At 67.2% G+C, this 102,942-nt stretch carries 92 protein-coding genes and 3 pseudogenes (1 of these 95 only partly in view); 41 read left to right on the forward strand and 54 right to left on the reverse strand.

Going from position 1 to position 102,942, the window contains the following annotated elements; genetic code table 11:
* The 19 genes and pseudogenes from EJO66_RS23910 to EJO66_RS24000 all read right to left on the reverse strand — a co-directional run.
* Window positions 1-95 carry the 5' portion of a glutathione S-transferase family protein gene (locus EJO66_RS23910; protein WP_125966339.1) on the reverse strand. It extends 844 nt beyond the left edge of the window, so only the first 95 of its 939 coding nucleotides appear in the window; its start codon is at window positions 93-95; its stop codon lies off the left edge, out of view.
* Between the two features lie 33 nt (window positions 96-128).
* On the reverse strand, window positions 129-1,769 hold the full coding sequence (locus tag EJO66_RS23915; RefSeq protein ID WP_124957882.1) for an isovaleryl-CoA dehydrogenase: 1,641 nt from the start codon (window positions 1,767-1,769) through the stop codon (window positions 129-131).
* A 31-nt stretch (window positions 1,770-1,800) separates the two neighbouring features.
* On the reverse strand, window positions 1,801-2,817 hold the full coding sequence (locus EJO66_RS23920) for an NADP-dependent oxidoreductase (protein WP_124957881.1): 1,017 nt from the start codon (window positions 2,815-2,817) through the stop codon (window positions 1,801-1,803).
* A gap of 22 nt (window positions 2,818-2,839) precedes the next feature.
* Entirely contained in the window at window positions 2,840-3,301 is a 462-nt protein-coding gene (locus EJO66_RS23925; protein WP_124957880.1) for a PaaI family thioesterase, read from the reverse strand.
* A 1-nt stretch (window position 3,302) separates the two neighbouring features.
* Window positions 3,303-4,097, reverse strand: a complete 795-nt coding sequence (locus tag EJO66_RS23930) for an SDR family oxidoreductase (protein ID WP_125966340.1) — start codon at window positions 4,095-4,097, stop codon at window positions 3,303-3,305.
* A gap of 49 nt (window positions 4,098-4,146) precedes the next feature.
* Window positions 4,147-5,544, reverse strand: a complete 1,398-nt coding sequence (locus EJO66_RS23935) for a DUF2252 domain-containing protein (protein WP_125966341.1) — start codon at window positions 5,542-5,544, stop codon at window positions 4,147-4,149.
* Window positions 5,545-5,602: 58 nt separating this feature from the next.
* Entirely contained in the window at window positions 5,603-5,839 is a 237-nt protein-coding gene (locus tag EJO66_RS23940) for a hypothetical protein (protein ID WP_124957877.1), read from the reverse strand.
* 2 nt (window positions 5,840-5,841) lie between these two features.
* The gene (locus tag EJO66_RS23945; RefSeq protein WP_124957876.1) at window positions 5,842-7,695 is read right to left on the reverse strand and encodes an acyl-CoA dehydrogenase; all 1,854 of its coding nucleotides are present in this window, start codon (window positions 7,693-7,695) and stop codon (window positions 5,842-5,844) included.
* A gap of 136 nt (window positions 7,696-7,831) precedes the next feature.
* The gene (locus EJO66_RS23950) at window positions 7,832-9,007 is read right to left on the reverse strand and encodes an acetyl-CoA C-acyltransferase (protein ID WP_124957875.1); all 1,176 of its coding nucleotides are present in this window, start codon (window positions 9,005-9,007) and stop codon (window positions 7,832-7,834) included.
* Between the two features lie 43 nt (window positions 9,008-9,050).
* The gene (locus EJO66_RS23955) at window positions 9,051-10,526 is read right to left on the reverse strand and encodes a M20 family peptidase (RefSeq protein ID WP_124957874.1); all 1,476 of its coding nucleotides are present in this window, start codon (window positions 10,524-10,526) and stop codon (window positions 9,051-9,053) included.
* A gap of 23 nt (window positions 10,527-10,549) precedes the next feature.
* Window positions 10,550-12,655: a 3-hydroxyacyl-CoA dehydrogenase NAD-binding domain-containing protein gene (locus EJO66_RS23960; protein WP_125966342.1), complete on the reverse strand. Its 2,106-nt coding sequence runs from the start codon at window positions 12,653-12,655 to the stop codon at window positions 10,550-10,552.
* A 239-nt stretch (window positions 12,656-12,894) separates the two neighbouring features.
* Window positions 12,895-13,590, reverse strand: coding sequence for an ABC transporter ATP-binding protein (locus EJO66_RS23965; protein WP_124957872.1), 696 nt, complete (start codon window positions 13,588-13,590; stop codon window positions 12,895-12,897).
* Between the two features lie 85 nt (window positions 13,591-13,675).
* On the reverse strand, window positions 13,676-14,452 hold the full coding sequence (locus tag EJO66_RS23970; RefSeq protein ID WP_124957871.1) for an ABC transporter ATP-binding protein: 777 nt from the start codon (window positions 14,450-14,452) through the stop codon (window positions 13,676-13,678).
* Window positions 14,452-15,768, reverse strand: a complete 1,317-nt coding sequence (locus tag EJO66_RS23975; protein ID WP_124957870.1) for a branched-chain amino acid ABC transporter permease — start codon at window positions 15,766-15,768, stop codon at window positions 14,452-14,454. The genes EJO66_RS23970 and EJO66_RS23975 overlap by 1 nt, the downstream gene beginning before the upstream one ends.
* Window positions 15,769-15,772: 4 nt before the next feature.
* The gene (locus tag EJO66_RS23980; protein WP_124957869.1) at window positions 15,773-16,726 is read right to left on the reverse strand and encodes a branched-chain amino acid ABC transporter permease; all 954 of its coding nucleotides are present in this window, start codon (window positions 16,724-16,726) and stop codon (window positions 15,773-15,775) included.
* Window positions 16,727-16,807: 81 nt separating this feature from the next.
* Complete coding sequence (locus EJO66_RS23985) at window positions 16,808-18,046, reverse strand: branched-chain amino acid ABC transporter substrate-binding protein (RefSeq protein WP_125966343.1); 1,239 nt, start codon at window positions 18,044-18,046, stop codon at window positions 16,808-16,810.
* A gap of 199 nt (window positions 18,047-18,245) precedes the next feature.
* A pseudogene (locus tag EJO66_RS23990) lies at window positions 18,246-19,476 on the reverse strand (branched-chain amino acid ABC transporter substrate-binding protein).
* 140 nt (window positions 19,477-19,616) lie between these two features.
* Entirely contained in the window at window positions 19,617-21,266 is a 1,650-nt protein-coding gene (locus EJO66_RS23995) for a 3-(methylthio)propionyl-CoA ligase (RefSeq protein ID WP_125966344.1), read from the reverse strand.
* Window positions 21,267-21,396: 130 nt separating this feature from the next.
* Entirely contained in the window at window positions 21,397-23,190 is a 1,794-nt protein-coding gene (locus EJO66_RS24000) for a carboxylesterase/lipase family protein (protein ID WP_125966345.1), read from the reverse strand.
* Window positions 23,191-23,389: 199 nt separating this feature from the next.
* Between EJO66_RS24000 and EJO66_RS24005 the strand changes: the two genes are divergently transcribed.
* From EJO66_RS24005 to EJO66_RS24030, 6 genes are all read left to right on the forward strand, one after another.
* Complete coding sequence (locus EJO66_RS24005) at window positions 23,390-24,466, forward strand: AraC family transcriptional regulator (RefSeq protein ID WP_125966346.1); 1,077 nt, start codon at window positions 23,390-23,392, stop codon at window positions 24,464-24,466.
* Between the two features lie 64 nt (window positions 24,467-24,530).
* Window positions 24,531-26,015: a protein adenylyltransferase SelO gene (locus EJO66_RS24010; protein WP_124957864.1), complete on the forward strand. Its 1,485-nt coding sequence runs from the start codon at window positions 24,531-24,533 to the stop codon at window positions 26,013-26,015.
* A complete protein-coding gene (gene msrB, locus EJO66_RS24015) occupies window positions 26,012-26,422 on the forward strand; it encodes a peptide-methionine (R)-S-oxide reductase MsrB (RefSeq protein WP_124957863.1) in 411 nt (136 codons plus the stop codon). Before EJO66_RS24010 ends, msrB begins: the two co-directional genes overlap by 4 nt.
* The gene (locus EJO66_RS24020) at window positions 26,419-26,961 is read left to right on the forward strand and encodes a septation protein A (protein WP_021007207.1); all 543 of its coding nucleotides are present in this window, start codon (window positions 26,419-26,421) and stop codon (window positions 26,959-26,961) included. The genes msrB and EJO66_RS24020 overlap by 4 nt, the downstream gene beginning before the upstream one ends.
* Window positions 26,958-27,239, forward strand: coding sequence for a BolA family protein (locus EJO66_RS24025; protein WP_124957862.1), 282 nt, complete (start codon window positions 26,958-26,960; stop codon window positions 27,237-27,239). The genes EJO66_RS24020 and EJO66_RS24025 overlap by 4 nt, the downstream gene beginning before the upstream one ends.
* 129 nt (window positions 27,240-27,368) lie before the next feature.
* On the forward strand, window positions 27,369-28,154 hold the full coding sequence (locus EJO66_RS24030) for a peptidylprolyl isomerase (RefSeq protein ID WP_124957861.1): 786 nt from the start codon (window positions 27,369-27,371) through the stop codon (window positions 28,152-28,154).
* 69 nt (window positions 28,155-28,223) lie between these two features.
* Here EJO66_RS24030 and purL read toward each other — a convergent pair whose 3' ends face one another.
* On the reverse strand, window positions 28,224-32,261 hold the full coding sequence (purL, locus tag EJO66_RS24035) for a phosphoribosylformylglycinamidine synthase (protein ID WP_125966347.1): 4,038 nt from the start codon (window positions 32,259-32,261) through the stop codon (window positions 28,224-28,226).
* A gap of 114 nt (window positions 32,262-32,375) precedes the next feature.
* On the opposite strand from purL, the gene map reads away from it, so the two are divergent.
* From map to pgm, 3 genes are all read left to right on the forward strand, one after another.
* Window positions 32,376-33,200: a type I methionyl aminopeptidase gene (map, locus tag EJO66_RS24040; RefSeq protein WP_124957859.1), complete on the forward strand. Its 825-nt coding sequence runs from the start codon at window positions 32,376-32,378 to the stop codon at window positions 33,198-33,200.
* A gap of 34 nt (window positions 33,201-33,234) precedes the next feature.
* Window positions 33,235-35,841 (forward strand): [protein-PII] uridylyltransferase, encoded by a 2,607-nt coding sequence (locus EJO66_RS24045; protein ID WP_124957858.1) that lies wholly within the window; start codon window positions 33,235-33,237, stop codon window positions 35,839-35,841.
* Between the two features lie 86 nt (window positions 35,842-35,927).
* The gene (gene pgm, locus EJO66_RS24050; RefSeq protein ID WP_124957857.1) at window positions 35,928-37,580 is read left to right on the forward strand and encodes a phosphoglucomutase (alpha-D-glucose-1,6-bisphosphate-dependent); all 1,653 of its coding nucleotides are present in this window, start codon (window positions 35,928-35,930) and stop codon (window positions 37,578-37,580) included.
* A 13-nt stretch (window positions 37,581-37,593) separates the two neighbouring features.
* Here the strand turns inward: pgm and EJO66_RS24055 are convergent, their stop codons facing one another.
* From EJO66_RS24055 to EJO66_RS24065, 3 genes are read right to left on the reverse strand one after another with little or no spacing between them, the layout of a single operon-like run.
* Window positions 37,594-38,652 (reverse strand): amino acid ABC transporter permease, encoded by a 1,059-nt coding sequence (locus EJO66_RS24055; protein WP_124957856.1) that lies wholly within the window; start codon window positions 38,650-38,652, stop codon window positions 37,594-37,596.
* Window positions 38,649-39,647 carry an ABC transporter permease subunit gene (locus EJO66_RS24060; protein ID WP_124957855.1) on the reverse strand — a complete coding sequence of 333 codons (999 nt, stop codon included), beginning with the start codon at window positions 39,645-39,647 and terminating at the stop codon, window positions 38,649-38,651. Before EJO66_RS24060 ends, EJO66_RS24055 begins: the two co-directional genes overlap by 4 nt.
* Window positions 39,644-40,678, reverse strand: a complete 1,035-nt coding sequence (locus tag EJO66_RS24065) for an amino acid ABC transporter substrate-binding protein (RefSeq protein WP_124957854.1) — start codon at window positions 40,676-40,678, stop codon at window positions 39,644-39,646. The genes EJO66_RS24060 and EJO66_RS24065 overlap by 4 nt, the downstream gene beginning before the upstream one ends.
* A 173-nt stretch (window positions 40,679-40,851) precedes the next feature.
* Between EJO66_RS24065 and EJO66_RS24070 the strand changes: the two genes are divergently transcribed.
* Window positions 40,852-41,247, forward strand: a complete 396-nt coding sequence (locus EJO66_RS24070; RefSeq protein ID WP_124957853.1) for a DoxX family protein — start codon at window positions 40,852-40,854, stop codon at window positions 41,245-41,247.
* Window positions 41,248-41,282: 35 nt separating this feature from the next.
* Here the strand turns inward: EJO66_RS24070 and def are convergent, their stop codons facing one another.
* From def to smc, 5 genes are all read right to left on the reverse strand, one after another.
* Window positions 41,283-41,822 (reverse strand): peptide deformylase, encoded by a 540-nt coding sequence (gene def / locus EJO66_RS24075; protein ID WP_125966348.1) that lies wholly within the window; start codon window positions 41,820-41,822, stop codon window positions 41,283-41,285.
* A 34-nt stretch (window positions 41,823-41,856) separates the two neighbouring features.
* Window positions 41,857-42,306 (reverse strand): hypothetical protein, encoded by a 450-nt coding sequence (locus EJO66_RS24080; protein WP_125966349.1) that lies wholly within the window; start codon window positions 42,304-42,306, stop codon window positions 41,857-41,859.
* Window positions 42,307-42,416: 110 nt separating this feature from the next.
* A complete protein-coding gene (ligA, locus tag EJO66_RS24085; protein WP_125966350.1) occupies window positions 42,417-44,501 on the reverse strand; it encodes an NAD-dependent DNA ligase LigA in 2,085 nt (694 codons plus the stop codon).
* Between the two features lie 22 nt (window positions 44,502-44,523).
* Window positions 44,524-45,624: a cell division protein ZipA C-terminal FtsZ-binding domain-containing protein gene (locus EJO66_RS24090; protein WP_124957849.1), complete on the reverse strand. Its 1,101-nt coding sequence runs from the start codon at window positions 45,622-45,624 to the stop codon at window positions 44,524-44,526.
* 12 nt (window positions 45,625-45,636) lie between these two features.
* Complete coding sequence (smc, locus tag EJO66_RS24095; protein WP_125966351.1) at window positions 45,637-49,152, reverse strand: chromosome segregation protein SMC; 3,516 nt, start codon at window positions 49,150-49,152, stop codon at window positions 45,637-45,639.
* Between the two features lie 113 nt (window positions 49,153-49,265).
* Here smc and EJO66_RS24100 point away from each other — a divergent pair, with 113 nt between their 5' ends.
* From EJO66_RS24100 to EJO66_RS24115, 4 genes are all read left to right on the forward strand, one after another.
* Window positions 49,266-50,027: a hypothetical protein gene (locus EJO66_RS24100; RefSeq protein WP_124957847.1), complete on the forward strand. Its 762-nt coding sequence runs from the start codon at window positions 49,266-49,268 to the stop codon at window positions 50,025-50,027.
* 69 nt (window positions 50,028-50,096) lie between these two features.
* Entirely contained in the window at window positions 50,097-50,426 is a 330-nt protein-coding gene (locus tag EJO66_RS24105; protein ID WP_125966352.1) for a helix-turn-helix domain-containing protein, read from the forward strand.
* Complete coding sequence (locus EJO66_RS24110; RefSeq protein WP_125966353.1) at window positions 50,423-51,721, forward strand: type II toxin-antitoxin system HipA family toxin; 1,299 nt, start codon at window positions 50,423-50,425, stop codon at window positions 51,719-51,721. The genes EJO66_RS24105 and EJO66_RS24110 overlap by 4 nt, the downstream gene beginning before the upstream one ends.
* A 74-nt stretch (window positions 51,722-51,795) precedes the next feature.
* Complete coding sequence (locus tag EJO66_RS24115) at window positions 51,796-52,488, forward strand: P-loop NTPase family protein (RefSeq protein WP_124957844.1); 693 nt, start codon at window positions 51,796-51,798, stop codon at window positions 52,486-52,488.
* Here EJO66_RS24115 and EJO66_RS24120 read toward each other — a convergent pair whose 3' ends face one another.
* The 8 genes from EJO66_RS24120 to EJO66_RS24155 form a co-directional block, all read right to left on the reverse strand.
* Complete coding sequence (locus tag EJO66_RS24120; protein WP_124957843.1) at window positions 52,489-52,992, reverse strand: disulfide bond formation protein B; 504 nt, start codon at window positions 52,990-52,992, stop codon at window positions 52,489-52,491.
* Window positions 52,989-54,086 carry a sulfate/molybdate ABC transporter ATP-binding protein gene (locus tag EJO66_RS24125; RefSeq protein WP_124957842.1) on the reverse strand — a complete coding sequence of 366 codons (1,098 nt, stop codon included), beginning with the start codon at window positions 54,084-54,086 and terminating at the stop codon, window positions 52,989-52,991. The genes EJO66_RS24120 and EJO66_RS24125 overlap by 4 nt, the downstream gene beginning before the upstream one ends.
* Window positions 54,087-54,106: 20 nt before the next feature.
* Entirely contained in the window at window positions 54,107-55,009 is a 903-nt protein-coding gene (gene cysW / locus EJO66_RS24130; protein WP_124957841.1) for a sulfate ABC transporter permease subunit CysW, read from the reverse strand.
* 1 nt (window position 55,010) lies between these two features.
* Entirely contained in the window at window positions 55,011-55,898 is an 888-nt protein-coding gene (cysT, locus tag EJO66_RS24135; RefSeq protein WP_062470075.1) for a sulfate ABC transporter permease subunit CysT, read from the reverse strand.
* Complete coding sequence (locus tag EJO66_RS24140; protein ID WP_124957840.1) at window positions 55,899-56,915, reverse strand: sulfate ABC transporter substrate-binding protein; 1,017 nt, start codon at window positions 56,913-56,915, stop codon at window positions 55,899-55,901. It lies immediately after the preceding gene.
* A complete protein-coding gene (locus EJO66_RS24145; protein WP_124957839.1) occupies window positions 56,912-57,487 on the reverse strand; it encodes an RBBP9/YdeN family alpha/beta hydrolase in 576 nt (191 codons plus the stop codon). Before EJO66_RS24145 ends, EJO66_RS24140 begins: the two co-directional genes overlap by 4 nt.
* Window positions 57,488-57,507: 20 nt before the next feature.
* Window positions 57,508-58,149, reverse strand: coding sequence for a peroxiredoxin (locus EJO66_RS24150; protein ID WP_124957838.1), 642 nt, complete (start codon window positions 58,147-58,149; stop codon window positions 57,508-57,510).
* Between the two features lie 118 nt (window positions 58,150-58,267).
* Complete coding sequence (locus EJO66_RS24155; RefSeq protein WP_124957837.1) at window positions 58,268-59,182, reverse strand: LysR family transcriptional regulator; 915 nt, start codon at window positions 59,180-59,182, stop codon at window positions 58,268-58,270.
* A 130-nt stretch (window positions 59,183-59,312) separates the two neighbouring features.
* Here EJO66_RS24155 and EJO66_RS24160 point away from each other — a divergent pair, with 130 nt between their 5' ends.
* Window positions 59,313-59,960: an FMN-dependent NADH-azoreductase gene (locus EJO66_RS24160; RefSeq protein ID WP_124957836.1), complete on the forward strand. Its 648-nt coding sequence runs from the start codon at window positions 59,313-59,315 to the stop codon at window positions 59,958-59,960.
* Between the two features lie 69 nt (window positions 59,961-60,029).
* Here EJO66_RS24160 and EJO66_RS24165 read toward each other — a convergent pair whose 3' ends face one another.
* On the reverse strand, window positions 60,030-60,587 hold the full coding sequence (locus tag EJO66_RS24165; protein ID WP_124957835.1) for an NADPH-dependent FMN reductase: 558 nt from the start codon (window positions 60,585-60,587) through the stop codon (window positions 60,030-60,032).
* Between the two features lie 184 nt (window positions 60,588-60,771).
* On the opposite strand from EJO66_RS24165, the gene panE reads away from it, so the two are divergent.
* Together panE and EJO66_RS24175 are read left to right on the forward strand one after the other, a co-directional pair.
* Window positions 60,772-61,707, forward strand: coding sequence for a 2-dehydropantoate 2-reductase (gene panE / locus EJO66_RS24170; protein WP_124957834.1), 936 nt, complete (start codon window positions 60,772-60,774; stop codon window positions 61,705-61,707).
* Between the two features lie 13 nt (window positions 61,708-61,720).
* Window positions 61,721-62,416, forward strand: coding sequence for an Asp/Glu/hydantoin racemase (locus EJO66_RS24175; protein WP_124957833.1), 696 nt, complete (start codon window positions 61,721-61,723; stop codon window positions 62,414-62,416).
* Here the strand turns inward: EJO66_RS24175 and EJO66_RS24180 are convergent.
* Window positions 62,403-63,758, reverse strand: coding sequence for an NAD(P)/FAD-dependent oxidoreductase (locus EJO66_RS24180; RefSeq protein ID WP_125966354.1), 1,356 nt, complete (start codon window positions 63,756-63,758; stop codon window positions 62,403-62,405). The two genes, EJO66_RS24175 and EJO66_RS24180, sit on opposite strands and share 14 nt — an antisense overlap.
* Here EJO66_RS24180 and EJO66_RS24185 point away from each other — a divergent pair.
* Window positions 63,743-64,585 (forward strand): alpha/beta hydrolase family protein, encoded by an 843-nt coding sequence (locus EJO66_RS24185; protein ID WP_240648722.1) that lies wholly within the window; start codon window positions 63,743-63,745, stop codon window positions 64,583-64,585. The genes EJO66_RS24180 and EJO66_RS24185 overlap by 16 nt on opposite strands.
* Window position 64,586: 1 nt before the next feature.
* Here EJO66_RS24185 and epsC read toward each other — a convergent pair whose 3' ends face one another.
* The 11 genes and pseudogenes from epsC to EJO66_RS24230 all read right to left on the reverse strand — a co-directional run bounded on the left by epsC (window position 64,587) and on the right by EJO66_RS24230 (window position 73,196).
* On the reverse strand, window positions 64,587-65,501 hold the full coding sequence (epsC, locus tag EJO66_RS24190; RefSeq protein WP_124957831.1) for a serine O-acetyltransferase EpsC: 915 nt from the start codon (window positions 65,499-65,501) through the stop codon (window positions 64,587-64,589).
* Between the two features lie 114 nt (window positions 65,502-65,615).
* Window positions 65,616-65,831, reverse strand: coding sequence for a TOBE domain-containing protein (locus EJO66_RS24195; RefSeq protein WP_007829250.1), 216 nt, complete (start codon window positions 65,829-65,831; stop codon window positions 65,616-65,618).
* 62 nt (window positions 65,832-65,893) lie between these two features.
* Window positions 65,894-67,181, reverse strand: a pseudogene (locus EJO66_RS24200) (O-acetylhomoserine aminocarboxypropyltransferase/cysteine synthase family protein).
* Window positions 67,182-67,217: 36 nt separating this feature from the next.
* The gene (locus EJO66_RS24205) at window positions 67,218-68,048 is read right to left on the reverse strand and encodes an ATP-binding cassette domain-containing protein (protein ID WP_124957829.1); all 831 of its coding nucleotides are present in this window, start codon (window positions 68,046-68,048) and stop codon (window positions 67,218-67,220) included.
* Between the two features lie 16 nt (window positions 68,049-68,064).
* Window positions 68,065-68,922 carry an aliphatic sulfonate ABC transporter permease SsuC gene (gene ssuC, locus EJO66_RS24210; protein ID WP_206168888.1) on the reverse strand — a complete coding sequence of 286 codons (858 nt, stop codon included), beginning with the start codon at window positions 68,920-68,922 and terminating at the stop codon, window positions 68,065-68,067.
* Between the two features lie 9 nt (window positions 68,923-68,931).
* Window positions 68,932-70,101, reverse strand: coding sequence for an FMNH2-dependent alkanesulfonate monooxygenase (gene ssuD, locus EJO66_RS24215; protein WP_124957827.1), 1,170 nt, complete (start codon window positions 70,099-70,101; stop codon window positions 68,932-68,934).
* Between the two features lie 22 nt (window positions 70,102-70,123).
* Window positions 70,124-70,273: a hypothetical protein gene (locus tag EJO66_RS32640; RefSeq protein WP_164547890.1), complete on the reverse strand. Its 150-nt coding sequence runs from the start codon at window positions 70,271-70,273 to the stop codon at window positions 70,124-70,126.
* On the reverse strand, window positions 70,273-71,232 hold the full coding sequence (locus EJO66_RS24220; RefSeq protein WP_124957826.1) for a sulfonate ABC transporter substrate-binding protein: 960 nt from the start codon (window positions 71,230-71,232) through the stop codon (window positions 70,273-70,275). The genes EJO66_RS32640 and EJO66_RS24220 overlap by 1 nt, the downstream gene beginning before the upstream one ends.
* A 35-nt stretch (window positions 71,233-71,267) precedes the next feature.
* Window positions 71,268-71,402 carry a hypothetical protein gene (locus EJO66_RS33235; protein ID WP_012748080.1) on the reverse strand — a complete coding sequence of 45 codons (135 nt, stop codon included), beginning with the start codon at window positions 71,400-71,402 and terminating at the stop codon, window positions 71,268-71,270.
* Window positions 71,403-71,520: 118 nt separating this feature from the next.
* A complete protein-coding gene (gene ssuE / locus EJO66_RS24225; RefSeq protein ID WP_124957825.1) occupies window positions 71,521-72,105 on the reverse strand; it encodes an NADPH-dependent FMN reductase in 585 nt (194 codons plus the stop codon).
* 50 nt (window positions 72,106-72,155) lie between these two features.
* Window positions 72,156-73,196, reverse strand: coding sequence for a sulfate ABC transporter substrate-binding protein (locus EJO66_RS24230; RefSeq protein ID WP_124957824.1), 1,041 nt, complete (start codon window positions 73,194-73,196; stop codon window positions 72,156-72,158).
* A gap of 137 nt (window positions 73,197-73,333) precedes the next feature.
* On the opposite strand from EJO66_RS24230, the gene EJO66_RS24235 reads away from it, so the two are divergent.
* The 5 genes from EJO66_RS24235 (at window position 73,334) to msrA (ending at window position 78,973) form a co-directional block, all read left to right on the forward strand.
* Complete coding sequence (locus tag EJO66_RS24235) at window positions 73,334-73,606, forward strand: oxidative damage protection protein (protein WP_012748083.1); 273 nt, start codon at window positions 73,334-73,336, stop codon at window positions 73,604-73,606.
* Window positions 73,607-73,613: 7 nt separating this feature from the next.
* Window positions 73,614-75,476 (forward strand): bifunctional tRNA (5-methylaminomethyl-2-thiouridine)(34)-methyltransferase MnmC2/FAD-dependent 5-carboxymethylaminomethyl-2-thiouridine(34) oxidoreductase MnmC1, encoded by a 1,863-nt coding sequence (gene mnmC / locus EJO66_RS24240; protein ID WP_125966356.1) that lies wholly within the window; start codon window positions 73,614-73,616, stop codon window positions 75,474-75,476.
* 33 nt (window positions 75,477-75,509) lie between these two features.
* Window positions 75,510-76,409, forward strand: coding sequence for a transglutaminase family protein (locus tag EJO66_RS24245; protein ID WP_230537788.1), 900 nt, complete (start codon window positions 75,510-75,512; stop codon window positions 76,407-76,409).
* 184 nt (window positions 76,410-76,593) lie between these two features.
* Window positions 76,594-78,108 carry an alpha/beta hydrolase family protein gene (locus EJO66_RS24250; protein WP_125966357.1) on the forward strand — a complete coding sequence of 505 codons (1,515 nt, stop codon included), beginning with the start codon at window positions 76,594-76,596 and terminating at the stop codon, window positions 78,106-78,108.
* Window positions 78,109-78,271: 163 nt separating this feature from the next.
* Window positions 78,272-78,973, forward strand: coding sequence for a peptide-methionine (S)-S-oxide reductase MsrA (msrA, locus tag EJO66_RS24255; protein WP_125966358.1), 702 nt, complete (start codon window positions 78,272-78,274; stop codon window positions 78,971-78,973).
* A gap of 3 nt (window positions 78,974-78,976) precedes the next feature.
* Here msrA and EJO66_RS24260 read toward each other — a convergent pair whose 3' ends face one another.
* Both EJO66_RS24260 and EJO66_RS24265 read right to left on the reverse strand, forming a co-directional pair.
* A complete protein-coding gene (locus EJO66_RS24260; RefSeq protein ID WP_125966359.1) occupies window positions 78,977-80,008 on the reverse strand; it encodes a class I fructose-bisphosphate aldolase in 1,032 nt (343 codons plus the stop codon).
* 55 nt (window positions 80,009-80,063) lie between these two features.
* A complete protein-coding gene (locus EJO66_RS24265) occupies window positions 80,064-81,236 on the reverse strand; it encodes an NAD(P)/FAD-dependent oxidoreductase (protein ID WP_124957818.1) in 1,173 nt (390 codons plus the stop codon).
* Between the two features lie 86 nt (window positions 81,237-81,322).
* Between EJO66_RS24265 and EJO66_RS24270 the strand changes: the two genes are divergently transcribed.
* Window positions 81,323-82,216, forward strand: coding sequence for a LysR substrate-binding domain-containing protein (locus EJO66_RS24270; RefSeq protein WP_124957817.1), 894 nt, complete (start codon window positions 81,323-81,325; stop codon window positions 82,214-82,216).
* Here EJO66_RS24270 and EJO66_RS24275 read toward each other — a convergent pair.
* Window positions 82,213-83,241 carry an aldo/keto reductase gene (locus tag EJO66_RS24275; protein ID WP_125966360.1) on the reverse strand — a complete coding sequence of 343 codons (1,029 nt, stop codon included), beginning with the start codon at window positions 83,239-83,241 and terminating at the stop codon, window positions 82,213-82,215. The two genes, EJO66_RS24270 and EJO66_RS24275, sit on opposite strands and share 4 nt — an antisense overlap.
* Before the next feature lie 266 nt (window positions 83,242-83,507).
* Here EJO66_RS24275 and EJO66_RS33315 point away from each other — a divergent pair.
* Together EJO66_RS33315 and EJO66_RS24285 are read left to right on the forward strand one after the other, a co-directional pair.
* Window positions 83,508-84,004, forward strand: a pseudogene (locus tag EJO66_RS33315) (peptidoglycan recognition protein family protein); the annotation flags it as partial.
* 124 nt (window positions 84,005-84,128) lie between these two features.
* Window positions 84,129-84,584, forward strand: coding sequence for a GNAT family N-acetyltransferase (locus tag EJO66_RS24285; protein ID WP_124957815.1), 456 nt, complete (start codon window positions 84,129-84,131; stop codon window positions 84,582-84,584).
* On the opposite strand, the gene EJO66_RS24290 is transcribed toward EJO66_RS24285, so the two are convergent.
* Together EJO66_RS24290 and EJO66_RS24295 are read right to left on the reverse strand one after the other, a co-directional pair.
* Complete coding sequence (locus EJO66_RS24290; RefSeq protein ID WP_125966361.1) at window positions 84,559-85,059, reverse strand: MerR family DNA-binding protein; 501 nt, start codon at window positions 85,057-85,059, stop codon at window positions 84,559-84,561. The two genes, EJO66_RS24285 and EJO66_RS24290, sit on opposite strands and share 26 nt — an antisense overlap.
* Window positions 85,060-85,128: 69 nt before the next feature.
* The gene (locus EJO66_RS24295) at window positions 85,129-86,007 is read right to left on the reverse strand and encodes an alpha/beta hydrolase (RefSeq protein ID WP_124957813.1); all 879 of its coding nucleotides are present in this window, start codon (window positions 86,005-86,007) and stop codon (window positions 85,129-85,131) included.
* Between the two features lie 299 nt (window positions 86,008-86,306).
* Here EJO66_RS24295 and EJO66_RS24300 point away from each other — a divergent pair, with 299 nt between their 5' ends.
* The 15 genes from EJO66_RS24300 to EJO66_RS24375 all read left to right on the forward strand — a co-directional run.
* On the forward strand, window positions 86,307-87,272 hold the full coding sequence (locus EJO66_RS24300; protein ID WP_124957812.1) for a MurR/RpiR family transcriptional regulator: 966 nt from the start codon (window positions 86,307-86,309) through the stop codon (window positions 87,270-87,272).
* Window positions 87,269-88,228, forward strand: coding sequence for an isoaspartyl peptidase/L-asparaginase family protein (locus tag EJO66_RS24305; RefSeq protein WP_124957811.1), 960 nt, complete (start codon window positions 87,269-87,271; stop codon window positions 88,226-88,228). The genes EJO66_RS24300 and EJO66_RS24305 overlap by 4 nt, the downstream gene beginning before the upstream one ends.
* A gap of 30 nt (window positions 88,229-88,258) precedes the next feature.
* The gene (locus EJO66_RS24310) at window positions 88,259-90,136 is read left to right on the forward strand and encodes a dipeptide ABC transporter ATP-binding protein (RefSeq protein ID WP_125966362.1); all 1,878 of its coding nucleotides are present in this window, start codon (window positions 88,259-88,261) and stop codon (window positions 90,134-90,136) included.
* A 73-nt stretch (window positions 90,137-90,209) separates the two neighbouring features.
* Window positions 90,210-91,760, forward strand: a complete 1,551-nt coding sequence (gsiB, locus tag EJO66_RS24315; RefSeq protein WP_124957809.1) for a glutathione ABC transporter substrate-binding protein GsiB — start codon at window positions 90,210-90,212, stop codon at window positions 91,758-91,760.
* Between the two features lie 125 nt (window positions 91,761-91,885).
* Entirely contained in the window at window positions 91,886-92,806 is a 921-nt protein-coding gene (gene gsiC / locus EJO66_RS24320; RefSeq protein WP_125966363.1) for a glutathione ABC transporter permease GsiC, read from the forward strand.
* A gap of 10 nt (window positions 92,807-92,816) precedes the next feature.
* Entirely contained in the window at window positions 92,817-93,737 is a 921-nt protein-coding gene (gene gsiD, locus EJO66_RS24325; protein WP_124957807.1) for a glutathione ABC transporter permease GsiD, read from the forward strand.
* 18 nt (window positions 93,738-93,755) lie between these two features.
* The gene (locus EJO66_RS24330) at window positions 93,756-94,832 is read left to right on the forward strand and encodes a P1 family peptidase (RefSeq protein WP_124957806.1); all 1,077 of its coding nucleotides are present in this window, start codon (window positions 93,756-93,758) and stop codon (window positions 94,830-94,832) included.
* The gene (locus EJO66_RS24335) at window positions 94,829-95,650 is read left to right on the forward strand and encodes a M55 family metallopeptidase (RefSeq protein WP_124957805.1); all 822 of its coding nucleotides are present in this window, start codon (window positions 94,829-94,831) and stop codon (window positions 95,648-95,650) included. Before EJO66_RS24330 ends, EJO66_RS24335 begins: the two co-directional genes overlap by 4 nt.
* Before the next feature lie 745 nt (window positions 95,651-96,395).
* On the forward strand, window positions 96,396-98,174 hold the full coding sequence (locus EJO66_RS24345; protein WP_124957804.1) for a nitrite/sulfite reductase: 1,779 nt from the start codon (window positions 96,396-96,398) through the stop codon (window positions 98,172-98,174).
* The gene (locus tag EJO66_RS24350; RefSeq protein ID WP_124957803.1) at window positions 98,171-98,566 is read left to right on the forward strand and encodes a DUF934 domain-containing protein; all 396 of its coding nucleotides are present in this window, start codon (window positions 98,171-98,173) and stop codon (window positions 98,564-98,566) included. Before EJO66_RS24345 ends, EJO66_RS24350 begins: the two co-directional genes overlap by 4 nt.
* Before the next feature lie 21 nt (window positions 98,567-98,587).
* Window positions 98,588-99,220, forward strand: coding sequence for a phosphoadenosine phosphosulfate reductase domain-containing protein (locus EJO66_RS24355; protein WP_124957802.1), 633 nt, complete (start codon window positions 98,588-98,590; stop codon window positions 99,218-99,220).
* Between the two features lie 43 nt (window positions 99,221-99,263).
* Complete coding sequence (cysD, locus tag EJO66_RS24360; protein WP_125966364.1) at window positions 99,264-100,217, forward strand: sulfate adenylyltransferase subunit CysD; 954 nt, start codon at window positions 99,264-99,266, stop codon at window positions 100,215-100,217.
* On the forward strand, window positions 100,217-101,554 hold the full coding sequence (locus EJO66_RS24365) for a sulfate adenylyltransferase subunit 1 (protein WP_125966365.1): 1,338 nt from the start codon (window positions 100,217-100,219) through the stop codon (window positions 101,552-101,554). The genes cysD and EJO66_RS24365 overlap by 1 nt, the downstream gene beginning before the upstream one ends.
* A 43-nt stretch (window positions 101,555-101,597) precedes the next feature.
* Window positions 101,598-101,927: a ferredoxin FdxA gene (gene fdxA, locus EJO66_RS24370; protein WP_012747513.1), complete on the forward strand. Its 330-nt coding sequence runs from the start codon at window positions 101,598-101,600 to the stop codon at window positions 101,925-101,927.
* On the forward strand, window positions 101,924-102,942 hold a 1,019-nt coding region (locus EJO66_RS24375; RefSeq protein ID WP_240648724.1), incomplete at its 3' end, for an NAD(P)/FAD-dependent oxidoreductase. The genes fdxA and EJO66_RS24375, both read left to right, overlap by 4 nt.

The raw sequence follows: 102,942 nt of genomic DNA on the forward strand, positions 1-102,942 counted from the left end.
ACGGATTTCCACGCCAGCTTCTTGGCGCCGAGGATGAGCCGCACTTTCTCGGAGAACGGGGAGGTGTTGTAGTGGTGCAGGATGAGTTCGGCCATGTGCTGGTTCCCGTGGATGAAGTGTTGCGCAGCTCAGCGCGGCTGCGCACGCTCGATGATCGAATCGAAATCGCTGCCCGCGCCCAGCGTGCCGAAGGCATTGCCCCAGTCGCCGCCCAGCCGCGATGCGCAGAAGGCGCCCACGACGGCCGGCGGCGCGGTCTGCGCGAGCAACGCAGCCTGCACCGCCAGGGCCACGTCCTGCGCGAGGCGTCGCGCCTCGGCCTCGGAAGCCATGGCCTCGATGCGTGCCGGCAGCGCGTCGGCCAGGCGGTCGAGCGCCGCATGCTGGCCGCGCGCGGGCGCCAGCTCCCTGGTCAACGCGGCCACCGCATCGCCCTTACGCAGGCCGCGCAGCAGGTCGAGCGCCATGATGTTGCCGGCGCCTTCCCAGATCGAGTTGAGCGGCATCTCGCGGTAGATGCGCGCCATGATGCCTTCGCCGCCCTCTTCCACGTAGCCGTTGCCGCCGAGGCATTCCATGGCTTCCTGGGCGAAGTGGCTGCCGCGCTTGCAGATCCAGAACTTGGCGACCGGCGTGAGCAGCCGCGCCATCAGGCGCTCATGCTCGTCGGCCTGCTGGTCGAAGGCGCGCGCGAGGCGAATGGCCAGCGCCGTGGAGGCCTCGCTTTCGAGGGCCAGGTCGGCCAGCACGTTCTTCATGAGCGGCTGCTCGATCAGCGGCTTGCCGAAGGCCATGCGCTGGCTCGCGTGGTTGAGCGCAATGCCAAGCGCCTGCCGCATCAGGCCGCTGGTGCCCAGCGCGCAGTCGAGCCGGGTCATGGTGCCCATCTCGAGGATCTGCGGAATGCCGCGCCCCTCTTCGCCCACGAGCCATGCGCTGGCGCCGTGGAACTCGACCTCGGAGCTCGCGTTGGCCTTGTTGCCGAGCTTGTCCTTCAGGCGCTGGATGTGGATGGCATTGCGGCTCCCGTCGGGAAGCACGCGCGGCAGGAAGAAGCAGCTCAGGCCGGCGGGCGCCTGCGCGAGCACCAGGAAGGCATCGCACATCGGCGCCGAGAAGAACCACTTGTGGCCGGTGATCGCGTAGCGCTCGCCCCAGGTGTCGCCGGCCTCTCGCACGGCGCGCGTGGTATTGGCGCGCACGTCGGAGCCGCCCTGCTTCTCGGTCATGCCCATGCCCATGGTCACGCCGGGCTTGTCCTTGAACGAAGCAAGCGCCGGGTCGTACCAGAGGCTGCCGAGCTTCGGGCCCCAGTCGGCATAGACGGCGGCATTGCTGCGCAGCGCGGGCGTGGCCGCGTAGGTCATCGAGACCGGGCAAAGGATCGACGGCTCCAGTTCGGTGAAGAGCATGAAGCCGGCCGCCCGCAGCACGTGCGGCGAGGCCGAAGTGCCCGTCCAGGGTGTGCCGTGCAGGCCTGCGCCCACGGCGGCGGCCATGAGCACGTGATAGCTCGGATGAAACTCCACCTCGTCGATGCGCCGGCCGAAGCGGTCGTGCGTGTGCAGTTCGGGCGGATGGGTGTTGGCGAGCCGCGCATGCGCCTGCATCTCGGCCGAGCCGATGGTGGCCCCCAGCTCCCGCAACTGCGCCACCTGCAGCTGCGGTGCGTTGAACTTCAATGCATCGCGCAGGGGCCGGTTGGTTTCGAAGAGGTTGTAGCCCACCAGCGGCTCGGGCTGGTTGAACACCTCGTGCGTCGTTTCCATAACCGGCCTCCTTGCCGTGCGTTCAGCTCATTCAGATCAGTTTGACAAGCTGCTTGCCGAAATTCTTTCCCTTGAGCAAACCCAGGAAGGCCTCAGGGGCAGCCTCGATGCCTTGCGCCACCGACTCGCGCGGCCTGAGCTTGCCGGTGGCCACCAGCGCACCGAGCTCGGCCAGCGCCTCGGGCCACACCTCCATGTGCTCGCTCACGATGAAGCCTTCGATCTTCATGCGGTTGATGAGGATCAGCGCCGGGTTCGCGAGCGGCAGCGGCTGGCCGTCGTAGCCCGCGATCATTCCGCACAGCGCCACGCGCGAGAAGGCGTTGGCGCGCAGCAGCACGGCGTCGAAGATGTAGCCGCCCACGTTCTCGAAGTAGCCGTCGATGCCGTTCGGGCAGGCTTCCTTGAGCGCGGCGCTCATGCTCTTGGCGTCGGGGTGCTGGCGGTAATCGATGCAGGCATCGAAGCCAAGCTCGTCGGTCACATATTTGCACTTGTCCGGCCCGCCCGCAATGCCCACCACGCGGCAGCCGCGCGCCTTGGCCAATGCACCGAAGGCGCTGCCGACCGCGCCGCTGGCGGCCGTGACGACCATCGTCTCGCCGGCCTTCGGCGCGATGATCTTCACGAGCCCGTACCAAGCCGTGACGCCCGGCATGCCGACCGCGCCGAGGTAGTGCGACAGCGGCACCTGCGTGGTGTCGACCTTCTTGAGCGCGCCGGGCTGCGAGGCATCGACCACGCTGTATTCCTGCCAGCCGCCGAAGCCCACCACCTTGTCGCCGACGGCGTACTTGGGGTGCTTGCTCTCTACCACCTCGCCGGCCGTGCCGCCCTGCATGACCTGGCCCAGGGGCTGCGGCTGGGCATAGCTCTTGGAATCGTTCATGCGCCCGCGCATGTAGGGGTCGAGGCTCATGTAGTGGTGGCGCACCAGCACCTGGTTGTCCTTGAGTGCGGGCGTCTCGGCGGTCACCAGCTTGAAGTTGCCGGCAACGGCTTCGCCGTCGGGGCGGTTGTCGAGGTGGATCTGTTTGTTCGTAGGCATGAGTATCTCCGGAAGAATGCAATTAATCGGTGGAAGGCGGGCGCATCGCGTTGGCGCTCGCGGGGCCTGTGGGCAGCCGGCGCTTCACGTACTTGAAGGTGCCCGTGGCGTGCGCGCACACGCGCTCCAGCTCGTCGTAGATCTTGGCCTCGGTGAAGGCCAGCGTTGCGGTGCGGTGGATCAGCGTGCCGCGCGCATGCAGCGGCCCGACCGAGGGCTGCATGAAGCTGGTCTTCATCTCGATGGTGACCACGCCCGTCTCGGGCGCCACGCTGCGCGCCGCTGCCGCCATGGTGATGTCCAGCAGCGTCATGCAGGCACCGCCGTGCGTCACGTCGAAGGTGTTGAGATGTTCGGGCTTGGCGGTGTAGATGATCTCGGACTCGCCGCCCTCGAACTTGGTGAGCTCGAAGCCCAGGTGCCGCGCGAACGGGATCTGGCTCGTGTAGGAGAGGATGTTGATGTCGGTGGAATCTTCAGCCATTTCACGCACCAAGCACCACGCTCACACCACCATCCACCGCCAGCCACTGGCCGGTGATGTGCTTGCCGGCATCACTCGCGTACAGCAGCGTCAAGCCCTTCAGGTCTTCGTCGTCGCCCAGGCGGCCAAGCGGCGCATGCGAGGCCATCTTTTCCTCGCCCAGCGACTTGATCAGCCCCGCCGCCATCTTGGTCATGAAGAAGCCCGGGCAGATCGCATTCACGTTGATGTTGTACTTGCCCCATTCCGCCGCGAGCGTGCGCGTGAAGCCGATCACGGCGGTCTTCGAAGTGTTGTAGGCCAGCGTCTGCATCTCGGGCGGGTTGCCGTTGAGGCCCGCGATCGAGGCGATGTTGATGATGCGTCCCGTCTTCTTCGGGATCATGTAGCCGTTGGCCACATGCTGCGACAGGATGAAATAGCCGCGCACGTTGAGGTTCATCACCTTGTCCCAGGCCTCGACCGGATGGCTCTCGGCCGGCGCGCCCCAGCTGGCGCCCGCGTTGTTCACGAGGATGTCGATCGCGCCCATGCGCTGCAGCGTCTCGTCGGCCAGGCGGCGCGTGTCTTCTTCCTTCGAGCAGTCGGCGGCGATCCAGCGCGCGTCGATGCCGGCCGATTGCAGTTCGGCCGCGGCCTGCTCCAGGTCGTCGGCCTTGCGCGAGCTCAGCATGATCTTCGCGCCGGCCTCGCCGAGCGCATGCGCCATCTGCAGGCCCAGGCCGCGCGAGCCGCCGGTGATGAGGGCGGTCTTGCCGCTGAGGTCGAAGAGTTGTCTGGTGGTGCGGGGTGTCATGTCTGTGTCTCCGGAGTCGATGTGAAAGAAGGTTCGCGGTCCGAGGCCGCTACGAATCGGTGCTGGCGGCCTCGACCGCCGCGACCTTGCCCGACGCCACTGCTTTTTTCAGCTGGCGCCAGTCAGCCTGGTTGATATCGGCATAGGCCTCGGCGAAGTCCGCGAGCGCAGTATTGAAGGTCCTGGAGCGCCCGAGGTAGCCGGCGATGGACCAGGCGTCGCCGCCCTTGGCATGCGCGCGTGCCAGGCTGTAGCCGCAGGCTTCGGCAAACTCGGCCAGGTCGACCGGCTTGAAGTCTTCGAGCTTGTAGGAAGCCTTCATGTCGCGCAGCTGGCGCACATAGAAGCCGCGTCCGCCCTGCGCCTCGGCCCAGCCGAGGAAAACGTCGCTGGCGGCCTGTGCCAGCCGCTGCCCCTGCACCACGCGCTGGCCCGGAGAGCCCGAACCCGGCGCCGGGCCCAGGTGGGCTTCGAGCACCGATTCGCCGGCCTCCTTGCACTGCAGGAACAGGGGATGGATCTGGTCGGCCACCAGCAGCAACAGGAAGCAGCGCCGGCCCACCGAACCGACACCGGGCGTCAGCACCGCAACGTCGTGCAGCTCGTAGCGGTCGAACAGCCGCTGGCGCTCGGGCGTCAGGCTGGTGCGGTATTGCGCCAGGAACGCCGGCAACCCAGCGCGAAAGCGGCCGATCTCGCGCGCGGTGGCCTTGGCGTCGTGGTACACGAACGGCGGCCGGTCGCGCACCATGAGACGGCCCTGAACCATCTCGGTCGCCTCTTCGGCGAACACGCGCGAGGTGCTGTGCCGGGCCTTCTTGATGACCGCGAGCTCGGTCGCATCCTCGGCTCCGAGCTTCAGCAGCGTTTGCGAGGTGAGGCGTGCGTACCAGGCATCCAGCGTGTCCATCCGCGCAAAGCGGCGCATGCGGTCGCGGTACGCCTCGGCCATTTGCCGCACCGCGTCGCGCCCGACGCGCGGCTTGAAGCCGAGATCGCGCGCAGCCACGACGAACGAGGTGGCGAGCCGGCGCACATCCCAGTCGAAGGGACCCTGCAGGGTTTCGTCGAAGTCGTTGATGTCGAAGACGAGGGAGCGCTCGGGGCTGGCGAAGAAGCCGAAGTTCGCAAGGTGCGCATCGCCGCACAGCTGTGTCGCGATGCCGCTGTGCGGCAGTCTCGCCAGGTCGTTCGCCATCAGGCTTGCGGCGCCGCGGTAGAAGGTGAACGGGGTGGCCAGCATGCGGCCGTGGCGCACCGGCACCAGTTCGGGCACCCGGCCGCGATTGGATGCCTTCAGCCATCCGAGCGGATCGCGGCCGGCCGCATCGGGCTTGGGCGCATCCGCCCATTGGTCGAGCGCGCAATGGGCACGCTGTGCGCGGCCGAATGCCCGCCGGTCGGCGGGCGAAGCCTTGGCGTCGGGCGCGCGGGGTTCAGGCTTCATGGGCCAGGCGCACCACACCGACGAAGGGTTTCATGAGCATGGCGAGGCCTTCCTGCGCCTACTTGTCGTCGAGGCGCGAGCGCACGTAGATGAGCGCAAAGCCCACCAGCGCGACCACGGCGCCGGGCACGGCCATCGACCAGCCGAGCGCCGGCTCGGTGCGGCCCGTGGCAATGCCGAGAATCACGAGAAACAGGCCGCCGTAGATCAGGATCCAGATCCACTTCTCGAGCCGTGCATGCGGCTTCGGCGGCTTGACGGGGTTGGGCGTGTTGTTGGGAGCGGCGTTGGCCATTGTCAAAAAGCGTCCTCGGGCAATGCTGTACAGGTGGGGTCGCGGCTCTCGACCACGTTGAGCCAGGCACCGATTTTCGGCAGCTCGTAGTGGAAGAAGTAGTCCGTGGCGCCTATCTTGCCAGCTGTTACCGCCCTCGCCTTTTCCGCATCGATCTCGAGTGCCCGCCGCGCCACGTCCAGCCAGATCCAGGCCAGCACGGTGTGGCCGAAGGCCTGCATGTACGGCACGGCGTTGGCCAGCGCGTCGGCCGGATCGCCGGTGGACCAGGCGGCCTCGGTGGCGCTGACTATGCGCTGCCATGCGGCTTCCAGCGCCCTGGCATGCGCCGCGAGCGCGAGCACCTTGGCGGCGCGGCCGATGGTCTCGGCGATGCGCCCGCCCAGCAGCTGCAGGCCGCGGCCCTTTTCCATCAGGACCTTGCGGCCCAGCAGGTCGGCCGCCTGGATGCCGTGCGTGCCCTCGTGGATCATGTTCAGGCGGTTGTCGCGCCAGTACTGCTCCACCGGAAAATCGCGCGTGTAGCCGTAGCCGCCATGCACCTGGATGGCCAGCGAATTGGCCTCGAGGCACCACTCGCTGGGCCAGCTCTTGGCAATGGGCGTGAGCACCTCGAGCAGCAGGCGCGCGTCGTCCGCGGCCTGCGCGTCGCCGGTTTTCTGCTCGTCGACCAGCCGCGCGCAGTACAGCTCCAGCGCGAGCGCGCCTTCGCAGTACGCCTTCTGCGCGAGCAGCATGCGGCGCACGTCGGCGTGCTCGATGATGCGCACCTGCGGGCTGGCCGAGTCCTTCGCGACCGCTGTGCCGGGCTGCTCCGCCTTCTTCACGAGCCGGCCCTGCGGCCGCGTCTTCGCATAGTCGAGCGAGGCGTGGTAGCCGGCCATGCCCAGCATGGTGGCGGCCGTGCCGACGCCGATGCGCGCCTCGTTCATCATGTGGAACATGCAGTGCAGGCCCTTGCCGGGCTCGCCGACGAGGTAGCCCACCGCGCCCGCTTTGCCGCCAACCGGGTACTTGCCCTCGCCGAAGTTCAGCAGCGTATTGGTGGTGCCGCGCCAGCCGAGCTTGTGGTTGAGGCCCGCGAGCGCCACGTCGTTGCGCTCGCCGGTCAGCTCGCCTTGGGTATTCACCATGCGCTTGGGCACGATGAACAGCGAGATCCCGCGCGTACCCGGCACCAGCTTGCCGCTGGCATCGGGAATCTTGGCCAGCACGATGTGCACGATGTTCTCGGTGAGCTCGTGGTCGCCGGCCGAGATCCACATCTTGTTGCCCGTGAGCCGATAGCGCGGCCCGAGCGGATCGCCCTGGTAGTCGTCGCCATCGGGCACGGCGCGCGTGGCCACGTCGCTCAGCGACGAGCCGGCCTGCGGCTCGGACAGGCACATGGTGCCGGCCCAGCGGCCCGAGAACTCGTTCTTGGCGAACACTTCCTTCTGCATCTCGGTGCCGTGCACCATCAGCAGGTTGGCGTTGCCGCTGGTGAGCATGTTCGAGCCGATGCTGACCGACGCCATCGCAAAGAAACTGTTGGCCGCGGCCTGCAGCGTGTAGGGCAGCTGCATGCCGCCGACGTCGTAGTCCTGCGCCGCGCTCATCATTCCCGATTCGACAAAAGCCCTGTGCGCATCGTGCGTGGCCTGGGGCAGCACGACCTTCTCGCCGTCGAAGTGCGGCTCCTGCGTATCGACGATGCGATTGGCCGGCGCGTACTTCTCGCGCGCAATGCGCTCGCAGGTGTCGAGCACCGCATCGAAGGTTTCGCGCGAATGGTCTGAAAAGCGCTCGCGCTGGCTCAGCGATTCCGCGTCGAGCCAGTCGTAGAGCAGGAAGTCGATGGTGGGACGCAGGCTCATGATCGATCTCGGTGTGAATGGATGCGCGGGTTCTGTGCCAGGAACACCGCGGAACCGGCTCTGCCGGGCCGCTGGTGTTGCCCCCGGAAGGGGGTTGGCGGAGGCGACACGCAGTGCGCCGCAGCCTGGGGGAAAGTCAGATGATTTCGAAGACGCCCGCGGCACCCATGCCGCCGCCGATGCACATCGTGACCAGCACCTTCTTTGCGCCGCGGCGCTTGCCTTCGATGAGCGCATGGCCGGTCAGGCGCTGGCCGCTCACGCCGTAGGGGTGGCCCACGGCAATGGCGCCGCCGTCGACGTTCAGGCGGTCGCCCGGAATGCCGAGCTTGTCGCGGCAATAGATCACCTGCACCGCGAAGGCCTCATTGAGTTCCCACAGGTCGATGTCGTTGACCGTGAGGCCCAGGCGCTTGAGCACCTTCGGGATCGCGAACACCGGGCCGATGCCCATTTCGTCGGGCTCGCAGCCGGCCACGGCAAAGCCAAGGAAGCGGCCGAGCGGCTTCAGGCCCTTCTGCTGCGCGTACTTCTCGTCGACCACCACGCAGGCACCGCCGCCGTCGGAGAACTGGCTCGCGTTGCCCGCCGAGATCAGACCGCCGGGCAGCGCCGAACGGATGCCGCTGATGCCTTCCTTGGTGGTGCCGGGGCGGATGCCTTCGTCGTTCTCGACGGTGACTTCCTTGGTGCGCAGGCCCATCACGGGATCGGCCACGCCGGCCAGCACGGTGATGGGGGCGATCTCGTCCTTGAAGCGGCCGGCCTCGAGCGCGGCGGTGGCCTTCTGCTGGCTGGCGGCGCCGTACTCGTCCATGGCGTCGCGGCCGATGTTGTAGCGCTTGGCGACCTGCTCGGCCGTCTGCAGCATGTTCCAGTAGATCTCGGGCTTGTGCTTCACGAGCCAGGGGTCAGCCAGCATGTGCTTGTTGGCTTCGTTCTGCACGCACGAGATGCTCTCCACGCCGCCAGCCACGTACACCTCGCCCTCGCCCGCGATGATGCGCTGGGCGGCGGTGGCGATGGTCTGCAGGCCCGACGAGCAGAAGCGGTTGATGGTCATGCCCGAGGTGGTCACCGGGCAGCCGGCGCGCAGCGCGATCTGGCGCGCGATGTTGGAGCCGGTGGCGCCCTCGGGCGTGGCGCAGCCCATGATCACGTCGTCGACTTCGGCGGCTTCGATGCCGGCGCGCGCAATGGCGTGCTGCACGGCATGGCCGCCGAGCGTGGCGCCGTGCGTCATGTTGAAGGCACCCTTCCAGCTCTTCGCGAGCGGCGTGCGGGCGGTGGAAACGATGACGGCGCTGGTCATGGTGAGGTCCTTTGAAGATGGAAGGGAAAGAGGGTTGTGGTCGTCATTGCGCCGGCGCGGCGTTGCCGTTGCGCAGGAGCTGGTGATAGAAGCCGATCATCTCGCCGTAGTTGGCGATGGAGACGCGCTCGTTGTTGCCATGGAAGCGCGCGAGGTCCTCGCCCTTCATGCGCAGCGGCGAGAAGCGGTAGACGGCATCGCTCACGAGGCTGAAGTGGCGCGAATCGGTGGCGGCCGTCATGAGGCCGGGCGCCACCACCACATCGGGGAACGACTGGCGCACCGCCTGCTGGATCGCGCGGTAGCCCGTGCTGTCGGTCGGCGACACGGGCGAAGGCTCCGAGTTGCCGGGGTAGCGCTTGATCTTGATCTCGTCGTTGCCCAGGCTCTTGCGCAGATGGGCTTCCACACTGTCGATGCTGTCGCCCGGCAGGATGCGGAAGTTGACCGCCGCCTCGGCGCGGCCGGGCAGCACGTTGTCCTTGTTGCCGGCGCGCACGATGGTGAGCGCCGTGGTCGTGCGCAGCATTGCGTTGCTGCTCGGGCTTTTCTCGAGCTGGCCGCGCACCAGCGGCTCGGTGAGCCACAGGTTGGAGAGCATCACGCGGTTGACGCCGCCCATCTCGGGCGCGAGCGCGCCGAACATCTGCGCCGCCACGCCCCGGATGCCGCCGGGCATCGGGTTGGCCTCGAGCCGCGCGAGCGCCGCGCTCATGCTGCCGATGGCGCTGCGCTGCGGCGGCATCGACGAATGGCCGGGCGCGGTGTCGAGCGAGAGAAAGAAAGTGCCGTAGCCCTTCTCGGCCAGGCCGATGAGCGCCGCGGGCTTCGACAGGCCGGGCAGCACGCCGTCGAGGATCAGCAGGCCCTCGTCGAGCACCCAGTCGAGCCGCACGTTGCGCGACTTGAGCAGTTCGGCAATGGGCTGCGCGCCGCGCAGGCCGCTCACCTCCTCGTCGTCACCCATCACGAGGTAGACGGTCTGCCTCGGCTGGAAGCCGCTCGCGACCAGCAGCTCGATGGCCTCCATCTGCGCGAACAGGTTGCTCTTGTTGTCGAGCGTGCCGCGGCCCCAGACGAAGCCATCCTTGATCTCGCCCGCGAAGGGGTCGACCGTCCAAGCCTTCTCGGTACCCGGGGCGATGGGCACCATGTCCTGGTGCGCCATCAGCGCGACGGGCCTGGCCTGCGGATCGCTGCCGGCCCATGTGTAGAGCAGCGCCCTGTTGCCGACCACTTCCTTCTTGAGGGTGGCGTGGAGCTTGGGGAACTGCTGCGCGAGGTAGGCATGCAGCTTGTCGAACTCGGCCAGGTTCGCAGCCGGGTCGTCGAGGCTGGACACCGTGCGGATCGGAATCGCGCCGGCCAGCCGCTTCGCGGCCGCCTGCAGGTCGATGTCCAGCCTGGGTGCGGGCGCCACCGCCAGCTGCCGCGATGGCGTGGTCCAGGTCTTGACCGCCACGGCGGCCGCCAATGCCAGCAGCACCAGCAGCAGCCCGAGAAAGATGCGTTTCAACATGGGCGGCCTGAATCCCTTCGCGGTCAGCTGAACTGCTTGCCTTCGGCGACCAGCTTCTGGATCAGCGGCGCGGGCTGCCAGAACTCGGCGTCGTCGCGCGGGTTCCTGGCAAAGCGCTTCATGGTTTCGGCCACGTTGTACAGGCCGACCTGCGATGCGTAGTGCATGGGGCCGCCGCGCCAGATCGGGAAGCCATAGCCGGTGAGGTACACCATGTCGATGTCGCCCGCCTTCGAGGCAATGCCGTCCTCCAGGATGTGCGCGCCTTCATTGACCAGTGCATAGACCAGGCGCTGCACGATCTCTTCGTCTGAGATCTTGCGCGGCGTGATGCCCAGTTCCTTGCGGTGGTCCTCGATCATCTTGTTGACGAGCTCCGACGGAATCGCGTCGCGCTTGCCGGCCTGGTAGTCGTACCACCCTGCCCCAGTCTTCTGGCCGAAGCGGCCCAGTTCGCAGAGCTTGTCGGCCGTGCCGCTGTACTTCATGTCCGGATACTCCACGGCGCGGCGCTTGCGAATCGCCCAGCCGATGTCGTTGCCGGCCAGGTCGCCCATGCGGAACGGGCCCATGGCAAAGCCGAACTTCTCGACGGCCTTGTCGACCTGCTGCGGCGTGGCGCCCTCGTCCAGCAGGAAGCCCGCCTGGCGCGAGTACTGCTCGATCATGCGGTTGCCGATGAAGCCGTCGCACACGCCCGAGACCACGGCCGTCTTCCTGATCTTCTTGCCAATGTCCATGACCGTAGCCAGGACGTCCTTGGCCGTTTCCTTGCCGCGCACCACCTCGAGCAGCTTCATCACGTTGGCCGGGCTGAAGAAGTGCATGCCGACCACGTCCCGCGGACGCTGGGTGAAGGCTGCGATCTTGTCGACGTCGAGCGTCGAGGTGTTGGAAGCCAGGATGGCGCCCTTTTTGGCGACGCGGTCGAGCTCCTTGAACACCTTCTCCTTCACGCCGAGTTCCTCGAACACCGCTTCTATGATCAGGTCGGCATCCTTCAGGTCGTTGTAGTCGAGCGTGGTGCTCAAAAGCGCCATGCGCTGCTCGTACTTGTCCTGCTTGAGCTTGCCCTTCTTGACCTGGGATTCGTAGTTCTTGCGGATGGTCGCAATGCCGCGGTCGAGCGCTTCCTGCTTCATCTCGAGAATCTTCACGGGGATGCCCGCGTTCAGGAAGTTCATCGAGATGCCGCCGCCCATGGTGCCGGCGCCGATCACGCCCACCGACTTGATCTCTCGCTTGGGCGTGTCGTCGGGCACGTCGGGGATCTTGGAGGCCGCGCGCTCGGCCATGAACAGGTGGCGCAGCGCCAGCGATTCGGGCGTGAACATCAGCGCGGTGAAGATCCGGCGCTCTTCGGCCATGCCTTCGTCGAACTTCATCCGGGTGGCGGCCTGCACCGCGTCGACGCACTTGAGCGGCGCCGGGTAGTTCTTCGACATGCCGCCGACCATGTTCTTCGCGAACTGGAAGTAGGCATCGCCCTGCGGGTGCTTGCACGGCAGGTTGCGCACCAGCGGCAGCGCTTCACCGGTCTTGCCCGCAACGCCCTTGGCGAATGCAACGGCTTCCTCGAACACCGATTCGGGCGAGGCGGCGAGCTTGTCGAACAGCTTCTGGCCCGGCAGGCTGGCCAGCAGTTCGCTCTTGACGGGCTCGCCGCTCACGATCATGTTGAGCGCGGTCTCCACGCCCAGCACGCGCGGCAGGCGCTGCGTGCCGCCGGCGCCGGGAATCAGGCCCAGCTTGACCTCGGGCAGCGCAATGCTGGTGCCGGGCGCCGCCACGCGGTAGTGGCAGCCGAGCGCCAGCTCGAGGCCGCCGCCCATGCACACCGAATGGATCGCCGCGACGATCGGCTTGGGCGAAGCCTCGAGCGCGAGGATCACGCTCAGCAGGTTGGGCTCCTGCAGCGCCTTGGGCGTGCCGAATTCCTTGATGTCCGCGCCGCCCGAGAACGCCTTGCCGGCACCGGTGATGACGATGGCCTTGACGGCATCATCGGCATTGGCCTTCGCGAGCCCATCGGTGATGCCGATGCGGGTCGAGAAACCGAGACCGTTGACCGGAGGGTTGGTCAGTGTGATCACGGCGACATCGCCGAGCACTTTGTATTCAGCCGTCATGCTGCGTTCCTTGGTGTGTGAAGAAAAAGAAGAAAAAGCACGAGTGTTCTTTTTCGAGGGATTCTAGGCGTTTCGCGTGGCTCAACAATGGCACGCAGTCGCTGTCGAGACAAGACTCATGAAATGGTTACAGGCCATTCCAGAAACACCGCGGAACCGGCTCTGCCGGGCCGCTGGTGTTGCCCCCGGCGAGGGGGTGGGAGAAGCGACACGAAGTGCGCGAAGCCTGGGGGTGAGCCCTAAACCTCTAGCCACTCTTTGCGAGTGGTTGCGTCGGCACGCAGGCTGTCGGGCGTGCCATCGAACACGATGCTGCCGTGGCCCATGACGAGCGCACGGTCCGAGATCTGCATCGCGATGGTCAGCTTCTGCTCGATCAGCAGCACCGAGATGCCCTTGTCCTTGAGCGTCTTCAGGTACTGCCCCACCAGCTCGACGATCTTGGGTGCGAGGCCTTCGGTGGGCTCGTCGATGATGATCAGGTCGGGGTCGCCCATCAGCGTGCGGCACAGCGTGAGCATCTGCTGCTCGCCGCCCGAGAGCACGCCGGCCTCGGTGTGCTGGCGCTCCTTCAGGCGCGGGAACATGCCGTACATGTCGTCGAAGGACCAGCGGCTTCCCTTGCCCGTGCCCTTCTGGCCCAAGAGCAGGTTCTGGTGCACCGTGAGCTTGGGAAAGATGTCGCGGTTCTCGGGCACGTAGCCGATGCCCAGATGCGCGATCTCGTAGGCCTTCCGGCGCAGGATGTCCTGGTCCTTCCAGCGCAGCGTGCCTTCGGCATGCACCAGGCCCATGATGGCCTTGGCGGTGGTCGAGCGGCCCGAGCCGTTGCGGCCCAGCAGCGCGACGATCTCGCCGGCGCCCACGTTGAAGGAAACGCCATGCAGCACATGGCTCTTGCCGTAGTAGGCGTGGATGTCGTGAAGCTTCAGCATGTCAGGTCTCCCGCCGGGCCGCCCCAAGGGAGGCCGCGCCCCCTTGGGGGGGCAGCGAATACACGAAGTGATGAGAGTGGGGGCATCAGTGTCCCGCCCCCTGTGCGTCGGCGACCGAGGAGCCCAGGTAAGCCTCCTGCACGCGTGCATTCGCACGAACGGCAGCAGGCGTGTCGAAGGCAATGACCTCGCCATACACCACCACCGCGATCTTGTCGGCCAGCCCGAAGACCACGCCCATGTCGTGCTCCACCGTCAGCAGCGTCTTGCCGACCGTCACGTGCTTGATCAGCGAGATGAAGTGCGCCGTCTCGGTCTTGCTCATGCCGGCCGTCGGCTCGTCCAGGAGAATGACGCCGGCGCCGCCCGCAATGGTCACGCCGATCTCGAGCGCGCGCTGCTCCGCATAGGTGAGGTTCACCGCATGCACGTCGCGCTTGCGCTGCAGGCCGATCTGCTTGATGAGCTCTTCGGTGCGCGCGTTGGCATCGTCCAGGTTCGAGAGAAAGCGCAGGAAGGTGTAGCGGTAGCCCAGGCTCCACAGCACGCCGCAGCGCAGGTTCTCGAACACGCTGAGCTTCGGGAAGATGTTGGTGATCTGGAAGCTGCGCGACAGGCCCAGCCGGTTGATCTCGTAGGGCTTCTTGCCATCGATGCGCTGGCCGCTCAGCAGCACCTCGCCGCTCGTGGGCGCGAGCCGCCCGCTGATCAGGTTGAACAGCGTCGACTTGCCCGCCCCGTTCGGGCCGATGATGGCCACGCGTTCCCCGGCCTTTACGGCCAGGTCCACGCCGCGGATGATCTCGGTCTTGCCGAAATTCTTGCGCAGCGACTTCAGTTCCAATGCGAATTGCGCGCTCATTACGCAGCCTCCCGGCGCTTGATTTCTGCTTCGATCTCTTCCTGCGCCTGGCCCCAGGCACGCACGAAGCGGCGGCGCGCCACCTCCAGCGCTGCCAGGCCCACGGCCAGGATCGCGGCGGCGCCAAGCCAGCTTGCCGTGCCCGAGGTGTCGAGCGCCACACCGAAGAAGTTCAGGGTGGGTCCGAGCGCCGAGTTCAACTGGATGTGATAGATCATCTCGATCAGCGCGGCAGCGCCGACCACCACCGGCACCAGCGCCACGGCCAGCGCGACGTACAGCAGCCAGAAGCGGCCGAACTTGCCGAACTTGGCGACCCTCAGGTTCATCATCACCAGGCTGGCGATGCCGCCGGGCGCGAACATCACCATGAACACGAACACCAGGCCGAAATAGAGCTGCCAGGCCTTCGAGAGCTCTGACAGCAGGATCGACGCGAACACCAGCAGCACCGCGCCGATGATCGGCCCGAAGAAGAACACCGCGCCGCCCAGGAAGGTGAACAGCAGGTAGCCGCCCGAGCGGATGGCGCTCAGGCTGTCGGCCGCATTCACGATCTCGAAGTTGATCGACGCCAGCCCGCCGCCAATGCCCGCGAAGAAGCCCGCGATGATGAAGGCGAAGTACCGCACGCGCTGCGTGTTGTAGCCGATGAACTCCACGCGCTCCGGGTTGTCGCGCACCGCGTTCAGCATGCGGCCGAGCGGCGTGCCGGTGAAGGCATACATGAGCGCGGTGCAGACGAAGCAGTAGGCGGCGATCAGGTAGTACACCTGGATCTGCGGGCCGAAGTTGAAGCCGAAGAAAGTCGGGCCGTAGACCCGGTCGGTGGTGATGCCGCCCTCGCCGCCGAAGAAGCTCGGGAACATCAGCGCCATGGAGGCCACCAGCTCGCCGATGCCCAGAGTGATCATCGCGAAGGTGGTGCCCGACTTCTTCGTGGTGACGAAGCCCAGCAGGATGGCAAAGAACATGCCGGCCAGGCCGCCCACCAGGGGAATGGCCACGAGCGGAATCTGCAGCCCGCCCTTGTCGCCCATGTTCATCACGTGGATGGCAAGGAAGGAACCGAGCCCGACGTAGACGGCATGGCCGAAGCTCAGCATGCCGCCCTGTCCCAGCAGGATGTTGTAGCTCAGGCAGATGATGATCAGGTAACCCATCTGCGAGAGCATGGTGAGCGCCAGGCTGCTCTTGAACATCAGCGGCGAGACGATCAGCACGATCGCGAACAGCGACCAGATCAGGAAGCGCCCGATGTTCCAGGGCTTGAAGCGGTAGTACTGCGTCGGGGTCGTGGTTGTTGTCGTTGTCATGGCTTCAGTCCTCCCGGGTGCCAAGAAGACCCTTGGGCCTGAAGATGAGAATCAGCACCAGGAACAGGTACGGCAGGATCGGCGCGACCTGCGAGATCGTGAGCTTGAGCAGCTCGTAGCCGAAGGTCTGGTCGGTCACGGTGAAGCCCAGCATCTGCAGGCCGCCGGCGAACGACTGGTCCATGGCTACCGCGAAAGTCTGGACGATGCCGATCAGAAGCGACGCCAGGAATGCGCCGGCCAGCGAGCCCATGCCGCCCACCACCACCACCACGAAGATGATCGAGCCGACCGAGGCCGCCATCGCGGGTTCGGTGACGTAGGTGTTGCCGCCCACCACGCCCGCAAGGCCCGCGAGCGCGGCACCGCCGCCGAACACCAGCATGAAGACGCGCGGCACGTTGTGGCCCAGCGCCTCGACCATGTCGGGATGCTTGAGCGCCGCCTGGATCACCAGGCCGATGCGCGTGCGCGTGAGCAGCAGCCACACCGAGATGAGCATCAGCACGGCCACCAGCATGATGAAGGAGCGCGACTTCGGAAACTGCGTGCCGTACAGCGAGAACAGCGGCCCCTGCAGCTGCGGCGGCAGGCCGTAGGGCACGGTCGAGCGTCCCCAGGCGAGCTGCACCAGTTCCAGGATGAGGTAAGAAAGCCCGAAGGTCACCAGGAGTTCCGGCACATGGCCGAACTTGTGGACCCGGCGCAGGCTGTAGCGCTCGAAGGCGGCGCCCAGAAAGCCCACCAGCAGCGGCGCGATGAACAGCGCCGGCCAGAAGCCGACGATGCCGGACAGCGTATAGGCGATGTAGGCGCCGAGCATGTAGAAGCTGGCGTGCGCGAAGTTGAGCACGCCCATCATGCTGAAGATCAGCGTAAGGCCGGAGCTCAGCATGAACAGCAGCAGTCCGTAGCTGACGCCGTTGAGCAGCGAGATGACGAAGAATTCGACGTTCATCGGTCTTTCGTGTCAGGTAAGAAAAGAAAAAGGCCCGAGTGTTGAAGTCGGGCCTCGACCGGTCGGCGCGCGATCAGGCGATCACGAGTTGTTGGGCCGCTTCATCTGGCACGTGGTGGGCGTGCTCGCAACATAGGCTTCGTAGAACTTGACGGGCGCCAGCGTGTAGCCGGTGTTCTCCGGGCTGTAGGGGTTCTTGGCATCGGCCTTCTGCCAGCGCGTGATCCACAGGCCCTGCTGCAGCTGGTGGTCGGACTTGCGCATCTCGACGTCGCCGTTGAAGCTCTTGAACTTCATGCCTTCCATCGCGGCGGCCACCTTGACGGGCTCGGTCGACTTGGTGCGCACGAAGGCCTCGCTGAGCATGGCGTACACCGTGTAGATGTCGGTGGTGTACATGTCGTCGTTGAACCTCTTCTTGAACTCGTTCATCAACGGCTGGACGGGGCCGGGCGCGTTGTAGTGGCTGTAGCCCACCTGGTAGACCTTGCCGTCCGAAGCCGCGCCCATGGCGGTCGGCGTGCCATTGGTCACGGCGTAGTAGGTGTAGAACTTGACGTTCAGGCCCGAGTCGTTGGCCGACTTGATGAGCAGCGCCAGGTCGGAGCCCCAGTTGCCGGTGATGACGGTGTCGGCACCCGAGGCCTTGATCTTCGCGATGTAGGGCGAGAAGTCGCGCACCTGCGCGAGCGGGTGCAGGTCGTCGCCCACGATCTCGATGTCGGGCCGCTTGTCCTTGAGGTTCTGCTTGGCGAACTTGGAGACCTGCTGGCCGTGCGAGTAGTTCTGGTTGATGAGGTAGACCTTCTTGATGTCGGGCTGTTCCTTCATGAAGGCGGTCAGCGCTTCCATCTTCATGGAGGTGTCGGCATCGAGGCGGAAGTGCCAGTAGCTGCACTTGCTGTTGGTCAGGTCGGGGTCGACGGCCGCGTAGTTGATGTAGAGCACTTCCTTGCCCGGGTTGCGGGCGTTGTGCTTCTCGAGCGCATCGATGATGGCCAGCGCCGGGCCGGAACCGTTGCCCTGCACCACGTAGCGTGCGCCCTGGTCCATGGCCGAGCGCAGGGCGCTGGTGGTTTCCTGCGGGCTCAGCTTGTTGTCGATGGCGATGACCTCGAACTTCACGCCGGCCGCGTTCTTCTTGTTGAACTCCTCGGCCAGGAACTGGAAGGTCTTGAGCTGGTTGGTTCCAACGGCCGCCATCAGGCCCGACAGCGGGTCGAGCCAGGCGATCTTCACGGTCTCTCCCTTCTGGGCCAGGGCGCCGGCGGCGCTCGCTGCAAGGATGGATGCGGTAGCGATTTTCAGAGCGAACTTCACGATCTATTTCTCCTGGTCAAACCGATTCAAATGGCCGCACGAGAGTACAAGCGTTTGTGGCCCCTACCCTCAGGGAATGCCCGTAAGGAGGCGGCCGCAAGGCCCGTTTCTATCGCGCAGGCGACACTGCATTTCTCAAGGTTGCTACCGCGCGGTAGGCAGCTGCTACCAGCGGGTAGGAATGCGTCCGGATGGACGCTCAGGGGCGCTTCATCTGGCAGGTGGTGGGCGTGCTTGCCACATACGATTCGTAGTACTTCACGGGGACATTCGTGTAGCCGGTGTTCTCGGCGTCGTAGGGGTATTTGGCGCTGGCCTTTTCCCAGCGCGAGATATAGAGGCCCTGCTGCAGCTGGTGGTCGGCCTTGCGCACCTCGACCTCACCGTTGAAGCTCTTGATCTTCATGCCTTCGAGCGCCGCGGCCACCTTGACCGGATCGGTCGACCTGGTCTGCACGAAGGCGGCATCGAGCAGCGCGAACGTGTGATAGATCGACGATTGCGTCAGGTCGTCGTTCATCTTCTTCTTGTAGCCGGCGAGCAGCTTCTGGATCTCGCCGCCCATGTTGTAGTGGCCATAGGCCACCGTGTAGATCTTGCCGGCGGAGGTAGCACCCATGGCCGTTGGGGTGCCGGTGCCGAATGCGTAGTAGGTGAGGAACTTGACGTCCAGGCCCGAGTCGTTGGCCGCCTTGATGAGCAGCGACAGGTCGGAGCCCCAGTTGCCGGTGATGACGGTGTCCGCACCCGATGCCTTGATCTTGGCGATGTAGGGCGAGAAGTCGCGCACCTGCGCGAGCGGGTGCAGGTCGTCGCCCACGATCTGGATATCGGGGCGCTTGGTCTTGAGGTTCTCCTTGGCGAACTTCGACACCTGCACGCCGTGCGCATAGTTCTGCCCGAGGATGTAGACCTTCTTGATGTCGGCCTGGTCCTTCATCCAGGTGGTCAGCGCCTCCATCTTCATGGAGGTGTCGGCGTCGAGGCGAAAGTGCCAGTAGCTGCATTTGCTGTTGGTGAGGTCTGGATCGACCGCCGCATAGTTCAGGTAGAGCAACTCCTTGCCCGGATTGCGCGCGTTGTTCTTCTCGACGGCATCGATGATGGCCAGCGCCGGGCCGGAACCATTTGCCCTGGGTGATGTAGCGCGCCCCCTGGTCCTGCGCCGAGCGCAGCGCCGCGGTCGTCTCTTGCGGGCTCAGCTTGTTGTCGATCGCGATGATCTCGAACTTCACGCCCGAGGCATTCTTCTTGTTGAACTCTTCAGCCAGGAACTGCGTGGTCTTGAGCTGGTTGGTTCCCACCGCCGCCATCAGGCCCGACAGCGGATCGAGCCAGGCGATCTTGACGGTCTCGCCCTTCTGGGCAAGTGCGGCCGTCATGCCGACCAACATGGCACAGGCGGCTGCTGACTTGATGGCAAATTGCATGAAGAGTCTCCAGAGTGAAAGTCGGAATGCCAGCGTACAAGCGCCCTTTTCTTCGCTGCACAGGGATTGCCCGGAAGGAAGGCCGCCGAAGCGGCCTTGCTATCGCATGCGCGACAGTGGGGCCGGGCTTTGGCGCTTCGTCAGGTGGTGGTGGTGGGAAGCTTGTAGTCCTTGAGCTGCTCGCGCAGCCGGGTCTTGAGGATCTTGCCGGTGGCGCCGATCGGAATCGCCTCGACGAACACCACGTCGTCGGGAATCTGCCACTTGGCCGTCTTGCCCTCGTAGAACTTCAGCAGCTCCTCGCGCGCGACCTCTGCGTTGGGCTTCTTCACCACCGCGATGATCGGCCGCTCGTCCCACTTGGGGTGGTACACGCCGATGCAGGCGGCCATGGCGACGGCCGGGTGCGAGACGGCGATGTTCTCGATCTCGATGGAGCTGATCCACTCGCCGCCGGACTTGATCACGTCCTTGCTGCGGTCGGTGATCTGCAGGTAGCCCTCGGCGTCGATGGTGGCGACGTCACCGGTGGGAAACCAGCCGCGGCCCTGCTCGTCGCGGATGAGTGGATCGCCGCCCTCGCCCTTGAAGTATTCCTTCACGATCCACGGGCCCTTGACCAGCAGGTCGCCGTAGGCCTTGCCGTCCCAGGGCAACTCCTTGCCGTCGCCGTCGACGATCTTCATGTCGACGCCGAAGATCGCGCGGCCCTGCTTCATGCGGATCTGCAGCTGCGCATCGGGCGGCAGCGACAGGTGCTTGTTCTTGAGCGTGCACAGCGTGCCCAGCGGGCTCATCTCGGTCATGCCCCAGGCATGCAGCACCTCGACGCTGTAGTGCTCCTGGAACGCCGTGATCATGGCCGGCGGGCAGGCCGAGCCGCCAATGACGGTGCGATTGAGCTTGCTGAACTTCAGGCCGTTGGCCTGCATGTGGCCGAGCATCATCTGCCACACGGTGGGCACGCCGGCCGCGAAGGTCACGCCTTCGGATTCGATCAGTTCGTACACCGACTTGCCGTCGAGCGCCGGGCCGGGAAACACGAGCTTGCAGCCCACCAGCGCGGCCGAGTACGGAATGCCCCAGGCGTTGACGTGGAACATCGGCACCACCGGCAGCACCGAGTCGCGCGCCGACAGCCGCATGACGTCGGGCAGCGCCGCGGCGTAGGCATGCAGCATGGTCGAGCGGTGGCTGTAGAGCGCAGCCTTGGGGTTGCCGGTGGTGCCGCTCGTGTAGCACATGCTCGAGGCCGAGTTCTCGTCGAAGGTGGGCCAGTCGTAGGCGGTGGACTGCCCGCCGATCCAGCTTTCGTAGCTCACGAGGTTGGGCACGCCGCTGTCCGCCGGCAGCTTGTCGGCATCGCACAGGGCAATCCACTTGCGGACCGTGGGGCACTTGGCATGCACCGCCTGCACCAGCGGCAGGAAGCTCAGGTCGAAGCACAGGATCTGGTCTTCGGCGTGGTTGGCGATCCAGGCGATCTGGTCGGGGTGCAGGCGCGGGTTGATGGTGTGCAGCACGCGGCCGCTGCCGCTCACGCCGTAGTACAGCTCCAGGTGCCGGTAGCCGTTCCAGGCCAGCGTGGCGATGCGATCGCTGAACAGCAGCTGCTCGCCGTCCAGCGCATTGGCCACCTGCCGGGCGCGCGATGCGATACCGCCCCAGGTGGTGCGGTGGATGTCGCCCTCGACCCGGCGCGAGACGATCTCGCCGTCGCCGTTGTGGCGCTCGGCGAACTCGATCAGCGACGAGATCAAAAGCGGTTGGTCTTGCATCAAACCCAGCATCTACGGACTCCTTTTTGAAATGACTTCATGACAGCTTGCGAACAACGGATTCACGCAAGCTTCGGCCACTTCCACAATGACACAAACCCGCACTGCCGGATTGAACGGAGCGGCTCTTTGATGCGCCTGATCAAGGCACGGCCTGCACCGGCGTGATCACGGCCGCCGAGGGCGTGGCGTCGAGCCGCAGCTGCGACGGCCATGTCGCCCAGGTTGCACCAAGTTCGGGCGTGTTCGGGTCGCCCTTGCGCATGAAGGCGCCGACGCTGGCCATGACGGCATGGGACAGCGCGAGCCGGCCCGCCTGGTTGGCCTTGCCGCCCATCACGTTGCTGAGCAGCGAGCCGCTGAAATTGCCGAACACGAACGGCAGGTCGAAGGCATGCGCGGCCCCGTACACGTCGTTCCACGGCGAGGGCTCCTGCGCCCAGTCGAGGCGGTAGTGCCAGATGTTCGACTGGTGCGTCTTCATCGTGTTGAGCAGGTTGTCGCGGTTGGCCTCGAACAGGCCCTTCGTGATGACGGCCGTCGCCGCGTTGTAGCCCGTGCCGGGCGTGTCTACCGGAAGGTAGGACGGATCGATGATGTCGGCCACCGTGAGCGCGGGAGGCGCATCGGGATCGAAGTTGAACATCATCGAGAAGCGCTGGGCATCGGTGACGATCCAGCCCGGCTTCGGGAAGCCGATGGTTCCCAGCAGCGAGGCGAAGAGCTTGCCCTCGTCGCGCGTGTTGCCCGCGAGCATCGGCACCTTGACGTAGTTGCCGGCCGCAATGGCGCCGATCGGATCCACGGGCAGCACCGTGCCGTCGGGAATCGGCGCGACGCTGCCCAGGCCGTTGGCAACCACCGTGGCCAGCATCGCCCCGCCCTCCTGGGCGCGCAGGTACTCGGCAATCTGCGCCGGCGTACGCGTGCCGATGTAGGCCTTGGCGGCGGCCGCGTCGGCGGCGGTGCCGTCGGCCACGAGCAGCTTCTCCAGGATCGACTGCCCTTGCGCGAGCGAAGCCGAGGCCGGCGCCAGCGTCGGCAGCGTGCCTGGCGGCAGGTTGCTTGCGAGCGAGATCCCGCCGCTCATCTCGAAGGCCTTGTGGAACAGGCCCTTGGCCACCGGCGAGGTCATCACCGCCAGCAGGTTGGTGGCGCCGGCCGATTCGCCCGACAGCGTGACGTTGCCCGGATCGCCGCCGAAGTTCGCGATGTTGTTCTTGATGAAGCGCAGCGCCGCCATGTTGTCGAGCAGCGCGAAGTTGCCCGAGTCGTCGCCCGCGCTGCCGCCCGGGCGCAGCTGCGGCATGTTCAGGAAGCCCAGGATGCCCAGGCGGTAGCTGGCGGTGACGACCACCGCGTTGGCGGCCTTCGCGAGCCTGGCGCCGTCGTAGAGCGGATCGGCCGTGTAGCCCGAAATATTGCTGCCGCCGTGCACGAACAGCAGCACCGGCAGGTTCTGCTCGTCCGTTGCGGGCCGCCAGATGTTGACGAACAGGCAGTCCTCGCTGCCGACCGGCTTGCCCAGCATGGCGCCGATGGTGGCGTCGTAGGTGTTGTTGGCGCCGGGGCCGAAGAGGCGACCGATCTGCAGGCAGGCATTGCCGAACTTCGCGGCCGGGCGGATGCCGCTCCAGGCCTCGGGTTCCACCGGCGCACGCCAGCGCAGCGCGCCGACCGGCGGCTGCGCGAAGGGAACGCCCTTCCAGAACCAGGTGCCCGAGCTGGCGCTGTCGTCCACGCCCTCGATCTTGCCGGCGGTGGTCTGGCGCACCATGGGACCATCGGCGGCCGGTGGCGGCGGCGGCGGCGCAGGCGGCGCGGCCGGCAGGAACGAGAACGACGAGCCCGAAGAGCCGCCGCCGCAGGCCGCGAGGGCCAGGCAGGCCGCCGCGGCCAGTGCCCGCGCCGCCGCCGCCGTGGTCGTTGCCGCCATGCCCTGGGTTTCTGGCCGGGCGCATACCGCTGCTGTCAGTGCCGTATTCATTTTTTGTCTCCACACCGGGTTAATCGGAATTCCTGCCTGGGCGTCCGGCGGCCATACTCCGGCCCGCCGAACCCCTAAAAATTCTAGGAACGCACGCCGTTTCCCCCGCTATCGCAAGCGCGCCAATTCAATGACTTCAGGAGCCTCCATGCCGCATGCCCAGCGCCGGCCGCAACGCCGGTCCGGCTGCGCGCAGCAGCCCGAGTCGCGGACCAGTTCGGCCGCCTGGCTCGAAGGCGTGCTCTCGATGTTCGAGGCCGAGGGACTCGACGTGCCCTCGCTGCTGCGCGACGCGGGCTTCGATCCCGATTCGCTCCATCGGCAGAACGCCCGCATTCCGGTGGACGAGATCTCGGTGCTCTGGCAACTGGCGGTGGCGCGCGCCGGCAAGCCCACGCTGGGCCTCGCCCGCGACCTGGCCGCCACGCACAGCAAGCTGGGCACGGTCGGCCACGCCATGGCCTGCAGCGCCGACCTGGGCGCGGCGCTCGTGCGGCTCACGCGCTACATGGCGGTGATCTCCGACGCGACCGCTTTCTCGATGCAGCGCGAGGCGCGCGGCTGCTGGATGGTGATGGAGCACACCGGCGGCAGCCTCCCGATTCCGCGCCAGCGCGTCGAATACGCCCTGCTGACCGTCTTCATGCAGTGCCAGTGGCTCACGCGGCGCGAGCTGCAGCCGCTCGCGCTCGAATTCGTCTATCCGCCGCCGGCCGATGACCGGCTGCACCGCGAGGCCTTCGGCTGCGAGATCCGCTACAACGCGCCGGCCAACCGGCTGCTGCTGTCGGCGGCCGACATGGCGATGCCGCTGCCCACCCATCACCCGACGCTGGGCGAGATGCAGGAGCACCTGCTGGACGACCAGCTGAACCTGCTGGGCCAGACCACCACCAGCACCCTGGTGTGCGCCGAGATCGCGCGCCGGCTGCCGCAAGGCGAACCGCGCCGGCAGGACGTGGCCGCGGGCCTCGGCCTCGCGGAACGCACGCTGCAGCGGCGGCTGCAGGAAGAGTCGGTGTCGTTCCAGTCGCTGCTCGACCGCACCCGCCGCGAACTGGCGCAGCAGTACCTGGCGGAAGACCGCCACACGCTCACCGACGTGGCCGACATGCTCGGCTTCGTCGACAGCAGCAACTTCTTCCGGGCCTGCAAGCGCTGGTTCGGGCTGCCGCCTGCCCAATACCGGGCGCGCATCTGGGACACGCCGGCGCTGGCCCACTGAACGGGTCTTGACCCTCGATGGCCCGCATCGCCAGGGGTCTCGCGCTCTGCCGGACAATCCGGGCATGAGCTTGCTTGCTGAAGACACGGCCGCCGCCGACCTTGGATTGCGCTGGAAACCCGGATTCCGGGCGCTGGGCCCCGCCTTTCTCACCGAACTGCGGCCGACGCCCCTGCCCGATCCCCCCTACTGGGTGGGCCACAGCGAGGCGGCGGCCCGCATGCTCGGCCTGCCGGCCGATTGGCGGCAATCGGAGGGCACGCTGGCTGCATTGACCGGCAACCTGCCCGTCGCCGGAACGCAGCCCTTCGCCACGGTGTACAGCGGCCACCAGTTCGGCGTGTGGGCCGGCCAGCTCGGCGACGGCCGCGCCATCATGCTCGGCGAAACCGAGGGCGGCCTCGAGGTGCAGCTCAAGGGCGCGGGCCGCACGCCCTACTCGCGCGGCGCCGACGGCCGGGCCGTGCTGCGCTCCAGCATCCGAGAATTCCTCTGCAGCGAGGCCATGCACGGCCTGGGCATTCCGACCACCCGCGCGCTCTGCATCACGGGCTCCGACGCCCGCGTGTACCGCGAAATGCCCGAAACCGCCGCCGTCGTGACCCGCGTGGCACCCAGCTTCATCCGCTTCGGCCACTTCGAGCACTTCTCGGCCAACCAGCGCGAGACCGAACTGCGCGCGCTGGCCGACTACGTCATCGACCGCTACTACCCGGCCTGCCGTACCACCGACCGCTTCAACGGCAATGCCTACGCGGCCTTCCTGGAAGCCGTGAGCGAGCGCACCGCCGCCTTGCTCGCGCAATGGCAGGCCGTGGGCTTCTGCCACGGCGTGATGAACACCGACAACATGAGCATCCTCGGGCTCACCATCGACTACGGGCCGTTCCAGTTCCTGGACGGCTTCGATCCGCGCCACATCTGCAACCACAGCGATACCAGCGGGCGCTATGCCTTCAACCAGCAGCCCAATGTGGCCTACTGGAACCTGTTCTGCCTCGCGCAGGCCCTGTTGCCGCTGATCGGCGACCAGGAAATCGCCATCGCCGCGCTGGAGTCCTACAAGACGGTGTTCCCGCGCGAATTCGAAGGCCGCATGCGCGCCAAGCTCGGGCTCGCGGAGGCCGCCGAAGGCGACCGCGCGCTCATCGAGGCCGTGCTGAAGCTCCTCGCCGCCGAAAAGGTCGACTACACCATCTTCTGGCGCCGCCTTTCGCAGCACATGGACGGCGGCAACGCCGAACCGGTGCGCGACCTGTTCCTGGACCGCGCGGGCTTCGATGCCTGGCTGCTATCCTTTTCGCAGCGGCACGCGCAATTGCCGCGCGCCCAAGCCGCGGACTTGATGCTCAAATCGAATCCGAAGTACGTGCTGCGGAACCACCTGGGCCAGCAGACCATCGAAGCGGCCAGCCAGAAAGACTTCTCGGCTGTGGCAACCTTGTTGGCCCTGCTCGAAACCCCATTTGAAGAACATCCCGGCGCCGATGCCTATGCCGGGTTCCCGCCCGACTGGGCCTCCACGATCGAAATCAGCTGCTCATCATGACCACTCCCATCGAGAAAACCGACGCCGAATGGAAGGCCCTGCTCGCCGAAAAAGGCGCCGAGCCCGCGGCCTTCGAGGTCACACGCCACGCGGCCACCGAACGGCCCTTCACCGGCAAGTACGAGGCGCACTGGGACGACGGCACCTACCACTGCATCTGCTGCGGCGCCAAGCTGTTCGAATCGGGCACCAAGTTCGACGCGGGCTGCGGCTGGCCGAGCTTCTCGGAAGAGGCCGTACCGGGTGCCATCCGGAACATCGTCGACCGTTCGCACGGCATGGTGCGCACCGAGAACGTCTGCGCCAATTGCGGCGCCCACCTGGGCCACGTGTTCCCCGACGGCCCCACCGAAACCGGCCTGCGCTACTGCATGAACTCGGCTTCGCTCGACTTCAAGAAAAAATGAAACTGATCCTCGACTTCTTTCCGATCCTGCTGTTCTTCGGCGCCTACAAGCTGGCCGACATCTACACCGCCACCGGCGTGCTGATGGCCGCCACCGTGCTGCAGATGGGCATCATCTACGCCCTGGACCGCAAGCTGCAGGCCATGCAGAAGGCCACGCTGGTGCTCATTCTGCTGTTCGGCACGCTCACGCTGGTACTGCACGACGACCGCTTCATCAAGTGGAAGCCCACAGTCCTCTACGGCGCCATGGCCATCGCCCTGGCGGTGGCGCTCTGGGCGCTGAAGAAGAACTTCCTCAAGATGCTGCTGGGCTCGCAGCTCCAGCTGCCGGACCGCATCTGGGGGCGCCTGAACGTGGCGTGGATCGGCTATTGCCTCTTCATGGCGGCCATCAACGGCTACGTGGCGGCCTACTTCACCACCGAGGCATGGGTCAACTTCAAGCTCTGGGGCTACGTGTTCCCGATCGTGTTCCTGGTGGCGCAGGGCCTTTATATCTCGCCGCACCTCAAGGGCGACGACAAGCCCGCATCATGAGCGCTGCCGTGAGCCACCCCCTGCCGACCGCGCGCGACCTCGAAGCGGCGCTGCGCGAAGCGCTCGACCCTACCACGCTCGAGGTGATCGACGAGAGCGGCGCCCACGCTGGCCACGCAGGCGCCAATGCCGAGGGCCGGGGCACCCATTTCCGGGTCCGCATTGCTTCCCCACTGTTCGAAGGGAAGCCCCGCGTGGCGCGCCATCGCCTTGTGTATGATGCCCTCCAAGTTTTTATCGCACAGGGTCTGCACGCCATCGCCATCGAGGTGCTCTGAGTCGCCGTTGGATTGCCGGCACGCGCCGAAACGGCCGCGGCAGCCCCGCCCCCTTTCTTCCCGCTCCTCCGTTTTTTTCCACGCGCTTTTCGTACACGCGCATTTCCCCTCCAGCCTGATATTCATTTCATGAAAAAACAACTCTTGCAGGCCGTTGCGGCCGCAGCGCTGCTCGGTGCGATTCCTCTGGCGGCTGTGGCGCAGAACGCGGCCATCGTCAACGGCAAGCCCGTGCCCAAGGCGCGCATGGACGTGCTGGCCCAGCAGCTGGCCGCGGCCGGCCGCCCGGTCACGCCGGAGATGCAGGGCCAGTTGCGCGAGGAAATCGTCGCGCGCGAAGTGTTCATGCAGGAAGCGCAGAAGCAGGGCCTGGACGCCACCGACGACTACAGGAACCAGCTCGAGCTCGCCCGCCAGGCCATCCTGATCCGCGCACTGTTCGAGAACTACCGCAAGACCAGCCCGGTCTCGGACGCCGACGTGAAGGCCGAGTACGACAAGTTCGTGGCGGCCAATGGCGGCAAGGAATACAAGGCCCGCCACATCCTGGTCGAGACCGAAGACCAGGCCAAGAAGGTCATGGCCGACCTGAAGAAGGGCACCAAGTTCGAGGACATCGCCAAGAAGCAGAGCAAGGACCCGGGATCGGGCGCCAATGGCGGCGATCTCGACTGGGCCAACCCCGCGAGCTTCGTGCCCGAGTTCTCCGAGGCGATGATCAAGCTCAAGAAGGGCGAGACCACGGCCGCCCCCGTCAAGACGCAGTTCGGCTACCACATCATCCGTGTCGACGACATCCGCCAGGCCCAACTGCCGAAGCTGGAAGAAGTGCAGCCGCAGATCACGCAGCAGCTGCAGCAGCAGCGCCTGCAGAAGTACCAGGAAGAGCTGCGCGCGAAGGCGAAGGTCGAGTAAGCCCCAGGGCTTTCCTGACCCATGAAAAAAGCGGCCCGCGGGCCGCTTTTTCGTTTCGGGCTTTTTCTTTCAACCCACCCAGCGGCGCGCATTGCGCCAGATCCGCATCCAGGGGCTCAGCTCACTCCTGTCGCCGCCGGTCCAGCTCATCTGGATGTTGCGGAACACGCGTTCGGGGTGCGGCATCACCGCGGTGAAGCGGCCGTCGGGCGTGGTCACCGAGGTCAGGCCGCCGGCGCTGCCGTTCGGGTTGAACGGGTACTGCTCGGTCGGATTGCCGTGGTTGTCCACGAAGCGCATGGCGGCAATGGCCTTGGCCGCATCGCCGCGGTGCTTGAAGTTGGCATAGCCCTCGCCGTGCGCCACTGCGATCGGCAGGCGCGTGCCCGCCATGCCCGCGAAGAAGATGCTCGGCGATTCGAGCACCTCGACCATCGACAGGCGCGCCTCGAAGCGTTCGCTCTGGTTGGTGGTGAAGCGCGGCCAGGCCTCGGCGCCCGGAATGATGTCGGCCAGTTCGGCGAACATCTGGCAGCCGTTGCACACGCCCAGGCCGAAGGTGTCTTCGCGGCCGAAGAAGGCCTTGAACTGCTCGGCGAGCTTCGGGTTGAAGGTGATGCTGCGCGCCCAGCCGATGCCAGCGCCCAGGGTATCGCCGTAGCTGAAGCCGCCGCAGGCCACCACGCCCTTGAAGTCGGCGAGGTTCGCCCGGCCCGCCTGCAGGTCGGTCATGTGGACGTCGAAGGCCTCGAAGCCGGCCTCGGTGAAGGCGTAGGCCATCTCGACGTGCGAGTTGACGCCCTGCTCGCGCAGGATCGCGACCTTGGGGCGCGACGACAGCAGCCCCGGGCCGAGTTCGCCCCAGCCCTTGCCGAGCGGCGGCGAGACATGCCAGTGCAGGCCCGGATCGGCGGGTTCTCCCGCCGCGGCGTGCTCGGCATCGGCGCAGGCCGGGTTGTCGCGCTCGCGGGCGATCTTCCAGCTGACCGAATCCCACACCTGGTGCAGGTCCTGCAGCGTTGCGCTGAACACCGACTTGGCGTCGCGCCAGACTTCGAGCTTGCCCTTGCCCGCATCCATCGTGGAGCTGGCGGGCCGCGTCTTGCCGACGAAATGGCTGTGGGCGCTGAGGCCGTGGGCGCGCAGCACCTGCATCACCTCGTTGCGCTCCTCGGTGCGCACCTGCAGCACCATGCCGAGTTCTTCGTTGAACAGCGCCTTGAGCGTGAGCTCCTCGCGCCGCGCGCTGACCTGCTGCGCCCAGTTCTTGGCGTCGCCGGTTTCCATGCGGCTGTCGGAGATGCCGTCGCCTTCGGTGACCAGCATGTCGACGTTGAGCGCCACGCCCACGTGGCCCGCAAAGGCCATCTCGCAGGCGGTGGCGAACAGGCCGCCGTCGCTGCGGTCGTGCATGGCCAGGATCTTGCCGTCGGCGCGCAGCGCGTTCACGGCATTGACCAGCGCGACGAGCTGCGCCGGATCGTCGAGGTCGGGCACCGTGTCGCCGCTCTGGTTGAGCGTCTGCGCCAGGATGCTGCCAGCCATGCGGTGCTGGCCGCGGCCCAGGTCGATGAGCACCAGCGTGGTGTCGGCCTGCGTGGCATCGAGTTGCGGCGTGAGCGTGCCGCGCACGTCGGCCAGCGTGGCGAAGGCGGTCACGATCAGGCTCACGGGCGAGGTGACCTTCCGGGCTTCGTCCCCATCGTTCCACTGCGTGCGCATCGACAGCGAATCCTTGCCGACCGGAATCGACACGCCCAGCGCCGGGCACAGCTCCAGGCCCACGGCCTTGACGGTTTCGTACAGCGCGGCATCTTCGCCGGGCTCGCCGCAGGCCGCCATCCAGTTGGCCGACAGCTTCACACGCGAGAGCTCGATGGGCGCGGCCAGCAGGTTGGTGATGGCCTCGGCCACGGCCATGCGGCCCGAGGCCGGCGCGTCGAGCGCGGCCAGCGGCGTGCGCTCGCCCATGCTCATTGCCTCGCCGGCAAAGCCCTTGTAGTCGGCCAGCGTCACGGCGCAGTCGGCCACCGGCACCTGCCAGGGGCCGACCATCTGGTCGCGGTGGCTCAGCCCGCCCACGGTGCGGTCGCCGATGGTGATCAGGAAGCGCTTGGAGGCCACGGTCGGGTGCGACAGCACGTCGATGGCGGCCTTCTGCAGGTCGACGCCCGTGAGGTCGAGCGGCTTGAACGTGCGGGCGACGCTCTTCACGTCGCGGTGCATCTTGGGCGGCTTGCCGAGCAGCACGTCCATCGGCATGTCGACGGGCTGAGGCGTGTCCTCGCTGCGCGCAGCGCCTTCGTCGGCCACCAGCAGCTGGCGCTCCTCGGTCGCCACGCCCACCACCGAGAACGGGCAGCGCTCGCGCTCGCAGAAGGCCTTGAACTGCTCGAGCGACTCGGGCGCGATGGCCAGCACATAGCGCTCCTGGCTTTCGTTGCACCAGATTTCCTTCGGCGCCATGCCCGACTCTTCGAGCGGCACCGCGCGCAGGTCGAAGCGCGCGCCGCGGCCGGCGTCGTTGGTCAGCTCGGGGAAGGCGTTGCTCAGGCCGCCCGCGCCCACATCGTGGATCGCGAGGATCGGGTTGGCCGCGCCCTGCTGCCAGCAATGGTTGATGACCTCCTGCGCACGGCGCTCGATCTCGGGGTTGCCGCGCTGCACCGAGTCGAAGTCGAGCTCGGCCGCGTTGGCGCCCGTGGCCATGGAACTTGCGGCGCTGCCGCCCATGCCGATGCGCATGCCGGGCCCGCCGAGCTGGATCAGGAGCGAGCCGGCCGGGAACTGGATCTTCTTCGTTTGCGTGGCATCGATGCTGCCGAGGCCGCCCGCGATCATGATGGGCTTGTGGTAGCCGCGCTGCACCGTATCGACATCGCTCGCCACGGTCTGCTCGTATTCGCGGAAGTAGCCCAGAAGGTTGGGCCGGCCGAACTCGTTGTTGAATGCGGCGCCGCCCAGCGGGCCCTCGGTCATGATCTGCAGCGGGCTGGCGATGTGCTCGGGCTTGCCGTAGTGGCCCTCTTCGGGCCAGAGCTTCGACACCGTGAAGCCGGTCAGGCCGGCCTTGGGCTTGGAGCCGCGGCCGGTGGCGCCTTCGTCGCGGATCTCGCCGCCCGCGCCGGTCGAGGCGCCCGGGAACGGCGAAATGGCGGTCGGATGGTTGTGCGTCTCGACCTTCATCAGCACATGGCTCAGCGCGCTATCTTTTTGATAGCCTTGCGAGTCCGAAGCCGGAATGAAGCGCTCGACCGCCGTGCCCTCCATCACCGAGGCGTTGTCGGCATAGGCGATGACCGTGTGCTGCGGGTTCTGCTTCTCGGTGTGGCGGATCATCGAGAACAGGCTTTGCGGCTGGGCCTGGCCGTCGATGGCGAAGCTGGCGTTGAAGATCTTGTGGCGGCAGTGCTCGCTGTTGGCCTGCGCGAACATCATCAGTTCGACATCGCTCGGGTTGCGTCCGAGCCGGGTGAAGGCTTCGACCAGGTAGTCGATTTCGTCTTCCGCCAGCGCCAGCCCGAAACCCGTGTTGGCCGCCACCAGCGCGGCGCGGCCGCCGCCCTGCACGTCGACCAGCGCCATCGGCTGGGCCGGCAGTTCGCTGAACAGGCTGGCGGCCTGCTCGACGGTGGCCAGCACCGATTCGGTCATGCGGTCGTGCAGCGGGCCGGCCACGGTGGCCAGCAGGTCGCCCTCGAGCACGGGCACCTTGCCGATCAGCGGGGCCTTGAGCTTCAGGTGGTACTGGGTGACCCGCTCGACCCGGCGCAGCGCCAGGCCGCAGTTGTGGGCGATGTCGGTGGCCTTCGACGCCCAGGGCGAGACAGTGCCCAGGCGCGGCGTGACGACCACCGAGGCACCTGCCTTGGCCGGCGCCTCGAAGGGCTCGCCGTAGGCCAGGAGCGCGGCAAAACGCTCGTGGCCGGCCGCATCGAGCGCCGCGTCGGTGACCACCAGGTGCACGAAACGGGCGCTGACGCCCTCGATGCGCGCATCGATCGCCTGCAGCTTCGGCAGCAGCTGCCGCGCGCGGAAATCGCTGAGTGCGCTGCCGCCCTCGAAAAAGGTTACGACAGGAAGGGCTTGAGGTGCGGGCTGCGTCACGGTCGAATGGGCCTGGGGCCGCGTTGGGAATCAAGAAATCTGGGCGAATGGCCGCTGACTGGGGTCATCCGCGTTAACCCGGAATTTTAGCTTGGTGAATGGGATAATTCCGGGATGAGCATTACCTACAAAGACGCCGCAGGCATCGAAGCCATGCGCGTCGCCTGCCGCCTGGCTTCCGAGGTGCTGGACTACCTCACGCCCCTCATCAAGCCCGGCATCACCACGAACGACGTCGACCGCCTGGCCGCCGAATACATGGTCAAGCAGGGCACCACCTCGGCCACCGTGGGCTACATGGGCGCCAGCAGCGTGCCCTTTCCGAAGTCGCTCTGCACCTCGGTGAACCACGTGGTCTGCCACGGCATTCCCAATGACAAGCCCTTGAAAAAGGGCGACATCATGAACGTCGACGTGACCGTCATCAAGGACGGCTGGTTCGGCGACAACAGCCGCATGTACATCATCGGCGATGCCTCCATCGCCGCCAAGCGCCTGTGCAGCATCACCTTCGAGGCCATGTGGCACGGCATCCTGCAGGTGCGACCCGGCGCCCACCTGGGCGACGTCGGCCATGCGATCCAGAAGTTCGCCGAAGGCCAGGGCTTCTCGGTGGTGCGCGAATTCTGCGGCCACGGCGTGGGCCAGCGCTTTCACGAAGAACCGCAGGTGCTGCACTACGGCCGCCCGGGCACGCTGGAAGAACTCAAGCCCGGCATGATCTTCACCATCGAGCCGATGATCAACGCCGGCAAGCGCGAGGTGAAGGAAGACTTCAAGGGCGGCCAGTACGACGGCTGGACCATCGTCACCCGCGACCATTCGCTGTCGGCGCAGTGGGAACACACGGTGCTGGTCACCGAAACGGGCTACGAGGTGCTCACGCTGTCGGAAGGCAGCCCCCCCCTGCCCTCGTTCGTCACCTCCACGAAAACGTGAGCCGCGCGAGCGGCGCACGGCCGAGGACACTGCCGTGATCGAACCAGCCAAGATCGATGTCGCCACCTTGCGCGAAGCCTATCGCGCCAGGAAGCTGGCGCTGTTCGACACCCTGCGCTTTGCGCGCGCGCCCACGCGCAGCGTGCACACGGTGCTGCGGCAGCTGTCGGCCCTGGCCGACCAGACGCTGCGCGCGCTCTGGCGGGAAGCCGATTTCGGCGACTCGCTCGCGCTGGTGGCCGTGGGCGGCTTCGGCCGCGGCGAGCTGTTTCCCTATTCCGATGTCGACGTGCTGCTGCTGCTGCCGCCCGAAGGCGAGGCCGGCGCGATCGATCCGGCCCGCATCGAGGCCTTCATCGGCCACTGCTGGGACGCGGGGCTCGAAATCGGCTCCAGCGTGCGCACCGTCGACGAGTGCCTGGCCGAAGCCGAGAAGGACGTGACGGTCCAGACCTCGCTGCTCGAATCGCGGCTGATCACGGGCGACAAGAAGCTCTTCGTGGGCTTCCGCAGGCGCTTTGCACGCGCCATCGATCCGCAGGCCTTCTTCGTGGCCAAGTCGCAGGAAATGCGCCACCGCCACCAGAAGTTCGACAACACGCCCTACGCGCTCGAACCCAACTGCAAGGAGTCGCCCGGGGGCCTGCGCGACCTGCAGACCATCCTCTGGATGGCCAAGGCCGCCGGCTTCGGCTGCCGCTGGGACGACCTTGCCAAGAACGGCCTGGCCACTTCTTTCGAGGCGCAGCAGATCAAGCGCAACGAAGCGCTGCTCTCGCTGATCCGCGCGCGCCTGCACGTGATTGCCAACCGGCGCGAGGACCGCCTGGTGTTCGACCTGCAGACCGCGGTGGCGGCAAGCTTCGGCTACGAGAGCGAATCGCAGCGCAAGTCGAGCGAGGCGCTGATGCGGCGCTACTACTGGGCGGCCAAGGCGGTTTCGCAGCTCAACCAGATCCTGCTGCTGAACATCGCGGAGCGGCTGCAGCCGGTGGACGAGCAGCACACGCCGATCAACGAGCGCTTCTTCGAGCGCGCGGGCCTCATCGAAATCGCGAGCGACGATCTCTACGAGCGCGAGCCGCACGCCATTCTCGAAACCTTCCTGCTTTACCAGAAGACCATCGGCGTGAAGGGCCTGTCGGCGCGCACGCTGCGCGCGCTCTACAACGCGCGCCACGTGATGGACAGCAAGTTCCGCAACGACCCGGTCAACCACCAGACCTTCATGCGCATCCTGCTGCAGCCCTACGGCATCACGCACGCGTTCCGGCTCATGAACCAGACCTCGGTGCTGGGGCGCTATCTGCGGGTGTTCCGCAGCATCGTGGGACAGATGCAGCATGACCTGTTTCACGTGTACACCGTGGACCAGCACATCCTGATGGTGCTGCGCAACGTGCGGCGCTTCTTCATTGCCGAGCATGCGCATGAATACCCGTTCTGCTCGCAGCTCGCGGCCGGCTGGGACAAGCCATGGATCCTTTACGTGGCGGCGCTGTTCCACGACATCGCCAAGGGGCGCGGCGGCGACCATTCCACGCTCGGCGCACGCGACGTGCAGCGCTTCTGCAAGCAGCACGGCATCGCGCGCGAGGATTCCAGGCTGATCGAATTCCTGGTCGCGGAGCACCTGGTGATGAGCCAGGTCGCGCAGAAGCAGGACCTGAGCGACCCCGAAGTGATCGGCGCCTTCGCCAAGCGCGTGGGCAACGAGCGCTATCTGACGGCGCTCTACCTGCTGACGGTGGCCGACATCCGCGGCACTTCGCCGCGCGTGTGGAATGCCTGGAAGGGCAAGCTGCTCGAAGACCTGTACCGCTACACGCTGCGCGCGCTCGGCGGCCGCATGCCCGACCCCGACGCCGAGGTGGAATCGCGCAAGCGCGAGGCGCTCGTGCAGCTCGCCCTGCACGCGCAGCCCTTCGAGGCCCACAAGGCCCTGTGGGCCACGCTCGATGTCGGCTACTTCATGCGCCACGAAGCCACCGAGATCGCCTGGCATGCCAAGCAGCTCTCGCGCTTCGTGCCGCCGCCCAACGTGCCCGTCGACCCCAAGGCGCCGCCGATCGTGCGGGCCCGTCTTTCGCCGGTGGGCGAAGGCCTGCAGGTGGTGGTCTACACGCCCGACCAGCCCGACCTCTTCGCGCGGATCTGCGGCTACTTCGACCAGTCATCGTTCAGCATCCTTGACGCGAAAGTACACACCACGAGCAACGGCTACGCGCTCGACACGTTTCAGGTGGTGACCACCTTCCTGCCCGACCACTACCGCGATCTCATCAGCATGGTGGAGTCGGGCCTGGGGCAGACGCTGACCGAGGCCGGTCCCCTGCCCCCGCCCAGCGTGGGCCGCGTGTCGCGGCGCGTGCGCAGCTTTCCGATCAAGCCGCGCATCAGCCTGCTGCCCGACGACAAGGCGCAGCGCTGGCTGCTCAACATCTCGGCCAGCGACCGCGCCGGACTGCTTTATTCGGTGGCGCGCGTGCTCGCCAGGCATCACCTAAACCTGCAGCTCGCCAAGGTCACCACGCTCGGCGAGCGCGTGGAAGACACCTTCCTGATCAGCGGGCCCGAACTGCAGGGCCAGAAGACGCAGCTGGCCATCGAGACCGACCTGATGGAAGCGCTGGCCTCCTGAGGTGCGCTTGCCGCTTGTTTCATCCGCGGGTGCATCCTGCGGCATGATGGTGCCGACTTGATTCAACTCGAACGGCAACCCTCGACATGAGCCAGAAAACCAATCCCCTTGCAGGCCAGCCCGCACCGCTGGACCTGCTCGTCAATGTGCCGCGCCTCGTTTCGGCCTACTACGCGGGCCAGCCCGATCCCTCGGTGCCTTCGCAGCGCGTGGCCTTCGGAACCTCGGGCCACCGCGGCTCCTCCTTCGACAACGCATTCAACGAATGGCATGTGCTGGCCATGAGCCAGGCCATTGCCGACTACCGGCGCCAAAAAGGCATCGACGGCCCGCTGTTCCTCGGCATCGACACGCATGCGCTTTCGACGCCCGCCTTCAACAGCGCGGTCGAGGTGCTGGCGGCCAACGGCGTCGAGCTGATGCTCTCGAAGGACGACGAGTACACGCCCACGCCCGCCGTCTCGCACGCCATCCTGGTCTACAACCGCGGACGCACGACAGGGCTGGCCGACGGCATCGTGATCACGCCTTCGCACAATCCGCCCGAAAGCGGCGGCTTCAAGTACAACCCGCCGAACGGCGGCCCCGCGGGCACCGACATCACCTCGGCGGTCGAAGCCGCGGCCAATGCCTTTCTGGCCGCGGGGCTTGCGGGCGTGAAGCGCCTGCCGCTCGCCCAGGCGCTGCGCGCCTCGAGCACGCACCGCCACGACTACCTGAGCACCTATGTCGAAGACCTCGCGCAGGTGCTCGACATGGATGCCATCCGCGGCGTCGAGATCGACCTGGGTGTCGACCCGCTGGGCGGCGCGGGCGTGCGCTACTGGCCGGCCATCGCCGAGCGCTACAAGCTCGGGCGGCTCAACGTCCTGAGCCAGGAAGTCGATCCCACCTTCCGCTTCATGTCGCTCGACTGGGACGGCCGCATCCGCATGGACCCGTCGTCGCCCGATGCCATGCACAAGCTGATTGGCCTGCGGGAGCGCTTCGGCATCGCCTTCGCCTGCGACACCGACCATGACCGCCACGGCATCGTCACGCGCAGCGCGGGGCTGCTGCCACCCAACAACTACCTGGCCGTGATGGCGGACTACCTCTTCACGCACCGGCCGCAATGGGCGGCGCATGCGGCCGTGGGCAAGACGGTGGTCAGCAGCCAGATGATCGACCGCGTGGCCGCCAGGCTGGGCCGCAGGCTGTACGAGGTGCCGGTCGGCTTCAAGTGGTTCGTCGACGGGCTGGTCAATGGATCGCTGGGCTTCGGCGGCGAGGAAAGCGCGGGCGCCACCTTCCTGCGGCGCGACGGCACGGTCTGGACCACCGACAAGGACGGCATCGTTCCCGCCCTGCTATCGGCCGAGATTGCCGCGCGCACCGGGCGCGACCCCGGCGAACGCTTTGCCGAACTGGCGCAGGCGCTGGGACAGCCCGTGGCCAATCGCGTGGATGCGGCGGCTACCGTCGAGCAGAAGAAGAAGCTCTCGAGCCTGTCGCCGCAGCAGGTGCTGTCCACCGAGCTCGCAGGCGAGAAGATCCAGGACGTGCTGAGCCACGCACCCGGCAACGGTGCGGCCATTGGCGGCGTGAAGGTGGTCACCGAGAACGGCTGGTTCGCCGCGCGGCCCTCGGGCACGGAGAACATCTACAAGATCTACGGCGAGAGCTTTCTCGGTGCCGAGCACCTGGGCCGCATCCTCGAAGAAGCGCAGCAGCTGGTGGACAAGGCGCTGGCGGACTGATGAAGGGCGGCGCTCAGCGCGTACCCTCTCCCAGCCGCCGCTCCAGCCACACGCTGTAGCGCGACAGCCCGAAGCACAGCGCCCAGTACACCGCCGCAATGAAGAGGTAGCCCTCGAGGTAGAACGGCCGCCAGGTCGGATCGCCGCCGAGCGCCAGGCCCAGCGCGCCGGTCAGCTCGAACAGGCCGACCACCGTGACCAGCGAGGTGTCTTTCAGCGTGCCGACCACGCTGTTGGTCAGCGCCGGCACCACGAGCCGCAGGGCCTGCGGCAGCACGATGTCCCGCTGCACCGGCCAGCGGCCGAAGCCCAGCGCCATGGCCACTTCGGTCTGCCCGCGTGGCACGGCCTGCAGTCCGCCGCGGACGATCTCGGCCAGGTAGGCCGCGACGAACAGCGTGAGCCCCGCCAGCACGCGCACCAGCACATCGGGCTGCCACCCCGCGGGCCACAGCAGCGGCAGCAGGAACGAGGCCATGAACAGCACCGAGATCAGCGGCACGCCGCGCACCAGCTCGATGTAGCTCGCGCAGAGCGTGCGTACCACCGGCCAGCCCGAGCGGCGCCCCAGTGCGAGCAGCAGCGCGAGCGGAAAGGCCAGCGCGAGGCCCACCACGGCAAGGCCGATGGTGAGCGGCAATCCGCCCCAGCGGCTGGTCGGCACGTGGGCGAGGCCCGCCACGCCGCCGCGCATCAGCAGCACGAAGAGCAGAAGCGCCGCAACCCAGAGCGGCGCCAGCCACCAGCGCCAGCTGCGCGGCCAGGCGCTCAGCACGGTCACGGCCGACAGCACGGCCACGGCAATGGCCGGGCGCCATTGCTCTTCGTAGGGAAAGCGGCCGAACAGCATCGGCCGCCACTTCTCGGCCACCACGCCCCAGCAGGCGCCATGCTGCACCGCGCGGCAGGCTTCTGCGTCAGGCTGGAACACGGCGTGCACCACGCCCCATTCGATGGCGTGGAAGCCTCCCCATGCCAGCAGCGCGAGCAGCAGCACAGTGGCCAGCGCCCGCAGCGGCGAACCCCAGAGTTCGCTGCGCCAGGCGATCGGGCCCTGGGAGGCGTTCCTCATCGCCAGCCCCTGAGCGCGACGCGCGCGTTGTAGCGGTTCATGCCCAAGGAGATCAGCAGCGACAGCAGCAGGTAGACCGCCATGATGATGGCGATGCACTCGAAAGCGCGGCCGTTCGAGCCGATGGTGGTGTTGGCCACCGACACCAGCTCCGGATAGCCCACGGCCACCGCGAGCGATGAATTCTTGACGAGGCTCAGCAGCTGGTTGGTGAGCGAGGGCACGATCACCCGCAGCGCCTGCGGCAGGATCACGATGCGCAGCTGCTGCATCGGCGCGAGGCCCAGCGCCTGGCCCGCAAGCACCTGCCCCTGCGGTACCGAGAGGATGCCGGCGCGCACGATCTCGGCCACGAACGCGGCCGAATAGAAGGACAGGCCCGCGACGATGGTCACGTACTCCGGACTCAGCGCCGCGCCGCCGCTCACGCCGAAGGCGCCGCGCTCGGGCCATTCGAAATGCGTGGGCCACCAGCCGCCCTCGCCCGATGCCGGCCAGGGCACGCTGAGGCCGCCCTTGCTGAGCCACACGCCCGGCAGCAGCCGCACGGGTTCTGTGGGGTCGGGCAGCAGGTTGGCAATGGCAAAGGCCAGCATCAGCAGCTGCACGAGCAGCGGCACGTTGCGCAGCAGTTCGACGTACGCGGTACAGATGCCGCGCAGCAGAACGTGCGGCGCGAGCCGGCCGATGCCGATCAGGGTGCCGAGCACGACCGAAAAGATGGCAGCGGGCACCGAGGCGCGCACCGTATTGACCAGGCCCGCAAGGAAGGCGCGCCAGAACGGCTGGCTGGCATCGAAGTCGAGCCAGCCTTCGCTGATGGAGAAGCCCGCGGGCTCAGCAAGAAAGTCGAAGCCCGAGCGGACGCCGCGCGCCCGCAAGACCTCGAGCGCATGGTTCACGACCCAGGCAGCGCCGGCCACGACGGCCAGCACCAGCAGCGCCTGAACGATCCAGGCCAGCCAGGCGCCGCGGCGCGCGGCTCCACTGCTCATCGAACGGGTGGTGCGTAGATCAGGCCGCCCTTGCTCCAGAGGTTGTTCGAGCCGCGCGGAAGCTTCAGGACCGACTTGGGGCCCACGTTGCGCTCGAACATCTCGCCGTAGTTGCCCACGGCCTTGATGGCGCGGAACGACCAGTCCTTGTCAAGGCCCAGCAGCTTGCCCAGGTCTTCGCCGGTGCCGACCAGGCGCTGCTGCGCCGGGTCCTTGCTGCTGGCCTTGAGCTCGTCGGCATTGGCCTGCGTGACGCCGAATTCTTCTGCCTCGATGAGCGCGTTGGGCACCCACTTGGCAATGGCGAACCATTCGTCGTCGCCGCGGCGCACCAGCGGCGCGAGCGGCTCCTTGGAAATGAGCTCGGGCAGGATCACGTAGTCGTCGGGATTCGGCGCCTCCTTGTTGCGCAGGCCCGCGAGCGCCGAGGCGTCGGTGGTGAAGGCCTGGCAGCGGCCCGAGAAGAAGGCCTTGAACGAGGCTTCGAAGCTCTCGAACACCACCGTCTTGACCGGGATGTTCTGCGCGCGGAAGTAGTCGGACACGTTCTTCTCGTTGGTGGTGCCCGACTGCGTGCAGATGGTGGCGTTCTTGAGCTGTTTGGCGCTCGTGACCTTGAGCTTCTTCGGCACCAGGAAGCCCTGGCCGTCGTAGTAGGTGATGGTGGTGAAGTTGAAGCCCAGCGACGCATCGCGCGTGAGCGTCCAGGTGGTGTTGCGCGCGAGGATATCGATCTCGCCGGCCTGCAGGGCCGAAAAGCGCTGCTGCGAATTGAGCGGCACGAAATCGACCTTCTTCGGATCGCCCAGCACGGCCGCCGCAATGGCGCGGCAGGTGTCGACGTCCAGGCCCGACCAGTTGCCCTGCGTATCCGGCGCGGAAAAGCCGGCCACGCCATTGGTCACGCCGCACTTGACGGTGCCGCGCTGCTTGACGGCATCGAGGGTCTTGCCGGCAAAGGCGGGGGCGGCAGTGGCAAACGCCGCAACGGTTGCGGCCACGGCCAGTGCGGGACGGAATCGGTTCTTCATTTGGTATGTTCTCCTCAACAACGAGCAAAAGGCAGTGTACGAGGCTGCGCGCCACCCTGCCAAGGAACGAACAGTTGAATGCGTATGCTGCGTGCGCCGACGCCTACGGGGTTTTCTTGCCGGCCGCATTCACTAACATACGGGCCTCCAACAACTTCACCAGGAATCTGCTCATGACCAAATCCGACGACACCGGCAAGCTCGTTCTGCGCGTCGCACTCGGCATCCTCATCCTGCTGCACGGCATTGCGAAGGTCGGCAAAGGCGTCGACGGGATCGGCGGCATGCTGGCATCCCATGGTTTGCCCGCGGCCATGGCCTACTTGGTCTATGTTGGCGAGATCCTTGCGCCCGTGCTCCTGATCGTGGGCCTGTTCACCCGTCCGGCCGCGCTGATCGTTGCCCTCAACATGGTGGTGGCCATCTGGCTCGCGCACATGAAGGACCTGGGCGCACTCAATGGCCAGGGCGGCTGGGCGCTGGAACTGCAGGGCATGTTCCTGTTCTCGGCGATTGCCATTGCGCTCTTCGGCGGCGGCCGGTTCGGCCTGGGCGGCAAGTACAACTGAAAGCAGGCGGCCGGTGATGAACCGGCCGTGTTTTCTCAATCGTCGTCGTTGGCGTCGAGCCCTGGAAACAGGACCTCGGTGTAGCCGAAGCGGGAGAAGTCGCGCACCCGCATCGGATAGAGCTTGCCCAGCAGGTGATCGACCTCATGCTGCACCACGCGTGCATGAAAGCCGTTCGCGACGCGGTCGATCGGATCACCGTAGGGATCGAAGCCGGTATAGCGGATGTTGGCGAAGCGCGGCACCACGCCGCGCAGGCCCGGCACCGAGAGGCACCCTTCCCAGCCCTCTTCTTCCTCGTCGCCGATCGGCGTGATGACCGGATTCAGCAGCACGGTGCGGGGCACCGGCGGCGCGTCGGGGTAGCGGGGATTGACGACATCGGTGCCGAAGATCACGAGCTGCTGGTCGACGCCGATCTGCGGTGCGGCCAGGCCCGCGCCATTGACGGCCAGCATGGTCTCGAACATGTCGCGCACCAGCAGGTGCAGTTCGTCGGTGTCGAAGGCAGCCACCGGCTGCGCAACGCGCAGCAGCCGGGGGTCGCCCATTTTGAGGATTTCGCGGATGGCCATGGCGGGGATTATCGCGAGCGGCCCCGCCACGCTGTCACGGAGGGGTTTGGCTTGGCGTCTTGGAATCCGGCGACGACCACATCCGCGAGCCGCGTGGGTCCGGCCGGTATTGCGGCAGCGGCGACACGCCGGTATTGCCGGTCGGCGGCACGATGGCACCACCACCGGGCGGTCGCCCGCCGCCCCAGCCGGGACGGGAAGGTACAGGCACGGGCACCGGTCGCACCGCCGGGTAGCCCGGCCGCCCGTAGTAGGGCCTGCCGCCGTAGTAGGGCCGGTCATAGTCGTAATAGCGGCGCCTGCCTTCGTAGTAGCCGCCACCCTGGATATAGACCGGCGCCGGGTTCACCACCACCGGGTCCGCGTAGTACGGCTGCGAATAGCCCCCGCTGTAGTAGGGGTCGCCGGGAACAGCCACGCAGCCGCCGAGCAGCGCGAAGCCGCCGATGGCGACACAGATACCGAAAACACGAATTTTCTGCATGAGGGACTCCTTGTCAGCCTTCTGTTTTCAACGTCAGCTTGTAGACCCTGTTGACTGCGCTGGTGTGAAGTCGCGTAACTGCCGGTAAGAAACACCGCGCCTTCACTCCTTCAACCAGGCACGCCGCTGGCAAGCAGCTCCAGCATACGCGCCTCGTCGATCACCTCCACGCCGATCTCGCGCGCCTTGTCGAGCTTGCTGCCGGCCTCCTCGCCGGCCACCAGGTAGCTTGTCTTCTTGCTGACGGAGCCCGCCACCTTGGCGCCGGCTGCCTCCAATTTATCCTTCGCTTCGTCCCGGCTCAGCGTAGGAAGGGTGCCGGTGATCACGAAGGTCAGCCCCGCCAGTGGCTTGGGCGCCCGGGCGGCGGGTTCGCCCTCTTCCCAGGTCAGCCCGCAGGCGCGCAACTGCTCGACCACTTCGCGGTTGTGCGGCTGGTCGAAGAAGGTGCGCAGGCTTTGCGCGACGACCGGCCCGACGTCGTTGACCTCGAGCAGCTGCTCCTCGGTCGCATCCATGATCGCGTCGAGCTTGCCGAAATGTTTGGCAAGGTCCTTGGCCGTGCTCTCGCCCACGTGCCGGATGCCCAGGCCGAACAGGAAGCGCGGCAGCGTGGTCGTCTTCGAGGCCTCGAGCGCATCGACGAGGTTCTTGGCCGACTTGTCGGCCATGCGGTCCAGCCCCGCCAGGGTGGTGAACCCGAGCCTGTAGAGGTCGGGCAAGGTGCGGATCAGGTTGGCGTCGACCAGCTGCTCGACCAGCTTGTCGCCGAGCCCGTCGATGTCGACCGCGCGCCGCGCCGCAAAGTGCAGGATGGCCTCCTTGCGCTGGGCTGCGCAGAACAGGCCGCCGGTGCAGCGGTAGTCGACCTCGCCCTCTTCGCGCAGCGCCTCCGATCCGCACACCGGGCACTGGTGCGGCATGGTGAACAGCGGGCCCCGCTCGCTGTCGGACCTGGCGAGGCTTTCGGGCACCACGCCGACCACTTCGGGGATCACGTCGCCGGCGCGCCTCACGATGACCTTGTCGCCCACGCGCACGTCCTTGCGGCGCGCCTCGTCCTCGTTGTGCAGTGTGGCGTTGGTCACGGTCACACCGCCCACGAACACCGGCGCGAGCTTGGCCACCGGCGTGAGCTTGCCGGTGCGCCCGACCTGCACCTCGATGCCCAGCACCTCGGTGATCTGCTCCTGCGCCGGATACTTGTGCGCCACGGCCCAGCGCGGTTCGCGCGAGACGAAACCCAGCCGCTGCTGCAGCTCGATGCTGTCGACCTTGTAGACCACGCCATCGATGTCGTAGGGCAAGGCATCGCGCTGGCGCCCGATGTTCTCGTGGAAGGCAATCAGTTCAATGGCGCCGGTCGCACGCGCAGTCTGTTTGGCCACCGGGAATCCCCAGGCATCGAACTGCTGCAGCCATTCGAACTGGGTCGAAAAGTCCGGCCCGCCTTCGCTGGCCGGCGTGACCTCGCCGAGGCCGTAGGCAAAAAAACTCAGCGGCCGCGCCGCCGCGATGGCCGGATCGAGCTGGCGCACCGCGCCGGCCGCCGCATTGCGCGGGTTGACGAAGACCTTCTCGTTCTTCTGCCCGGCCGCGATCTTCTCGCGCTGGCGCTCGTTGAGTGCGTCGAAGTCGGCGCGCTTCATGTAGATCTCGCCGCGCACCTCGACCACGGGCGGTGCCTTGCCGTTGAGCCGCAGCGGAATCTCGCGCACGGTGCGGATGTTCTGCGTGACCTCCTCGCCCACCTCGCCGTCGCCCCGCGTCGCGGCCTGCACCAGCACGCCGTTCTCGTAGCGCAGGTTCATGGCCAGGCCATCGAACTTGAGTTCGCAGACGTACTCGACCTGCGGCCCGTCCTCGGCCAGGCCCAGTTCCTTGCGCACGCGGGCATCGAAGGCGCTGGCGCCGCCGGGCGTGATGTCGGTCTCGGTGCGGATCGACAGCATCGGCACCTTGTGGCGCACCTTCACGAAGCCTTCGAGCACCTTGCCGCCGACGCGCTGCGTGGGCGAATCGGGCGTGCGCAGTTCCGGGTATTCGGCCTCCAGTGCCTGCAGCCGCTGGAACAGCCGGTCGTACTCGGCGTCGGGCAGCTCGGGTGCATCGAGCACGTAGTAGAGATGGGCGTGCTTGTGGAGCTGTTCGCTCAGTGCGGCGGCTTCGCGTGCCGCTTCGTCGCGCGTGGTCATGGGTGTCTCCCGAACGATCGGATCAGCTGAAAAGGCGCCGAGCCAGCGGCGAGCCGGCGGCCAGGTCGCGCGACTCGAGCGTGTCGTAGAGCTGCTCGAGGTCGGCGCCGATCACGTCCATGGTTTCTTCGCGCAGCAGCTGGCCATCGCTGTCGGTGACCACGCCGTCCATTTCGCGCGCCAGCGTGGCGGCAGCTTCGCGCATGCGGCGAAACGGCTGCTCGGCGCGGTCGACCTGCGGCACGTCCAGGCTCAGGCTGAGTTCGCGGATGGCCGATTGCGCCGGATCGTCGGCCAGCGCGGCCTGCGTATCGAACGAAAGTCCGAGGATCGGCGGCAGCCCGGCCTCGCTGGTCGGCAGCACCATGCGCCCCGGAATGATGCCCGCCACAAAGCCCAGCCGCGCCGCGTTCTGCTGCACATAACCGGGACTCCAGGCCGCATGCAGCGCGCGCAGCACGAAACCCAGCTGCGCATCGTGCGCGCTGGCGAACTGGTCGAGTTCGCGAGCGCGCGCCACCTCGTCGAGCATTTCGGGAAACTCGAGCGCGCCGTTGACGGCATCGGCAAAGGCCTGCGCCTTGACGACGAATTCGGAATACTCGATCTCGTTGAGCGCCCCGGTGCGGTTGGCCAGCTGCACGCCCACCTGGAAGGCGCTGTAGCGCTGGCCCGGTACGGGCGGCTCCCATTGGCCGGTGTGCTCGTTCAAACCTTCGATAGCCACGGGCTTGCTGCCCGCGCGGCGCGTGGGCGGCATGGCCGCGATGGCCGCGTCGCCCGATGCGAGCCCGTCCAGCGACACCGGCGCGATCACGTCGATGAGCGGATCGAGCCCGCCACGCCGCTCGGCCGTCGGCACCGGGTTCGCACTGGGCGCGGGCAGATCCGGGTCGAACAGGGGCTCGTGGCGTTCGTGGCCCGGCGTCGGGTGCGGATCGATGTGCAGCATCGGCTCCACGCCGTCGGACGAGGACGATGGCCGGTCCGCTTCGGACAGGTCGCGGTCAGTGGCATCGGGCTGGCGCGGCGCATTGCGGCGCGAGGTCAGGGTGTTGTAGGCAACGACGGCCGCGAGGACGAGGCCGCCGAGGATGGCCAGGGCGAGAGTGAGATTGCTCATGCGCTGCCCGGCTCAAGCAGCTTCGACCATGGAGGCGGCCGCTTCCATGTCGACCGCGACGATGCGCGAGACGCCCTGCTCCTGCATGGTGACGCCGATCAGCTGCTCGGCCATTTCCATGGCGATCTTGTTGTGGCTGATGAAGAGGAACTGGGTTTCGCGGCTCATGGCGGTCACGAGTTTGGCATAGCGTTCGGTGTTCGCATCGTCCAGCGGCGCGTCCACTTCGTCGAGCAGGCAGAAAGGCGCCGGGTTGAGCTGGAAGATCGCGAACACCAGCGCAATGGCCGTGAGCGCCTTCTCGCCGCCCGAGAGCAGGTGGATGGTCTGGTTCTTCTTGCCGGGCGGCTGCGCCAGCACCTGCACGCCGGCATCGAGGATCTCGTCGCCGGTCATCACGAGCCGCGCATTGCCGCCGCCGAACAGCTCGGGGAACATGCGGCTGAAGTGCTCGTTGACGATCTTGAAGGTGCCGCCCAGCAGGTCGCGCGTCTCGGCGTCGATCTTGCGGATGGCGTCTTCGAGCGTGCCGATGGCCTCGTTCAGGTCGGCGGACTGCGCATCGAGGAAGGTCTTGCGTTCACTGGCCACGGCAAGCTCGTCGAGCGCGGCCAGGTTGACCGCGCCCAGCGCGACCACTTCGCGGTTCAGGCGGTCGATCTCGCCTTGCAGCCCCGCCAGGCGGACCTTGTCGGCTTCGATCGACTGGGCAACGGTCTCGAGGTCGGCGCCGGCATCGTCCAGCAGCTGCTGGTATTGCTCGACGCCCAGCCGCGCGGCCTGTTCCTTGAGCTGGAATTCGGTGATGCGCTGGCGCAGCGGATCGAGTTCGCGCTCGAGCTGCAGCCGGCGTTCGTCGCTGGCACGCAGCTTCAGCGTGAGGTCGTCGTACTGGCTGCGCGCCGCACCCAGTGCGGCTTCGCGCTCGAGCTTGAGCGCCAGCGCGTCCTGCAGGCCGGCCTGGGCCGCCGCGTCGGAGAGGCGGCCGAGTTCGGCGCGGGCGCGCTCATCTTCGTCGGTGAGCGACAGCACCTGCTGCGACGCGGTTTCGATCGCGCGGTTCAGCTCGCCGCGGCGGGCTTCGAGCGTGCGCTGCGAGAAGGTGGCCTCCTGCGCCTGCCGCTCGAGGCTTCGGTGCTGCTCGCGGCTCGCGGCCAGCGCGCGGCCGGCCTCGATCACACGTTCGTCGAGCTGCGCGTGGCGCTCCTGGCTGTCGGCCAGCTGCATGTCGAGCTCTTCGAAGCGGCCTTCGGCGGCCATGCGCTTTTCCTGCAGTTCCTCGAGCTGCGCGTCGACCTCGGCCAGGTCGGTGGCCAGCTGCTCGCTGCGCGCGCGGGTCTGCTCGGCGAGCTGCGTCATGCGCAGGGTCTCGACCTGCAGTTCATGCGCACGCGATTGCGTTTCCGCGGCTTCGCGGCGCGCCGTGACGAGGCGCTGCGCGGCATCGGCGTAGGCGGCTTCGGCGCGGACCAGCGCGGTGCGCGCCTCTTCGCTGATGAGCGCCTGGGCGCGCAGCTGGCGCTCGAGGTTTTCCATTTCCTGCTGACGCGCCAGCAGGCCGGCCTGCTCGGAATCGGGGGCGTAGAAGTTCACGCTGTGCGAGAACACGGCGTGGCCGCTCTGCACATAGATGACTTCGCCCGGCTGCAGCGTGGCGCGCTGCGCGAGCGCCTCTTCGAAGCTCTGCGCGGTGTAGCAGCCGTGCAGCCAGTCGGTCATCAAGGCCTGCAGGCCCGCATCGTTCAGGCGCAGCAGGCTCGACAGGCGCGGCAGCGCGGCAGCGCCCTGCGGCACACCGGCCGCGGGCGGGCTGTAGAACGCGAGCTTGGCGGGCGGCGCATCGTTGCCGAAGGCGCGCACCATGTCGAGCCGGCTGACCTCGAGCGCGCCCAGGCGCTCGCGCAGCGCCGCTTCGAGCGCGTTTTCCCAGCCCTGCTCGATGTGGATGCGGCTCCACAGCCCCTGCATGCCTTCGAGTCCGTGCTTGGCGAGCCAGGGCGCCAGCTTGCCGTCGGTCTTGACCTTTTCCTGCAGCGCGCGCAGCGCCTCGAGCCGCGCCGAGAGCTCGGCATGGCGCGCCCCTTCGGTGTTGACAGCCTGCTGTTTCGCGCGGCGGTCGTCGTCCAGCTGCGGCACCGATTCCTGCAGCTCGTGCAGGCGCGCGTCGGCCTCGCTCGCGGTTTCCTGCGCGGCCGCGTGCTCTTCCTGCAGGGCTTGCAGGCGCGCTTCGTCGGGCGCGGCCAGCGCGTTCTGGTCGGCGCGCAGGCGTTCGCTGCGCTGCGTGAGCTGCCGGCTCTGCTCTTCGATGTTGCGCTGGTCGGCGGCCAGCACCTGGATCTGCTGCTGCACCTGCGAAACGGTGCTGCGCTGGGCGTTGGCCTCGTCCTGGGCGCGCTGCACGGCTTCCTCGAGCTCGGGCATGCGCGCGTCGTGTTCCTCGAGCTGCGCGGCCAGCAGCACGGCCTGCTCCTCGGCGTCGACGCCCTGGCCGGCCAGGGTTTCGATCTCTGCCTCGGCCTCTTCGCGGCGGCGGCCCCACTGGCCCATCTGTTCGCGCAGCTGGACCAGCCGCTGCTCCACGCGCTGGCGGCCTTCGACCACGAAGCGGATCTCGCCTTCGAGGCGGCCCACCTCGGCACTGGCTTCGTAGAGCCTGCCCTGGGCCTGGTTGACCTGGTCGCCGGCCGCGTAGTGGGCCTGGCGCACGGTTTCGAGTTCGGATTCGATGCGGCGCAGGTCGGCGGTGCGCGACTCGAGGTCGTTGATCGCCTTTTCCGAGTCGGCCTTGATCCTGGCCTGGTCGGCATCGCTTTCGCTGCGCTTGAGGAACCACAGCTGGTGCTGCTTCCTGGTGGCTTCGCCCTGCAGCGCGTTGTAGCGCGCGGCCACCTCGGCCTGCTTCTCGAGCTTTTCGAGGTTGGCGTTGAGTTCGCGCAGGATGTCTTCCACGCGCGTGAGGTTCTCGCGCGTATCGCCCAGGCGGCTCTCGGTTTCGCGCCGGCGCTCCTTGTACTTGGAGACGCCCGCCGCCTCCTCGAGGAACAGGCGCAGCTCCTCGGGCTTGGATTCGATGATCCGGCTGATCGTGCCCTGGCCGATGATCGCGTAGGCGCGCGGCCCGAGGCCGGTGCCCAGGAACACGTCCTGCACGTCGCGGCGGCGCACCGGCTGGTTGTTGATGTAGTAGCTGCTGGTGCCGTCGCGCGTGAGCACGCGCCGCACGGCAATTTCGCCGAACTGGTTCCACTGGCCGCCCGCGCGGTGGTCGGCGTTGTCGAACACCAGTTCCACGCTCGAACGGCTGGCCTGCTTGCGCGTGGTCGTGCCGTTGAAGATCACGTCCTGCATCGACTCGCCGCGCAGCTCCGACGCGCGCGACTCGCCCAGCACCCAGCGCACCGCATCCATGATGTTCGACTTGCCGCAACCGTTGGGCCCGACGACGCCGACCAGTTGGCCCGGCAGCAGGAAGTTGGTGGGTTCGGCGAACGACTTGAAGCCCGAAAGCTTGATGGAATTGAGACGCACGACTTGTCGGCCTGCCTTGGCATGACGCCAAGGTATTGATTTGTAAGGAAAATTGCACGGACCTGCCGTTCGAGACAGGCCGCCGCCCCAGCCGTGGATGATAACGTCAGGGCATGAGCGATTCCCTGGTTTCATCCCCCCTTGCCGTGCGCCGCGCTTGCGTGCTGGCCGGTGCGGCCGCCCTGCTGGGCCTTGGCGGCTGCGCGGCCGTGCGTTCCACCGACCGCGCCGAACCCTATACCAACCAGGAATGGTTGCAGTCCAGCGCCAACCGCATTGCCAACCTCTCCCTGCGCGACAACCTGCAATCGATCCGGCGCGTGCAGACCACGCTCTACCGGCGCAACCCGCGCGAATGGCGCAAGTCGGCCGCCAGCATCGAGGCGGCGGCCCAGCGCGCCTGGGATGCAGTGCTGACGGGGCCCGCCCTGCCCGAACTGCGGGGCGCCACCGGCATCGATGCCATCCGCATGGCCTTCGATACCGGGCCCCAGGGCTACCAGGGGGACCGGGTGGCGGCGCTGGTCGTCGGCTGGGCCACGATGCTCAAGCAGGCCAACGGCGACACCTGGGACCAGACCATGCTCGACGGCGTCAACGCCGAGAACAGCTACCGGGCCGCGCGCAACTTCGAGATATCGCTCTGGCTGATCGCCTCCAAGACCGGCCCCGACGGCCAGCCGCTGCTGCTGGCCACCGAGATCAGCGAGCGCGGGCGCAACCTCGTGGCCGACCGCGAACTGTCCAAGGTGGTGGCGCGGCTCGACCTGCTGGCCGCCCAGGCCGACGAGAAATACCGGCGCGCGGCGCTCGATTTCGGCCAGAACTGGGTCATGGGCGTCGTGATGCCCTTCTTCACGCTGGTACCTCGGTAGAAAATACGGCGAAATACCTCGTGCCAGGAAACATATTTCCGAAACCGCAGTTTGCGGTAATATGTTTCCGTGAACAAGCAGGAACTCATCACCGCCCTGGCGGCCCGGCGCGAGGCCGCGGGCCTCGGCAATGCAGAAATCGCGCTGCGCTCGGGCCTGACCGAGCGTTCGGTGCGCAACGCGCTGAGCCTGAAGGGAAATCCGCAGATGTCTTCGCTGCTGGCGCTGGTCGACGCCCTGGGCCTCGAACTGCAACTCGCGCCCAAGGGCTTCGGCGAACGCGCGGACACCGAGCCCGGCTATCGCCCGGTGCCCACGCGCATCGGCAATGCCGTCGGCGCCGCGGCTGCGCCGCCGGCTCCGGCTTCCGGGCCGCGTTCGAGGAAGCGTTCGCCATGAACGTCAAGATCCTCGAGATCTCCCTCGGTGCGCGCCGCTTCGGCAAGCTGTTCCAGTACGCGGACCTGTGCCGCTTCGTGGCGGAGCCCGAACTGGTGGCCGCACCGCCGCCCGAGGTGCTTTCGCTTTCGATGGTGGCCAGCGATCCCTCGGCGCAGGCGGCCCTGTGGAGCGACGTCAAGAACCCGCTCTTCAACGCACAGGGCGGGCAGCTGCCGCGCTTCTTCCAGAACCTGCTGCCCGAGGGCGTCCTGCGCAGCCATATCGCGCAGTTGCGCGGCTGCCGCGAGAACGATTACTTCGAGCTGCTTGCGGCTTGCGGCGGCGACCTGCCTGGCGCGGTGAGCGCGCGGCCGGTTTCGGTCGACCGCGGCACCTTGCAGCGGCTCATCACCCAGGACCAGGATGCGCTCGAGATGTCCGTGGTCGAGCTGCCGATGCCGCAAGGCATCTCGGTGTCGGGCGTGCAGCCCAAGCTCGGCCTGCGCCGGCAGGGCGGGCGCTATGTGGCCCGCACCCGCGCCGGCGCGAGCACGCGCGTGATTGCCAAGCTGCCCGTGGCCGGGCGCCCCCATATGCCGCAGCTGGAAATGCTCTCGCTCCAGTTGGCGGGCGCGGCCGGCGTCGAGGTCTGCCACGCCGAACTCGCGCCGCTCTCGGCCATCGCCGCCGAGCACAGCTACGCGCTGCCCGACGAGCCCGACTTCCTTGCCGTGACGCGCTTCGACCGCGAAGGCGCACGCCGCATCCATTTCGAGGATTTCGCGCAGGTGCTCGCGGTCGATCCGATGCACAAGTACAGCGCCAGCTATCTCGACATGGCGCTGGCGATGCGCGCCTTTCCATCGCTCGGCGAGGAGGCGGTGCTCGAACTCGTGCGGCGCCTCGCGGTGAACGACCTGCTCGGCAACCCCGACGCGCATCTGAAGAACTTCGGCGTGCTGTACCCCGACGGCATCGCGCCGCGGCTGGCCCCGGCCTACGACATCGTGGCCTATGCCGCGCTCCAGGGCGTCGACGGCCATGCGCTGCCCCTCCTGCCTGTCGCGCCGGGCGAGGCCGCCCCCCGGCGCAGCGCCCTGTTCACGCCCGCCAGCGTGCGTGCCTTCTGCTTTTCGGCCGGGCTGCACGAGCCGCTGGTGCGGCGCACCGTTGCCGACACGGCGCGGCTCGCGCGCAGCCGGTGGCCCGCGATGATCGAGGCATCGGCGCTGCCTGCCGCGTGGAAGAAGCGGCTGCAGCAGCGCCTGCAGGCACATCCCTTGCTGCAGGGCATGGCCAGGCGCGGCAAATAGAAAAAAAGCAAAACCTCGGCCCCTAGAATGATCCGGCCCTTCACTCCTCCACCCATTCGAGGCAGCAGCAACTCATGAGCTCCATCAATTTCATCGGCGGCGAAAAAGGCGGTGTCGGCAAGTCGGTCACGGCGCGCGTGCTGGCGCAGTACTTCATCGACCACAGCCGGCCTTTCACGGGCTTCGACACCGACCGCTCGCACAGCTCGTTCACGCGCTTCTACGAGGGCTTTGCCTCGCCCATCGTGGTCGACAGCTTCGAGGGCCTCGATACCGTGGTGAACGGCTTCGAGACCAACCCGCAGCAAAGCGTCATCGTCGACCTGGCGGCCCAGACGCTGGCGCCGCTGTCGCGCTGGATCAAGGAATCGGACCTGTTCGACGTGTTCGACGAACTGGGCGTGGCCGTCAACTTCTGGCACGTGCTGGACGACGGCAAGGACTCCACCGACCTGCTCGGCACGCTGATCGACACCTTCGGCAACCGGCCCAACTACATCGTGGTGCAGAACTATGGGCGCGGCAGCGACTTCGGCATGCTGCTGGCCTCGCAGTCGCTCTCCAAGGCCACCACGAACGGCGCCCGCGTGATCACGCTGCCGCGCCTGCACGAGGCGAGCATGCGCAAGATCGATGCGCAGAACACCAGTTTCTGGAAGGCCGTGAACGACCGCGAAGGGCCGCATGCGCTCGGCCTGCTGGAGCGCCAGCGCGTGAAGTCCTGGCTGGCGACCGCCTACGCGGCCTTCGACACCCTGCCGCTTTAGCTAGCGCGCCGCGGGCCGGCGAAGCAGCAGCACGAGCAGCAGGACCGCCAGCACCACGAAGGCAACGAACGACCAGTTCGCCAGCGTCAGGCCGAACAGCGACCAGTCGACCTTCGAGCAGTCGCCGCCGCCGCGAAAGATCATCGGCAGCGCCCGCTTGAGCGGAAAGGTCTCGATCATTCCGTAGAGGTCGCGCCCGCAGGTCACGACCTCGGGCGGATTCCACTGGAGCCAGCTTTGCGAGGCCGCCGTGTAGGCGCCGCCAACAGCCGACACCAGCGCCAGCACACCGCCCGTCGCCTGCAGGCCGCGGCTCCTGAACACGCCGGCCAGTCCGGTGAAGAGCGCCACCAGCACCAGCGCATAGCGCTGCACGATGCACATGGGGCAAGGCTCGAGGCCGACCACGTGCTGCAGGTAGAGTCCGAAGGCCAGCATCAGGACGCAGGCCAGGCAGATCAGCCCATATGCGCGGCGCGGCGCGCCGAAGTACCAATCGATCAAGGGGAAACCCAATCTTCTTCTACGAACACCCGGGCCTTGCGCGGCGTGGCGACGACGGTGTCGCCCTCCTGCAGGCCCAGTTCACGGAACTGTTGCGCAGGGAGTTGCGCCTCGATGATGGTTCCGGAGCCCGGATTATCTGGATTCGTTTCGGTGGGCTCAAGTTCCAGCCGCGCGATCGGGCCGACCACGATGGCTCGCGACAGGGTGGCCACGATGCCGGTGGCGCCGGCGGTGTAGCGCTCCACGGTCAGGTCGTGCGGTCGCACATAGGCCATGGCCTTGGCGTCGCGCGCGCCGCTGTGTTCGGGCGAGTCCAGGCGCATGCCGTCGAGCTGCACCGCGCCATTGTCGGCGCGGCCATGGAACAGGTTCACATCGCCCAGGAAGCCGTAGACGAACGGGCTCGCGGGCTGGTCCCACACCTCCTGCGGCGAGCCGACCTGCTCGATGCGGCCCTTGTTGATGACCACCACGCGGTCGGCCACTTCGAGTGCTTCTTCCTGGTCGTGCGTGACGAAGATCGAGGTGACGTGCAGCTCGTCGTGCAGCCGGCGCAGCCAGCGGCGCAGCTCCTTGCGCACCTTGGCGTCGAGTGCGCCGAAGGGTTCATCGAGCAGCAGCACCTTGGGCTCCACCGCCAGCGCGCGGGCCAGCGCGATGCGCTGGCGCTGGCCGCCGGACAGCTGCGACGGGTAGCGGTCGGCCAGCCAGTCGAGCTGCACCAGCTTGAGCAGGTCGGTCACCTTGGCTTTGATCTGCGCGTCGCTCGGGCGCTCCTTGCGCGGCTTCACGCGCAGGCCGAAGGCCACGTTCTCGAACACGGTCATGTGGCGGAACAGCGCGTAGTGCTGGAACACGAAGCCGACCTGGCGTTCGCGCACGTGCACGTCGGTGGTGTCTTCGCCCGAGAAGTGGATGCTGCCGGTGTCGGCCGTTTCCAGGCCCGCGATGATGCGCAGCAGCGTGGTCTTGCCGCAGCCCGAGGGGCCGAGCAGCGCGACCAGTTCGCCCGACTCGACGTCGAGGTTCACGTTGTTCAGCGCGCGAAAATCGCCGAACTGCTTGCTGATGTTGCGGATTTCGATGCTCATGGTCTTGTTCTCTCGTCTTCTCAGGCCGCCGACGGCTCGGGGGGACGCTCGGGCGGCAGCTCGGCGATGGCTTTCATTTCGCGCTCATGGCGCCACTCGATGACCGACTTGATCACCAGGGTGACCAGCGCCAGGATCGCCAGCAGCGAGGCCACCGCGAAGGCGGCCACCGACTGGTATTCGTTGTAGAGCACCTCGACGTGCAGCGGCATCGTGTTGGTCTGGCCGCGGATGTGGCCCGATACCACCGACACCGCGCCGAACTCGCCCATGGCGCGCGCGTTGCACAGGATCACGCCGTACAGCAGGCCCCACTTGATGTTGGGCAAGGTCACGCGCCGGAAGGTCTGCCAGCCGGTCGCGCCGAGCACGATGGCGGCCTGCTCCTCGTCGGTGCCCTGCGCCTGCATCAGCGGAATGAGTTCGCGCGCAATGAAGGGGAAGGTCACGAACACGGTGGCCAGCACGATGCCGGGCACGGCGAAGATGATCTTGATGTCGTGCTCCGCCAGCCACGGGCCGAACCAGCCCTGCGCGCCGAACACCAGCACGTAGATCAGGCCCGCCACCACCGGCGACACCGCGAACGGCAGGTCGATCAGCGTGGTGAGAAAGGCCTTGCCGCGGAACTCGAACTTGGCGATGGCCCAGGCCGCGGCCACGCCGAACACGAGGTTCATCGGCACCGCGATGGCGGCGGTGATCAGCGTGAGGCGGATGGCGCTCCACGCATCGGGCTCCTTCAGCGCCTCGAGGTAGGCATTGAGGCCCTTGCGCAGCGCCTCGACCGCCACGGCCGCCAGCGGCAGCACGAGGAACAGGAACATGAACGCCAGGGCGACGCCGATCAGCGTCCAGCGGACCCAGGCCGACTCGGTGGTGCCGGCCTGCGCGCGGCGGATGATCTTGGAAGGTGCGCTCATGTCAGGCTCCCGCGCGCTTGCGCTGCCACGCTTGCAGGCCGTTGATGACCAGCAGCAGGATGAACGACAGCACCAGCATCACCAGCGCGACGGCCGTGGCGCCCGTGTAGTCGTACTGCTCCAGCTTGCCGATGATGATGAGCGGCGTGATCTCGGAAATCATCGGCATGTTGCCGGCGATGAAGATCACGGAGCCGTACTCGCCGATGGCGCGTGCGAAGGCCATCGCAAAGCCCGTCAGCAGCGCGGGCGCGATCGACGGAAAGATCACCTTGGTGAAGGTCTGCAGGCGAGTGGCGCCCAGCGAGGTGGCGGCTTCTTCGAGTTCCTTCTCGGCGTCCTCGAGCACCGGCTGCACCGTGCGCACCACGAAGGGCAGCCCGATGAAGATCAGCGCGATCACGATGCCCGCCGGCGTGAACGCCAGCTTGATGCCGTGCGGCTCGAGCAGCTGCCCGATCCAGCCGTTGCCCGCGAGCAGCGCCGTGAGCGAGATGCCGGCCACGGCCGTGGGCAGCGCGAACGGCAGGTCGACCAACGCATCGACGATGCGCTTGCCCGGGAACTTGTAGCGCACCAGCACCCAGGCCACCAGCAGGCCGAACACCGCATTCACCATGGCGGCGATCAGCGAGGCGCCGAAGGTCAGGCGGTACGAGGCCATCACGCGCGGCGCGGTCACCGACACCCAGAAGTGCTCCCAGGTCATCGTGAAGGTCTTGAAGACCAGCGCCGACAGCGGGATCAGCACGATCAGGCACAGATAGAAGACCGTGAAGCCCAGCGTGATGTGGAAACCGGGCAGCACGCGCTTGGCGCCCCCTGCCCGGTTGGCACGTGAAAAAGGCGCTCCCGCTGCCGGGAGCGCCGAAGAAGCAGCGCCGCTCATTTACTTTGCGCCAGGGGTGTAGAGCTTGTCGAACTGGCCGCCGTCGTTGAAGTGCACCTTCTGCGCGTCGCCGAGGCTGCCGAACAGTTCCTGCACCGTGAACAGCTGCAGCGGCTTGAAGGTGGCGGCGTACTTCTTGAGCACGGTCTGCGAGCGCGGGCGCAGCGCATGCTTGGCCGCGATTTCCTGCGCCTCTTCGGAATAGAGCCAGTCGAGGTAGGCCTTGGCGAGTTCGCCGGTGCCCTTCTTCTTGGTCGTGCGCTCGACCATGGCCACCGGGTTCTCGGCCACGATGCTGATCGACGGGTAGACCGAATCGACCTTGCCCGAGCCGAACTCGCGGTCGATCGACACCACTTCGGATTCGAAGGTGATCAGCGCATCGCCGATGTTGCGCTGCAGGAAGGCGGTGGTCGCGTCGCGGCCGCCGCGCGCCAGCACCGGCACGTTCTTGAACAGCTTGCCGACGAACTCGGCCGCCTGGGCGTCGGTGCCGCCCTTCTTCTTGACGTAGCCCCAGGCCGCGAGATAGGCGTAGCGCCCGTTGCCGCCGGTCTTGGGGTTGACGATCACGACCTGCACGCCGGGCTTCACCAGGTCTTCCCAGTCCTTGATGCCCTTGGGGTTGCCGTTGCGCACCAGGAACAGCATGGTCGAGGTGGTGGGCGATGCGTTCTCGGGGAATTTCTTGTTCCAGTCCTTCGCGACCACGCCGGCGTTGGCCAGGAAGTCGATGTCGGTGGAGGTGTTCATGGTCACCACGTCGGCATCGAGGCCATCGGCCACCGCGCGCGCCTGGGCGCTGGACCCGCCATGCGACTGGTCGATCTTCACGTCCTTGCCGGTGGTCTTCTTGTAGTTGGCCACGAACGCCGCGTTGTAGTCCTTGTAGAACTCTCGCGCCACGTCGTACGAGGCGTTCAGCAGCGTGCTGCCCTGGGCAAAGGCGCTGCTTCCGGCGAGCGCGGAAGATGCCAGCGCGAGCACGGCGGCGAAGGTCTTGAATCTGGAAGTCATGTAGTTGCCAAGGTTTCTGAAAAATCACCGCCCGCTGGCCATGCGGCGGGCTCGTCGGTCAACGACTGGAGCAAGGCGAGGCCGAGCGGCCAGTCTCCATGTCCCGAATCGATGTTGATATGGCCCGCATTCTGCATGCGGACAAACTCACTGCCCCAGGCGCGGGAATAGGCGCCGGCCAGGCGGATCGGGCAATACGGGTCGTTGCTGCTCGCCACCACGATGCTGCGGTATGGCAGCGCCGCATACGGCACGGGCGCGAAGTCCGACAGCACGGCCCGGCGCTCCGGATCGGCCGGCGCCACCAGCAGCGCGCCGTGGATGCGCGCCGCCGCCTCGGCCGGCAGGTGCGCCGTGGCGATGCATCCCAGGCTGTGCGCGGCAATCACCACCGGCCCGGGGCTTTCGAGCACCAGCCTGGCGAGCGTGGCCACCCAGGCCTCGCGCCTGGGCGATGCCCAGTCGTCCTGCACCACCCGCGCCGCGCCCGGAATGCGCTCTTCCCACAGGCTCTGCCAGTGGCCGGGCCCGGAGTCGCGCCAGCCGGGCACGATGATCACGGAAGTCTGCATGAAGGCGCTGCCCCGTCCGCTTACTTGTTGGGCTGCGGCGTGATGCGCAGGTAGGGCTTCACCGCCTTGAAGCCCTTGGGGAAGCGCTCGGCCAGTTCGGCCGGGTCCTGGATGCTCGGGATGATGACCACGTCGTCGCCGTCTTTCCAGTTCACCGGCGTGGCCACCTTGTGGCTGTCGGTGAGCTGCAGCGAGTCGATCACGCGCAGGATCTCGTCGAAGTTGCGGCCGGTCGATGCCGGGTAGGTGATGGTCGCGCGGATCGCCTTCTTCGGATCGATGATGAACACGCTGCGCACCGTGGCCGTGGCCGATGCGTTCGGGTGGATCAGGTCGTACAGGTCGGCCACCTTGCGGTCATGGTCCGCAATGATCGGAAAGTTGACGGTGGTGTTCTGCGTCTCGTTGATGTCGCCGATCCACTCCTTGTGTTTGTTGGCGGGGTCGACGCTCAGCGCGATGGGCTTCACGCCGCGCTTGGCGAATTCGCCCGACAGCGCCGCGGTCTTGCCGAGTTCGGTGGTGCACACGGGCGTGAAATCGGCCGGGTGCGAGAAGAGCACCACCCACGAATCGCCGGCCCATTGGTAGAAGTCGAGGGGGCCTTCGCTGGAATCCTGGGTGAAATTGGGGGCTGTGTCGCCGAGTCGCAGGGTTGCCATGGTCGCTCCTTGGATGGATGGGAGCCTGGGATTGTGCGAAGTGCAGCTTCAATGCCAAACGAATATCTACTTGTTTGGTTATGGCGTTTTTCGCATAAGAAGCGGCCGATCCATCCAGTCAGTACATGCCCGATTGGCTCCCGCTCATGTGCTCGGCCAGGAAGTCGATCAGCTGGCGAACCGCCGGCACCAGGGCGCGGCGCTGCGGAAAGACCATGTGCGCGATCACCGGCGCCGGCCCCCAGCCGGGCAGCAATTGCGCGAGCCGGCCCGCCTCCACGTCGGCGCGGCACATGTAGCCCGGCAGCAGCGTCGCGCCCACGCCCTCGAGCGCGACCATCTGCAGCGTCGCCAGATCGTCCGCCACGCAGCGCGGCGTGTGGACGTGCACGTGAATCTCGCCGTTCGGGCCCTCGAGCCGCCATTCGCTGCGGCCTTCGCCGTTGGCCGACATGGCCGCCGTCGGCAGCCGCTCGAGGTCGGCCGGCGTGCGGACCGGGCCCAGGCGCTGCAGCAGCTCCGGCCGGGCCACCAACACGGCGCGGCTGGTGCCCAGCACCTTGGCCACGAGCGTGGTGCTGTCCTCGATGGCGGGGCGCACGCGCAGCGCGATGTCGATCCCCTCTTCGATCAGGTCCACTGGCCGGTTCATGACGCGCAGGTCGACGCGCACCGCCGGGTAGCGCTCCATGAAGCGCGGCAGCAGCTGCGCGAGCCCGCTGTGGGCGATGGTGATCGGGCAGCTCAGGCGGACCGTGCCGCAGGGATCGGTGTGCACCTGCGCCACCGCCTCGGTCGCCGCCTGCGCCGCGTCGCGCACGGCGGCCGAATGCCGCAGGAAGATCTCGCCCGCCGGCGTGAGCGACAGCCGCCGCGTGCTGCGCTGCATCAGCTGCACGCCGAGCCGGTCCTCCAGCTCCGCCACGCGGCGCGACAGGCGCGACTTGGGAATGCCGAGCGCGCGGCTGGCCGCGGCAAAGCCGCCGCGCTCTGCCACCTCGGCGAAAAAAACCATGTCGTTGAGGTCTTGCATGCGGTGATTGTCCTGCATATGGGACGATGTAGTCAAAATTTGGCTACTTATCGCTCACTCGCATCAAAAATAGAATTACACCATCGCCGGCCACCTTTGAGCGCCGACCTCCACACGAAAGTGATCGACCATGAAGCTGCTCCACATCGACTCCAGCATCCTGAGTGCCAATTCGACCTCCCGCCTCCTCACGGCCGAGATCGTGGCGGCCTGGAAAGCCGCGCATCCCGACACCACGGTCGAGTACCTCGACCTCGCCGCCAACGCCCCCTCGCACTTCGGCGCCGATGCCCTGGGCATCAAGACCGGCGTGCAGGCCCAGCCGACCGAAGCCCAGCAGCGCGAGAACGCGCTCTCGGAACAGCTCGTGAGCCAATTCCTGGCTTCCGACGTCATCGTGGTGGGCGCGCCGCTGTACAACTTCTCGGTGCCGACCCAGCTCAAGGCCTGGATCGACCGGCTCGCGCAGATCGGCCGCACCTTCAAGTACACCGACAAGGGCCCCGTGGGCCTGGCCGGCGGCAAGACCGTGATCGTGGCGTCCAGCCGCGGCGGCATCTACTCGACCACCGAAGGCGGCCAGGCCGCGGAACACCAGGAGAGCTACCTGAAGGTGGTGTTCGGCTTCTTCGGCATCACCGACGTGCGCTTCGTGCGTGCCGAAGGCGTGGCCATGGGCGATGCCACCAAGGCCGCCGCGCTGGCCGCGGCACGCGTCGACATCCGGGCGGCCACGGCCGAAGCCGCCAACCAGAAGGACGTGGCGCAGGCGGCCTGAGCCTCTTTGCTCTACCCCAATGAAAATGCCGCCCCCGGGGCGGCATTTTCATTGGCGGGTTCGGTTGCCTCAGGCGGCCGCGTGGCTCTTGATCCAGGCCGCGTACTTGTCCATCCAGCTCTGCAGGAACTTCTTCGTGCCTTCGCTGCCGATGTGGCCCTTGTCGTCGAACAGGCCGTCCTTGGCTTGAAGAAACACCTCCGGCTGCCCAAGCGTGGGCACATCGAGGTACGCCAGCACATTGCGCAGATGCTGCTGCGCCAGCGCGGTGCCGATGGCGCCCACCGAAATGCCCAGCACGCCTGCCGGCTTGCCGGCCCAGGCGCTCTGCCCGTAGGGGCGCGAGGCATGGTCGATCGCGTTCTTCAGCACGCCGGGCAGCGAGCGGTTGTATTCGGGCGTGACGAACAGCAGGCCCTGGGCCGCCGCGATCTCGGTCTTGAGCCGCTTCACCGAAGGCGCCTGGTTGCCGTCGTCGTCCTGGTTGTACAGGGGCAGATCGTCGATGCGCAAATGCTCGAAGGTGAAGTCCGACGGTGCAAGGTGCGCCAGCGCAAGGGCCAGCTTCTGGTTGAACGAATCCTTGCGAAGGCTGCCGACGATCACGGCAATTCGGGTCTGGCTCATGGATGAAGCTCCTTTTGGGGTGGGAAAAACATGAATGGAAGGATGGCCAGAACGATTATGCGAAGCGCCCATGACCTTTTCCCAAAAAGCTCTTCCGCCCCATCCGCCTTTTCGGCCTGCCCAGCAGGTCAGCCCGATCGCGGGCATCATCGCCCGAGTCCTTCAGTCTCAGGAGCAGTTCACGATGCGATTTCTAGTGGTGGGTGCAGGCGCACTCGGTGGTTATTTCGGCGGCCGGCTGCTGGAGGCGGGACGCGACCTGACCTTTCTGCTGCGCCCGCGGCGCGCGGCACAGATCGCGAAGACCGGACTCGTGGTCCAAAGCCCGTTCGGCAACCTGCAGCTGCCCTCGCCGCCCCACGTGCTGGCCGAGGACATCCGGGCGCCCTTCGACGTGGTCGTGGTCGGCAGCAAGGCCTATGACCTCGACGCCACCATGGCGTCGTTCGCGCCGGCCGTCGGGCCCGACACGGTCATTCTTCCACTGCTCAACGGCATGAGCCACATCGACCGCCTGGCCGAGCGCTTCGGCAGCGAACGCGTGCTCGGCGGCCTGTGCATGATCTCCGCCACGCTGGACGACGAAGGCCGCGTGCTGCACCTGAACGACATGCACGGCCTCGCCTTCGGCGAGCGCGCGGGCGGACGCTCGGCGCGCGTCGATGCCATTGCCGCCCAGTTCGCCGGTGCGAAGTTCGACGCCACGCTGAGCGGGAACATCTCGCAGGACATGTGGGAGAAGTGGGTCTTCATCGCCTCGGCGGCGGGCCTCACGAGCCTGATGCGCGCGTCCATCGGCGACATCGCGAGCGCGGGCGGACGGGACGTGGCGCTCGCGATCTTCGACGAATGCTGCGCCATTGCCGCGCACAACGGCTTCGCGCCGCGCCCGGCAGCCGTCGAGCGCGGCCGCGCCATGATGACGGCGCCGGGCTCCCCGATGACCGCCTCCATGTACAAGGACATCGTGCGCGGCGCGCCGATCGAGGCCGACCACATCGTCGGCGACCTGCTGGGCCGCGCGCCCGCCGCCCTTTCTTCATCCGTGCCTTCGGTGCTGCGCACGGCCTACGTCCACCTGAAGGCCTACGAGGCGCGGCGCGCCCGCGAAGCGGCCTGAGGCTTTCTTCTCGATGACCGACGCCATCGCCTTCCTCCACACGGCGCAGGTCCATGTGCCGACCTTCGAGCGCCTGACCCGCGAGATCGCGCCCGAACTGGAGGTGCGCCACCTGGTGATGGAGGAACTGCTGCACGAAGCCCGCGCCGTGGGCATCGACAACCCGATGCTGGCCGCGCGCGTGCACGAGGCCATGCGCGAGGCCGCATCCGACGGCGCCGCCGTGGTGGCGTGCACCTGCTCGACCATCGGCGCCATTGCGGAAAGGACGCCCACGGGCGGCGCCTTCGCGGCCCAACGCATCGACCGAGCGATGGCCGACCGCGCCGTGTGCGCGGGCCCGCGCGTGCTGATTGCCGCGGCGCTCGAAAGCACGCTGGAGCCGACCACCGCGCTGGTTCTTTCGGCCGCCGCGCAGGCCGGCGTCGGTGTCCGGCCGAGCGCGCTCCTGGTCGCCGGGGCCTGGCCGCACTTCGAGGCCGGCGACAGCGCACGCTACATCGAGATGCTGGCCAGCGCGATCCGCAGCGCCGCCATCGGCGCCGACGTGGTGGTTCTGGCGCAGGCCTCGATGGCCCCCGTCGCGGCCGGACTCGCAGACCTCGGCATCGAGGTGCTCGGCAGTCCCGGCCCGGGCGTTGCGCATGCCGTGGCCACGCTGCGCGCCTCGCGCTCGGCGTGGGCCCCGCGGGCGGCTACTCCGACTTGAGGATCGTCTCGCCCTTCAAAGCACCCATGTCCCGTATGTTGAAGCGGTGCCGCTTCCAGCCGGCCCACGTGCGGCGCAGGTGGGTGATGGAGATGAAGTAGTAGAGAAACTTGAACATGCCGAGCGCCCGCCATATCGGCGTGCCGCGGTAGATGTCGCCGGCCAGCAGCGACATCAGCCCCTCCTTCACGCGGAACGGATTGCCCGGGTGCATGAACATGTCGCGGATCGTCGGGTTGGTCACGCGGTAGATGAACCACGAATACTCCCGCGGCCCCTTGCGCATCATGGCCTCGAAACTCTCGCGCACGGGCGCCAGTTCGGCCGGCCGGTCGAGCGCGGTGGCCACCAGCGCGGCGCCGTCGAAGGCGCTGTGCATCGCCAGGTACACGCCCGACGAGAACATCGGGTCGATGAAGGTGAAGGCGTCGCCCAGCATCAGGTAGCGGTCGCCCGTGGCGTGCGTGCTCGAATACGAGAAATTGCCGGTGGCGTGCACCGCATCGTCCACCAGCGTGGCGTGCTTCAGCCGGTCCACCAGCACCGGGCACAGCGCGATGGTGTCGTAGAAGAACTCCTTGAGCGGCTTGTCGCGCGTCTTCAGGTAGTACGGCCAGCAGACCGCGCCCACACTCGTGGTGCCGTCGGCCAGCGGAATGAACCAGAACCAGCCGTGCGCAAACCAGCAGATGCTGATGTTGCCTTCCTTCTTGCCCTCCAGCCGCTCGGCGTTGGTGAAGTGGCCGAAGAGCGCCGTGCTGTTGTGGTCGGGGTTCTTTTCCTTGCAGCGGAATTTGTTGGCCAGCAGCGTGTCGCGCCCCGTGGCATCGACCACGAAGCGGGCGCGCCAGCTGCGCCTGGCGCCGTCGTCCATCTGGGACTGCACCGTGGCACCGTCGGCATCGAAGGCCACGTCGCGCACCTTACAGCCTTCGAGCGTCTGCGCGCCGCGTGCCGCGGCATTGCGGAACAGCAGCTCGTCAAGCTCCGAGCGGCGCACCTGCCAGGCCGAATCGAGCGACTTGTCCCAGCCCTCGGCAAAGTCCACGTAGCTGCGGTGCTCGTGCTCCGGAGAGACGAACTCGATGCCGAACTTGGGCATGCCGATCTTCTCGACCTGGTCGCGCACGCCGAGCTTGTCGAAAAGCTCCACATTCGCCGGCAGCAGCGATTCGCCGATATGAAAGCGCGGGTGGTGCTCCTTTTCGAGCAGCACCACCTTGCGGCCCTGCTGCGCGAGCAGCGCCGAGATCGTGGAGCCTGCGGGGCCGCCGCCGATCACGAGGACGTCGCAGGATTCGGGGGGGGAGGATGCCTGAGCGGAACTTGGAGACTGGGACATGCGAGGGCGGGCAGCGTTATCGACGGCTGCAAAGCATAGCCTGTGCGCTGCCGACTCCGCAAAATCGGCTAAGCCGCCGCCGCCGCCCGGCGGCCGAAGCCCTGGCCGATGCGGGCTTTGTCGTCGCTGCCATCAACCACTCCGGCGACAGCTACCAGGTCCGCGGCGGACCGAACGACAGCATCGCGGCGCTCGCGACCCGGACGACGGACATCCGGCGCCTCATCGGCCACATGCTCCGCCAGTGGCCTGCGCATGTCTCGCTCGACGACCGACGGATCGGCTTCTACGGTTTCTCGAGGGGCGGCTACACGGGCCTGGTGCTGATCGGCGCCCGTCCGGATTTCGAACGGCTCCCGCCCCTGCCTTCGTCGCCCTGCGCATCCGCGCCGCAAGGTCTGGCCTGCGCAGGAATGCGGCAGCGGTTCCGTGAACTTCTCGCGACGCCGCTGGTGCACGACACCCGCATCAAGGCGGCGGTGATCGCCGATCCGCTCAGCACGGTCTTCGACGCGGAGGGCTTGAAGAACGTGGCAACGCCGATCCAGCTCTGGGCCTCGGCCTACGGTGGCGACGGTGTCACGCCGGAGAGCGTGGCGGCGATACGCCGCAGCCTGCCCACAGCGCCGGATTGGCGGTTGGCGGACAAGGCCGGGCATTTCGGCTTTCTGGCGTCCTGCTCGCCGGCGCAGCTTGCGTCAGATCCCGGGATCTGCCGCGACAGCCCCGGCTTCGATCGCATCGCCTTCCACGCGGCCTTCAACGCCGAGATCGTCGCCTTCTTTCAGCGGCACCTCGCGAAGGAACGCGTAGCTTCACCGCGGTAGGTCATGCAGCGCCTGCCTTCGGCGCGTTCTGCAGGCTGGCCTGGGTCACGCTCGCGCCCGCGGGCACGTCGTCGGTGATCCACACGTTGCCGCCGATGACCGCGCCCTTGCCCAGCGTCACGCGCCCGAGGATGGTGGCGCCGGCATAGATCACCACGTCGTCCTCCACCACCGGGTGGCGCGGCAGGCCCTTCTGCAGGTTGCCCTCGGCATCGGTCGGGAAGCGCTTGGCCCCCAGCGTCACGGCCTGGTACAGGCGCACGCGCTTGCCGATGATCGCCGTCTCGCCGATCACCACGCCCGTGCCGTGGTCCATGAAGAAGCCCGCGTCGATCTGCGCGCCGGGGTGGATGTCGATGCCGGTCTGCGCATGCGCGAGCTCGGCCACGATGCGCGCCAGGAGCGGCAGCCCGAGCCTGTAGAGCTCGTGCGCCAGCCGGTGGTGGATCATCGCGAGCACGCCCGGATAGCACAGCAGTACCTCGTCCACGCTGCGCGCCGCCGGGTCGCCCTGGTAGGCGGCGAGCACGTCGGTGTCGAGCAGGCGGCGCAGCTGCGGCAGCGCGTTCGCGAACTGGCGGATGGCCTCGGTGGCCAGGCCCTCGACCTCGCTCGAGGGCCGCGGCTCGTGGCGGGCGTTGTAGTCGAGCTCGAGGCGTGCCTGCACCAGCAGCGCCTGCAAGGCGGTGTTCAGCGTGTGGCCGACGTAGAAGTCTTCGCTTTCGTGGCGCAGGTCGGGCGGGCCGAGCCGCATCGGAAAGAGCGCGCCCTTGAGCAACTCCACGATCTGCGCGAGCGCATCTCGCGACGGAAATTCGCGCGTGCCGGGCTCGCGCGAGCGGCGCTGCGAATCGCGCCACTCGTCGCGCGCGGCGTGCAGCGCGCGGACGATGCCGTCTACTTCGAAATTGGCCATGGCTTCTCTCCGTGCGTTGTGCAGATCACACTGTAGAAGCCCATGGCCGATGTGCCAAGAACTGAAAACCCGGCGCCACGGTGACGCCTGGGTTGTTCGCAAGCCCGGAGATCGTCAGAGCTTGGCGATCGAAACCTCCGTGGACTTCACGAGCGCGACCACGTCGGAGCCCACCTTGAGCTGCAGCTCGTCGACCGAGCGCGTGGTGATGACCGAGGTCACGATGCCCCAGGCGGTTTCGACATCGACTTCGGAGACGACGTCGCCGCGGATGATCTCGCGGACCTTGCCCTTGAACTGGTTGCGGACGTTGATGGCTTGGATGGACATGGTGTTTCTTTCTCTTTGAGGTTGAAGGAAGGGTTCAGGCATGAGGAACAGGGGCACCGCGCTCACCCGGCGGCGGCAGCCAGCGCCTGGTCGAGGTCGGCGACCAGGTCGTCGATGTGCTCGATGCCGACCGACAGGCGCACGGTGTCTTCCGTGACGCCGGCCCGCGCCAGCTCCTCGGGCGAGAGCTGCCGGTGCGTGGTGGAGGCCGGATGCGTCGCCAGCGAGCGCACGTCGCCGATGTTCACGAGCCGCGTGAAGAGCTTGAGTGCGTCGAGGAACTTCGCCCCGCCCTCGCGGCCGCTTCCGATGCCGAAGGTCAGCACGCCACTGGACCTGCCGCCGAAGTACTTCTTCGCCAATGCATGGTCGGGATGGTCTTCGAGCGCCGCGTAGTTGACCCAGTTGACGGCCTTGTGCGTCTTCAGGTGCTGCGCCACGGAAAGCGCATTGCTGCTGATGCGATCCATGCGCAGCGCCAATGTCTCGATGCCCTGAAGGATCAGGAAGGCGTTGAACGGCGAGATCGCCGCGCCCGTGTTGCGCAGCGGCACCACGCGCGCGGCCGATGTAGGCGGCCGGGCCCAGCGCCTCGGTGTAGACCACGCCGTGGTAGCTCACGTCGGGCTCGTTCAGGCGCCTGAAGCGCTGCTTGTGCTCGGCCCACGGGAACTTGCCCGAGTCGACGATGGCGCCGCCGATGCTGGTGCCGTGGCCGCCCAGGTACTTGGTGAGCGAGTGCACCACGATGTCGGCGCCATGCTCGATGGGCCGGCTCAGGTACGGCGAAGGCACCGTGTTGTCCACGATCAGCGGCACGCCATGGCGGTGCGCGATCTCGGCGATGGCCGCGATGTCGGTCACGTTGCCGGCCGGGTTGCCGAGCGATTCGACGAACACCGCCTTGGTCTTCTCGTCGAACAGCTTCTCGAAGCTTGCGGGATCGCGGTGGTCCGCGAAGCGCGTGCTGATGCCGAACTGCGGCAGCGTGTGCGCGAACAGGTTGTAGGTGCCGCCATACAGCGCGGTGCTGCTGACGATGTTGTCGCCCGCCTCGGCAATGGTCTGGATCGCATAGGTCACCGCCGCCTGGCCCGAGGCCAGCGCCAGTGCCGCGATGCCGCCCTCGAGCGCGGCCACGCGCTGTTCGAGCACGTCCTGCGTCGGGTTGTTGATGCGGGTGTAGATGTTGCCCGGCACCTTCAGGTCGAACAGGTCGGCGCCGTGCTGCGCGCTGTCGAAGGCATAGGCCACCGTTTGATAGATGGGCGGCGCCACGGCGCGCGTGGTCGGCTCGGGCGAATAGCCGGCGTGCACCGACAGGGTTTCGAATTTCCAGTTCTGCGACATGCGACTGCCTTTCTTCTTTGTGGATGAACGATGGATTCAGATCGCCCAGCGCAGCGTGTGCGCGGAGGGCTGCAGCCAGTTGGCGTCCGTGGCGGCGGGTTCGGCCTCGCCGGGCTTCTGCAGCACGCGGTCGAGAATGCGTTTCTCGATGGCCGCAAACGCCGGGTCGCCCTGCGAGCGCGGCCTGGCGAGCGCAATGTTCTCGTCGAGCGCAATGCGCCCGTCCTCGATCAGGATCACGCGGTCCGCGAGCGCCACGGCCTCCTGCACGTCGTGCGTCACCAGCAGCGCGGTGAAGCGGTGGCGCTGCCAGAGGTTCTCGATGAGGCGATGCATCTCGATGCGCGTGAGCGCGTCCAGCGCACCCAGCGGCTCGTCGAGCAGCAGCAGGCGTGGGTGATGCACCAGCGCCCTTGCGAGCGCCACGCGCTGGCGCTGGCCGCCCGACAGGCGCGCCGGCCATTCGTTCTCGCGGTCGGCCAGGCCCACCTGCGCCAGCACCTCCTTGCCGCGCGCCTTGGCTTCGTCGGGCAGGCCGAGCGTCACGTTGTCGAGCACGCGGCGCCAGGGCAGCAGGCGCGCCTCCTGGAACATGATCCGGGTGTCGTCGTGCAGGCCGTCGATGGCCTTGCCGTCCGTGAAGAGCCCGCCGGAGGTGGCCTTCTCGAGGCCGGCAATGAGCCGTAGCAGCGTGCTCTTGCCGCAGCCGCTGCGCCCGACGATGGCGATGAACTGCCCCGGCTCGATGGCGAGCTGCGTGTTGCGCAGCACCTCGCGCTCGCCATAGCGCTTGTGCAGGCCGCGCGCATCCAGGCGAACGCCACCCGCAATGGCCGGCTCTTGTGTTTCTTTCAGAACGGCATTCATGATGTTTGTGTGCTCCTCACTTCGAAGTCGTCTTCTTCTGGTAGCCCGGATGCCAGCGCAGCCACCATTGCTCCAGGCCCCGCGCAAACAGGTCGGCCAGCTTGCCGAGCAGCGCATACAGCAGGATGCCCACCAGCACGATGTCGGTCTGCAGGAACTCGCGGGCGTTCATCGTGAGATAGCCGATGCCGGCCTGCGCCGAGATGGTTTCGGCCACGATCAGGATCACCCACATCAGCCCGAGCGAGAAGCGCAGGCCCACCAGGATGGACGACAGCGCGCCGGGCAGGATCACCTCGCGGTACAGCTGCCAGCGCGAAAGTCCGTAGGTGCGCCCCATCTCGATCAGCTGCGGATCGACGTTGCGGATGCCGTGGAAGGTGTTGAGGTAGATCGGAAAGAACACCGACACCGAGATCAGGAACAGCTTGGCCGACTCGTCGATGCCGAACCACAAAATCACGAGCGGAATGAGCGCCAGCGCGGGAATGTTGCGCACCATCTGGATGGTCGAATCGAGCAGCGTCTCGAAGAACTTCACCGAGCCGGTCAAAAGGCCCAGCACCAGCCCCGTTCCGCCGCCGATCGCAAGGCCCGCGAGCGCACGTCCCGCGCTCACCTTGACGTGCGTCCAGAGTTCGCCCGACACGGCCAGCCCCCAGGCGGCCTTGACCACGTCCACCGGTGCCGGCAGCACCCGCGTGGAGAGCCAGCCCAGCGACGAAGCGACCTGCCAGAAGACGATCAGCCCCACCGGCACCAGCCACGGCACCAGCCGCCGCGCCACGCTGGCGCCGAAAGCCTTGAGTGCGCCGCCGGCGCCTTCTTCCGAAGACGACGCGACCGCCGGCAGTTCCTGTACTTGTTCCATCATGGGAGGTCCTTAGCTTTGGGAGGCGAGGCGCGAAGGCGCATCGAGATTGGCGACCACTTCGCCGAACGGCCCGCTCAGCGAGCCGCCCGCGAGCCGCGACTGCGCCTTGCGCGAGAGCAGCGGGAACACCAGCTCGGCGAAGCGGTAGGCCTCTTCGAGATGCGGGTAGCCCGAGAGAATGAATTTGTCCAGGCCGAGCGCCGCGTATTCCTCGATGCGCGCCGCCACCGTCTTGGGGTCGCCGACCAGCGCCGTGCCCGCGCCGCCGCGCACCAGGCCGACGCCGGCCCAGAGGTTGGGCGAAATCTCGAGCTCGGCGCGCGAGCGCCTGGCGCCGCCGGCATGCAGCGCGGCCATGCGGCGCTGGCCTTCGGAATCCATGCGCGCGAAGGCGGCCTGGGCGCGGATCACGGTCTCGTCGTCGACGCGGCTGATCAGTTCCCCGGCAGCCTTCCATGCGGCGTCGTCGGTCTCGCGCACGATCACGTGCAGCCGGATGCCGAACTCCACCGTGCGGCCCTTGCGCGCGGCGCGGTTGCGCACGTCGGCGATCTTCCTGGCCACCTCGGCGGGCGGTTCGCCCCAGGTGAGATAGGCATCGACCTGCTCGGCCGCAAGCTCGTGCGCGGCAGCCGAGGAGCCGCCGAACCACACCGGCGGATAGGGGGCCTGCACCGGCGGATAGAGCAGCTTCGCGCCCTTCACGCTGAGGTGCCGGCCCTCGTAGTCGAAGGCTTGGCCGTTGTGGCTGCGCGCAAGGATCTCGCGCCAGATCCGGATGAACTCGGCCGATTGCTCGTAGCGCGCCGCATGGTCCAGGTACACGCCGTCGCCTTCGAGTTCGGCCTGGTCGCCGCCGGTGACCAGGTTCACGAGCAGGCGGCCGCCCGAGAGGCGGTCGAAGGTCGCGGCCATGCGCGCCGCCAGGCTGGGCTGGTGCAGGCCGGGCCGCACCGCCACCAGGAACTTGAGGTTCTTGGTCGCGCCGATCAGGCTCGAGGCAATCACCCATGGGTCTTCGCAGGAGCGGCCGGTGGGAATCAGCACGCCTTCGTAGCCGAGCTGGTCGGCCGCGCCCGCGATCTGCTGCAGGTAGGCCAGGTCGATGGGCCGCGCGCCTTCGCTGGTGCCGAGATAGCGGCTGTCGCCGTGGGTGGGGAGAAACCAGAATATCTGCATGTCGTCTTTCCGTGGTGCTGCCTCAGATCGCGAAGAAGGCGCCGCGCACGCGGGGCGGCGCGCAGCGCGAGCGCGGCGATGCGGTGCGGACGCTCCGCCGCTCGGCAAGGCCCCAGGCGCGCGTGGTCGTGGCGAGCACGCGGGCGGCGCGATCGCGCAAGGCTTCGTGCATCACGCGATGCCCGCCGCGGCGGCCTCGAGCACGCTGATCCTTCGGGGAATCAGCTTCAGGTCGAAGAAGGTGTCGGCGATCTTCTGCTGCTCGGCGAGCACGGCCTTGCTGATGGGGCTGGTCCCGTAGGCGGCGCGCGCCACTGTCAGTTCGGCCACCGGCTTCGGCAGGCCCCACAGGGCAGCGAACTCGGCAGCAAGATCGTTCTTGTGGGCGATGCCCCAGACGTCGACCTTGTTGATTTCCTCGATCGCAATGGCCAGCACGTCGGCATTCTTTGCAGCGTAGCCGAGCGACGAGAAGTAGTAGCCGCGGTTGCCCACCACGCCGGTCGCGTCGGCGAGGACCCGGGCCTCGAGCGATTTTTCGGCTGCGGCAAGGAACGGATCCCAGATCACCCATGCATCGACCGAGCCCTTTTCGAAGGCCGCGCGCGCATCGGCCGGCGGCAGGAAGACGAGGTTCAGGTCGCTGTACGCGAGGCCGTGCTTCTCGATCAGCTTGGCGATGAAGTAGTGGACGTTCGAGCCCTTGTTGAGCGCGACCTTCTTTCCCTTCAGTTCGGCGACGGTCCTGATGGCCGAGCCCTTGGGCACCAGCACGGCTTCCGACTGCGGCCGCGGCAGCGTGGTGGCGACATAGGCCAGCGGCGCGCCGGCAGCCTGCGCGAAGATCGGCGGCGCCTCGCCCACGTCGCCGAAGTCGATGGAGCCGACGTTCAGTGCCTCCAGTTGCACCGGGCCGGCAGTGAATTCGGTCCACTTCACGGCGACGCCGAGCGGCGCCAGCCGCTTCTCGAGCGTGCCGCGGCCCTTGAGGATGCTCAGCGCGCCCTTCTGGTGGCCAATGCGCAGCTGCCGTGCCGCCGCCTGGGCCAGCGCGGCGAAGGAAGGCACTGCGATTGCGGCGGCAGCGGCGCCCTGCAGCAGGCGGCGGCGCGGGATGGAGATGGAAGTCATGGGCTCGTCCTTTTCGAATGCGGATGCAGGTGGCCTCAGGCCGAGATGAAGCCGACGATGAGCGCGATGGCGGTCACCACGATCGTGCTGATGGCCAGGTCCCGCAGCGCCTTCCAGATGGAGCGGGGCTGCGCGTCGAGCGCGGAGTCTTCGGTGGCAACGGGGTTCATGCGTGATTCCTTGTGCAAAAACTTCAGGCAAAGCTGCGCCCTCGCCGCGCAGCGGCGACTTCAAAAAACGGGAACAGGAATGGGGCTGGCTGGACTCGGGTTCGAGGAAGAACCCGTTCTAGACGCTACATCGCACCCTGGAGAACGGCACCGGTTCGAAGCCGTGCGTTGCCGGCAGCTTCAGCCCTTCGGTCGCGAGCACCTCGACGGCCTCGTTGAGCCGCTCGGCCAGGTCGGGATGCACCTGGTAGGCGTTCTCGGGCGTGAGCGTGATCTGCGAATCGGTCGCGTAGACGCCCGGCAGGATGTGGCGCGCCGACAGCGCATGCAGCACCGGCCGCAACGCGTAGTCGAGCGCGAGCATGTGGTGCGGGCTGCCGCCGGTGGCCAGCGGCAGCACGGTCTTGCCCTTGAGCGCGTTCTGCGCCAGCAGGTCGAGAAAAACCTTCAGCACGCCGCTGTAGGCGGCCTTGTAGACCGGCGTGGCGACCACGACCACGCGCGCATGCGCTACCTGCGCAATCGCGCGCTCGATGGCCGGATGGTTCCAGTCCGCCAGGAGCAGCGCCTGGGCCGGCAGGTCGCGGATCGCGAGCCGCTCGATGTGGGCGCTGCGGCCCGCCAGCCGCTCGCCCACAGCCTCGAGCAAGGCGGTGGAACGCGAAGGTGCGGAGGGACTGCCGGCAATCAGGAGAACGGACACAAGGGACTTTCGGTTTGCTTCGGAATTTCGCTTCGAGGGTGCGAGGCGAATTACTTCTGCTTGGCCGTGTAGATCTGGTCGAAGGAAGCGCCGTCGGCAAAGTGCTCCTTGTCGGCCTTGGCCCAGCCGCCGAAGGCCTGGTCGATAGTTACCAGCGTCAGCTTGGGAAACTGCTTGTCGTACTTGGCCCTGGCTTTTTCCGAGGTCGGGCGGTAGAAGTTGCGGCCCGCAATGTCCTGGCCTTCGTCCGAATACAGGTACTTGAGGTATTCCTCGGCCACCGCGCGGGTGCCCTTCTTGTCGACCACCTTGTCGACCACCGCCACGGTGGGCTCGGCCAGGATCGAGATCGACGGCACCACGATCTCGAACTTCTCGGCGCCGAATTCCTTGAGGGCCAGGAAGGCTTCGTTCTCCCAGGCCAGCAGCACGTCGCCCACGCCGCGCTGCACGAAGGTGATGGTCGAGCCGCGCGCGCCAGCGTCCAGCACGGGCACGTTCCTGAACAGATTGCCGATGTATTCCCTGGCCTTGGCATCGCTGCCGTACTTGCGTTTGGCGAATTCCCAGGCGGCCAGGTAGTTCCAGCGCGCACCGCCGGAAGTCTTGGGGTTGGGCGTGATCACCTGCACGCCGGGCTTCACGAGGTCGTCCCAGTCCTTCAGGCCCTTGGGATTGCCCTTCTTCACCAGGAACACGATGGTCGAGGTGTAAGGCGCCGAGTTCTGCGGCAGGCGCTTCTGCCAGTCGGCCTTGACGAGGCCGCCGTGCCTGGCAAGCGCGTCGATGTCGCCGCCCAGCGCCAGCGTGGCGACGTCGGCATCGATACCGTCGATGATCGAGCGGGCCTGCTTGCCCGAACCGCCGTGCGACTGCTTGATGGTCACATCCTGGCCGGTCTTGCCCTTCCAGTACTTGGCGAACGCGCGGTTGTAGTCGACATAGAGCTCGCGCGTCGGGTCGTACGACACATTGAGCAGCGTCACGGGGGCCGCGCCCTGCTGCGAAAACGACGGCAATGCCGTCAGGGCCATGGCACCGGCCACGCCGGCACCCAGGGAAAGCTTGATAAAGTCGCGGCGAAGGCTCATGGTGTCTTGCTCAAAAAGGCATATCAATGAAGCTGCGTATTCTCAATACGACATATAGAAACTGGAACGACCGAGTTTTCAGTTCTAAATAGCCAAATCAACTAAGCAACCGCTTTCCCCACCAGAGGCAATCAAAAATGGCACGCATGGTTCAGTGCATCAAGCTCGGCAAAGAAGCCGAAGGGCTCGACTTCCCGCCCTACCCCGGGGAACTGGGCAAGCGCCTGTGGGAGAACGTCAGCAAGGAAGCCTGGGCCGCCTGGCTCAAGCAGCAGACCATGCTGGTCAACGAGAACCGGCTGAACCTGGCCGATCTGCGCGCCCGCCAGTACCTGGCCCGCCAGATGGAAAAGCACTTCTTCGGCGAAGGCGCCGACGTCGCGCAGGGCTACGTCCCCCCCTCGAACTGAGCCCGTCTTGGCCGCCGAGCCCGTCGCCTGGCGCGCCGACGGCGTGCCGTGCAGCGAACGTTTCGACGACATCTATCACACCGAAACCGGGGCGCTGGCGCAGTCGCGCCACGTGTTCCTGGGCGGCTGCGGCCTGCCCGGCGCCTGGTCCGGACAGCCGCAATGGCGGATTCTCGAGACCGGATTCGGGCTCGGCCTCAATTTCCTGACAAGCTGGCAGGCCTGGCGCGCGGATGCGCACCGGCCGCGGATGCTGCACTACGTCTCGGTCGAGGCATACCCGGTCGGGCCTCATGACCTGCTGCGCGCTGCCGGGGCCTACCCCGAGCTGATGCCGCTGGCCGAGCAACTGGCCGCGCAGTGGCACGGGCTGCTCCCGGGCTTTCACCGGCTGGCCTTCGACGCCGGCCGCGTGCTGCTCACACTGTGCATCGGCGACGTGCAGCCGATGCTGCGCGCGCAGCGCTTCGAGGCCGACAGCATCTTCCTGGACGGCTTCAGCCCGCAGCAGAACCCCGCCATGTGGTCGCCCGACACGCTGAAGGCGGTGTCGCGCTTTGCGCGCCAGGGCACCGGCCTTGCCACCTGGACCTATGCGCGTGCGGTGCGCGATGCGCTTTCGCAGAGCGGCTTCCGGCTCGAAAGGCGGCCAGGCCTGCCGCCCAAGCGCGACTGCCTGGCCGGCGTGTTCGCGCCGGCCTGGACGGTGCGCCGCCGCGGCCCCGCGCCCGGGCACATCGAAACGCCAGGCAGCTGCGCCGTGATCGGCGCCGGGCTGGCCGGCGCGGCCGTGGCCGCCAGCCTGGCGCGGCGCGGATGGCAGGTCATGGTGCTCGATGCGGCGGGCCAGCCCGCCGCCGGTGCGTCCGGCCTGCCGGTCGGCGTGATGGCGCCGCATGTCTCGCCAGACGATGCCCTGCTGTCGCGGCTCACGCGCGCCGGCATCCGCGCGACCTGGCATGAACTGGAACGCCTGCTGGAGGAAGGCCGCGATTGGCGCGCCAGCGGCGTGCTGGAGCGCCGGCCCGAGGGCGACACGCGCGTCCCCGCCGGGTGGAGCGACAGCGGCCCCAACGAGTCGTGGCCCGCGAGCGCCGCGCAATCGGCAGAGGCCCGCCTGCCGGCCGATGCGCCGGCCCTCTGGCATGCGCGCGCGGGCTGGGTGCGGCCGCAACGGCTGATCACGGCCTGGCTGCGCGGGCCGGGCATCGGGTTCCGCAGCAACGCGCGGGTGGCGCACATGGCCCACGGCGGCGGCGCATGGCAGCTGTTCGATGCAGAGGACCGGCTGCTGGCCGAGGCGCAGCGCGTGGTGGTCGCCGCGGGCTTCGAATCGGGCCGTTTCGCACCGGCGCTTCCGCTGCAACCCGTGCGCGGCCAGGTCATGTGGGGCGCCATGGTGGCGGATGACGGGCTGCCCGCAACACCTATCAACGGCGACGGCCACCTGATCGCGCACGTACCCGCCGACGATGACGGCACCCAGCTCTGGCTGGCCGGCGCCACCTTCGACCGCGACAGCACCGACCTCGAGCCGAACGGCGCCGATGCCGCCGCCAACCGCGAGCGCCTGGAGCGGCTGCACCCCGCCGCGGCCGCCGCACTGGCTGCGAGCCTCGACAGCGGCGAGGCCCGCGCCTGGGTCGGCGTGCGCTGCGCATCGGGCGATCGCCGGCCGCTGATCGGCCCGCTCGATGCCGATGATGCGGCCGGCGCGCCGGGCCTCTGGGCCTGCACCGCGCTGGGCTCGCGCGGCCTGAGCTTCGCGGCCCTGTGCGCCGAACTGCTGGCCGCGCAATGGCATGGCGAACCGCTGCCGCTGCCGGCCAACCTGGCCAAGGCCCTCTCGACCGGGCGAACGCAAACGTAGGCGCTGCCGCGCCAAGGCCCCAGAATGCAGCGCATGGCCATCCAATACGACATCACGCACACCACCGTCTACCGCTACAAGAAGCCGGTCACCTTCGGTCTGCACCGGGTGATGTTCCGCCCGCGCGACAGCCACGACCTGCGCGTGCTCGCCACCGACCTGCAGGTGAGCCCCGAGTCGTTCACGCGGCTGATCCAGGACCCGCATTCGAATTCGGTCGCACTGGTGCAACCCATGGGCGAGGCCACGGAGCTGCGCATCGTGTGCTCCTTCACCATCGAGCACGTGCCGGCGCAGCAGGACCAGCTCGCGCTCGACCCGGCCGCCGAGTTCCTGCCCTTCGCCTATTCCGTGCAGGAGCGCCTCGACCTCGAGCACTACCTGCGCCCGCACCACGACGACGACGCCAACGGCACGCTGATCCGCTGGGCGCACCAGTTCCTGCACACCGACCAGCCCAACAGCACGCGCGAAGTGCTCGCGCGCATGAACGCGCACATCGGCCAGAGCCTCGAATACAAGGCGCGCGACGAGGAAGGCACGCAGACGCCGCTGCAGACCCTGGCGCTCGGCAGCGGCAGCTGCCGCGACTACGCGCTCCTGATGATGGAGGCCGCGCGGCGCCTGGGCATTGCCACCCGCTTCGTCTCGGGCTACCTGTACGACGCCGCGCTCGACCGCGCGGCCCAGGCGCCCGGCGAATCGATGACCGGCGCCGGCACCACGCACGCCTGGCTGCAGGCCTACCTGCCAGGCATCGGCTGGCTCGCCTTCGATCCCACCAACAACCTCATGGGCAGCGGCCAGCTGATCCGCGTCGGCGTCACGCGCGACCCGGCGCAGGCCGCGCCGATCTCGGGCAGCTGGTATGGCGATGCCGAGGCCTACGACGGCCTCGAAGCCACCGTGGTGGTGACGCGCCGCAAGGGCTGACGCAGCGCGCGCAGGTGTCGCGCAGGAGATAGCAGCTACGGGAAAGCCCGGGCCGATGCGCCCGGCAACGCCCCTACGCTGCGCCGCCGGTCCAGCGAAATAGCACGGTCGTTCTCTACGGCCGCGCGAGACTGCGCTGCGCCGGGCTTCTTCCCAACAACACAAGAACGGAGAGAGACATCCCATGCATTCCGCGCGCCTGACATTTCTTGCCCTTGCAGCCAGCCTTGCGGTCGCCTCCTGCGGCGGGGGCGGCGGCGGCAACGGCTTTGCCTTCACGCCACTGCCGCCGGCTCCGGCACCCGCGCCGCCGGCACCGCCTCCTCCACCTGCGCCACCCCCGCCGCCCGAAGAAACGCGCCTGCAGGACAGCCGCAATTCCTTCGCGCCCGCCGATCCCGCGGCCACCACCTTCGCGGCGCTCGCCTCCGATGCCAGCGACACCGTCGACAACGCCACCACCAGCCGCTGGGCCGGCATGCTCGGCGGCGCGCAGTACCGCGTCGAGGTGCCCGCCAACTGGAACGGCAAGCTCGTGATGTACGCGCACGGCTATGCCGGGGAAGGCAACCTGCTGACGGTGAACAACCCCTCCATCCGCCGCTTCCTGATCCAGAACGGCTACGCCTGGGCGGCCTCGAGCTACAGCAAGAATTTCTACGACGTGCGCGCGGGCGTGGAGGACACCAACGCGCTGGCCCTGCAGTTCAACGCCATCGCCAAGGCCAACGGCCGCGAGCTCGCGGCGCCCTCGAGGATCTACATCACGGGCCATTCGATGGGCGGCCACATCACGGCGGCGGCCATCGAGGACGAGGCCTACGCCACCGCCAACCACAAGGTGAAGTACCACGGCGCGGTGCCGATGTGCGGCGTGATGGGCGACACCGAGTTGTTCGACTACTTCGCGGGCGCGCAGGTCGCTGCGCAGGCGCTCGCGGGGCTGCCGAAGTACCCGACCGTCAACTGGCTGGACATCCGGGCGCAGGTCACGGGCACGCTCTACACCGCCTTCCCGGGCACGCCCACGGCCACCGGCCTCAAGTTCGGCTCGGTGGTGAAGAACCTCACGGGCGGCGAGCGGCCGATGTTCGACCTGGGCTTCACGCAGGGCGGCTCGTTCGCGGCGGTATGGGGCGTGTTCGGCAGCGACGGCACGGTCAACGGCATCCTGAACAGGAGCACGCTCGACACCAACCGCTTCACCTACACCATCGACGGCGACGTGCCGGGGACCGCGGCGCTGAACGCCTCGGTGCTCAAGCTCAGCGCGGCGGCCGATGCGAATCGCCTGCGCACCGACGGCCTGCGCTGGATTCCCAAGGCCAACGGCGAGTTCAGGATTCCGGTGGTCTCGCTGCACACGCTGGGCGACCTGTACGTGCCCTTCAGCATGCAGCAGATCTACCACCAGCGCGTGGCGGCCAAGGGCAACGGCGGCTGGCTGGTGCAGCGCGCGGTGCGCGGCATCTCGCATTGCGACTTCACGATCGCCGAGCAGGTCGAAGCCTTCGACGCCATGGTCAAGTGGGAGCGCGACGGCCTGAAGCCGGCGGGCGACGACGTGGTCACCGCGGCCACGGTGGCGGACCCGGCCTATGGCTGCACGTTCACGCGCCCGCTCGGCACGCTGGACGAAGGCAGCACCGCCAAGGCGACGCGTCCGGGCGCGGCCGCCGCACGCCCTTGCCCGCCATGAGCCGCGTGGTCGGCATGTGATCAGCGGCGCGGGCGGCAGCGCTGCCCGCGCCGCTGCGAGCCTGGCTTCGAGCTCGGCGACCAGCGAATATTGACGTCCGCCGGAATCAGTTGCAATGTCGCTCCCATCGGCCTGGCCCCCCAGCCTCCTTCAAGGACAGCGCATGAGATTCCCCGCACTCACCGCCGGCATGCTCGCCGCCGCAGCGCTGGCCTGGCATGCCGCGCCCTCGTTCGCAGAGCCGGCCCGGCGCGTGCCGGCGCCCGCGATCGACCTGCCGGCCTCGCCCACCATGAAATACGACATCGCCGTGTTCGCCGGCGGCTGCTTCTGGGGCGTGCAAGGCGTGTTCCAGCGCGTCAAGGGCGTGAACAACGCCGTGTCCGGCTATGCCGGCGGCGACGCCAAAACCGCGCGCTATGACAACGTGCGCTCGGGCCGCACCGGCCATGCCGAATCGGTGCGCATCACCTACGACCCGCGGCAGATCAGCTACGGCAAGCTGCTGCAGATCTATTTCTCGGTGGCGCACGACCCGACCCAGCTGAACCGGCAAGGGCCGGATACAGGCCCTCAATACCGCTCCACCGTGTTTGCCGAGAACGCCGAACAGGCCCACATCGCGAAGGCATACATCGTGCAGCTGAACCAGGCCAGGACCTTCGGCAAGCCGCTGGCGACCACCATCGAAATGGCGAAGCCGTTCTATGCGGCAGAGGCCTATCACCAGGACTTCGTCACACGCCATCCCAGGATTGAGTACATCATGCTCAACGACCTCCCGAAGATCGAGGAACTGAAGAAGCTGTTTCCCGAGAGCTACCGGCCGATGCCGGTGCTGGTGAATGCGGCAAAGGGCGGCTGAAGCTCAGCCGGGCGTCGGCGCGTCCGCCCGCGCATCGTAGGCGCCGCGGCGCGCGGCCTGGTTGCAGCGGGCACGGTGCACCAGCGCCTGCTGCGCCACCGCAACGTTGGCGGCATCGCCTTTCCAGGCGTCCAGCGCCGGCTGCTGCACGGCACGCGAATAGGAAAACGCCAGCGCCCACGGCAGGCGCGACCCGGCTCTCGCGTTCATGGCATTCAACCGGGCCGACGCAAGCTGCGCCGACTGGCCGCCCGACAAGAAGGCGATGCCCGGCACGGCCGCGGGCACGGTGCGCCGCAGGCACGACACCGTGGCGTCGGCGACTTCTTCCACGCCCTCCTGCTTCGGGCAGTCCTGCCCGGGCAGCACCATGTTCGGCTTCAGCAGCATGCCTTCGAGCAGCACGCCCTGCAGGCGCAGCTGGGCGAACACCACGTGCAGCGTCTCCTCGGTGATTTCAGCGCAGCGCGCGAGGGAATGGTCGCCCTCCATCAGCACTTCAGGCTCGACGATGGGAACGAGTCCGGCCTCCTGGCACAGGGCCGCATAGCGGGCCAGTGCATGGGCGTTGACCTCGATGCATGCACGGCTGGGCAGGCCGGGGCCGGGCGTGATGACGCCGCGCCATTTGGCGAAGCGCGCGCCCATGCCGGCATATTCGGCCAGCCGCTCGCGCAGGCCGTCCAGGCCCTCGGTGACCGTCTCCCCGGGATGGCCGGCCAGCGGCTTCGCGCCGGTGTCGACCTTGATGCCGGGAATGATGCCCGCGCCGCCAAGCACCGAGACGAAAGACGCGCCCGAGTTCGTTCGCTGGCGGATGGTTTCATCGAAGAGGATCGCACCGCTGATGGAGGCGCCGAGGTTCGGCGCAGTGACGATCAGCTCGCGCCAGTCGCGCCGCGCGTCCTCGGTCTGGGGAATGCCCAGTTTCGCGAAGCGCTTGTGGCAGGTGGCGTTGCTCTCGTCCATCGCGAGCAAGCCCTTGTCGCCGGCGACCAGCGCCTGGGCGGTATCGATCAATGCCTGTGCAGTCATGATGCTGAGACCCTCACTTGCTTGCAAAGATCGTACGCCTCCACCCGCGCAGAGGCTAGATCACGTTCTTCTCGAGCAGCGGCCGGTTTTCGAGAATCCGCGCGAATGACACCGGCGACAGGTCGAGGCTGCGGTACTGCCCATGCCTGATGAGTTCCGCCACGCCCCGCCCCGCCGCCGGGCATTGCTGCAGCCCGTGCCCGGAGAAGCCGTTGGCAAAGAACAGGTTGTCGCAGTCCGGATGCAGGCCGAGGATCGCGTTGTGGTCGAACAGGTTCATCTCGTAGTAGCCGGCCCATGCGCCGGTCATGCGGATGGCCTCGAAAGCGGGCACGCGCCTGGCCAACGCGGGCCAGATGAAATCGTCGAAGACGCGGTAGTCGACTTCGAGCGGCGCATCGTCGCGGTCGCGGTCCTGGGGCGGCGCAAAGCCGCAGATGAAGCGGCGGCCTTCGGGGCGCAGCCAGATGCCCGAAGTGTCGATCACCAATGGACAGCCCGGCAGGGTCTCGGGGCACGAAAAGCTGAACACCATGCGGCGGCGCGCGCGCACCGGCAGATCGATGCCGGCCCAGCCCGCCACCCTTGCGGCCCAGGCGCCGGCGGCGTTGACCACCACGTCGGCCTCCAGCACATTGCCGATGTCCAGTTCCACCCCCGCCACCGCACGGCCGCTGCGCTTCAATCCCGTGGCCTGCGACTGCACATAGCGTGCCCCCTGCGAAATGGCTTTCTTGCGAAAGGCCTGCAACAGGCTGTAGCCGTCGTACCAGCCCTCGCCCGAAAGGCCCAGCGAGGCCAGCGCGATGCCATCGGCCGACATCCATGGAAAGCGCTCCGTCAGCGCGTCGGGCGCCATCAGGACCACGTCGACGCCGTGCGCCTTCTGCACCGCGTGGTTCTCGCGCAGCACGTCGACGCCCTCCGGCGGCGCCAGGTACAGGTAGCCCGGCTCGACCAGGCCGATGTCGGGCACGTTGTCGCCGACGCGCAGGTTTTCGCCCAGGTGGCGGAAGAAGTCGATGCCGTAGAGCGACATCTCGATGTTGATGGCGCTCGAAAACTGCTGGCGGATCGAGCTGGCCGACAAGGCCGACGAGGCCTGCGTGTACGAGAAATCGCGCTCGACCACGGTGATGTCGAACGGCTCCTCCTGCGGATCCCGGTTGAGAAAATAGGCGATGGCGGAGCCGATGGCACCGCCGCCGATGATCACCACACGACGCATGAAATTCCTTTCTTGCTGTTCGCCGACAGGTCCAATCCGCACAAGCCGCCGCAAAAACCGCGAGCCCGGCACGCAGAATAGCAACGATGAGAAAAGACATTCCCAACCTGGGTGCCTTGCAGGCCTTCGAGGCCTCGGCGCGCCTGGGGAGTTTCACCCGCGCGGCGGCCGAACTCGCGCTGACGCAAAGCGCCGTCGGGCGGCAGGTGGCCACGCTCGAGCAGCGGCTGGGCGTGGCGCTGTTCTCGCGCGTGCGGCGGCGCCTCACACTCACCGACACCGGGCGCGAATATGCGGCGCGCATCCGCCGCCACCTCGACCAGATCCGGCGCGACACGCAGGAGATCAGCGCCGGCCACGACATGGGCTTCGTGCTCGAAGTGGCCGTGGTGCCCACCTTCGCCACGCAATGGCTGATCCCGCGGCTGCCCGATTTCAGCCGGCGGCACGCCAACATTACCGTCAATCTCTCGGCGCGCTCGCAGCCCTTCTCGTTCCAGGAGAACGCCTATGACGCGGCCATCTATTTCGGCGACCAGTTCTGGCCCGGCACCCAGGGCGGGCTGATCTTTTCCGAAGGCCAGATGGTGCCGGTCTGCAGCCCCGCGTTCCGCGACGCCAACGGCCCGTGGGACGAATCGGCCTTCGAGCGTTGCCGCCACGTGCACCTGGGCACGCGCGCCCATGCCTGGCGCGACTGGTATGCGCAGCAGGGCTGGGACTACACGGTGCACGCCTCGCGCGGGCCGCGCTACGAGCTCTTCACCATGGTGACCGCCGCCGCGGCCGCCGGCATGGGCGTGGGCCTGGCACCGCGCATCCTGATCGAGCGCGAGCTGCGCACCGGCGAACTCGTGATTCCGATCGACCGGCACCTGGAAGTGCGCCAGGGCTACTACTTCGCCTACCCCGAGGGCCGGCCGGCTTCCGGGGCGCTGGAGCACTTCGAGCGCTGGGTGCTCGGCCTCACGCCGGCTTAGACCGGATTGGGATTGCGCTCCAGAAAGCCCTGCTGGTGCCAGTATGGATAGGCCCGCGTCGTGGCGCTGGCCGCATCGAGCTCGGCCACCTGCGCGGGCGTGAGCTTCCAGCCCGCGGCGCCCAGGTTCTGGCGAAGCTGCGCCTCGTCGCGCGCCCCGATCACCACGCTCGACACGGTCGGCCGCTGCAGCAGCCAGTTGAGCGCCACCTGCGGCACGGTCTTGCCGACTTCGGCCCCGACCTTCTCGAGCGCATCGACCACGCGAAAAAGCAGCTCGTCGGGCACCGGCGGGCCCATGTCAGCCGTCACGTGCAGGCGGCTCGTGGCCGGCAGCGGCTGGCCGCGCCGGATCTTGCCGGTGAGCCGGCCCCAGCCCAGCGGGCTCCAGACCACCGCGCCCACGCCCTGGTCCTGCGCGAGCGGCATCAGCTCCCATTCGTAGTCGCGCCCGACCAGCGAGTAATAGGCCTGGTGCGCCACGTAGCGCGCGTAGCCGTAGCGCTCGGCCACCGCCAGCGACTTCATCAGGTGCCAGCCCGAGAAGTTCGACGCGCCCACATAGCGCAGCTTGCCCGCGCGCACCAGGTCGTCGAGCGTGGACAGCGTTTCTTCCACTGGCGTGCCCGCGTCGAAGCCATGCAGCTGGAACAGGTCGATGTAGTCGGTGCCCAGCCGCTTGAGCGCGCCATCGACCGCGCGCACCAGGTGATGGCGCGACGAACCCACCTCGTTCGGCCCCTCGCCGCTGCGGAAGGTGGCCTTGGTCGAGATGAGGAGCTGGTCGCGCGGGCGGCCCTTGATCGCCTCGCCGAGCACCGACTCGGCCGCGCCGGCCGAATAGATGTCCGCGCTGTCGAACATGTTGACGCCCGCCTCCAGGCAGATGTCGATGAGCTTGCGCGCCTCGGCCACGTCGGTCTGGCCCCACGCGCTGAAAAGCTCGCCTTTGCCGCCGAAAGTGCCGGTGCCGAAACTCAATACGGGGACCTTGAGGCCCGATTTGCCGAGGTGACGGTATTCCAAGGTGCTGCTCCTTCGCAGTTGCGGATTCAGGAAGAAAGCCGAAAGCTCGACCGGCTTGCCGGGTGGCCATTGTTGGATCAAGCGATGAACCCATCCGGGCGGATGGGCTTTTCGGAATTGGCCAGGAGTAGTTAACAAAGCCTTCACTGAATGCCCTTCAGTGGCCTGTCGCATGTGCCGCGAGATGGCGATCTGTGCGGCCTCCGATCCTGCGAGGAGCATCTCTCAAAAGAAACGACAACTAATAAATTTTCAGGAGGAATCCCATGCTTGTCGAAATTGACGCGAACGGAATGATTAGTCACGCGCGAGTCAGAAATGCTCGCAGTGCCGAAATCGAACGAGGCCTAGTGCAATCACGGGCATCGTCGTGCATCAAACCGACGCCGATACCTCGGCGTCTTCACTGAACAGCTACAAGCGCCCGAAGGCCAATGGCGCGCGCTTTCTCATCGATACGGATGGAACCATCTATCAGACTGCGGCAATCTATCAGCGCACGAATCATGTAGGACCGCTGAAGGCAAGATGCTTGGCCGTAGGGGCCGCAATGCCCTGCGCCCTGCACGACTATGCGAATGCAGGAGTGGAAGGAATGCATCGCATTGAAATGCGCAAGCCGCCCAGCGATCGTTATCCGAGCAACATGGAGGCCATCGGGATAGAGATGGTTGGCAGGGCAACGCTGCCGGTAGGGTTCAAGCCAATCGGTGAACCGGCAAAGTGGACGCTCGAAAGACAACGAGGTGAGTTCCGCATATTCGGGATAGCCGCTAACGGCCCTGACGCGCGTACCACGGCAAACCCTCTCCCAAACCCGCCTCGGCGGGTTTTCTCTTGGCCTCAGGGACACCATAAGATTCCGCCACCCAACGAAATCCCTCCGCATGAACATTGCCCTCGAACGCCCCGATCAACCCGACGTCATCCAGCTCATCGCCGACCTCGATGCGTACCAGAAGCCGCTGTACCCGCCCGAGAGCCACTACGGCATCGGACTTGCGGCGCTGTCGGCGGCCCACGTGCTGTTCGCGGTCGCGCGCGACGAGGCGGGCACGGCCATCGGCTGCGGCGCCCTGGTCATGAACTCCGGCTACGGCGAACTCAAGCGCATGTACGTGCGGCCGCAGAACCGCGGACAAGGCGTCGCCGCGAAGGTGCTGGGGCTTCTCGAAGCCGAAGCGGCGGCGCGCGGATGCGCCGTGTTCCGGCTGGAGACGGGCGTACACCAGCCCGAGGCGCTCGCGTTCTATGCGCGTGCGGGGTATGCGCGGCGCGAGCGCTTCGGCGACTATCCCGACGATCCGTTGAGCGTCTTCATGCAGAAGAAGAAGGCCTCATAGCCCGCTGCACAGGCCTTCCGGCTCGCCGTGCTTCGCAGTTGGCGAACCCCTGGAGCCCGGCCAGCTCGTCCAGGATGGGGCATTCCGAACGCTCGTCGCCTTCGCAGCAATGGGCCAGGCGCTCCAGCAGGCGCTTCATGTGCGCGAGCTCCTCGATCCGCTGGGCCAGGTCGCCGGCCCGTTCGAGCGCGACGCGCTTCACATCGAAGCTCGCGCGATGCCCGTCGCGCCACAGCGCGTGCAGCTCGACGACTTCCGGTGCTTCGAAACCCAGCGCGTGCGCCCTTCGCGCGAAGCGCAGCGTCGACACGGCGCGTTCGTCATAGCGGCAGCCGTCCTCTTCGGTGCGCGCCATGCCATCGAGCAGGCCGAGCCACTCGCAATCGCGCAGCAATTGGGCGGATGCGCCAGACCGGGCAACAAGCTCGGCAAGAGACAAGCGCGCCGCGGCAGCCGGGGCCGTGGGATGTTCCATGGAGTTCTCCTTTCAGCCAAAGAACAAAGTCTCGGGCTTCACACCATGGGAGAGTCAAGCCGGCAGCGCCTATTTGTAGATTCGCACGACCGCGTCTTCGAACGCGAGCACGTCGGCCCCCACGTGCGTGGTGCTGAACTCTGGGTTGAGCAGCAGCAACCCCGCGTAGTTTCGCGCGGCCATCCGCTGGTACAGCTGCTTCACGTACGGTTGATTGCAGCCGTCGGCGCAGCTGGCCAGTATCAACGTGACAGGCAGCGGCCTGCCCGCCAGCGCATCGAACATCTTCTGTTCCAGATCATTGTTCTGGGCCTCCTGTTGCCAGAAAGCGCCCTCGATGGACACGAAGGAGGAAAACACCAGGTTGTCCGGCGCCTCGAGAAAGAGTGCCGTGGCCGCCAGGTTGCCACTGGTCGACAAGCCCGTGAGCATCCGGTTCTTGGGATTGGTCCGGTACTTCGAATCGATGAAGGGGATCAGCTCCTTTGCGAGGAAATCGTGGTACTTGAAGGCGCCGGGAAAGTTGTAGTCTTCCTGGCGCCGCGCGGCGTTGCCGATGCCCACGAGGATGGCTTTGGTTCCGCGCTTCACCAGGATGTCCTTGAGATTCTCGAACCGTGATTGCGGCAGGCCGTTGACGGCATCTCCGTCGAGGGCATAGATGACGGGGTAAGCGTCGGTGCCCTGGTCGTAGCCGGCGGGCAGATAGATGGCAAGGGGGTAAGGCGCGCCGGTAAACCCGGACTGGATGGATTCGGACACCACGCGATCGGTGGCAGCCGGCGCCGGCGCCGGTGCGGGCTGCTGGGGCGCGGGTCCCGCGGTCGGCGGAAGTATCGGCAGGCCACCGCCGCCGCCGCCCCCTCCGCCACCGCAGGCGGACACGCCCGCGAACATCACGCAGCAGCCCATCACCGCGAGCGCGCGGCGAAGCCATTCCATTCTCATGTTGTGGTTCCTCGTTCCCCGGCGCAAGACGCACCGCCCGGAATACTCATCGCGCGCGGCAAGGCCGTCAATGTCGCGATGCGATCCGGATGCTGCGGTTGATTCGAGACAACATCAGGGTAATCCCTTGATGCCGTCGCCCTGCACGGGGAACACGCCACCTCCTCCGGCGCAAAGCCCCTCGCTCCTGGCCCGCTACTTGCAATATTTTCCGAAAATGACAGAAAATTTTCTTATCTGTCATATATTTGTAAATTCATTTTCATTGCGCGCCCCCTTCAAGGTGCATCGCCCGCCCCATGAGCACCAACGTCGACACCAATGGCACCACCGTGGCCCAGCGCATTGCGCAGGCGCTGCCGCGGCTGACGCGTTCGCACCGCCAGGTGGCCGACTTCGTGCTGGAGCACCCGTTGCAGGTCGCCACGCTGCCGATCGACGAGCTCGCAGCCGCGGTGGGCGTGTCGGTGGCCACGGCCAACCGCTTTGCGCGGGCGCTGGACTTCGACGGCTACGCCACCTTTCGCGCCGAGCTCGTGCGCGGCTTCGAATCGCTGGTGGCGCCGGTGGAGCGGCTGCGCGGCAACCTGGAGCGTCCGACCACGGTGGCCGAGGTGTTCGCCACCGCGCTCGACGAGAGCCGGCGCAACATCGAGGCCACGCGCCAGTCGCTCGACTACGCCGCCTGCGAGGCCGCGGTGCAGCGCATCCTGAAGGCGCGCTCGGTCTACATCGGAGGCCTTGGCGCCAGCGCCTGGCTCGCGGGGCTGTTGCAGCACGGGCTGGACGGCAGCTGCAACGACGTGCGGATGCTGTCCAGCGTCAGCGGCGTCACGCACGCGGCGCGCTCGCTGATGCATGCCGGCCCGCAGGACCTGTTCATCGGCCTGACCTTTCCGCGCTACCTCACCGACACGGTGGCGCTGGCGCAGATCGCCAAGGGCCAGGGCTGCGCCGTGCTGGCGCTGACCGACCGCCCGAGTTCGCCGCTGGCGCCGCTGGCCGACGTGGTGCTCTATTGCCAGACCGAAACCAGCTACCGGCCGAACTGCGAAACCAGCGTGCTGGCCTTGATCGAGGCACTGACCAGCGCAGTGGCGCTGCGCGCGCCCCGCGCGGTGCAGTCCGCGAGCCGCATCCTGCAGGCGGTGCGTCCCTGGCTGCATGGCGCGCAGGGCTTGCCGCGATCGGAAGCCGCCCTTGCGCAGCCCGCCGGCGCCGCACCGGCAGGCGCCGGCAAGAAAAAGAAGAAGGCCTCCTCATGAAGAAAAACATCACGCCCGTCATCGCCATCCACGGCGGCGCCGGCACCATCAGCGCCGCCACGACCAGCGCGACACAGGCGCAGGCCTATCACGACGCGTTGCGGGGCATCGTGCAGGCCGCGCAGACGCAACTCCTCAAGGGCGCATCTGCGCTCGACGCCACCTGCCTCGCGGTCGAGCTGCTCGAAGAGTGCCCGCTCTTCAACGCGGGCCACGGCGCAGTGTTCACGCACGAGGAAACCCATGAACTCGACGCCGCCGTGATGGACGGCGCCACGCTCGCGGCCGGCGCCATTGCCGGCGTCTGCCACGTGCGCCGCCCGGTGCGCGCCGCGCGTGCCGTGCTGGAAGACGGCGCGCACGTGCTGCTGGCCGGCGCCGGCGCCGAGGCCTTCGCACGCGAGCACGGCCTCGAAATGGTCGAGCCCTTCTTCTTCTCCACCGAGGCGCGACGCCAGCAGCTCTACCGCGTGCGCGACACCGGCCGCGTGGTGACGGACCACGAAGGCGCGGCCATGACGCCGCCGCTCGACGAGGACAAGAAGTTCGGCACCGTGGGTGCGGTCGCGCTCGACATGCACGGCCACCTGGCCGCGGCCACCTCGACCGGCGGCATGACCAACAAGCGCGTCGGCCGCATCGGCGATTCGCCGCTGATCGGCGCCGGCACCTATGCCGACGACCGCACGGCCGCCGTGTCCTGCACCGGCAGCGGCGAAATGTTCATCCGCGTCGCCGCCGCCTACGACATCTGTGCACGCATGGCCTATGGCGGCGCCACGCTCGAAGCCGCCACGCACGCCGTGGTGCACCAGTCGCTGCCCGCCATCGACGGCACCGGCGGGCTGATCGCCATCGACCGCCACGGCAACCTGAGCCTCGCCTTCAACACCGAAGGCATGTACCGCGGCCACGCGCGCGGCGACGAAGCGCCCGCAACCGCCATCTTCGCCTGACCGCACGCGCCCTCTTCCATTCGCACTCCCATGTCCTCCCCTGCCCTCGCCCTGCCAGACGGCCGCGTTCTCGCCGTCGACGACCTCACCGTGCGCTTCTCGACCTCCGAGCGCACCGTCGATGCGGTCAAGAACCTTTCCTTCCACGTCGACCATGGCGAAACGCTCGCGGTGGTGGGCGAGTCGGGCTCTGGCAAGTCGGTGACTTCGCTCGCGCTGATGCGGCTGGTGGAGCACGGCGGCGGCCGCATCCTCGGCGGGCGCATGGCGTTTCGCCGCCGCAACGGCGAAGTGCTCGACCTCGCGCAGGCGCGCGACGCCGAGATGCGCAACATCCGGGGCGCCGACATCGCGATGATCTTCCAGGAACCGATGACCTCGCTCAACCCGGTGTTCACCGCCGGCGAGCAGATTGCCGAGGCCATCCGCATCCACCAGGGCAAGAGCAACGCGGCCGCGCGCGCCGAGGCGCTGCGCATGCTGGAGCTGGTGCGCATTCCCGAGGCGCGCAACGTGCTCGACCGCTTTCCGCACCAGCTCTCGGGCGGCATGCGCCAGCGCGTGATGATCGCGATGGCGCTCTCGTGCAAGCCGCAGCTGCTGATTGCCGACGAGCCCACCACCGCGCTCGACGTGACCATCCAGGCGCAGATCCTCCAGCTCATCCGCGAGCTGCAGAAGGAGATGCGCATGGGCGTGCTCTTCATCACGCACGACATGGGCGTGGTCGCCGAGATCGCCGACCGCGTGCTCGTGATGTACCGCGGCGACAAGGTCGAAGCGGGCAGTTCCGATACGGTATTCGCATCGCCGCAGCACCCCTACACCAAGGCGCTGCTGTCGGCCGTGCCCAAGCTCGGCGCGATGCAGGGCACCGACCTGCCCGCCAAGTTCGAGCTGCTGCGCACCGAGGGCACGCCCGAGACGGTGCCCTGCACCCACACCACGCCGCAGACCACCGTGCGCGAAGGCGCCGGCCCGATCCTGCGCGTGCGCGACCTCGTCACGCGCTTCGACGTGCGCAGCGGCCTGTTCGGCCGCGTGAAGCGCCGCGTGCATGCCGTCGAAAAGATCAGCTTCGATCTCTACCCCGGCGAGACGCTGGCGCTTGTCGGTGAATCGGGCTGCGGCAAGTCGACCACCGGCCGCTCGCTGCTGCGCCTGGTCGAGAGCCAGAGCGGCGCCATCGAGTTCGGTGGCCAAAACATCCGCGAGCTGCCCACGCGCGAGCTGCAGGCCCTGCGCCGCAACATCCAGTTCATCTTCCAGGACCCGTTCGCCTCGCTCGATCCGCGCGTGACGGTCGGCTTCTCCATCATGGAGCCGCTGCTCATCCACAACATCGCCAAGGGCGCCGAGGCGCAGCAGCGCGTCGACTGGCTGCTGCAGAAGGTCGGCCTGCCGCCCGAGGTGGCGCAGCGCTATCCGCACGAGTTCTCCGGTGGCCAGCGCCAGCGCATCGCGATTGCGCGCGCGCTCGCGCTCAACCCCAAGGTGGTGGTGGCGGACGAATCGGTGTCGGCACTGGACGTGTCGATCCAGGCGCAGATCGTCAATCTCATGCTCGACCTGCAGCGTGAGCTGGGCGTGGCCTTTCTTTTCATCTCGCACGACATGGCGGTAGTCGAGCGCATCAGCCACCGCGTGGCCGTGATGTACCTCGGGCAGATCGTCGAGATCGGTCCGCGCCGTGCCGTGTTCGAAGCGCCGCAGCACGCCTACACCCGCAAGCTGATGGCCGCGGTGCCGGTGGCCGACCCGTCGCGCCGCCACAAGCCGCGCGCGCTGCTCGAAGGCGAGATCCCGAGCCCGATCCGCGCCGTGGGCGACGAGCCCGACGTGCCGCCGCTGGTGCAGGTCGCGCCGGGCCACTTCGTGGCGCGGCACGCCATCGGCGGCGCCTTCTGAGCGGCCGGCAGATTTTTTTTCCAACCCGCAGGCCCTCCTGCTTTTTTTCTCGAACCGACTGGAGTTTCTTTCCATGAAGCAATCTTCTTCCTCCCTGCGATGGGCATCGGCACTGCTGGGCCTGGCCGCACTGGCTGCATCGGGCACGGCATTGGCCGCAAAAGACGTGGTGCTGTCGATCGGCTACCAGCCCGAAACGCTGGACCCGTACAACACCAACACCACCATCACCACGGCCGTGACCAAGACCTTCTATGAAGGCCTGTTCCAGTTCGACAAGGACCTGAAGGTGCAGAACGTGCTGGCCGAAGGCTACGAGGTGTCGAAGGACGGCCTGGTCTACACCATCAAGCTGCGCACCGGCGTCAAGTTCCACGACGGCACCGACTTCAACGCGGAAGCCGTGAAGTTCACGCTCGACCGCGTGCTGAACCAGGACAACAAGCTGCTGCGCTACAACCAGTTCAACCGCGTGAGCAAGGTCGAGGCGCTCAACCCCACCACCGTGCGCATCACGCTCAAGGAGCCCTTCGGCCCCTTCATCAACTCGCTGGCCCATGCCTCGGCCGCGATGATCTCGCCGACCGCGCTGAAGAAGTGGGGCAACAAGGACATCGCCTTCCACCCCGTGGGCACCGGCCCCTTCGAATTCGTCGAGTGGAAGCAGACCGAGGCCGTCAAGGCCAAGAAGTTCGACGGCTACTGGAAGAAGGGCCATCCGAAGGTCGACAACCTCCAGTGGAAGCCGGTGCTCGAGAACAACACGCGCGCCGCGATGCTGCAGACCGGCGAAGCCGACTTCGCCTTCCCCATTCCCTACGAGCAGGCCGAGCTGCTGAAGAAGAGCGAGAAGCTCGAAGTGGTGGCCTCACCGTCGATCATCACGCGCTTCCTGGCCTTCAACATGCTGCAGAAGCCCTACGACAACCCCAAGGTGCGCGAAGCCATCGGCTACGCCATCAACAAGGAAGCGCTGGCCAAGGTCGCGTTCGGCGGCTATGCCTTCCCCGCGCAGGGCATCGTGCCGCAGGGCGTGAAGTACGCCGAGAAGATGGCCCCCATTCCCTACGACCTGAAAAAGGCCAAGGAACTGATGAAGGAAGCCGGCTATCCGGACGGCTTCGAGTCGGTGCTGTGGAGCGCCTACAACAACACGACCAGCCAGAAGACGATCCAGTTCGTGCAGCAGCAGCTCGCGCAGATCGGCATCAAGCTGCAGGTGCAGGCGCTCGAAGTGGGCCAACGCGCCGAGCAGGTCGATGCATGGCCTGATCCGAAGACGGCCAAGGTCCGCATGTACTACACGGGCTGGTCGTCGTCGACCGGTGAAGCCGACTGGGGCCTGCGTCCGCTGTTCGCCTCGGAAGCCTGGGCGCCCAAGCTCAACAACATGTCCTTCTACAAGAGCGAAGTGGTGGACAACGCGCTCGCCAAGGCGCTGGTCACGGTGGACGACAAGGAAAAGGCCGCGCTCTACAAGACCGCGCAGGAAGAAATCCGCAAGGACCTGCCGCGCGTGCCGCTGGTCACGGAGCAGAACCTGTCGGCGCACGCCAAGCGCCTGTCGGGCGTGTTCGTGATGCCTGACGGCAACATCAACATCGACGCTATTGCGGTCAATTGACCACCCCCGAGGCGGCTCACTTCGTGTAGCCGCCTCCCCCCGACACCTGCGGCCCGGCAAAGCCGGTTCCGCAGTGTCTCCCGATAGGCTCCGAGGCCCCGATAAGGGCTGACTGTCTGTATGCCATGCTGAATTACTTCCTCAAACGACTGTTGGGCCTGATCCCCACGCTGCTCATCGTGGCAGTGCTGGTGTTCCTGTTCGTCCACATGCTGCCCGGCGATCCGGCGCGCCTTGCCGCCGGCCAGGACGCCGACGAACAGACCATCGCCATGGTTCGCGCAGAACTCGGCCTCGACAAGCCGCTGCCCCAGCAGTTCGTGAGCTTCTTCACCCACATGCTGCAAGGCGACTTCGGCACCTCGATCCGCACGCGGCGGCCGGTGTCGATGGAGATCGGCGAGCGCTTCTTCCCCACGGTGATGCTGACCATCACCAGCATGGTGTGGGCCGTGATCTTCGGCATGGGCATCGGCATCGTCTCTGCCGTGTTCCGCAACCAATGGCCTGACCGGCTCGGCATGACGCTGGCCGTGTCGGGCATCTCCTTTCCGGCCTTTGCCCTGGGCATGCTGCTGATGCAGATCTTCTCGGTCCAGCTCGGCTGGCTGCCCACGGTGGGCGCCGCCACCTGGAAGCGCTACGTCCTGCCCTCGATCACGCTGGGCGCCGCGGTGGCCGCGGTGATGGCGCGCTTCACGCGCGCATCCTTCGTCGAAGTGATCCAGGAAGATTTTGTTCGCACTGCGCGTGCCAAGGGCGTGCGCGAGCGCACCGTCATCATCAAGCACTGCCTGCGCAATGCACTGATCCCGGTGGTCACGATGATGGGCCTGCAGTTCGGCTTCCTGCTGGGCGGCTCGATCCTGGTCGAGGCGGTCTTCAACTGGCCGGGCCTCGGGCGCCTGCTGGTCGATGCCGTGCAGATGCGCGACTACCCGGTGATCCAGACGCTGGTGCTGCTGTTCTCGCTCGAATTCATCCTGATCAATCTGGTGGTGGACGTGCTGTACGGCTACATCAACCCCACCATCCGCTACAAGTGAGGCAGCCGACATGACGCAAGCCACCGGCGTGACCGCCGAATCGATCGCTCCGCCCATCGTGGCGGTTCAAACCGCGGGCAAAGTCCGCACGCCCTGGGGCGAATGCTGGCGCCGCTTCAAGAAGCAGCCCGTGGGCATCGTCGCGGCGCTGTTCGTGCTGCTGCTGGTGTTCGTCGCGGTGTTCGCACCGTGGATCGTGCCCTTCGACCCGGAGAACTTCTTCGACTACGACATGCTGAACACGGGGCCTTCGGCCACGCACTGGTTCGGCGTCGATCCGCTGGGGCGCGACATCTTCAGCCGCATCCTGATGGGGGCACGCATTTCGCTGATGGCGGGGTTTCTGTCGGTGCTGGTGGGCGGTTTCGTCGGCACGGCCTTCGGCCTGCTCGCAGGCTACTACGAAGGCTGGTGGGACCGCATCGTGATGCGCATCTCCGACGTGCTCTTTGCCTTTCCCGGCATTCTGCTGGCGCTGGGCGTGGTCGCCATCCTCGGCAGCAGCATGACCAACGTGGTGGTGGCGGTGTCGGTGTTCAGCGTGCCGGCCTTCGCGCGCCTGGTGCGCGGCAACACGCTGGTGCTCAAGCAGCAGACCTACATCGAGGCCGAGCGCAGCATCGGCGCGTCGGACTGGACCATCATCGTGCGGCACATCCTGCCGGGCACCATCTCGTCGATCGTCGTGTACTTTTCGATGCGCGTGGGCACCTCGATCATCACGGCGGCCAGTCTCTCGTTCCTGGGCATGGGCGCGCAGCCGCCAACGCCCGAATGGGGCGCGATGCTCAGCGAAGCCCGCGCCGACATGGTGACCTCGCCGCACGTGGCGCTGTTCCCGAGCCTGGCCATCTTCTTCACCGTGCTGGCGTTCAACCTGCTCGGCGATGCACTGCGCGACGCGCTCGATCCGAAGATCGACCGCGAATAATTCCATCTGTCTGTCTTCATGCCAGCGAACTCCCTGCCCTACATCGGCAACCTGCTGCAAGGCGCGCGCAACGCCATCACCGACGTCGAAGGCATCACGGTCGGCCACCGGACGCTCGATGACGGCGGCGTGCAGACCGGCGTGACGGTGATCCGTCCGCACGCGGGCGATCCGTTCCGCGACAAGGTGCCGGCCGCTGCCGTGGTGCTCAACGGCTTCGGCAAGAGCGTGGGGCTGGTGCAGCTCGCAGAACTCGGCGTGCTGGAGACGCCGATTGCGCTGACCAACACTTTTTCGGTCGGCACGGTGGCGACGGCGCAGATCCGCCATTGCGTTGCGGCCAACCCCGAGAGCGGCCGGTCGCTGCCGACGGTGAATCCGCTGGTCTTCGAGTGCAACGACGGCTTTCTCAACGACATCCAGCGGCTGGCGGTGACCGAGGCGGACTACCTGCACGCGCTCGAGAGCGCCGGCGCCGACTTCGCGCAGGGCTCGGTCGGCGCGGGGCGCGGCATGTCGAGCTTCCAGCTCAAGGGCGGCATCGGCAGCGCCTCGCGCCGCGTCTCGGCGCCCGGGGGCGAGCTGCACACCGTGGGCACGCTGGTGCTCGCGAACTACGGGCGCCAGCCGCAACTGGTGCTGGCCGGGCATGCGGTCGGCGAGCGGCTGGCCGCGCACGGCACGCGCGAATGCAAGGAGCCCGAGAAAGGCTCGATCATCATCGTCGTCGCCACCGATGCACCGCTCGACGCGCGCCAGCTGCGCCGCCTCGCGCTGCGCGCAGGCGCGGGGCTGGCGCGCACCGGCTCGGTCTTCGGGCATGGCAGCGGCGACATCGTGCTGGCCTTTTCGACCGCCTACACCGTGCCCGACCGCGTCGACCGCCCGATGCCGGCCATCGCGATGCTGCACGACGGATTGCTCGACGGCCTCTTCCAGGCCGCGGCCGACAGCACCGAGCAGGCGATCCTGCATGCGCTCTGGCGCGCCACGGCCGTGACGGGCCGCGATGGCAATCACCGCGCGGCACTGTCGGAACTGCTGCCGCCCTCTTCCCTTTCTTCTTTCTTCGCGCAACCGCACTCCCTCCCATGAAAGTCCTGATCTCCACCGACATCGAAGGCGTTGCGGGCGTCTACCACCACGAGCAGGCGCGGCCGGGCAACCCCGAGTACGAGCGCGCCCGCCTGCTGATGGCGCACGAGGCCAACGCGGCCGTTGCCGGCGCCTTCGAGGCCGGCGCCACCGAGGTGCTGGTCAATGATTCGCATGGCGGCTTCCGCAACATGCCGCCCGACGTGCTCGATGCGCGCGCCCGCGTGGTGCAGGGCAAGCCGCGCTACCTGAGCATGGTGGCCGGCGTGGAAGAAGAAGGCGTGGAAGCGGTCTGCATGGTGGGCTACCACTCGCGCGCCCAGGGACGCGGCATCCTCGCCCACACCATCAACAGCTTTGCCTTTGCCGGCATCCGGCTCGGCGAGCAGGAACTGGGCGAGGCCGGGCTCTACGGCGCGTTGGCCGGCGAATATGGGGTGCCGGTGGTGATGGCCAGCGGGGACGATGTGTTCATTGCCGAGAACCGGGCGCTTTTTCCGCATGCGACCTTTGTGGAAACGAAGAAGGCGACGGGGTTCAACAGCGGGGTGTCGCTCTCGCCGGAGCAGTCGCGCAAGGCGATCCGCGTCGGTGTAGCTGCAGCGCTGGCTGCGCGCGGCGATGCGAGGCCGTTGGTATTCAAGGGGCCGCAGGTGGTCACTCTGCGTACGCAGTCGCCGATGATGGCGGATCTGTTCTGCCAGTGGCCTTCATTCGAACGCGTCGACGGTGTCACGTTGCGGTTTTCCGCTGAGACGGTGGAAGCGGCTGTGCGGATGTTGAACTGCTGTTCGGCGATGTCTTCTATGTTGCGTTGAGTTGAGTTTTTTGAGGGTGGGGGCCGGGTCTCGCCCCGGCGGGCGACCTACTTTTCTTTGCTTCGCCAAAGAAACGTAGGCAAAAGAAAGGCGACCCTACTGTCTGCGTCCCTCCGCTTCGCTGCGGGCAACCTGTGGTGCTCGATTCCGGCGGGGTTCGCAGAACTCGCTCCACTGCGTTGCGCTCAGACAGCTGCGGCCCTGATCCCGCCTCCATCTGCGCTCCTCGGCGCATACAGAAGGGGTGGAAGCGGGCAGCCTTCGCTCTCGCTCGGCCCCCAAGACCAACAGCCAATACCGACCCCCACAGCCAATCCCAACCACCGCAGGCGCTACGCGCCTGCGGTGGCCTGGTGGCCGAGCGAAGCGAGTTTGGGCGAGACCCCGCGAAACGCGAGCACCGCAGGTTGCCCCGTAGCGCAGCGAAGGGGTCGCAGACAGTGGGGTCGCCTTTTCTTTGCTTACTTTCTTTTGGCGAAGCAAAAGAAAGTGAGTCGCCCGCCGGGGCGAGACCCGGTCCCGGGGAAAAAAACAACCCATGTCGCCCAAAAAACCCCTATCGCCCTTATCCAGAATAAGCATCCAACCGCCCGCAAACCCGCATGCCCATTGAAGAATAAGCTTATCCGCATAAAGCGAGAACCAAAAAATAGTTTGCTTCCATAAGGCCGGGTTTCAGAATCTCGGCTTCTTGCTGGGGCGCCCCGTTGTACGTGCGGCACCGCACTTCTTCAAGAATCACACGATGTACCAATACACAGAATTCGATCGCCAGTTCGTCCATCAGCGGGCTGCCCAGTTCCGAGACCAGCTCGAGCGCTGGCAAAAGGGCCGCCTGCACGAAGACGAGTTCCGTCCCCTGCGGCTGCAAAACGGCTGGTATGTGCAGCGCTACGCGCCGATGCTGCGCGTGGCCGTGCCCTACGGCGAGCTTTCGAGCCGCCAGCTGCGCGTGCTGGCCAGGATCGCCCGCGAGTACGACGAGCCCGAAGCCGAGGTCTACCGCAAGGCCATCGAGACGCAGGGCCTGCTCGGCAGCCACAAGCTCCCCACGCACTACGCCCACTTCTCGACGCGCCAGAACGTCCAGTACAACTGGATTCCGCTGTCCAAGTCGGCCGACGTGATGGACCTGCTGGCTTCGGTCGACATGCACGGCATCCAGACCAGCGGCAACTGCATCCGCAACATCACGAGCGACGAGCGCGCCGGCATCGCGGTCGACGAGATCGCCGACCCGCGCCCCTACGCCGAAATCATGCGCCAGTGGAGCACGCTGCACCCTGAATTCGCGTTCCTGCCGCGCAAGTTCAAGATCGCGATCACCGGCGCCACGGAAGACCGCGCCGCCACCGGCTGGCACGACGTGGGCCTGAAGCTCGTGAAGAACGAAGCGGGCGACATCGGCTTCCGCGTGCAGGTGGGCGGCGGCATGGGCCGCACGCCGATCATAGGCACCGTGCTGCGCGAGTTCCTGCCCTGGCAGCAGATCATGAACTACCTCGAAGCGGTGATCCGGGTCTACAACCGCTACGGCCGCCGCGACAACATCTACAAGGCGCGCATCAAGATCCTGGTGAAGGCCGAAGGCCAGCGCTACATCGACGATGTCGAGGCCGAGTACAGGCAGATCATCGAGCACGACGGCGCGCCGCACACCATCACGCAGGAAGAGTTCGACCGCGTGGCCGCCTCCTTCGTGCCGCCGACGCTCGCTACCCGCGTACTGCAAAGCGCCGAGAAGACCGATGCCGAGCTGCGCGCCCACGCCGACGACGACGTCATGTTCGCCCGCTGGCTCGCCCGCAACGTGGCCGCGCACAAGAACCCCGCGCTGCGTGCCGTCACGCTCTCGTTCAAGCGCCTGAAGCAGGCGCCCGGCGACGCCTCGGCCGACCAGCTCGACACGCTCGCCGAACTGGCCGACCGCTTCTCGGCCGGCGAAGCCCGTGTCACGCACGACCAGAACATCGTGCTGCCCTGGGTGCACGCCGAAGACCTGCATGCGCTGTGGCTCGCCGCCCGCGCGGCCGGCTTTGCCAGCGCCAACGTGCACCTGCTGACCGACATGATCGCCTGCCCCGGCGGCGACTTCTGCGCGCTGGCCAATGCGCGCTCCATCCCCATTGCCGAGGCCATCACCGAGCGTTATCAAGACCTCGACGAGCTCGACGACCTGGGCGAGATCGACCTGCACATCAGCGGCTGCATCAACTCCTGCGGGCACCACCACAGCGGCCATATCGGCATCCTGGGCGTCGACAAGGACGGCAAGGAGTGGTACCAGGTCACCCTTGGCGGCTCCGACGGCTCGGCCCTCAGCGGCGCGCCGCAGGCCGGCAAGGTGGTCGGCCCCTCGTTCTCGGCGGCCGAAGTGCCGGGCGTGATCGAGGCCGTGCTCACCACCTACCGCGACACCCGCGAAGGCGGCGAGACCTTCATCGACACGCTGCGCCGCGTCGGCCACGACCCCTTCAAGGCCGCGGCCAACGGTGCGCGCTTCAAGGTGGAGGAAGCAGCATGAAGAAGACCCTGAACATTCTTTCCGCGGAAGAACATATCGACGACGGCGACCCGAAGGTCCTGCAGCTTCCCAACGATGCCGATCCGCTCGCCATCGAGGTGTGCCTGGAAGACATCGAGCGCATCGACCTGAACTTTCCGAAGTTCACCGATGGCCGCGCCTACAGCCAGGCCTTTCTGCTGCGCCGCCGCCTCGGCTTCAAAGGCGACATCCGCGCCACCGGCGACGTGCTGATCGACCAGCTGGTGCAAATGGAACGCACCGGCTTCTCGAGCGCCGTGCTCAAGGAAGGCGTGGACGCCACCGACGCACAGCGCCAGTTCGACCGCTTCTCGGCCTTCTACCAGGGCGATGCGGTGAAGCCCGCGCCGCACTTCGCAGCCGGCACCTGAGCCCGCATGGAAACCCTCGACATGAGCATCGCCACGGATATCGACTTCGCACGCATCAACGCCGAACTCGGCCGCAACGCCGAGGGCCTGGTGGATTGGGCGATCGGCCTGGGCCAGCGCGCGATCGTCACCACCAATTTCCGCCCGTTCGAGGCGGTGATCCTGCACATGGTCACGCGCGCCAAGCGCGATGTTCCCGTGGTCTGGATGGACAACGGCTACAACACCGAGGCCACCTACCGCTTTGCCGACGAGGTGACCAAGCAGCTGGGCCTGGATCTGCACATCTACCTGCCGCGCCGTTCGCGTGCACATCGCGAAGCCGTGGAAGGCCCGACCCCGGCGCTCGACGATCCGCGCCATGCCGCTTTCACGGAAGAGGTGAAGCTCGAGCCCTTTGCCCGCGCACTGCGCGAAACGGCACCGAAGGTCTGGTTCACCGCGCTTCGGGCCACCGACACGGCCGTGCGCGCACAGATGGACCCGGTCAGCGTCAATCCGGACGGCCTGATCAAGGTCGCACCGCTCCTGCACTGGTCGTCCAAGGACCTGTACACGTACTGCGAAGCGCACGGCCTGCCCAACAACTTCGACTACGTGGACCCGACCAAGGGCGAAGACAACCGCGAGTGCGGCTTGCACCTTTCGCATTGAGATCCAGCGCCGCACCGATCATTCGCATTCAGCACCCCACCCGATGAACGCCCGTACCGAAACCGAACTGCTGCTGCCGCCCATGCACTCTCCCGCGCGCCTGTCCAACACCCATCTCGATGCGCTGGAAGAGGAAACCGTCTTCATCCTGCGCGAAGTGGCGGCCGCCTTCGAGCGCCCCACCCTGCTGTTCTCGGGCGGCAAGGATTCGCTGGTGCTGCTCAAGTGTGCGGAAAAGGCCTTCGGCGCCGGCCGCATTCCGTACCCGCTCCTGATGATCGACACGGGCCACAACTTCCCCGAAGTGACGGCCTACCGCGACCAGCGCGCAAAGGAACTGGGCGCCGAACTCATCGTGCGCAGCGTGGAAGATTCGATGAAGCGCGGCACCGTGCGCCTCGCGCACCCCGGCGAATCGCGCAATGCGCACCAGTCGGTCACGCTGCTCGAAGCCATTGAAGAATTCCGCTTCGACGCGCTGATCGGCGGTGCGCGCCGCGACGAGGAAAAGGCGCGCGCCAAGGAGCGCATCTTTTCGCACCGCGACTCCTTCGGCCAATGGCAGCCCAAGGACCAGCGCCCCGAGCTGTGGACACTGTTCAACACCCGCCTGGCGCCGGGCGAGCATTTCCGCGTGTTCCCGATCTCGAACTGGACCGAGCTCGACGTGTGGCAATACATCGAGCGCGAGCACGTCGGCCTGCCATCGATCTACTACACGCACAAGCGCGAAGTGGTCGAGCGCCGTGGCCTGCTGGTGCCCGTGACCGAACTCACCCCGCCGCGCGACGGCGAAACCGTGCAGGTGCGCGACGTGCGCTTTCGCACCGTGGGCGACATCACGACCACCTGCCCGGTCGAAAGCCTGGCGGCCGATGCGGGCGACGTGGTGCTCGAAACGCTGTCGGTCGACGTCAGCGAGCGCGGCGCCACGCGCATGGACGACATGACTTCGGAAGCTTCGATGGAGAAGCGCAAGAAAGACGGGTATTTCTGATGAGCACGACGACGGCAACCCTCGACAACACCGCCCTCCACGGCGACACCGGCACCGCCCTGCGCTTCATCACCTGCGGCTCGGTCGACGACGGCAAGAGCACGCTGATCGGGCGCCTGCTGGTCGACAGCAAGACCGTGCTGCAGGACCAGCTCGCCGGCGTGCAGCGCGGCGGCGAAACCGACCTGGCCCTCCTGACCGACGGCCTCTCGGCCGAGCGCGAACAGGGCATCACGATCGACGTGGCCTATCGCTACTTCTCGACCGCCAGGCGCAAGTTCATCATCGGCGACGCGCCGGGCCATGAGCAGTACACCCGCAACATGGTCACCGCGGCCTCGGCCGCCGACGCTGCCGTGGTGCTGGTCGATGCCACCAAGCTGGCCTGGGCCGCCGAAGTGGAGGACGGCACCGTGGTCAAGCGCGAGCTGCTGCCGCAGACGCGCCGCCACACGCTGCTGGCCCACCTGCTGCGCGTGCAGTCGATCGTGTTCGCGGTCAACAAGCTCGACGCCATCGATGATGCCGGCCTCGCCTTCGAACGCATCTCGACCGCGCTGAACGCCTTTGCCGAAGCGGCCGGCGTGAAGGTGGCCGCCATCGTGCCGATCTCCGCGCTCAAGGGCTGGAACGTGGCCACGCGCCATGCCGACTGGGTCGGCTACGAGGGCCCGAGCCTGCTCGAGCTGCTCGAGGAACTGCCGGTCACCGTGCAGGACGAGGCCGTACCCTTCGCCTTCCCGGTGCAGTGGGTCGAAAAGTTCTCGGCCTCGGCCGACACCTCGCAGGGCCGCCGCGTGTTCTGGGGCCGCGTGGCTTCCGGCCATGTGGAACCGGGCCAGCGCGTGACCGTGCTGCCCAGCAACCAGACCGCCACGGTCGCGCAGGTGCTGAGCCACACGCGGCAACCGAAGGTGGTGCATGCGGGCCACAGCGCGGGCATCGTGCTCGACCGCGAGGTCGACGTGTCCCGCGGCGACTGGCTGCTGGCGCCCGGCGCCTTCGAGCCGGTGCGCGAGATCACCGCCACCGTGGCCTGGCTGGACGACGAGCCGCTGGTCGCGGGCCGCGTCTACTGGGCGCTGCAGGGCCACCGCTGGGTCAAGGCCAAGGTGGCGCGCATCGTCGACCGGGTGAACATCACCACGCTCGAATCCGAGCCCGCCACGCAGCTGGAAGCCAATTCCATCGGCGACGTGGTGCTTTCGTTGCAGCAGCCGCTGGCCGTGCTGCCCTTCACGCAATCGCGCGCCCTGGGCTCGCTGGTGCTGGTCGATACGGCCTCCCACAAGACCGCTGCCGCCGTGCTCGTGCAGCCTGCCGCCGCAAAGGCCTAAAATCTGGGGTTTTCCCCGACCTCACATTGACGTTAGAAGACAAATGACCCACGTCGTCTCCGAAGCCTGCATCCGCTGCAAATACACCGACTGCGTGGACGTATGCCCCGTGGATTGCTTCCGCGAAGGCCCCAACATGCTGGTGATCGACCCGGACGAATGCATCGACTGCGCAGTCTGCATCCCCGAGTGCCCGGTCAATGCGATCTATGCCGAGGAAGACCTCCCGGCCAACCAGATTGCGTTCATCAAGCTCAACGCCGAACTCGCGGTGGCCGATGGCTGGAAGAGCATCACCAAGCGCAAGCCCGCGCTGCCCGACGCCGAAGAGTGGAAAGACAAGACCGACAAGGTCGGCGAACTGGTCCGTTGAACCCCGAAGGCCGAGCCCCCGTCGAAACCGACGCGCTGATCATCGGCGCCGGTCCTGTCGGGCTGTTCCAGGCTTTCCAGCTCGGCCTGCTCGAGATCTCCTGCCACATCGTCGATGCACTGCCCGCCGCGGGCGGCCAGTGCGTGGCGCTCTACGGCGGCAAGCCGATCTACGACATTCCGGGCACGCCCGTCACCAGCGGAAGCGAGCTCGCGCAATCGCTGCTGAAGCAGGTCGAACCCTTCAAGCCCCAGTTCCATTTTGGCGAGCAGGTGGCCACGCTCGAAAGGCAGGCCGACGAGCGGCTGCTGCTGACCACCTCGGCCGGCACGGCCTTTCTCGCCAGGACCGTGTTCATTGCGGCCGGTGTCGGCGCCTTCGTGCCCAAGCGCATCGCGGTCGAAGGCATCGCGCAGTTCGAAGGCCGCTCGCTTTTCTATCACCCCGATTCGCTGGACCGTTTTGCCGGGCAGGCGGTGGTGGTGAATGGCGGCGACGACGTGGCGCTGGCAACGGCCGTCGCGCTCACGGATATTGCGGAGCAGGTCACGCTGGTCCACCGCCGCGACGGCTTCCAGGCCGATGAGGCGCTGGTCGCTTCGATGCGCGCGCTGGTCGCGGAAGGCAAGCTCGCGTTCAAGGTCGGCCAGCCCAGTGCCTTCGACGGCAGGCAACTGCAGATCACCACGCCCGACGCGACCACGGCCGACCTGCCGCTCGACGCGCTGATCGCCTGCCTGGGCATCTCTCCGCGCCTCGGCCCCATTGCCGACTGGGGCCTGGAACTCGAGCGCAAGCAGGTGCCGGTCGACACCGAGAAGTACGAAACCCGCGAACGCGGCGTGTTCGCGGTGGGCGACATCAACACCTATCCGGGCAAGAAGAAGCTCATCGTGTGCGGCTTCCACGAAGCCACGCTCGCGGCCTGGGGCGCCACCGCCATCGTGTTCCCGGGCAAGGCGATTCCGCTGCAGTACACGACCACCAGCACGCGCCTGCACGAGCTGCTGGGCGT

The sequence above is a fragment of the Variovorax beijingensis genome, from assembly GCF_003951285.1.
Taxonomy (GTDB): Bacteria; Pseudomonadota; Gammaproteobacteria; order Burkholderiales; family Burkholderiaceae_C; genus Variovorax; species Variovorax beijingensis.

Bases quoted from the DNA above. Each gene is read 5' to 3' on its own strand.
- EJO66_RS23915 (WP_124957882.1), bottom strand. From the start codon at position 1,769: ATGGAAACGACGCACGAGGTGTTCAACCAGCCCGAGCCGCTGGTGGGC.
- EJO66_RS23920 (WP_124957881.1), bottom strand. From the start codon at position 2,817: ATGCCTACGAACAAACAGATCCACCTCGACAACCGCCCCGACGGCGAA.
- EJO66_RS23925 (WP_124957880.1), bottom strand. From the start codon at position 3,301: ATGGCTGAAGATTCCACCGACATCAACATCCTCTCCTACACGAGCCAG.
- EJO66_RS23930 (WP_125966340.1), bottom strand. From the start codon at position 4,097: ATGACACCCCGCACCACCAGACAACTCTTCGACCTCAGCGGCAAGACC.
- EJO66_RS23935 (WP_125966341.1), bottom strand. From the start codon at position 5,544: ATGAAGCCTGAACCCCGCGCGCCCGACGCCAAGGCTTCGCCCGCCGAC.
- EJO66_RS23940 (WP_124957877.1), bottom strand. From the start codon at position 5,839: ATGGCCAACGCCGCTCCCAACAACACGCCCAACCCCGTCAAGCCGCCG.
- EJO66_RS23945 (WP_124957876.1), bottom strand. From the start codon at position 7,695: ATGAGCCTGCGTCCCACCATCGACTTCCTGCTCTACGACTGGCTCGAC.
- EJO66_RS23950 (WP_124957875.1), bottom strand. From the start codon at position 9,007: ATGACCAGCGCCGTCATCGTTTCCACCGCCCGCACGCCGCTCGCGAAG.
- EJO66_RS23955 (WP_124957874.1), bottom strand. From the start codon at position 10,526: ATGTTGAAACGCATCTTTCTCGGGCTGCTGCTGGTGCTGCTGGCATTG.
- EJO66_RS23960 (WP_125966342.1), bottom strand. From the start codon at position 12,655: ATGACGGCTGAATACAAAGTGCTCGGCGATGTCGCCGTGATCACACTG.
- EJO66_RS23965 (WP_124957872.1), bottom strand. From the start codon at position 13,590: ATGCTGAAGCTTCACGACATCCACGCCTACTACGGCAAGAGCCATGTG.
- EJO66_RS23970 (WP_124957871.1), bottom strand. From the start codon at position 14,452: ATGAGCGCGCAATTCGCATTGGAACTGAAGTCGCTGCGCAAGAATTTC.
- EJO66_RS23975 (WP_124957870.1), bottom strand. From the start codon at position 15,768: ATGACAACGACAACAACCACGACCCCGACGCAGTACTACCGCTTCAAG.
- EJO66_RS23980 (WP_124957869.1), bottom strand. From the start codon at position 16,726: ATGAACGTCGAATTCTTCGTCATCTCGCTGCTCAACGGCGTCAGCTAC.
- EJO66_RS23995 (WP_125966344.1), bottom strand. From the start codon at position 21,266: ATGCTGGGTTTGATGCAAGACCAACCGCTTTTGATCTCGTCGCTGATC.
- EJO66_RS24000 (WP_125966345.1), bottom strand. From the start codon at position 23,190: ATGGCGGCAACGACCACGGCGGCGGCGGCGCGGGCACTGGCCGCGGCG.
- EJO66_RS24005 (WP_125966346.1), top strand. From the start codon at position 23,390: ATGCCGCATGCCCAGCGCCGGCCGCAACGCCGGTCCGGCTGCGCGCAG.
- EJO66_RS24010 (WP_124957864.1), top strand. From the start codon at position 24,531: ATGAGCTTGCTTGCTGAAGACACGGCCGCCGCCGACCTTGGATTGCGC.
- msrB (WP_124957863.1), top strand. From the start codon at position 26,012: ATGACCACTCCCATCGAGAAAACCGACGCCGAATGGAAGGCCCTGCTC.
- EJO66_RS24020 (WP_021007207.1), top strand. From the start codon at position 26,419: ATGAAACTGATCCTCGACTTCTTTCCGATCCTGCTGTTCTTCGGCGCC.
- EJO66_RS24025 (WP_124957862.1), top strand. From the start codon at position 26,958: ATGAGCGCTGCCGTGAGCCACCCCCTGCCGACCGCGCGCGACCTCGAA.
- EJO66_RS24030 (WP_124957861.1), top strand. From the start codon at position 27,369: ATGAAAAAACAACTCTTGCAGGCCGTTGCGGCCGCAGCGCTGCTCGGT.
- map (WP_124957859.1), top strand. From the start codon at position 32,376: ATGAGCATTACCTACAAAGACGCCGCAGGCATCGAAGCCATGCGCGTC.
- pgm (WP_124957857.1), top strand. From the start codon at position 35,928: ATGAGCCAGAAAACCAATCCCCTTGCAGGCCAGCCCGCACCGCTGGAC.
- EJO66_RS24055 (WP_124957856.1), bottom strand. From the start codon at position 38,652: ATGAGGAACGCCTCCCAGGGCCCGATCGCCTGGCGCAGCGAACTCTGG.
- EJO66_RS24060 (WP_124957855.1), bottom strand. From the start codon at position 39,647: ATGAGCAGTGGAGCCGCGCGCCGCGGCGCCTGGCTGGCCTGGATCGTT.
- EJO66_RS24065 (WP_124957854.1), bottom strand. From the start codon at position 40,678: ATGAAGAACCGATTCCGTCCCGCACTGGCCGTGGCCGCAACCGTTGCG.
- EJO66_RS24070 (WP_124957853.1), top strand. From the start codon at position 40,852: ATGACCAAATCCGACGACACCGGCAAGCTCGTTCTGCGCGTCGCACTC.
- def (WP_125966348.1), bottom strand. From the start codon at position 41,822: ATGGCCATCCGCGAAATCCTCAAAATGGGCGACCCCCGGCTGCTGCGC.
- EJO66_RS24080 (WP_125966349.1), bottom strand. From the start codon at position 42,306: ATGCAGAAAATTCGTGTTTTCGGTATCTGTGTCGCCATCGGCGGCTTC.
- ligA (WP_125966350.1), bottom strand. From the start codon at position 44,501: ATGACCACGCGCGACGAAGCGGCACGCGAAGCCGCCGCACTGAGCGAA.
- EJO66_RS24090 (WP_124957849.1), bottom strand. From the start codon at position 45,624: ATGAGCAATCTCACTCTCGCCCTGGCCATCCTCGGCGGCCTCGTCCTC.
- EJO66_RS24100 (WP_124957847.1), top strand. From the start codon at position 49,266: ATGAGCGATTCCCTGGTTTCATCCCCCCTTGCCGTGCGCCGCGCTTGC.
- EJO66_RS24110 (WP_125966353.1), top strand. From the start codon at position 50,423: ATGAACGTCAAGATCCTCGAGATCTCCCTCGGTGCGCGCCGCTTCGGC.
- EJO66_RS24115 (WP_124957844.1), top strand. From the start codon at position 51,796: ATGAGCTCCATCAATTTCATCGGCGGCGAAAAAGGCGGTGTCGGCAAG.
- EJO66_RS24125 (WP_124957842.1), bottom strand. From the start codon at position 54,086: ATGAGCATCGAAATCCGCAACATCAGCAAGCAGTTCGGCGATTTTCGC.
- cysW (WP_124957841.1), bottom strand. From the start codon at position 55,009: ATGAGCGCACCTTCCAAGATCATCCGCCGCGCGCAGGCCGGCACCACC.
- cysT (WP_062470075.1), bottom strand. From the start codon at position 55,898: ATGAGCGGCGCTGCTTCTTCGGCGCTCCCGGCAGCGGGAGCGCCTTTT.
- EJO66_RS24140 (WP_124957840.1), bottom strand. From the start codon at position 56,915: ATGACTTCCAGATTCAAGACCTTCGCCGCCGTGCTCGCGCTGGCATCT.
- EJO66_RS24145 (WP_124957839.1), bottom strand. From the start codon at position 57,487: ATGCAGACTTCCGTGATCATCGTGCCCGGCTGGCGCGACTCCGGGCCC.
- EJO66_RS24150 (WP_124957838.1), bottom strand. From the start codon at position 58,149: ATGGCAACCCTGCGACTCGGCGACACAGCCCCCAATTTCACCCAGGAT.
- EJO66_RS24155 (WP_124957837.1), bottom strand. From the start codon at position 59,182: ATGCAAGACCTCAACGACATGGTTTTTTTCGCCGAGGTGGCAGAGCGC.
- EJO66_RS24160 (WP_124957836.1), top strand. From the start codon at position 59,313: ATGAAGCTGCTCCACATCGACTCCAGCATCCTGAGTGCCAATTCGACC.
- EJO66_RS24165 (WP_124957835.1), bottom strand. From the start codon at position 60,587: ATGAGCCAGACCCGAATTGCCGTGATCGTCGGCAGCCTTCGCAAGGAT.
- panE (WP_124957834.1), top strand. From the start codon at position 60,772: ATGCGATTTCTAGTGGTGGGTGCAGGCGCACTCGGTGGTTATTTCGGC.
- EJO66_RS24175 (WP_124957833.1), top strand. From the start codon at position 61,721: ATGACCGACGCCATCGCCTTCCTCCACACGGCGCAGGTCCATGTGCCG.
- EJO66_RS24180 (WP_125966354.1), bottom strand. From the start codon at position 63,758: ATGTCCCAGTCTCCAAGTTCCGCTCAGGCATCCTCCCCCCCCGAATCC.
- epsC (WP_124957831.1), bottom strand. From the start codon at position 65,501: ATGGCCAATTTCGAAGTAGACGGCATCGTCCGCGCGCTGCACGCCGCG.
- EJO66_RS24195 (WP_007829250.1), bottom strand. From the start codon at position 65,831: ATGTCCATCCAAGCCATCAACGTCCGCAACCAGTTCAAGGGCAAGGTC.
- EJO66_RS24205 (WP_124957829.1), bottom strand. From the start codon at position 68,048: ATGAATGCCGTTCTGAAAGAAACACAAGAGCCGGCCATTGCGGGTGGC.
- ssuC (WP_206168888.1), bottom strand. From the start codon at position 68,922: ATGATGGAACAAGTACAGGAACTGCCGGCGGTCGCGTCGTCTTCGGAA.
- ssuD (WP_124957827.1), bottom strand. From the start codon at position 70,101: ATGCAGATATTCTGGTTTCTCCCCACCCACGGCGACAGCCGCTATCTC.
- EJO66_RS32640 (WP_164547890.1), bottom strand. From the start codon at position 70,273: ATGCACGAAGCCTTGCGCGATCGCGCCGCCCGCGTGCTCGCCACGACC.
- EJO66_RS24220 (WP_124957826.1), bottom strand. From the start codon at position 71,232: ATGACTTCCATCTCCATCCCGCGCCGCCGCCTGCTGCAGGGCGCCGCT.
- EJO66_RS33235 (WP_012748080.1), bottom strand. From the start codon at position 71,402: ATGAACCCCGTTGCCACCGAAGACTCCGCGCTCGACGCGCAGCCCCGC.
- EJO66_RS24230 (WP_124957824.1), bottom strand. From the start codon at position 73,196: ATGAGCCTTCGCCGCGACTTTATCAAGCTTTCCCTGGGTGCCGGCGTG.
- EJO66_RS24235 (WP_012748083.1), top strand. From the start codon at position 73,334: ATGGCACGCATGGTTCAGTGCATCAAGCTCGGCAAAGAAGCCGAAGGG.
- EJO66_RS24245 (WP_230537788.1), top strand. From the start codon at position 75,510: ATGGCCATCCAATACGACATCACGCACACCACCGTCTACCGCTACAAG.
- EJO66_RS24250 (WP_125966357.1), top strand. From the start codon at position 76,594: ATGCATTCCGCGCGCCTGACATTTCTTGCCCTTGCAGCCAGCCTTGCG.
- msrA (WP_125966358.1), top strand. From the start codon at position 78,272: ATGAGATTCCCCGCACTCACCGCCGGCATGCTCGCCGCCGCAGCGCTG.
- EJO66_RS24260 (WP_125966359.1), bottom strand. From the start codon at position 80,008: ATGACTGCACAGGCATTGATCGATACCGCCCAGGCGCTGGTCGCCGGC.
- EJO66_RS24265 (WP_124957818.1), bottom strand. From the start codon at position 81,236: ATGCGTCGTGTGGTGATCATCGGCGGCGGTGCCATCGGCTCCGCCATC.
- EJO66_RS24270 (WP_124957817.1), top strand. From the start codon at position 81,323: ATGAGAAAAGACATTCCCAACCTGGGTGCCTTGCAGGCCTTCGAGGCC.
- EJO66_RS24285 (WP_124957815.1), top strand. From the start codon at position 84,129: ATGAACATTGCCCTCGAACGCCCCGATCAACCCGACGTCATCCAGCTC.
- EJO66_RS24290 (WP_125966361.1), bottom strand. From the start codon at position 85,059: ATGGAACATCCCACGGCCCCGGCTGCCGCGGCGCGCTTGTCTCTTGCC.
- EJO66_RS24295 (WP_124957813.1), bottom strand. From the start codon at position 86,007: ATGAGAATGGAATGGCTTCGCCGCGCGCTCGCGGTGATGGGCTGCTGC.
- EJO66_RS24300 (WP_124957812.1), top strand. From the start codon at position 86,307: ATGAGCACCAACGTCGACACCAATGGCACCACCGTGGCCCAGCGCATT.
- EJO66_RS24305 (WP_124957811.1), top strand. From the start codon at position 87,269: ATGAAGAAAAACATCACGCCCGTCATCGCCATCCACGGCGGCGCCGGC.
- EJO66_RS24310 (WP_125966362.1), top strand. From the start codon at position 88,259: ATGTCCTCCCCTGCCCTCGCCCTGCCAGACGGCCGCGTTCTCGCCGTC.
- gsiB (WP_124957809.1), top strand. From the start codon at position 90,210: ATGAAGCAATCTTCTTCCTCCCTGCGATGGGCATCGGCACTGCTGGGC.
- gsiC (WP_125966363.1), top strand. From the start codon at position 91,886: ATGCTGAATTACTTCCTCAAACGACTGTTGGGCCTGATCCCCACGCTG.
- gsiD (WP_124957807.1), top strand. From the start codon at position 92,817: ATGACGCAAGCCACCGGCGTGACCGCCGAATCGATCGCTCCGCCCATC.
- EJO66_RS24330 (WP_124957806.1), top strand. From the start codon at position 93,756: ATGCCAGCGAACTCCCTGCCCTACATCGGCAACCTGCTGCAAGGCGCG.
- EJO66_RS24335 (WP_124957805.1), top strand. From the start codon at position 94,829: ATGAAAGTCCTGATCTCCACCGACATCGAAGGCGTTGCGGGCGTCTAC.
- EJO66_RS24345 (WP_124957804.1), top strand. From the start codon at position 96,396: ATGTACCAATACACAGAATTCGATCGCCAGTTCGTCCATCAGCGGGCT.
- EJO66_RS24350 (WP_124957803.1), top strand. From the start codon at position 98,171: ATGAAGAAGACCCTGAACATTCTTTCCGCGGAAGAACATATCGACGAC.
- EJO66_RS24355 (WP_124957802.1), top strand. From the start codon at position 98,588: ATGAGCATCGCCACGGATATCGACTTCGCACGCATCAACGCCGAACTC.
- cysD (WP_125966364.1), top strand. From the start codon at position 99,264: ATGAACGCCCGTACCGAAACCGAACTGCTGCTGCCGCCCATGCACTCT.
- EJO66_RS24365 (WP_125966365.1), top strand. From the start codon at position 100,217: ATGAGCACGACGACGGCAACCCTCGACAACACCGCCCTCCACGGCGAC.
- fdxA (WP_012747513.1), top strand. From the start codon at position 101,598: ATGACCCACGTCGTCTCCGAAGCCTGCATCCGCTGCAAATACACCGAC.